Source organism: Venatorbacter sp. C2-1 (genome assembly GCF_022832715.1).
Taxonomy (GTDB): domain Bacteria; phylum Pseudomonadota; class Gammaproteobacteria; order Pseudomonadales; family Oceanobacteraceae; genus Venatoribacter; species Venatoribacter alkanivorans.
In genome coordinates, this window is record NZ_CP094879.1 from 1320005 (window position 1) to 1435347 (window position 115343).

Genomic DNA, 115343 nt, shown 5'->3' on the forward strand with positions numbered 1-115343 from the left:
GGGTGGTGGTCAGCAACCATGGCGCCGGTATTGAGCAGGCGGCCCGGGAGGCCCGTTATCAGGCCTTCGCCCGGCACTGTCAGCCTGGCGATACGCTGCTGCTGGCTCATCATGCTGATGATCAGGCAGAAACCTTTTTTATGCGTTTACTGCGCGGCAGTGGCCTGACCGGTCTGGCGGCAATGGCTGCCGTGCGTGAGCTGCAGCCGGGGTCTGGCATCTGGCTGTTAAGGCCTTTATTAAACATCCACCGCGCACAGCTGGAAGACTATGCCGCAGCGCAGCAGCTGAGCTGGGTTGACGATGAGTCCAACGGTGATGAGAGGTTTGAACGCAACTGGTGGCGACAAACGCTGCTGCCGCAGATATTTGCCCGTTTGCCGGGAAAAGACGCCGCACTGCAGCGCTCTATTGCGCAGCTGCAACAGGATCAGCAGTTGTTAGAGGAATTATTGCAGCCAGCGGTAGAGGCTTGCCTGTGTTCCTGCCACTGGCCTTTTGCCGCAGGGTTTTCCTGTTCGGTTACGGCTTTACTGTCCGCCCCGGCGCATCACCGGCCTTATCTGTTGCGCGGCTGGCTGACACGCTGTGGTCTGAATGGCGGTATGCCGGGCGCTGAATTTCTGCAACGAATCGAACAGGAGGTGATTGCCGCCGCTCCCGACCGTCAGCCGCGACTGCAGCTCGGAGATTTAACCATCCGCCGTTATCAGCAGCAGTTGTATCTGGTGGCTGAAATACCACCGTTCAGTGCTGATCCCCGTGACGTGGTTATTGCGGACGACTGCCACATTCCATGGTACGGAGGTGCGCTTGTCACTGCACCTGCGGCAGAGAGCAGGTATGACGTGCTTGTGCAGCCTGGGAGCTACCACTTAGTGCCGGCAGGGACCTGTCAGGGCATGACGCTGAAAATAGCCGGCAGGCCACGTAAAACACTGAAACATCTCTGGCAGGAGGCCGGCGTTCCTCCCTGGTTGCGGGAATGCTGGCCAGCCCTGCTGCGCGACGGAGAACTTTGTGCTCTGACCGGGCTGTATGTAGCTGAATCGGCACAGCCGCCTGCTGAGCGACGTGAGGAAGAGGGCAGGTTTCTGCGCTGGCAGGGAATCTTTTAAGCTTTGAAGGATCTTAAAAGGTCAGCTGTGCGCTTTGCAAATGGCTTATCCGGCGCTGTTCTTCAGCGTTATTAGAGGCTATTTTGCGCACCAGCCGAGCGTTATCCGGAATCGCCTGTGGTTTACTGATGCTCAGCCTGTTGTGTGTGCTTGCTTTTGGGCGGTTTTGAAATTTATCTGCGGGAGCAGCTTTTAGTCTTTATGCGTTATCCGATCGTATTTGCAACACTGGCCGCCACTTTGGTACTGGTCACTCTGAATGAAACTGACAACCGTATTCTGCGTGGCAGCAGAACTCCGGCACAATTGTTTAATCAGGGGGACGCTTCCGTTCAGGTCGAAGTAAATACTCCGCAGGCACCGGCAGAGAAGGCCGTCGTTTCTGACGGTTATGACAACAACATGGGTGAAAAAACAAAAGAACCTGTGCGGCTTAATCTCAAATTGCCGGATATGGAATGGGATGATTACAGTTACGGTAACAGTGATGCTTTTCCGAATGTATTTGGCAAGCAACCAAGCGAATCTGCCGTGAACTGGTCCGGTCGTCTGCATCTGGATGAGTCGGAAGAGGCAAAAGCCAAACCGCTGAATGAAACCATCCTCGGCGCAGAACTGGAACTGCAGCTTAAGCTGCCCTGACAGCGCTGCCGTGTTTTGTCTGCTTCCCTTCCTGAATCATCATAGTCATAAAACAGTTCTTCAGTACCAAAAATGGCCGGCTGCTTTTTTAAAATCGTCAGGCCTGTTAAAGTCCGCCCATAAAAAATATAAAGAGGTTTTGTGATGCGTATTACGCTGTATCAATTCCCGATTTCTCACTACTGCGAAAAAATCCGCTGGGCACTGGACTATAAAGGTATCCGCTATAAAACGGTTAATCTTGTCCCGGGCCGTCATATTGCGTTGATGCAAAAACTCAGTGGCCAGACGTCGGTGCCTGTGTTGAAACACGGCAGACAGGTTGTGCATGGTTCATCAGCGATTCTGGATTATCTTGATCAGGTTTTCCCGCAAAAACCACTGCTGCCAAAAAATCCGGAACTGCGTGCTCAGGTACTGGAGTGGGAGCGTCGTCTGGATGCCGAAGCCGGGCCGGATGTCCGTCTCTGGAGTTACCATCATTTATTGCAACAACCAGCTCAGGTCATTCCTTTGCTGGGGGCACGTAAACCGTTCTTTTATCGTTGGTTATTGCGTTCAATTTTTCCTAAGCTGGAAAACGGAATGCGTCGCTGGATGAAAATCACACCGGATAATGCCGCTAAAGCGCAGCTGCGTATGGAAAGTGTATTAACCGATTTACGCCTGGCCTACAGCCAGTCGCATTTTCTGGTGGGCGAACATTTCACCCGTGCCGATCTTACGGCCTGTGCGTTATTTGCACCGCTGTTTCAGCCGTTTCAGTATCCGGTGCCCTGGCCGGGGGTGGAGTATGCACCAGCGACGATGCGTGAATGGATTGAGCAACATCAGGATATTATTGAGCCGCTGCGGCTGCGTTATGCTCAATATCGCTGATGTCTGACAGTAAACCGATTAAATAAAAAATGCCCGGTAAATACCGGGCATTTTTTATACAGTCTGTAATGGCTGTTTACAGTACATAGTGGCCAAGCAGCAGCACACTGCTATAGCCGACGCTGTAGGCGATAATCAGAGCAATAAAAAACTTCAGGTAGCTGCCAAAAGTCAGCTCATCAATTTTGCTCATGGCCACAATGCCAGCGGCAGAACCGATAATCAGTAACGAACCGCCTACACCAACAGCATAGGTCAGCGCCATCCATTCCTGCAGCGTCATCGTTACATCGGCTTTCAGTAGAGCGGCCGTCAGCGGAACGTTATCAATCACGGCAGACAGCAGTCCCATCAGATAATTGGCGGCCCAGGCTGGCATATGCTGGTACAGCGCCACAAAGCTGTCGAGCGCATGGATTTCTTTCAACGAGCCGACAATCAACAGGATACCGAGGAAGAACAGCAAAGTGTCGAACTCGATCTGGCGGATATAGTTAAGGATCGGATGGTTTTCAGTATCTTCGCCGTAAGCCCGGGCTACCAGAAACATTACCGACAGCCCGGTCAGGAAGCTCAGTACGGGCGGAATATCAAACATGACATTGCCGGCAATCGTGGCAAGAATAGTCAGAATAAAAATAGCGGCGATGGCCAGATCGACCCGCGCCAGATCGTTTTCTTTATGCTGAATAATGGCATGATCACGCAGCGACCAGGACAGCATGGCGGCGAGTAGCAGTACTGCGGTCAGGGCTGGCAGTGATAATAAAAGCAGATTGGTAATGCTGACTTTACCGGCGAGGAAAATCATCAGCGTGGTAACGTCACCGGTGATCATGGCAACACCACCAGAGTTCACTGCAAACACCACCACGGTGGCAAAGCGCAGGGTTTTAGCGGCGGATAAATTCAGCGATAAAATCAATGCAACAGAAATTAACGTCGCCGTAATGTTGTCGGCCAGCGACGAAAATACAAAGCTGAACAGACCAGCCATAATCAGCAGTTTGCGTTCGGATACCTGCCTGGGCAGGAAACGATAAATCAGACTTTCAATCAGCCCTTTTTTGTTGAGGTAGGCAACAAAGGTCATAGCGGCCAGCAGGAACAGCCAGAGGCTGGCAATTTCTCCGATATTTTCCTGCAATCCTTCCTGGACCAGCTCATGGGTGTGGGTGTCTGAGGAAAACACAAACAGCAGAACCCAGGACAGTGCACCTAAAAACAGTACAACCTGAGCTTTGTTTACGTGGATAACTTCTTCAAGTACAACGGCGAGCAGACCAAGAAAGGCCAGTGCGATCAGCAGGTAGGGCAAAAAATCGGGCATCAGGTAACCTCGTTGTCGCCCGGACGGAGTGTCCGGAAGGGAAAGACATGGGTCATAAAGCGCAGGCATTGTAGGACTGTAAAAGAACGCTGCAAAGTGCTTTTTTACCGCAGGATTAAGACCTTAGCCGGGCATTGCCGGTGGTGTCCGGTATGGCGTGGCTGCAGACTCTGGTGCAGCCACGGATCAGACTGTTGCGGGCAGGAAATCTGTGCACTACCAGAAATTAATGAGTACCACCGCTGAGTATCAGTACTCCTTCCATTCTCCGCCGTCATTCATTGCATCATTCCATTCGCACAGCAGTTCGGACAGGGCATGCGCCTGGTGATGCAGGGCGTGCAATTCTTCCAGTGTATTTTTTTCACCGGTATAGAGGGGCAGTGTGCGTACTTTGCCGACCAGCGGGTGATCGGGCAGCTGCATTTTATTGCGCTCCAGATTCCAGCGGATATTGTTGGTCAGCATGCGGAAGAAACTGATTTTGGTGCGCAGCGTAAACAGGGTGAAATCATCAAGGTCGCTGAAGTGCTGGTAGTCAATACCGGCCAGTAAGGCAGTACGGCCATTCACTTTAATCGAGGCTGAACGTTTGAAGTTCAGCACCATGGCCATCACGCCGAACATTTCGCCGGCATTGATTTCGTTGATCACTTCACCGCTGTCATCATCGGCTAACACTGCAAGCTGACCCTTCAGCAAAAAATACAGCACGTTGGCGTCATCGCCGTGGTGCAGGATGATTTCGTCCTGATCGGCGGTCACAAACTGAGTAACACTCATCAGTAATTCAAACTGAGTCGGGTCGCTGTGAATCAGGTCCTTGAAGAAGGTGACGCCATTGACAATACGTTGCAGGGTGTCAATGGGATACTCTTCACGGGTGATACGACGCATGTTTGCTCCAAAAACTGGCAAGGATGTCAGTGGCGCAATATAGCATGCCCGCCGGGTGAATAAAGGGCAAAACCATGGGTTGGCATGATCAGGGTCAGTTCGCAGCGATGGTTAAATCGCTGCGGTTTTTTCTTCATCGCGCAGAGTAAGTACTTCATAACCTGTCGCCGTAACAGCGATGGTGTGTTCCCACTGAGCCGACAGTTTTTTGTCGCGGGTAATGACCGTCCAGCCGTCTTTCATATGTTTTAAACGGTGATCGCCCTGATTGATCATGGGTTCGATGGTGAAGGTCATACCTTCCTCCAGCTTCATGCCACTGCCGGCTTTACCGTAGTGCAGTACCTGCGGTTCTTCGTGCATTTCGCGGCCAATACCGTGGCCGGTATATTCGCGTACCACGCTGAAGCCTGCGCGTTCGGCAACCTGCTGAATGGCCTGGCCTATATCGCCGAGACGGGCGCCGGGGCGTACCTGACGAATGCCGGCCCACATCGCCTGATAGGTGGTATCCACCAGACGCCGGGCTTGTGGGGTAATCTGGCCGACGCAGTACATTTTGCTGGAGTCGGCAATAAAGCCGTTTTTTTCCAGGGTGATATCGAGATTGACAATATCACCGTTGCGCAGCAGCTGGCTGGCTTTGGGCATGCCGTGGCAAACCACATGATTCACCGATGGATTCAGCACATAGGGAAAATCGTACTGCCCCTTGCTGGCCGGTCGTGCCTGCAGATCATTGACGATAAAGTCTTCGACCCGGTTGTTGATATCCATGGTGCTGATGCCGGCTTTGACGTAGTCATCAAGCATGGCAAACACCTGCGCCAGCAAGCGTCCTGATTCACGCATCAGCGCCAGCTCTTCCGCGGTTTTGATTTTAACCAGCATGTTGCAGTAACTCCTTCAGTGGCAGTTCTTTACTGCTAAGCAGCTTGCGTGTCAGCTGTGGGTAAGTGAGGTCAGGATAGAATTCGGCCAGCATGCCGATTTTGATCCAGAATTCGGCCTGGGCATTAATTGAGCGCGACATAGACGCGCTGGCGTCACGGATCTCTTCGTGCAGATCGTCAGAAATTTTAACAATACCCATCAGCAGGCTCCCGGTTGAATTACACGAAGTATATACGTTTCGTATATTCCGGGCAGCAATGAACATACTGCTTTTTTGCAACAGAGTGTTTGCACTGTGTGCAGGTAGTATCCGGGAGGGGGGAATAACTGAAGTACGAAACAGGCTGACGTGCAGTCGTCAGCCTGCTGGCAAGCCTTAATCCGGCAGCTTGATCTTGCGGTCGGTGGTCATCTTGGCGGCGCGGATGGTGTTGTCTTTGATCTGCAGAATTTCTACGCGGTAATAACCAATGCGCAGGCAGACCGGCGCATCGGGAATATGCTCGAGAATTTCGACAATCAGGCCGCTGATGGTTTTCGGGCCATCGGTCGGCAGATCCCATTTCAGCGCTTTGTTCACATCGCGCACATAGGCAGCACCATCGACGATATAGCTGCCGTCTTCTTGCGGATGTACGTCCGGAGAGGCGGCGGAGACCACATCGGTGGTAAATTCACCGACGATTTCCTCAAGAATATCTTCCAGCGTACAGATACCCTGCACATCTCCGTATTCATCGACGACCAGAGCAATACGGCGCTTATTCTTCTGAAAGTTAAACAGCTGGGTATGCAGCGGTGTACTCTCCGGAATGAAGTAAGGTTCGCGGCAGATTTTTTCCAGATCTTCTTTTAGGAATTCACCGGAGGTTAAAAAGCGGCTGATATTACGGGTGTGCAGGATGCCAACCACATTGTTGATATCACCACGAAACACCGGCAAACGGGTGTGCTGGGTGGTGCGCAGCTGTTGCAGCACGGTGTCGAGGTCATCGTTGAGATCAATGCCCACCAGTTCGGTACGCGGCACCATGATGTCGTTTACCGTCATCTTCTCCAGATCAAGAATACTGATCAGCATATGCTGGTGACGCTTGGGAATCATCGAGCCGGCTTCACGCACGATGGTGCGCAGCTCTTCGGTGCTCAGGTTATCCGGTGTGGTGTTGTTGACGTCCACCCGAACCAGACGCAGCAGGGCGTTGGCAATGGTGTTTACAAACCAGACAAAAGGCTGCAGCAGCCACTGAATCGCCAGCAATGCGCGCGAGGCAGGAAAGGCAATTTTTTCCGGCGCAATGGCGGCCAGGGTTTTTGGCGTCAGCTCGGCAAAGATCAGCACCACCAGGGTAAACAGGATGGTGTTAACAAAGACGGCGAGATCGGGGTTATCCGGCCACAGGCGCTGGCTGATGATGGTTGCCAGAGCGGCGGCGGCAAAGTTGACCAGGTTATTACCGGTAAGGATGGTACCAATCAGACGATCGGGCTTTTCCAGCAGTTTGGTGGCACGCAATGCCCCCTTATGCTTACTTTTGGCCAGATGGCGTAACCGGTAACGGTTAAGCGACATCATGCCGGTTTCGGAACTTGAGAAAAATCCAGATAAGATGATTAACAGAACCAGTATGCCGAAGAGCACACTTAAGGGAACGTCACTCAAGACGGGATCCTTTTAACATTAAGATCCCGCCATCATAGGGGCGGATGTTGGGCTGTCAACTGCGCCAGCAGGCTTGCTGGCGCAGAAAGCGGCTGAATCAGCGCTGCAACACCATTTCCAGCACAAACTTGGTGCCGAAATACGACAGCACCAGAAAGCCTGTGCCTATCAGGGTCCAGCGGCTGGCAATCACGCCACGCCAGCCAAAACGGTAGCGGCCAACCAGTAAAATAGCGAACACGATCCAGCCGAGGCTGGCGAACACCACTTTATGCAGCAGATGCTGGGCTTTCAGATCGAACACATAAGGCCAGCCGATGGCAAAAGCGGCGGTCAGCAGGATCATGCCCAGCCAGACCATTTCAAACAGCAGTAAATCCATGGTTTGCAGTGGCGGCAGCGCCTGTACCAGTCCCCGTGTCTGGCGTTTTTTCAAAGCCAGATCCTGCAGATACAACAACACCGACTGCACCGCGGCGATGGTAAAGACGGAATAGGCCAGTATCGACAGCAGAATATGCCAGGCCAGGCCATAACTCAGATGCTCAAGTGGCATCTGCTGACCGGAAACCGCCGCCAGCAGCAGAATCACGGCGGCCATTGGCAGCAGGCCGATAAACAGGTTGTCGACCGGTTTCTTCCAGCCGGAGAACAGCAGCAGCAGGGTGATGACCCAGCAGATCAGTGAGCCGACTTCGAACATGGCGAAGTTAATGTGTTCGCGTCCCAGCATATCCATGCCTATATAACCCAGGTGCAGCAGGGCAGCGATCATGGTGCTCATCAGCACCGGCATGCGGTTGGCGGTTTTCTGTCCGCTGACGGTCTGCCACTGGCGCCATGCGGCAAACAGATAAAACCCGGCGGCGGGCAGCGCCAATACTAATCCTGACATGAAAAATCCTCTTCAGAGGGCGGCAGTTTCGCACATGCCGCAAACGGGTAAAAGAGTACTGTGTCACCGTATCCGGCAGAATCCGTCTGTGCCGGCAGGTACGGAGTTTGGGGCCTGCGCTTTGCCGGGGTATACTGCCGGCTGTTTTGTATCTGGGTACGAGTCATCGCGATGTTTGAGAGCCTTACCGACCGCCTGGGGAATGCCCTTAAAAGCATTACCGGCCAGGCCAAGCTGACGGAAGAAAATATTAAAAGCACCGTACGCGAAGTGCGTATGGCGCTGCTGGAAGCCGACGTGGCGTTGCCGGTGGTAAAAGCCTTTACCGAACAGGTAAAAGAGCGCGCCATCGGCACCGAGGTGCTTAAGAGCCTGAATCCGGGCCAGGTGTTCCTGAAAATTGTTCATGACGAATTACAGAAGGTCATGGGCGATGCCAACGAAAAGCTGAATTTGTCGGTTCAGCCGCCAGCAATCGTGCTGATGGCGGGTCTGCAGGGTGCCGGTAAAACCACCACCGTGGGCAAGCTGGCCAAATTTTTGGCTGAGCGCGAAAAGAAAAAGGTGATGGTGGTTTCTGCCGACGTTTACCGTCCGGCAGCGATCAAACAGCTGGAAACCCTGGCCAACGATGTCGGTGCCTTGTTCCATCCGTCGTCACCGGATCAGAAACCGCTGGATATTGCCCGCGGTGCTATCGATGCCGCCAAGCGTGCCCATGCCGATGTGCTGCTGGTGGATACCGCTGGTCGTCTCGCCGTTGACGAAGAAATGATGGCCGAAATCAAGGCGCTGCACGCCGGTATTAATCCGGTGGAGACCCTGTTCGTGGTTGACGCCATGACCGGTCAGGATGCTGCCAATACCGCCAAAGCCTTTAACGAAGCGCTGCCGTTAACCGGTGTGATTCTGACCAAGGCTGACGGTGATGCCCGTGGTGGTGCTGCGCTGTCGGTGCGTCATATTACCGGTAAGCCGATCAAGTTTATGGGTATGGGCGAGAAAACCGATGCGCTGGAGCCTTTCCATCCGGATCGTGTCGCCTCCCGTATTCTCGACCTGGGTGACATCCTCACTTTGGTGGAAGAAGCCGAACGTACCATCGATAAACAGAAAGCCGAAAAACTGGCGAAAAAGATCAAAACCGGTAAAGGCTTTGATTTGGAAGATTTCCTCGACCAGATTCAGCAGATGAAAAACATGGGCGGCCTGACCTCCATGCTCGATAAATTACCGGGCATGGGCAATATGGGGCAGATGGCCAAGCAGACCGATGCGGCAGAAAAGTCCTTCAAACAGATGGAATCCATTATCTATTCCATGACCCGTGAAGAGCGCCGTTTTCCGGACAAAATCAACGGCTCGCGTAAAAAGCGTATTGCCGCTGGTTCCGGCACCCAGATTCAGGACGTTAACCGCGTACTGAAACAGCACTCACAGATGCAGAAAATGATGAAGAAAGTCACCGCCAAAGGCGGCATGCGCAAAATGATGCGTGCCATGGGCGGTATGGGTGGACCAGGCGGCCCAATGGGCGGCGGTGGTCCGTTCGGTGGTGGTATGCCGCCGATGCGTTGAGTGCCGGTAAGGTGCTGACAGGCTCGCTACTACGCTCTGCGTAGTCGTGCCTGCCGCCTGAGAGGATATAAGACGACTGTTCCGGCAGTCGTTTTTTTTTGGCTGGAAGGCGTTGTGTTCTGAGTTGTAGCCGCTGCGCGGGTTGGCTTTTGGATTACATTGAAGCTAATGCGGGGCTGCCTGACCGCCATGGATGGCGGAAATGCCGATTGTACAGGAGCACACAATCGGCCCTGCGCCGGGCCTCGTGCGCATGAATTCAGCCGCAACGCCGGATATAAACCAAACGCCGAATTGTAGGAGCGGGCCATGCCCGCGATAGCGCTCGATTAAGCAGGCCGCAGGCGCATACATTCAGACGCAACGCCGGATATAAAACAAACGCCGAATTGTGGGGGCGGATCTTATCCGCGACGAGCCCCACATTCACTCTGATATGTAGGGTGGGCACTGCCCACCAAATGGCCTGTAAAGAAAGCCGCTGCTCAGCAATGAGTGGCGGCTTTGTTGCAGGTATCAGCGATTCGTCCACGAAGCCCCGTATATAAAGAATCGGTCGAACGATATACAGTATATTTTCGTGCTATACGCAAATCAGGCGCGCTGATTATTCGTGCTTGCTCATATTGCCAGAGGCTAGTAATTTAAACGCCAAATCAATCAATAGCTTGCCCTCAGAGTGACAATAGGGGTTTACAAGCTGACTGGTTAATACAGCTGCGTTCTGAGCCTGAATTAACAGGCGTGCGCGTTCTTACAGAAAGGATTTTTGAGTTATGGACGATTTCTCAGCAGGGGCAATAAGTTACGCGGTGGGCTCGAAAGAGTCGCTCAGGATAAATGCGCGGAATACAAATACACTGTTAAGCAGCCAGTGAGGGAACTATGGCCGATACTTTAAGCCTATTGCAAATAGGGACTAATGGTTTTGCCCTATTTGTCGCTGGCTGGATATATGCCGCGTATATAAAGAATATTAGAGCTTCATTGACGCAGAAAGATGAACAGATCAAAACGGTTGAAAAGAACCTTTTATTTTGGAAAGACAAGGCGAGAGAGTTTGAAAAGAAAACGCCTGAATATATAGAAGAAATTCTAGCGAAAAGAATTAAGCATCGTGAAGAAGAGATCGAACGCCTTGATAAAGATAGAGAGAGTGGTACAAAGTTGTTGGGTCAGAAAACTGCAGAGGTGGCTCGTCTCAAAGAACAATTGGAAAACGCCACATATCTCGGCAGAGCGCTCACATACTATGATATCGACTCCGATGAAGATGTTGTTATTCCTGAGAGTGATATTGAAGTAGAACACCTAGGAGAAATATTTGTTGATTCGGCTTCTATTCTGATAACTGATCCTATGTATGTAGATCATGAGTGGAGGAGAGATGTTGAATATGAAGATTCTCGAATTTATAAATATGTCCCTACAGGTAAAATATATCGGTTTGGTGTAGATTTTAGCCACTACGAAGAAATAATCCCCGATCTTAATAAAACGCCAAATGTTCTGATAAAAGAAAATAATTTTGTTCAACTGGAGCTGGAGCGAAAGTTTACATATTCGCTGCCGGGCTCAATGTACGCAAGCTCTTCCAAGAGCGGTTATGCCGAACTTGAATTTAGAAAAGGTCATACTGGTGCAGGAATTTGTGTCCGCACTGTGCATGGTGATGGCGGATATCAGGTGTACGGTGAGCGCTATAAGGGCAACATTTATCGTATCTACATAGATTTACAGTGAAAATTCTTAACAAGCGCAGCGACTCGCGCGTGTTGCGAGCATTATGTTTCAGGGAGAGCTCAGTGTCATATAATATGAATGAAAAGCATTATGAAGCTGTATTGGCGCTAGATAGCAGTGATAGATACGATCACTTCATCAGTAAGGTGGCGGACTGGCGACAACTATGGGGCGTCAAAAGTGAGGAAGGTTGGCTTGTCCCAATCGCACCTGAAGACTTTGAATATTTCCCATTATGGCCACATTACGAGTATGCACAGAAAATCACTGATGAGAATTTTCCAGGGCACACTGCGGCGGAAATCAGCTTAGAGGAATTGCTTGATCATTGGCTGCCTCTATTTGAACAGGATAAAGTGAAATTAGCGGTATTTCCGAACAAAGAGTGGATCTTTTGGTGTGTTGATCCACAAGACTTAAAAGAAAGATTGCTAAATGAAATGGCTAAATATGAATAAAACCATAATAAAATACTCAAGCTTTAGATTTTTCCGCTGCGCTGCAAACCAGTCGCGAATGCGAGCGTTACCTATATGAACATTACGCTTACTAGATCATTACTTGTAATTTTGTTACCGGGAGCTATGGCGCTTTCACCTTGGATCGTGCTTTTACTTATCACGCATCCTGATTACATACCAATATATAAAGAATATAAGTATGAGCTTTTAGGTATTGGTGCGGGACTTTCAGTATTGTTTGGAATGATTTTCGAGGGTATAAGCTCTTATGTAGAGGTAAGGTGGGATGATACGATCGGTTGTACGTATAAAGTTGAAGAAAACTGGCATAAATATTTAGCAGCTTCATATGAAAATGAACCAGTAGCATATCGCTATATCAGCACTAAAGTGACCACAATGTATTTTGAGTTTGCAATGATGTGGGTGGCTGCTAGTTCTGCTTTTGGTTGGGCGTGGGTTGTGTGTTCTTTTAAGCCGCTTCACTTTGAAGCTTGGGCATGGGCTTGTGTAATTGTAGGCCTAAGTATGTCTTGGTACTTTAAATACATGGCAAAATCATCACACGAACTTCTTTGCATCATTCGATTAAAAGTTAATATGATCAACAACAAATAGTTAGCAAGACCAAGCGTGGGTCGCCATACTGCGTGCGGCTTATCACTGTAAACGGCATTACATGAAGACCGAAAACTCAAGGATCGCCGATATAAATGGCGATCCTGAATCAGAACTTTCACCTTGACCTTCCGCCGCCATGATTGATTACCTGAACAGCGTGAGTGCTCAACCTGCGCTTTTTACCGGTGTTTTAACCAGAGCCTGATTCAGAGGAATAATGCGATGACAGGAGTAATACGATGATCTGGCTGCAACAGGAGATTCAGCTCAGCGCCAAAGCACGCGGCTTTCACCTGATTACCGGCGAAATCCTGCGGCAGTTGCCACAGCTTAAACAGATTCAGACCGGGCTCGCGCATATTTTTATTCAGCATACTTCGGCGTCGCTGACGGTGAATGAAAATGCTGACCCTACGGTGCGCAGTGACTTTGAAGCGGTCTTTAACCGTCTGGTGCCGGAAGGCGAGCCTTATTACCGCCATACGCTGGAAGGTGACGATGATCTGCCTGCGCATATTAAAGCCAGCCTGCTAGGGCCTTCAGTCACTCTGCCGGTGACAGATGGCGCCTTTAATCTAGGCACCTGGCAGGGCATTTATCTGTGTGAACACCGCGACCACGGCGGCCCCCGGCGCTTACTGGTGACTCTGCAGGGCGTCTGAGTGCTGCTTATTTGCTCAGGCATCCGGAGCGAATCCGGTCAGTTATGCCCTCATAATTATTTGTTCTTAGGGATAGCGGGTGCTTCCTTTACAATGCCCGCCTTTCATCTGCTGGCAGGACTGCTCCCGTGAGTCTTAACACTTCTTCTGAACCTGGCGCTGCGGCGTCTTCTTCATCGGCCACTTCTTCAGCGGCTGCTGTGGCCCCATCCGCGCTGGCATTGTTGCCGATTGGTTTGTTTCTGGCGCTGTTTATCGGTGGTGGTCTGTATTATCAGCAGGCCGGGGTGGACTTTGCCTTCTATCAGGTGCCGGCCCCGGTGGCGATTCTGCCGGCCATTCTGCTGGCACTGTTGCTGGCCCGTGGCACGCTGAACCAGCGCGTCGATGCTCTGATCCGCGGTTGTGCCGATAACACCCTGATTACCATGGTGCTGATTTTCCTGCTGGCCGGTGGTTTTGCCAGTGTGGCCAAGGCCATTGGCGGTGTGGATGCGACGGTGAATTTTGGTCTCAGCCTGATTCCGGCGCCGCTGGTATTACCGGGTTTGTTTGTGATGACCGCTTTTATCGCTACTTCGATGGGTACCTCCATGGGTACCATCGCAGCCATTGCCCCCATTGCGGTGGGGATCAGCGAAGCAACGGAATTATCGACGGTACTGACCATCGGTACGGTGATGGGCGGGGCGATGTTTGGCGATAACCTGTCGATTATTTCCGATACCACCATTGCCGCAACCCGCACCCAGGGTTGTGAAATGCGCGATAAATTCCGCATGAATTTCAAGATTGCCTTACCGGCGGCAATCATCACCCTGTTATGGCTGGCTTATCAGGGCGCGGCCAGCGAGGCGCAGCAGGTGAGGGGTTATGACCTCTGGCTGGTGCTGCCTTATATCGCGGTGCTGGGCTTAGCGCTCAGCGGCCTGAATGTGTTGCTGGTGCTGTTCGCCGGTATTGTTCTGGCGGGTGTGATCGGCCTGGTCCGGGTAGAGGATTATCATCTGGCGAACTGGGCGAAAGATATTTACGCCGGTTACGGCAGCATGCAGGAAATTATGATTCTGTCGATTTTTATCGGTGGCCTGGCGGCACTGATGAAAGCCGGTGGTGGCCTTGCCTGGATCGGTGCGTTTATTGACCGCCTGAGCCGTAAAGGCAGCGCTCCTAAAGATCACCGCCGCGCCGGTGAATTCAGTATTATCTCGTCGGTGGCGCTGGCCAACCTCTGTACCGCCAACAACACTGTAGCCATTATTATTTCCGGCAGTCTGGCGAAAGACATTGCCGAGCGTTACGGCGTAGACCCAAAGCGCAGCGCCAGTCTGATGGATATTGCCTCCTGTGTGGTGCAGGGCATTATTCCTTACGGTGCGCAGATGCTGCTGGCCGCCTCGCTGGCGGCGCTATCACCGCTGCAGCTGGTCAGCGCTGTTACCTATTGCTGGGCACTGGGGGCCGTTGCTCTGATCTCGGTTGTTATCGGTAAACCCGCAGGACGTTAAGTCCTGCCTTTAATAAGGCTGTTTTATGATTGTCCGTCCACGTCCCAATGCCATTGCGCTGCTGTTTGTGATTCGTGGTTCGGTTGTGCCGCGCATTTTTCCGCACCTGCTGGCGGTTGGATTATTTGCCGCCGCGGTCAGTGCGCTGCATGAACTGCGCTGGCTGAGTGTTCCTGAGTTTTCTCTTGCGCCATTTACTCTGCTCGGTGTGGCGCTGTCGATTTTTCTCGGTTTCCGTAATAACGCCTCTTATGAGCGCTGGTGGGAAGCGCGCAAGCAGTGGGGCGCGATGGTGTACGAAATCCGCAGTCTGGCACGCTCCAGCGAGACGTTGCTGGATCTGCAGGCCGAACATTCGGCGGCCGGACAATTGCGCCACGATTTACTGCACTGGTGTGCTGCACATTGCCATGCGCTGCGCGGCTCATTGCGTAAGCAGGACAGCCGCAAAGAGCTGAAACCCTGGTTAAGTAATGAGGATATCGAGCGTGTATTCAGCCACCAGAATCCGGCGGAATATTGCCTGCGCCGCGCCGGGCGGATTATTGGTGAACTGTACCGCCAGCAGCATATCGATGCGGTGGGCCTGCGGATTCTGGACGAGCATTTAACCCGCTTAGCCGCGGTGCAGGCCGCCAGTGAGCGTATTGCCACCACGCCACTGCCGTTTGCCTACACGCTGCTGACCCACCGTACCGCTTACCTGTACTGTTATTTACTGCCCTTTGGTCTGGTGCCATCACTGGGATGGTATGCGGCGTTGTTTACCGTCATCGTGGCCTACACGTTTTTTGGTCTGGATGTGCTGTCCGAAGAAATGGAAGAGCCTTTTGGCTGCGCCGCCAACGACCTGCCGCTGGATGCCCTGTGCCGGATTAACGAGATATCCATTGCTGAGTCGCTGGGTGAAACACCGCCGCCATTGCTGCAGCCGGTTAGGCATGTGTTGCAGTAATTAGGGCTGATCAATCACTGCTTCCCATAGCTTTTAAGCAGCACTATAGCTGACAAAAACAGCATTTTTTAACATCCAGGCCCAATGCCTCCCAGGGGAACTTATCCCCTTGCCGGCGGGCCGACCCCAGCTTCGCGCTGTGCAGGCCTTTTTCCTCCATTCAGACCACCTCGGTCACGGTAACGCGGATAATGGGCCATCCATGGCCCTATCCGCTCGCTCTGCATCCCTGCAGAGACGTACCTGCTCGTTGCTCTTCATTTCGGCGGCCTGCAGGCGCATTGATTATTCCGCCAAGCGGCTTTTCAGAACGGACATTACAGTTCGAGAAAAACGACGTTGCGGTTGAGATAAACCGCGCCTCTGGGCCCGCCGCCATGAGCGATGGTTTTTACGATCTGGCTGGCATGGATGCCAGACAAGCGTATGTGGCCATGGATGGCCAATATACGCGTGGTCAGTAAAAACCGAGTGAATAAGGATCACGGGCCAGAAAGCGCAAAGCAGGGGTTTGGGGATCAGATCCCCAAGTTGGGGCGCAGGGGTTTGCCCCGCAAAGGCTGTCGGGAATAACTGCGTCTGGAGGGAGCATTCAGGAAAGCACCAGAGCGGTTATTTCCTGAACGTCTGATGACGCTGCATCAGAACTGATGCAGCGTATCGCGTGGTAAAACCGGCGCTTATTCCACGCCTTGAGACTTCAGGTACTCGTCGTAAGTACCGTGGAAGTCTACGATCTCGTGATCGCGGATTTCGATAATGCGGGTCGCCAGCGAGGATACGAACTCACGGTCGTGGGACACGAAAATCAGCGTACCTTCGAACATTTCCAGCGCCGCATTCAGCGACTCGATGGATTCCATGTCCATGTGGTTGGTCGGTTCGTCCATGATCAGCACGTTGTGGTTGTGCATCATCAGCTTACCGAACAGCAGACGGCCTTTTTCACCACCGGAGCAGACTTTCACTGACTTCTTTATGTCGTCCTGGTTAAACAGCAGACGACCCAGAGTCGCACGTACCGCCTGATCATCGTGCTCGGTGGTCTTCCAGCGTTCCATCCAGGCAAACAGATCCATGTTTTCGGCGAATTCGTATTCGTGATCCTGAGCGTAGTAACCCAGGTTCGCGTTTTCCGCCCACTTAATGGTGCCGGACTTCGGTGTCAGGTCGCTCACCAGACACTTGAGGAAGGTGGTTTTACCCGCGCCGTTAGCACCGATAACCGCAATCTTCTCGCCGGCTTCAACCATCAGGTTGGTGTTTTTGAACAGCAGCTCATCGCCTTCATAACCGTGGCTCAGGCCTTCCACTTCCAGCGCCAGACGGTGCAGTTTCTTTTCCTGAGTAAAGCGGATAAACGGGTTCTGACGGGTAGACGGCTTGATATCGTCCAGCTTGATCTTGTCCATCTGCTTGGCACGGCTGGTGGCCTGCTTGGCTTTGGAGGCGTTGGCCGAGAAGCGCGATACGAACTGCTGCAGTTCAGCAATCTGCGCTTTCTTCTTGGCGTTTTCTGATTGCATACGTTCGCGCGCGGCGGTGGAGGCAATCATAAAGTCATCATAGGTACCCGGATAAATGCGGATATCGCCGTAGTCGATGTCGGCCATATGGGTACAGACGGAGTTCAGGAAGTGACGGTCGTGCGAGATGATGATGATGGTGCACTTCATGTCATTGAGGATACCTTCCAGCCAGCGGATGGTGTTGATATCCAGGTTGTTGGTCGGTTCGTCGAGCAGCAGGATGTCCGGGTTAGAGAACAGCGCCTGCGCCAGCAATACACGCAGCTTCCAGCCCGGAGCCACTTCGCTCATCGGACCTTCATGCAGTTCGGTTGCGATACCGGCGCCCAGCAGCAGCTCACCGGCGCGGGATTCGGCGGTGTAGCCACCCATCTCAGCGAACTCACCTTCCAGCTCGGCGGCACGCATATAGTCGTCTTCGGTCGCTTCCAGGTTGGCGTAGATCGCATCACGCTCTTCCTTAACGGCCCACAGCTCTTTGTTACCCATCATCACGGTATCGATAACGCGATACTGTTCAAAGGCGAACTGATCCTGGCTCAGCTTACCCAGACGCTCGTTCGGCGTAATGCTGACATTACCGGCGGTCGGCTCCAGAGAACCGTCCAGAATTTTCATAAAGGTGGATTTACCGCAGCCGTTGGCGCCGATCAGGCCATAGCGATTACCGTCACCAAACTTGACGGAGATGTTTTCAAACAGAGGCTTGGCACCAAACTGCATGGTGATATTAGCGGTGGAGATCACGGGTCAATCCTGATAGAAGAAGGGTTTTACGAAAGGGCGCGACTATACGTGTTTTTCGTGCAAAAAACGAGCATCTGAGGCGTTTTTGCGCCGCATTGGGATGATTTCACCGTCTGGTTTGAGGCTGGGTGAAAGCCAGGGGAGAGTCCGCCAGCCGCCCGGACATTCAGGAGAAAAATCATGGATACAGACAATATCAATGAACAGACCGTACTGGACTTCTGGTTCAGCGAACTGAGCCCCAAACAGTGGTGGGTGAAAGATCCGCAGCTGGACCGGGAGATTGAGCGCCGCTTTGGCGATATACACGCAGCTGCCTGTGCCGGGGAGCTGTATCACTGGCGTGTCAGTGCGCGCGGACGGCTGGCTGAAATCATTGTGCTCGACCAGTTTTCACGCAATATCTACCGCGACAGCGGGCGTGCCTTTGCCGCTGACCCGTTAGCACTGGTGCTGGCACAGGAAGCGGTGGCGGCAGACGCTGATGCGGGTCTGGCGGTGAGCGAATGCCTGTTTCTGTATATGCCTTATATGCACAGCGAATCGCTGCTGATTCACGATGAAGCGCTGCGTCTGTTTGCCCGTCCGGGGCTGGAAGATAACCTTAACTTTGAACACCGCCACCGCGATATTATTGCGCGCTTTGGCCGCTATCCGCACCGCAATGCCTTGCTGGGGCGCGAATCGACGGCAGAAGAACTGGCGTTTTTACAGCAGCCGGGGTCGTCATTTTAGGATTTGTTCAGAATACAGGTACAGGGAATCGTTATGTTTACGCTTGATATTAATGAGTCAGTCAGCCTGGCTCTGGTTCAGCCGTCGTTCGCCGGCCGCTATCTGGCGATTGTTGAGGCTGAGCGCGACTATCTTTCGGAGTGGCTTGCTTTCAGAGTGGCTTGCCTGGCCGCCCCACGCCGATTCGGAAGAGTTTTTCCTGCGCTTTATCCGTGGTGCTCTGCATGATTATGCCGATGGTAAATCGATGACATGCGCGGTGTTGTATCAGGGCGTTGTGGTGGGCAATGTCAGCTACAACAGCATTTGCCGAAACCTTGGTAAAGCAGAAATCGGCTACTGGCTGAGCAAGGAATATCAGGGGCGGGGAATTATGACAACGGCGGTCCGCTATCTTATTGATGATGCTTTTAATCGGCTGAAGCTGCATAAGGTGCAGATATCGGCTGCCGCAGAGAATGAACCGAGCCGTGCATTATGTGAACGTCTGCATATGACCCTTGAAGGCATTATCCGCAACAGTGAAAACCTTAATGGCCGGGTAGTGGATCATGCCATCTACGGGATACAATCCGCGCAATGGCTGGCCTTAACGGCCGCTGAAACCTGACAGGAACCCCTATTTTTTATGGCTGTTTTAACCGTATTACAAGCACCTGACCCCCGCCTGCGGGAAGTTGCCCGTCCGGTAACCGATATCCGCAGCGTACAGACGCTGATCGACGATATGTTCGACACCCTGTACGCCACTGACGATGGCATTGGTCTGGCCGCGACTCAGGTGGGCCGTCGTGAAGCCTTGCTGGTGATTGATCTTTCTGAAGAACGTAATGAGCCGCTGGTGCTGATTAATCCGGAAATTATCCGTGGCGAACATAAAGAAGCCGGTCAGGAAGGTTGTTTATCGGTGCCTGGCTATTATGCCGATGTTGAGCGTTTTACCTCGGTAACGGTGTCGGCGCTGGATCGTGATGGTAAGGCCATCACGATTGAAAGCGATGATTTTCTGGCGGTTGTCATACAGCACGAAATGGATCATTTAAAAGGCAAATTATTCATTGATTATCTGTCGCCGGTTAAACAACAGATGGCGTTGAAAAAGGTGAAAAAACAGCAGCGGGAAAGTGTTCGCGGTTGATTGATTGGATTCGCCGTCGGCAGGACGCTGACGGCGGTTTATTTTCCTAAGCGGGGCACTAAACTACAGTAGGCCACGTTCCTGCAGTACTTCTTTAAATGCAAACATGGCATTCAGTGCCGCCGGAAAGCCGGCATAAACCGACATCTGTAAAATCACTTCTTTGATTTCATCGGCGCTGCAACCAACATTCAGTGCGGCCTGTAAATGCACCTTCAGTTGCGGCTGGCAGTTACCGAGCGCCGTGAGCGCGGCAACGGTGGCTATTTCGCGTGATTTAAGATCCAGCCCCGGACGGGAATAAATATCGCCGAAAGGATATTCGATGGTGTAGCGCGCCAGATCCGGACAAATATCCTGCAGGCTGTCGATCACCTTATGCCCGGCTTCACCATCAATTTCGCTGAGTTTTTTCAGTCCCTGTTCAAAGCGTACGCTGGTCATATTCCTGCTTCCTGTTAATTAAAGAGAAAGCAGGTTAGGGCTTTGAGTTAACTCTAAGTCAAGCGGATTTCAGACCTTGCCGGTCAGCTGACGGTAATAACCGATTTTGTTATCCAGAACCTGCAGATGCTCCAGTTCGCGGGCAATTCTTGCCTGCAGAATATCGCGGTGCTGTTGCAGTAACTGCTGGCGTTCAGCCATTGTGCTGTCGCCCTGCGCGCGGAATTCTGCGTATTCAATAATGTGCTGCAGCGGCATGCCGGTGTCTTTGAGGCGCAGAATAAAGGTAATCCATTCCAGATCTTTATTGCTGAATACCCGGTGGCCACTCTGATTACGTGCAACCTGCAGCAAGCCGATTTTTTCGTAATAGCGCAGGGTATGGGCAGAAACCCCGGTTTGTTCGGCAAAGGCTTTGATATTCATAAGCGGAAGAGGGGTGTCTGAGTGAATGTTTGGCTGGTTGTGACTGACCAGCAAGGCCACCGCATGGTTCGCCGGCGGCCAGAGCAATTTTTTACAATGGAACGGCTTTTTATAGTGGAACGGCGGCATCCTGCGATGCCTTAAGTTTACCATTTGCCACGGCAGCGCTGAGACCACAAACCAGTGCCATGGCGCAGACAATGGTTGCTCCTGACGGCAGATCCCACAGCGCCGACAGCATCAGCCCGGCGGCATAAGCACAGGCCCCGGTAACGTAAGCACGCAGCAGCGGATGCTGGCGGACTTTCTGTACGGCAAGTGCCGGCATAATCAGGCTGGCAAACACCAGATAGACACCAACCAGCTGCACCGAGGTGGTCACACTGATGGCAAACAGGGAATAAAACAGCAGCGGGCTCTGTTGTTTGCCACGGACAACTCTCAGCCCAAACCACAGCGCCAGTACCGCCGAATAAATAATGGCCACCGGGATCAGCTGGCTGTAGCTGACCCACAGAATCTGCCCGGCAAGCAGGTCTTTTAACGCTTCACCGCCGTGCGGATTGCTGCTCAGTACCAGAATGCCGGCGCTGGCGGCGAGTACAAAGGCGCAGCCAATAATGGCTTCCTGATTGTCTTCCCACAGCGTCTCGGTGGCATACAACAACAGTGCACCGGCCAAGGCGGCAGCCATGGCAATCAGCTGAACCTGCCAGCCACCGGCTTCCCAGCCCAGACTGTAAGCAACGATAACGCCGAGACCGGCAATCTGGGCGATGGCCAGATCAAGGAAAATAATGCCGCGGCTGAGCACCTGACGGCCCAGTGGTATGTGGGTGGTCAGCACCAGCAGCCCGGCGAGAAACGCCGGGGCAATGATCGATAAATCCAGCGTGCTGAACAGGTTCATGGTGTGAGCCCAGCCAGCAGGCGTGAAATGGTGTCGTCGTAGAGGCTGAACAGATCCTGCGCCTGTTCACTGCCACCCACGGTAAAGGGCAAAGCAATGGCCGGAAGGCCGGTTTTATCCGCCAGCCATTCGTCAGCACGGCCATCCTGATAGGCCGCGCGGATGATCATTCTGGCCGGCTGGGCATCCAGCTGCTGCAATACCTCCGCCAGATGCCCGGCGCTGGCGGGCACGCCGGGTTTCGGCTCCAGCGTGGCTACTTCGTTCAGCCCCAGCCACTGTTGCAGATAACTCCAGCTGCGGTGGTGAACTACAACAGCAACACCGCGCAAGGGTGCTGCTTTTGTTTCCCAGCGCTGCATGGCGGCTTGCCAGCGTTGGCCGAAATCATCGGCGCGCTGCTGATAGGCGGCGCTGTTGTCAGCATCCAGCTGTTGCAACAGTGGCAGCAGGGCTGCGGCAACCTTGCTGATATTGTGTGGGCTGGTCTGAATGTGAGGATTACCACCGGGATGCACATCGCCTTGTGAGCGGTCGATGATTTGCGGTTTATCCAGGGTTTCGACAAAACGGCTGGCTTCAAAATAGCCGGGCTTGCCCGGTTGCACCCTGCTGTTACCGGACTGGCGCAGCAGCAGAGGCAGCCAGCCGCTTTCCAGCTCGGAGCCGGTGCAGATCAGCAGGTCGGCTTTGCGCATCTTCGCAATCAGACTCGGTCGCGCCTGAATATGATGCGGGTCCTGTAAGGCGGTGGTAGCGGTGAACACCTCAACGTTATCACCGCCCAGCTCCTGCGCCAGTGCGCCCCATTCCGGCTCGCAAGCGAAGATATTCAGCGCTGCAGCCTGTGCAGTGCTGCAGCCACCAACAAGCAGTAACGGCAGCAGAACAGCGCGTGCTTTGTGTAATATTTTTTTCATCACGCTCTCCTTAAAAACGGTGCGCGCCGTGGGCGCCGAGGCTCATGGTGTATTGCAGCAGCCACTGATGATCGATCTGTGGCTGAGACTCATCGCGGTTGTATTGCAGACGCAGACGGCTGAACTCGCTGTTGCTGTAATCCAGCATCAGGCTGTTGCGTTGTGGGGTATGGTTTTGCGCGTCGAGCATGGTGCCGGCAAAGGCGGCATCATTCTGGCCAGCGTCGAGCTGATCGTGGCGCACACCGGCACGCCAGCCGTGGGTAAACTGATAAATTGCCTGCAGATACCAGCCTTTGGGTGTGGCCGAGTAGGGCAGTTCGCTGCCACCTGCGGGGGTAAAGTCACCGTCGTTTTTACTCAGCAGGTACTCGCCCTGCACTTTAACGCTGCGGTTATAGGCGTTGCCGCCGGGTGACCATTTCCACACGAAATCGGCAATGGCGACCTTACTGCTGCCGCTGAACAGATCCGGGTTATCTTCGTCGCCGCTTTCACGCGCATCGGCATTGGCATTCAGGTACGACAGACCGGCGCGCCAGCTGCTGCTCTGGCCTATATCGCCGCCGCTGTGCACAAACACCGACCAGGCCCCCTGACCCTTACTGGCGCTGCCGCCGGCCGGATAAGCGCTGCCGTTAAACCATTCCGCGCCGACTTCGGTGTACAGCTCGGTCGGTGCCAGCCAGCGTAACTGTACGCCGTCGTCTTTATATTGCGTACCCAGCAAGGCACGGTACGCCAGCGCAGTATCGGCAAAATCCCAGGTGTGGGCATGCTGTTCGTTGAGATAACCGATGCCGGAGAAGAATCGTCCGCCGCGGAAAGTCAGGCCGTCTGCCGGGCTGGTTTGCACGTAGGCGTTTTCTACTTCGGTTTCATCACCGAGCGCGACGGTAATGGCACCGAACCAGTCGGGATCAATATTGGCGCTGATGTTTAATTCCGACTCGCCCAGCGCAAAGCCCTGGCTGCCGGGTTCGCTTTCTCCGCCTAAGGGCAGACCGGCGATGGCGTAGTCATCGGGTTCACGGGAAAAGTGGCCGAGTGTGCCATTCAGAATCAGGCCAATAGCCGGATTAAATGCATTGGCAGAATCGGCGGCCCACAGTGGAGCGGGCAGAATAGCGGACAGGCTAAGCAGGGCACAGCAAGGCAAAATGCCGGTACGGGATACAGACATGGTGTTCTCCTGAAAAAATACACGTATCACCGGTATGCGCTAACACACCGGTAACGATTCTGGGTTTAACGGATTCAGGAAAAACGGGGTGGGGCGCGTGCCTGTGAGGCTGTTAAAACGGTCGTTGCAGTGCCAGGCGCTGGTGGACAGATGGTGCTGTGCTGGTCAGGAATGCAGGGGGCTTCAGGACTGACGCCGGACAGGCCGGGTGTGCTGAGGTCGGATGCCTGCAGGCAGTAACTGCACAGCTCACCGGCGGGATGCTGTTCTGAGTGAGTCTGATGCCATAGCGCAGCCGACTGACCGATAAGCAACAGCATCGTCAGTAACAGGACATGGTTCAGAGAAAGCAGGGTTCGTTTCACAGCATCGGCACCAGATACAGGCGCGCTCAGACTAACACGCCGTCAAAGTGGGTCAACCGGCAATCGGAGCCAGTCTTATTTGCCGCCACACAGAAAATGACATGTTGATTTGCGCCATTTCCCGGACGCTGTCTCATCCTTCCGGACGAGGCCGGAACAGATATGGGCAGCTTCTGTTGTGATAAAACCGGGCAGAGGAAGCAGCCTGATCAGGCTTAGCGCGTATTTTTCTGCGGATTCCACCGGCATATATGGATTGTCGTTTTGAGACGTAAGTCTGATTCTGACAATAAAACATATTGTTTCTAACCGCTTTATCAATTGATGTGAAAGGATCGGCTGTCTAGAATGGCCGCTTACTGCTCAGTCTGTTTTATAAACCATATCATCAATAAGCAGTTTGTCTTTTCCTGGTTGCTCTGTGCGCTGATAGCGGCCGGGAATAATAATCTGTTGTTGATGTGAGTTTTGCAGGCTGATTTTCTGACAACTTGGAACGTTAAGCAGGTGCAATCAGTGAACGTCGAGGATGCGATCCGCTTTCAGTCTGACCTCAGTTTTTTTAATGAACTGCTGGCTGATAAAAAAATTCAGGTGCTGGCTGAAAAACGTATTAAAGAGGCCCGCCGTGATTCCTATCGCCGCAGTCTTCTTGGCCACAGCCTGAGGGTTACGGCCAGACTGGCGCCCGATCTTTTTAAGTATGTGCGTAATGCACAGGAAGCCCTGAATCTGGGCGATAAAAATGTTGAGGTCTACATCTATAACAGCCCTGAGCCTAATGCCAGCTGCAGTTACTCCGGTGGCGATGACATTATTCTGACCTTCAGTTCCGGTCTGTTAACCTCAATGAATGAAGACGAAATCAACTTCGTTGTTGGCCATGAACTGGGTCATGCTTTATTCAGCCATTATGCTTTACCGACCCATGCAATTCTTGAAGAAGGCACGCTGAATGCCAGTGATGCCATGAAGCTGATGTCCTGGAGCCGGCGCGCAGAAATCTCTGCTGACCGCGCTGGTCTGTTTGTCTGTAAAAGCCCGGAAGCGGCCATCAGTTCCTTCCTGAAGCTGTCCTGCGGTGTTGCTCATCCGATTATTGAATTTGATCTGAAAGAGTACTCGGCGCAGATTCAGGATTTATCTGAGTTATCAAAAAACACAGAAGATACATCCCATTGTTATTCCAGCCATCCGTTTAACCCTATCCGTATTATGGCCGTTGATTTATACAGCCAGTCGGATGAGTTTCAGCGTTTAACCGGACAGGGAACAGGGAATAAAACGCTGGCCGATGTTGATGACGGTATTCATAAAGTACTCGAGTATATGGAGCCTGTCAGCGATGAAGAGAAACAGGCCCTGCATAACCGGGCAATGTTCTGGGGCGGCGCCTGGGTGGCTTATGCGGACGGACATCTGGCCGATGCTGAAGCAGAAAACCTGATCGAGCAGGCCGGTGAAGAAATATACCGCGAAGGTATTCAGCTGCTGGAACAGGCTGAAGATCCTATCGGTCTTGCCCGTGAACAGTTTATTGAGAGCTCAAAGCCGCTGTTATCCCTGGGAGCTTCAAACCGCTGCGCCTTTATTCAGCGTCTGGTTGTGGTCGCCAGAGCCGATCAGAATATTGATGATCGCGAACTGGATGCCCTCACGGAAATGGCAAAAATTATGAATGTTGAACCTTCTTTTGTTCAGCAAATTTTAATGTTTCTCGAATAAGGAGAATCTTGATGACATCGAATGGAAGCACAAATCCATATCCAAACCCGTTCACCAGTAAGATTGTTGCTTACTGTGAAGAGATTGGCTGGAACTTTGAAGTCCGCTCTGAAACCTCGGTTAAAATGCTGTTTGTTGAAGATGACGGGCGTTCGCAGCTGGTCTTTTTTAACCGTCAGCAGGCGGGTAATGGCAGTGAAGTTGTATGTATTTCTTCGCCGGTTGTTCGCCTGAGCACCATCCAGGAATCTGATATCGATCAGAAAGCTTTCTTCAACGAATTGCTGGAGCTGAATGGCCGCTCCGCTAACTATCGCTGGGCATTTACCCGCATCAGTGAAGAAGATGAGCTACTGATCGCTGTTGTGGATATGCTGCTGGATACTATGGATCTGAAAGAAATGGCGATGGCAGTATCTGCCGTATCAACCGTTGCAGACCGTATGGAAAGTCGTTTTGGCGTGGACGAGTTTTAAAGGAGATTAAAATGTCGAACAAATTTCATGAAATCATTGCAGGTCACGCCGACAAACTTGGCATTAATCTGAAAATTGATAATGAGCGCATGATCAGCGCGATGTTTGATATGGGCGAAGGGCGCTCACAGCGTGTTCTGGTGCTGCATCACCCAAGCGAAGACGGTACTAAAGACATTGTTGAAATTGCCTCGGCGGTACTGGATTTAAGTGGTATGCCGGATCAGCAACTGGGTGCTTCTATGGCACTGAAATTGTTGCGTGAAAATGACAGTACACTGTGTGCATCCTGGGCCATCGACAAGGTTGGCGGATGTCACCTGGTTGCGATGGGCAACTGGTGGCTGGATGAAATGGATACTGATGAATTCGGTACCACGCTGTATGGCGTAGCCGCAATGGCGGATAATCTGGAACAGCAGCTCGGGGTTGATAACTTCTGATGCTGTAACGAAAACGGCCGCGCATAACAGAGTTATGTGCGGCCGTTTTTTATCCTGCTGCTTTGTCAGGATATGTTCTTCAGGATTTCTTTTTCAGACTCAGTGTTTTTTCCGTTTTTGTCTTTGGGTTACGGTACACTTTAGGCGCTGATTTTTTCTCAGCCGGTTTTTTATCAGCCTGATCCTGATTCCTTTCTTCTTTCTTTGTACCTGTTTTCTTCGTGTCTGGTTTTTCTGCTTTCTGCGTTTTTGGTGCAGATGTTTTTTGTTCTTTAGCCGGTTTTCTGGCGTCTTTACCCGACTCTTTTTTCGCTTCTTTTTTCAGGTCTTTATTGACCACAGCTTTCTGGTCAGCCTCTGTTGCCAGACGGATACCACTGTCTTCGATCACAATTTTGCGTTCTTTATACAGTTTGCCGATGGCCATTTTAAAGGTACGTTTGCTGACCCCGAACTGCAGTTCGATCAGCTCTGCCGGAGAGTGGTCGCTGAGGCCTAAGAGGCCGTGGTTATCTTCCATTTTCTGCAGGATTTTTTTCGCCAGCGGGTCGGCTTTGGTATGGCCTACCGGCTCCAACATCAGATCGAGTTTATGATCGTCACGCAGACGTTTGATATAGCCTTCAACCCGCTGGCCGGTACGAATGGCTTTGCGGATATCGTCGTTGTGCAGCAAACCCCAATAGGTGTCGTTGACTACGGCTTTGTAGCCGATGTCGGTGCGCTGGGCGATCAGTAATTTTACTTTATCGCCGGTGGCCAGCGGTACCGGAGCACCGGGCCAGTTGGCTTTGACTTCGTCTTTGATAAAACGGTTTAAGCGCGCGCTGGCAACGATACGGTCGGTGTTATCGAGGTACAGATAGACCGCATAGGACTTACCGGCTTCCATGCGGTGGGTTTGCTCGGCGAAGGGTACGAACACGTCTTTGGCCAGACCCCAGTCGAGAAAGGCTCCGGTTTGATTTACATCCACGGCTTCCAGCCAGGCGACCTGATGCAGCTGTGCTTTAGGGCGCAGGCAGGTGGCAATCGGACGGTCGTCGGAATCAAGATAAACAAAGACTTTAAGACTGTCGCCGATTTGCGTGCCGGCAGGAATTTGTTTGCGCGGCAGCAGAATTTTGCCGCCGTCGTTGTCATCCAGATACAGGCCGTGGGGCTGTTCATCGAGTACGGTCAGGGTGTTGTAGCGTCCGAGTTCGGCCATGATGGTATTCCGCGGCAAGGTGTTTCGGGGGCAGCATTATGCTGTCGTTTGTATCAGGATAGGCTGGCCTGTGGCCGGCGGCGCGCAGTTTATCACAGCCATGGGCGGAGGCAGAGTCCGGGTTCGGGCATTTCCATCCATGCGGGGCCGATAAAAAAGCCCCGCCAATGGTGATTGGCAGGGCTTGTGGCTGTTGCGGGTCTGCACTCAGGTACGCAATGCGCCCAGCTGTTTATCCAGACGGTCGAGCTGTTCGGTGACGTTATGGCTGCTCTGGTTGGCTTCCTGTGCCAGCTCGGCCAGCATGGTGGTGGCATCACCGATCACGGTGAGGTTGCGGGTAATTTCACCGCTCACCGAGCTTTGTTCTTCGGCTGCGGTGGCTACCTGACGGATATGATCGGCAATTTCGCTGATCGCCTGTACTACTTCTTGCAAAGAGCCATGGGCTTCGCGGGTGGATTCCATCGCCAGCCCGGCTTTCTGGCTGCCACTGTCAATGATGCTGACGGCGGCTTTTACCTCGCCCTGCAGGCTGCCAATCATATTGTTAATTTCTTCGGTCGATTCCTGGGTTTTGGAGGCGAGGGTACGTACTTCATCGGCCACCACGGCAAAGCCACGTCCCTGTTCACCGGCACGGGCGGCTTCAATGGCAGCGTTCAGTGCCAGCAGGTTGGTCTGTTCGGCAATGGAGCCAATAACCACCAGGATGCGGTTAATATCGTCGGAGCGGGCAGATACTTTGGTGATCGACTCGCTTGCGGTATGCATGTTTTCGCTCAGCTCCAGCACCGTATCTACCGCGGAAGACAGGTTCTGCTGCGATGCGGTGACGGTCGAATGGATATCGTTGGCCCGTACCGCAACGTCGGAGGCAATGCGTGATACTTCCTGCGCTGTGGCCGACATTTCCTGAGTCGCGGTAACCACGTTATCCATTTCACTTTGTTGCTGATCGGTGGCTTTACGGGTTTTCTGGCTGATTTTCAGGTTCTCGGCTGACTCGCTGCGCACTTCGTGACTGACTTCTTTCAGCGCCAGTACCAGATCGCGCAGTTTGCTGAGGAAACGGTTAAAGCCGCCACTCAGGCTGATCAGTTCGGCGTGGGTATCAAGTTGCAGACGCTGGGAGAGATCGCCATCGGCGCTGGACAGTTGCTCGACCTGTTTATTCAGTACTTCCAGGGGTTTGGTAATGGACTGAATCAACAGGGTTATGGCAACCAGAGCGGCCCCGGCGAGAATCAGCGCCAACAGCAGCTGGCTGCTGAGTACTGAGGTTTTTTCATCGGCGACCAGCGCTTTCAGGGTTTCAAGATCGGCGAGGGCGACGTTCAGCGGCAGTTCGATCAGCAGTGACCACTCACTGTTGGAGGCCGGAATTTTCAGCCCACGGGCAACATACAGGTTATCTTTTCCGCTCAGCAGACCGTCGCCTTTATGCAGTTTGCTCAGCGTATCGCCTCTTTCCGGCAGAGACTCTTTTAAAGGCCGCATCAGCTTATCTTTGTAGTGGCTTGAGGCGACCACCAGACCTATTTCACTGAGTAATGTTACCCGGGCTTTGCCGCTGTAGAGCGACTGGCTCAGTTCATCCACCAGTTTCTGGAAAATGGGCAGGTTAACGTCGACACCGGCAATGCCGCGGAAAGTACCATTGGCGATAATCGGCGCGGTGAGACTGGTCATCAGTTCTTCATAGCCGGGGCTGATCTCATACAGGTAGGGTTCCATCAGGCAGGGAACTTTTTTATCGCGGCTGCAGAGATACCACTCGGATTGACGGATGCCGAATTCATTACGGGCATCGAGGTATTTTTCGTCCGGATCGTCGACTTTCTGCTGTTCGACCTGACCGGACTGATTGCGGATCCAGTAGATTTCCAGTGAGCCGGTGCGTTCGGCGTTGTAAATCAGGCCTGAGTCGACGAACTCGCTGTCACGACCATCGAAGCCGTTACGCTCGAACTGGGCGTATGTGGAGCTGACATCCTTATTGGCTGCAAGTGCGGCCCCCATCATTGCGCTGACCTGAGCGCGGCTGCCATCACCATTTTCAATCGCGGTTTTAATGGCGGCAGCCATTGTCATAGGAATGCGGTAGGCGGCGTTGATGTAGTTACTGATCTGCTCGCCATAGGCCTGGGTTTTGGTCTGCAGTTGGGTAATAACGGCCTCGGTCAGATTTTTTTCACTGTGCTCCTGCAGTTGTTCGCTGAGCGAACTGATGCCCTGATAACTGCGCCAGGTCAGGGCGGCGGCCAGCAACAGAATGGCTGACAGCGTGATGGCAAACAGCTTGGTTTTAAGGGGTAAGGATTTCATGCAAGGCTCCGGAAGGCGTGGTCATACCAAATCAGTATAGTTTCTGATCTGATCTCTGCGTCCGGTTTGCCCGATTTGTCCTCTTGGGCTGCTTAACCTGATGAAAAAACAGGAAAAACCGCCGTCATCACGGTTTTTCCTGTGGCGCTGTTGCTGTTTCAGCGACCGCTGAACTTTGCCGCGCGGCGTTCCATAAATGAACGTACGCCTTCGGCGGCATCGTCACTCTTCAGCACCTTACCCATATCGCCGAAGACGGTGCTCAGTGCAGCGGTATCACCGTGCAGACGCGCGGTTTTTGATGATTTCAGCGCGGCGCGCACACCCAGCGGGGCCGCGGCGGCCACTTTCTGTGCCAGTTCACGGGCACGGCTGTGCAGCTGGCTGAATTCACAGAGTTCGGTCAGCATGCCCCAGTCGTAGGCCTGCTGGCCGCTGAATTCATCACCGGTCAGCAGATAACGCTGTGCCCGTGCCCAGCCGATTTCTTCCGGCAGGCGCACCGTACCGCCGCCGCAGGGGTAGATACCACGCTGTACTTCCAGTTGGGCAAAGCGGGTATCGGCGGTGCCGAGGCGGATATCGGTATTGAGCAACAACTCCAGACCGGAGGTGTAGCACAAACCATGCACGGCAATGATCAGTGGCTTACTCAGGGTTTCGCCGGAAATACCGTAGGGGTCAATTTCATCTGCGGCCATCTGCGGGGCGCCGCCCTGAGCAAAGATAGGGGCCCATTTATCCAGCTCCAGACCGGCGGTGAAGTGTTTGCCATCGGCCAGAATCACGCCCACGCGCAGATCATCGTCGTGCTGCAGGCGGTACAGTGCCTGTGCCAGCAGATGGTAACTCTCCGGGTCGAGGGCGTTCAGTTTGTCGGCACGGTTAAAGGTGATGGTGAGGATATGCTCACTGGCTTCAACGAGTACTTTGGCAGTCATGGTGTGTTGTCCTGTGCAGTTGCTGATTAAAACCAGTCCGGGTTCATGGTGGTGCAGGTATCGTCAAATCCGGCTAACAGTTTGGCCTGATGCTCAATTTCCGGCAGTTCCCAGCGGATAAAGTAGCGTGCCGCCTGCAGTTTGCCGGCGAGGAATTGCTGGTCGTCTTCTGCCGCCGAAGCGCCAAAGGTGTCGATAGCCTTGTCGGCCATTTCCAGCCACAGCCAGCCGATCACCATCTTGCCCATCATGTCGAGATACAGCGCCGAGTTGCCCAGCGCCGCACTGACCTGACCGCTCTGCAGGGCTTTGCCCAGCGCCATGGTGGTTTGCAGCAGGGTGTTCAGGTGTTTCTGATAGCTGGCGGTCAGCTCGCTGAGTTGCTCTTTACCCTGAGCGGATTTCAGCGTGGCCTGTACCCGCGCCATCAACAGCTGCTGGCCTTTGCCATTGTGCTGCCACAGTTTGCGACCGAGTAAATCCAGCGACTGAATACCGTGGGTGCCTTCATGAATCGGATTTAAGCGGTTGTCGCGGTAGCACTGCTCGACCGGATATTCGCGGGTATAACCGGCGCCGCCCAGAACCTGAATGGCTAGATCGTTGGCGCGCGGGCCGTAATACGACGGGAAGGATTTCACCACCGGCGTTAATAAGTCGAGCAGGATGCCGCTGTCGGCGTTTTCTCCGGCTTCCTGTTCATCCACTAAGCGTGCGGCCAGCAGACACAGCGCCAGCGACCCTTCAACGTAGGATTTCTGCGCCAGCAACATGCGTTTTACATCAGTGTGTTCAACGATATTCAGCGGTTTGCTGAGCGGATCTTTTTCCGCCGGAGAACGGCCCTGCGGACGGTTACGGGCGTAGTCGAGGGATTCCAGATAACCGCGGTAACCGATCATGGCGGCCCCCAAGCCAACGCCGATGCGCGCTTCGTTCATCATCTTGAACATGTACATCAGGCCCTTACCGGCTTCACCGATCAGGTAGCCGTGGCAGTCGTCTTTTTCGCCAAAGCTTAAAACGGTGGAGGTCGTGCCACGGTAGCCCATTTTGTGCAGCAGACCGGCCAGCTGCACATCGTTGCGTGGGCCCAGCGAACCATCGGCGCTGGTGTGGAATTTCGGCACGATAAACAACGAAATACCTTTAACACCCTGTGGCGCGCCCTGAATACGGGCCAGCACTAAGTGCACGATATTTTCGGTGATGTCCTGATCGCCGCCGGAGATATACATCTTCTGACCTTTAATGCGGTAGCTGCCGTCATCTGCTGGCAGGGCGCGGGTGGTCAGATCGCCCAGTGATGAGCCAACGTCCGGTTCGGTCAGCGCCATAGTGCCGGCAAAACGGCCGCTGAACATGTGCGGTAAAAAGGTGGCTTTCTGTTCATCGCTGCCAAAGGCATGGATCACATTGGCGGCGGCGCTGGTTAAGAAGGGGTAACCAGCGGTGGAAGGATTGGCCGACATAAAGTAAGCGTTGGCGGCCATATGCAGCAGTGATGGTAACTGCATGCCACCGTCCTCATAACGATGGCGGGCGCACAGCAGACCGGAATCGGCAAAGTGTTGCCAGGCTTCTTTTACTTCCGGGATGGTGCTGACTTTTTCACCGTCGAATTGTGGCTCGTGTTCGTCCGCTTTGGCGTTATGCGGGGCAAAGTAATCTTCGGCAATGCGGCTTGAGGTATTCAGAATGCCATCGAAGGTGGTGCGGTCGTGTTCACTGTAATGTGGCAGTTCGGTCAGCTGCTCAGCCTGAAATACCTGATACAGCAGAAATTCCAGATCTTTCTGATTAATAAGTTTCGACACGGTTTGGCTCCCCGCAGGGTTAATAGAAAGTGAATCATGAGTTCTATGACGTATTTCACCAGTATCAGGCTTGTCATGCCGCCGGATAATCGTCAATATAGCCACACTTGATGCTAATAGTGACATAAACCTGCCGTCAGCCTGATTTCGCAGATGACAGGTATCAGAGTGCAGTGCAGCAGAGACTTTAAAGGGGGCCATCCATGCTTAATGTAGTGATCGCGGGTTTTGATAAAGCCTTATCATCGGCCATGACCGGTGTCGCCGATCTTTTTGGTCTGGCAGGGGTAACCTGGAACCGCATTCAGGGACAGGAACTGGAGCGCCTGTTTAATGTGCGCATTGCCAGCCCGGATGGCGGCCCTATCCGCTGCATTAACGGCATTCAGCTGCTGGCACATATGAGTTACGACGATGTGCAGGATGTGGATGTGATTGTGGTGCCGACCATCGGTGGCCCGGTTGAGGATGTGATTGGTGTGAATCCACAGTTGCTGGCACTGCTGCGCCGCGCCGATGCTCACGGCTGGACCATTGCCGGTAATTGCACCGGTAATTTTTTACTGGCCGAATCCGGCATTCTCAACGGCAAAGTGGCCACCACTCATTGGGGTTTTAAAGATCTGTTTGAACAGCGTTACCCGCAGGTAGAACTTAAGGCTGATCAGCTGATTACCCGCCATGATCATATTTATTGTGCCGGTGGCGGTCTGGCCTGGTTTGATCTGGGGCTGCATATTATTGAGCGTAATTTTGGTTTTGAAACAGCCATTCAGACTGCCAAAGCCTTTGTGATCGACTATCGTCGTGACAGCCAGCTGTCGTATTCGCTGATGCGTTTATCAAAACCGCATAAAGATGATCTGGTAAAACAGGTTCAGGCCTGGCTGGAAGAACACTACGCCGGTAATTTTACCGTCGATGAACTGGCCGACCGTTTTAGTGTATCCAAGCGTACTCTTATCCGTCGCTTTAATGCGGCGCTGGATATGCCACCGAATACCTATGTGCAATCTATCCGTATCGAAGCGGCGCAGAAATTACTGGAAGAAACTGAACGTACTGTGGATGTGGTGATGAATGATGTCGGTTATGAAGACGCCAGTTCATTCCGGCGTTTATTCCGCAAAAAAACCGGCTTAACACCAACCGAATATCGCCGCCGTTTCAGCCGCCGTTTCTGATAACTGAACGCCTGTATATGCCGGACGTTACAACTGGTTACGGCTGAAAGGGAAATTCTGACAAATAAAGGCGATCATTGACAAAATCCGGCAGGGGTCGCAATCGGTCTTTTACAGTACAATGCGTGCATGTCAATGGAGGAAAAATACAATGCGCGGGTTGTTCTGGGTTTTACTGATGGTGGCAAACAGCAGTTATGCCGGACTGCTTTGCGACTGGCCTTACCGTACACAACTCAGTGTGCAGGAAAACTCGGGTACAACCCTGACCGATTACCAGGTATTGCTGACCATTAACAGCAGCAATCTGCATCCTGATTATCAATGGACCAGTAATGGTTACGATTTACGCATTATCGATAGCGATGATAATACTGCGCTGGATTTCTGGATTGACAGCTGGAATCAGGCCAGTAAAACCGCCAGTATCTGGGTTCGTTTTCCATCTCTGGTTGCCAGTCAGAACCGTTCTATCTATCTCTACTATGGTAATGCAGCAGCATCGAATCAGACGCAGGTTCCGCCCGTATTTACTTATCCGGGTATTAAATTTCATACCCGTCGGGTAACCGCCGACCCTTCGAGTAAAAACCAGGCTTTCAGTTTATTTAACGCCGCCAGTGATAATGTCAGTGGGTATGGTTGTAAATTTATTACTGATTTTACCAATATCAGTAACAGCAGCAGCTTCCCTGGTGGCCAGGATGGCAACTTTATTGCCTATTCCGAAAGCTATTTTCAGGTACGTGCTAATGAAGCCGGAACCTGGCGTTTTCGTTATGGTGCTGACTTTGGTCGTGGTGGCGGTTTATATGTGAATGGCACAAGGCTTGAAGAGCAATGGAATGCAAACTTATGGTGGAATAATAATTGGGGTAATACCAGTCAGACTCTTGAAGGCAGTATCAGCTTGTCGGAGGGCTACCATAAACTGGAAATTATTGGCGCCGAAGACTGTTGTGATGGTGGTATTACCGTACAGTTCCGTAAGCCTTGGGGGAGCTGGACAACTTTCCGCACCAGCGATATTGATATTCGCTCACGTTCTTGCCCGGTCGCTCTGCCAACGATTACCTTTGGTGCTCATGAAAGCTGCAGTGCGGATTTATCTGTTACCGCTACAGCTCCGGCGCTTTGGGTGCGTAACAGCCCCCGTGACTTGATCTTGTCTGTTGTCAACAATGGGCCGGATAACGCTCCGTCTGATACGGCTCTGACGCTTAATCTGGATTCTGGTTTATTGCTGGAGCAGGTACAGGGCAATAGCTGGTCGTGTTCCGGCAGCAGTGGCAGCATCAGCTGTGCTTATTCAGAGCTGGTGGGCAATGGGGATCATTATCCGGATTTGGTTCTGGGTATCAGTGCACAAAGCGGCTCAGCCAATAATGCCGGATTCAGTGCCACAGTTGACGGTAAAGCATATGATTTTAATACGGCGAATAATACGGTATCAGGCTCTGTTGCCGTACGTACATTGATTCTGCCAGCGGGACGCAGCTGTGCAGCCTCGTCCGGATTATGGACACGTTTTTTTAATACCCAGAGCAGCAGCGTTAATTACCCGACCAGCGCCAGCCAGTTTCAGACGATGGTGGATACCTTTGCCAACGAAACCTATCTGGATGGGCAAACCATATTCAGTCAGGTCGATGGCTCAGGCAATCCGTTTGATAACCGCGGTGATGAGTATTATCTGACGATTTTTGATGGTTATTTATATGTGCCGACTGATGGCGACTGGTGGCTGGCGCTGGATGGTGATGATGCGGTTGAACTGCGGCTGAACGATACAGTGCGCGTTAGCTGGTACGGTGCTCATGGGGCAAATAATGGCCCGAATACCAGCAATGATGTCCGTCTGGGTCTGGCCCGTGGTTATCATAAATTTGAATTCCGCCATCAGGAATATGCTGGTGGCGATGTGTACCGCGCCTACTGGAGCGGCACAACAACGGGAGCTTACCAGATTATTCCGGCAGCCAGTTTTTCGCAGTGCAGTGGCGTGTATGATCTGCAGCTGAACAGCACCGCGCAGGTGATTTCCGATCCGGTTAATGGCAGCAGTAATCCGAAAGCCATTCCTGGTGCTGTGATTGATTATTCGGTACGGGCCAGTAATGCCGGTACACTGAGTTCTGACCCGGACAGCACCGTGTTGGTACAGGCTATTGCCGCTGACTCAGAGTTTTATGTGGGGACCGACAGCACCATCAGCCCGGTTACTTTTGTTAATGGCAGCGGTAATAACCGTACCGGACTGACGTTTACTTTTGACAGTCTGAGCAGTACAACAGACAGTCTGGACTTCTCCAGTGATGGTGGTAACACCTTTGGCCATACACCTGTTGCAGGTGCCGATGGTTTTGATCCGGCGATTACTCATTTCCGTCTGATTCTGAATGGCAGTATGAATCCCACGCTGGGCAATCTTCAGCCATACTTCGATTATCAATACCGGGTACGTTTGCACTGATACGACAACTGACACAGGAAAAGCATGCAGGATAAACCGCAGCCATCCGTTCACACAGCGGATGCCACTCTGACAGACGCGGATGCAGAACTGCATTCGCAGCTGGCAGAAAAAAAAGCGATACGTCAGCCGCTGCTGCGGGCGCTGGTGCTTGGCTGCGGTTGGCTCAGTGTATTGCTGGGAGTGTTGGGGATTTTTCTGCCGTTGTTGCCGACAACGCCTTTCCTGTTGTTGGCCGCCGCCTGTTTTCTGCGGACATCACCACGTTTTTACTTATGGCTGATCCGGCATCCGAAGCTGGGCCGTTATGTGATTTATTACCTTGATGGTAAAGGTATTCCGCTGCGCGCCAAAATCTATACGCTGTTGCTGATGTGGAGCACCATGCTGCTGACGGCTTTTGTGCTGGTGGATCGCCTGCCGGTTAAAATTATTCTGCCTGCCATCGGTGCGCTGGTCAGTATTTATATTCTGCGTCAGCCAACGCTGGTGTTATCAGATACCCATCCTCATTCCGCTCCGCACTCTGAACAGCAGCGCTGACCGTCCGCTCAGCGCGGTACGCCAGCCGGGCCGGCAATTGTCTCCAGAGCGCCGCTGTCGAGAATATCAATGCGGTTATAGTGTGTGCTGATCCAGCCTGCGCTTACCCAGTGAGCCAGCACCCGCGCGACTGACTGCCGCGATACGCCCATCATTTCTGCCAGCGCCTGCTGCGACATCGAATGGCGGGTATCCATACGGTGTAACTGCAATAATTTACGCGCCAGCCGCGCCGGCATTGGCAGTAGGGTGGCTTCTTCAACCGCATCCATCAGCAGGCGCAAACGCTGGCATAAGTGTTTTGCCAGCGTCGGCCATAATTGCGGATAACGCTGCAGCAACGACTGAAAATCCGTTGCGGCGATCAGCAATAATTCGCTGTCTTCCATCGCACTGGTGTCGTGGGTGCGTGGTAGTCCATCGATCAGAGAAATTTCTCCGAACCAGTCGCCGGGTAAAAAATAGGCCAGTGTCAGTACTTTACCGTCATCGGTCAGGGTGCTGACGCCCAGCCGTCCGCTGATAACCCCCATATAGCCTTTCGCCAGATCGCCACGGGCGTGCACCTGCTGGCCTGTGCTCAGACGCAGAATGGTACTGGCACGGGCCAGTTGTTCCAGCTCCGCGTCCGGCAATTCGGCCAGCCAGCTTTGCCGCAGCAGTTGCAGACGCTGCTGTACGGAGGGTTCGGCGGGTGCGGATAACGGCGGATTGTCAGGCACAGGATTGTCCAAAAATTTACAGAGTTTGCCGCTCAGGCGGGGTATGTTGCTGGTGAGAATAATAACCAGAGGAGTTTAAGATGACCAAGCAAAACGCCGTCAGCGTCCGTGAACAGGTATCCGCCGAAGAATGGCAGATGCGGGTTGATCTGGCCGCCTGTTATAACCTGGTCGCCCATTATGGTTGGGACGACCTGATTTTTACCCATATCTCTGCCCGTGTTCCCGGTCCGGAGCATCATTTTCTGATTAACCCCTACGGAATGATGTTTGACGAAGTATCGGCGTCCAGTCTGGTTAAGGTGGATCTGCAGGGCAATAAAGTGATGCCGTCGGAATATGAAATTAACCCGGCCGGTTTCACCATTCACAGTGCGGTACACGAAGCCCGTGATGATGCTAAGTGCGTGATCCATTTACACACCAAAGAAGGTGTGGCGGTTTCGGCACAGAAAGATGGCCTGCTGGCAATATCCCAGCAATCGCTGTTTCCGTTGTCTGGCCTGAGCTACCACGAATACGAAGGCGTGGCATTAAATCCGGAAGAAAAAGTCCGCTTAGTAGCGGATCTGGGTGAAACCCGGTTTATGATTCTGCGTAATCACGGTTTACTGACCTGTGCTGATAACGTTGCCGATGCCTTTCTGAATATGTTTATTCTGCAGCGTGCCTGCGAAGTGCAGTTACTGGCGCAGTCCGGTGGCAGCGAATTAATTATGGTACCGGATGCCATTGTGGCCGGTATTAAACAAGCAGCACAGCAGGTCACCCGCAATGCCGGTGGCAAACTGGCATGGCCCGGATTATTGCGTAAACTGGAGCGTATTCAGGCACCTTATGCGCAGTAATATTGTGCGCAGTAAACCTGTGCGCTGAAAGGTTATCGCCAGGGTCTGTTTAATTGGTGTTAACAGGTCCTGAAACAAAGAGCAGGGCTTAAATTAAGCTCTGCTCTGTTTTTATAAGAATAAAAAAGGGTTTTTATGAGCGCCAACGCACCATCGTTAAACCAGTGGCAACAGCAGGGGAAACGTATTTCCTTGCTGGGTCAGGATATTTTCTACTGCACCGCCGGCGATGAAAAAAAACCAGCATTGCTGCTGATTCATGGTTTTCCTACCGCCTCCTGGGACTGGCGTTACCAGTGGCAGGCGCTGAGCGAGAACTATTTTGTAATCACGATGGATATGCTCGGTTTTGGCTTCAGTGGCAAACCGCAGAATGGTGATTACCGTATTGCCTTTCAGGCGGATTTACAGCAGGCCCTGCTTAAACATCTGAATATTCAGCAATACAGCATTCTGGCACACGATTATGGCGATACCGTGGCACAGGAATTACTGGCCCGTGATCTTGACCAGAATGGCACCAGTAACGGCAGCAAAAAAAGCAGCATAAGCGCCTGTATTTTATTAAATGGCGGGCTGTTTCCCGAAACCCACAAACCGGTGCTGGTACAGAAATTACTGATCAGTCCGCTGGGACCACTGTTTGCCCGTTTGTATTCTTATAAAAAACTGCAGAAAACCTTTGCTCATATCTGTGCAAAGCCACTCAGCGACGAAGAACTGCAGGGCTTCTGGACATTAATTTCACAGCAACAGGGGCTGCGGGTTTTTCATAAACTGATCCGTTATATGAGTGAGCGGCGACAATTCCGTGAGCGTTGGGTTGGCGCATTGCAGAACACCAGCGTACCTCTGGCGCTGATTAATGGCTCTGCCGATCCTATTTCCGGTGCGCATATGGTGGCCCGTTACCGTGAACTGGTGGGCGGGGAAAACATTGTGCAATTGCCGGGTATTGGTCATTATCCTCAACTGGAAGACAGCCAGACGGTATTGGCCGCTGTGCAGTCTTTTCTGGCCGGAGTTATGTCGTCCGGCTGATCACTGCGTATTAACAGGCCCCAATACAGGTTCGCCATGAATCAGCCTTCTTATTCCACTATTGCCGCCTGGGCGCTGGCCATCTGCAAAGCCCTGCAGGAATCCGGTCGCGACCCTGTGCCTTTGCTGCAGGACGTCGGCCTTAACCTGCAGGAGCTGGAGCAGCATCCCGACAGCCGTGTTGCCATTGCCACCATGACCGCGTTCTGGGACCGGGTGGAACAGATTACTGCGAATCCGGCTTTTGGCCTGGAAGTTTCACGTTATGTGCAGCCGATGCATTTTCGCGCCCTCGGTCTGCTGATGATCAGTTGCCAGAATATGCAGCAGGTGATCGAAAAAATCGGGCGCTATCACGCCATGATTTCCAACACCGTTAATATCCGCGTTATTCATCAGCCACACCGCATCGGTTTTGCCATTGATCCTCTGGCGGGAGTGCCGATCAGCGCCCTCGCCGTTGATGGTTTTTTTGCCACCATCGTTACCTTTGCCCGGCAATTAACCGGGCAGAATCTGCTGGTGCAGAATGTTGAATTAATGCGGTCTTTACCCGCAACAGGCAATGAGCGCTGGAGCACGTTTTTTCAGTGCCCGGTCAATTTTCAGCAGGCCACCAACTGTCTGTGGTTTGAGCGTGCTCAGCTGATAAAAATGGCATTGCCCGGCGATTCACAACTGGCCGCAGCCAACGAAGCACTGGTTGAACAATATCTGCAAAAAATGAATGCCCTTAACTGGCACGAGCGGATAAAAAACAGCATTCAGGCAGTGCTGGAACAGGGTGAACCGACGCTGGCCGATACCGCACAGGTATTTAATCTGAGCGAACGGACGCTGCGGCGTTATCTGCAACAGGAAGGCACCAGTTTCCGTCAGGTACTGGAAGAAGTTCGGCGTGAAATGGCGGTACATTACCTGCTACAGACAGCGGTGCCGGTAACGGATATAGCGTTACGGCTGGGCTTCAGTGACAGCAGTAATTTTAACCGCGCGTTTCAGCGCTGGTTTGAGCAGACGCCGGGGCAATACCGTAAGGAAAAGAAAAGCGTCGGATCTTAAAAAATGCCCCGCAGAGTGCTGCTGCTCCATTGCTTTAATGAATATTGTGGAAACAGCATTTTTTTAACATCCAGGCCCAATGCCTCCCAGGGGAACTTATCCCCTTGCCGGCGGGCCGACCCCAGCTTCGCGCTTTCTGGGCCGTCACCCTTAAAACCTTGATATTTACTGGCCGCGCGCCTCATCGGCCATCCATGGCCGGAGCCGCTTGTCCGCATCCCTGCGGACAGACCAGACATATCAGCGGTTTCTGCGGCGGCCCCAGAGGCGCAGAAAACCATCACCGTACTGCCGCTTTTCAGATCAAACGCATTTTTTAAATATCATGTCTCAAACACGGTTTCCGTTGAAATACGGCTGAGCGGATTGCTTAAACCGGCGATCGTGCGGCGCCAGTCAACAAGATGATTCTGCGGCCTTCAGAGCAAAACCCTGCCCCGGAACGATACAAATGCTTGGTGTTTTAAAGCGTCGTTCCGGGGCGAATTGTTTTGCGTGCCGCATAATCATTGCAGTTGGCTGGATGAAGCCGGACGCGCCGAAAAGAGAGGATCGTAAGGAGGTACCTCTCCTTACAGGGGGCCAGGGGCTTGCCCCGGAAAGGCGTTTCAGGTTGAAAAACAGTCGTCGATTATGGAGTGACACTCCAGGCTGTGGGACCGCAGTGCCCCGCAGAAAATCTATTCTGCGGGGCAAACGGACTATGCCGGGAGTGTATTTAAGAAGTCCTTAATCCGGCAACACAATCGCAAATGATGTTGCAGGCTTTTCAAACAGGCTGAAAAAACGCACCAGATCAATCTTGCTGCCATCAATGCTCAGGTCATCGGAAAACAGCGTGTCTTTTAACCCGGCCTCACCAATCAGCATGCTGATAAACAGCGGGTGAGTCAGGTTCAGGCTGGCGTTGATTTCGCCTTCCAGCGGCGTGTCTTTGCTAAGCAGACGGTGATGCAGCACGGCATTTTCAACCCACAGCAGATGGCTTTCATTCAGATCGGTAAAGTTAATTTTAATGCGCCAGTTTTTATCGGCGGCATCTTCTGCTTTTAAGCGTACAGCCAGAGTATCGAAGAAGTTGGCCACCGGTGTCTGCAGCAGCATATCTTTCATGGTGGCGATATTAATGCCGGTTTCTGGTGTGCCGGTACGTAATTCCAGTGCCGCGGTTAAATACACATCACGCCACGGACCGGATTCGGCCTGATAACCCAGCTGATCATAATTACGTGCCAGCAGTTTACGTGCCGCACTATTATCCGGTTCGGCAAACACCAGATGGTTGAGCAGCTCGGCACTCCAGCGGTAATTACCGGCATCAAACGCACTTTGTGCTTTTTCCAGCAGAGCACCTGCGCCTCCGGCGAGAGCAACATAACCGGCGGCCCGTTGCGGATCGGGCAGCGGATCAAGGTGGGCCGGGTTGGCGTCGTACCAGCCTAAATAGCCCTGATAAACAGCACGTGCATTGTGTTTTACCGTGCCGTAATAACCCCGGCTGGAAAAGGCCTGGGCGAGGGAATCGGGCAGGGCCAGATCTTCGGCAATTTCACCCGGTGTCATGCCCTGGTTCATACGGCGCACGGTCTGGTCGTGAATAAATTTATAGGTATCGCGCTGTTGTTTCAGGAAGGTCTGAATCCGCTCTTTGCCCCACATCGGCCAGTGATGGCTGGCAAAATAAATATCGGCATCGGCAAACAGGTTACGTGCTTCTTCAATATAGGCACTCCATTTCAGTGCATCGCGTACCTTGGCACCACGCAGGGTATAGAGGTTGTGCATATTGCGCGATACCACTTCGCCACCGCAGAAGGCTTTATATTGCGGTAAATAAAAGGTGAACTCGGCCGGTGCTTCGGATTCCGGCGTGTACTGGAACTGAAACTGAACACCGTCAATGGTCAGCTCGGTCGGGGTTTCACTGACCAGCTGATTGGGTTCAATAATACTGAATTCACCAAAGGCCGGGCTTTTACCTAAGCCGGAATCCACATGGCCAAATTCATCGCGGGCCAGATTTTTACCGTACATATACACCGCACGGCGGCTCATGGCGGTACCGGCAATAATATTTTCGCTGGTGGCTTCTTCCATAAATCCGGCCGGTGCAATCACCGGAATATTACCCTGCTCAATTTCCTGCTGGCTGATAATGCCGAGCACACCGCCAAAATGGTCGATATGGCTGTGGGTAAATAAAATGGCGCTGATATTCTGTTTACCCGGGTAACGTTCTGCCAGTTGTTGCATGGCAAAATTAAAGGCGGTGCGTGCAGTTTCTTTAGCGGTGATCGGGTCGATTACAATCCAGCCACTGTCACCTTTAATCAGCGTCATATTGGATAAATCGAAGCCACGCAGCTGATAAATGCCCGGCGTTACTTCAAATAAACCATGAATATTATTCAGCTGCGCCTGACGCCACAGACTGGGGTTGACGCTGTCGGGCGCATCGCCCTGGACAAAACCGTAGGCGGGCATATCCCAGACCTTTGTCGCCGGGTCGGCCAGCGAAGTAACCTGCAGGTTTTCCGGGCTGGCAATCAGGCCACGGCGGGCATCGTCAAAATCCTGCTGATCATTCAGGTTCAGTTGCTCTGCCACCTGACGGTTGGCGGCAATGGTGATGGCGGTAGCCGCGCGTTCGTCGCTGCTGATGCTGATCTGGTTATCGGACTGACCGCAGGCGCTCAGTAACAGACCGGCACTGAGCAGCAGTCCGGCGTTGAGACATTGCTGGCCACGGGGTTTGCGCAAGCGCAAAGCAGGGAAAGGAAGTTTGATTGTCATTATAAGCTCCTGTGCTGATCCCTCAGTGTAGGAGCCTGGGTGATGCGCTGCCGGTTCGCGCCGGTCAGTCACTTGTCTTTACTGACCACTCTGAAGTGGCCAGCCGGCTGATGTCGCCGGTTTAATGCTGGCGGTTTAATGCTCGCGGTTTAATGCTGAGTCGTTAACGACAAGCGGTAGGCCGACAGCGCCGGTAACAAGCCGGCGAGCAGTGCCAGGCCCAGACTGAGCGCAGCGTAGAACCAGACGTCCTGCAGGTTGAGCAGTGGTTCAATCAACAGGCCGTAATGTTCGGCCAGCAGCGGCTGGGCCAGCCACTGAGTAGCCGCGGCCATGCTCAGGGCCAGCAACCAGCTGAGCAGCGTCAGCAGTAATACCTCGGTTTCCAGCAGCACAAAGAGGTACAGCGGGCGGGCGCCGATAATACGCAGCAGGGCAATTTCCTGACGCCGTCCGGCCACGGTTACCTGCAGCATGGCCACCGAGCCGAGCAGGCTGGTGATTAACATCAGCAGGCTCAGCGCCTGCAGCAGTTGTTCGGCGTTACCCAGCAGTTGCCAGAATTCGCTCAGGGCGACGCCGGGAATCACCGCGGTTAATGGCTCCTGATGGGGCTGGTTTAAAACGTTCTGCAGCTGAAATAACAGCGGCCGTGAAGTCAGCCCAACAAAGAGGGCGGAGATCGCATCAGCCTCAGGCAGATCCTGCCAGCCGGCCTTTGCCAGACGCCTGGCCTGTTGCGGATCGTGCAGCGCTTCCAGTGTCTGCAGATGCACATGCAGCGAGCGGTCAACCGGCGTACCGGTCGGCTGCAGAATACCGGCGACGATAAATTCCACGTCTTTGTGTTGCATAAAGCTGTGGCCGTGGCTGCCATGGCTAAGGTGCAGATGATCGTCCGTTTGATAGCCACGCTCGCGCGCCACGGTGGCACCAATAAACACCTGCAGCGGTTCAGCAAAGTGCGGTTGCTGCAGATTGATTGCCGGCAGGGCGCTGCTTAATTGCAGCGCCTGCTGGCGGCCATAACGGAAGTGGCGGAAGTAGTCGTCGTTGGTGCCGATCACCGCATAGCCCTGATGGGAGTCGCCGAGCACGATGGGAAAGGTCCAGGCGGTTTGCGGTCGTTGTCCGATTTCATGCCAGCGCTCTGCCGACATCGCCTGAGTCGGCGTGCCCATGCGGAATACCGAATACAGCAACACCTGCAGCGGATGGCTGCGGGCGGCCACAATCAGGTCGGTGCCGCTGATACTGTTGCTGAAACTGCTGCGTAACTCGCTGCTTAAGCTGCGCGTCAGTAACAGGGTGGCGAGACTCAGGCTCATCGCCAGCACTATCAGCGCCACCGCCAGTTTACGCTGCAGCAGACTTTTAACGGCCAGACGCATCAGCATGGCAGCGGCTCCTTATCTGACTCCGGCGTTGCGCGCTGACCGGGCTTGCAGCTGGCAATATCCAGCACCCGGTCAAAATGTGGCTGCAGGCTGAGGTCGTGGCTGACCAGTAACAGGCTGGCGCCGCTGGCTGAACACTCCTGCAGCAGCAGGCGCATAAAGGCATCTTTGTTTGCACTATCCAGTGCCGAGGTCGGTTCGTCGGCGATGATCAGTGCCGGACGGTGTACCAGCGCGCGGGCAATGGCGGCGCGCTGCTGCTGGCCAACGCTCAGCCGCGCCACGGTCTGGTTCGTCTGAGCGCTCAGGTTCAGCTGTTGCAGCAGATAGCTCTGCCAGTCACGGTCATTGTGCTGCCCGGCAAAATTCTGCATCAGCTGCAGATTTTCGCTCACCGTCAGATAGGGCAGCAGGTTAAAGGTCTGGCTGATCACACCGGTTTTGCTGGCACGCAGGTGGTCGCGCTGACGTGCGCTCAGTTGCCACAGCGATTTACCGGCCAGCCATACCTCTCCGGTGCTGGGCTGACAGAGGCCGGCAATAATATTCAGCAGGGTCGATTTACCGCTGCCCGACGGGCCATGCAGAAAACAGCGCTCGCCGGTCTGTAATTGAAAATTGCGGATATCCAGCAGCGTTTCCGCCTGTCCGGATTGTGCGTCCGGCCAGGCGTGCAGCAGATGGCGGATTTCCAGCACCGGCTGTGCGGCTACAGGTTGATCTGCAGAAAGACCGGGGTTGCGCATGCTGATCAGAAGCTCCAGTTCAGCCCTAACTGCACATTGCGTCCGGCAAGCGGCGCAGCATGTTTCAGGTAGGACACATGATTAAGGGCGTATTGGTCGGTCAGGTTACTGGCGGCGAGGCGCCAGAGCAATTCGCTGTGCGCTAACAATTGGCGATAACTGAGGCTGGCGTTCAGCAGCGTATGGCCGTCGCTGGGGTCTTCGTTGGCGGCGGTGCGCTTCTGGCTGGCTGTTGCCTGTCCTTCCAGACGCATCAGCAGATGCCCGCTTTCCCGGTTGATGGCAAACAGGACACTGGCCGGTGGCGTACGTGGCAGATGATCACCGTTACGCAGACGCGCCTGAACCACATCGGCATTGATATCCAGATGCCAGAGTTCGTCAATGTTGTGCTGCCAGCTGAACTCCGCACCGAGAAAACGGGCATCGTCCTGCTCATGACGATACACATTATTATCGTGGAAGGGGTCGGTAAAATCTTTCAGCTCGTTGTAGATGTAATCCTGGAAACGGTAGTGGAACAGGGCGATTTTTACGCGGTCATGTTCGCTTTCACGCAGCCAGTTAATATCCACTGTCCAGGCGGTTTCCACGCTCAGGTCGGGATTATCGAGCTGGAACGAGAAGGTTGCATGATGGTCACCATTCCAGAACAGCTCGGCGGCATCCGGTGCGCGCTGTACCCGTGCCAGATTCAGTCCCAGACGCTGTTGCTCATCCAGCACCCAGGTGCCTGCTGCCGACAACGTCGCCGGATTGAAATTTTTGTCGTTGTAGTAGCTGCGTTGCTGGCGATAGTTGGGGTCAATCGGGTCCGGGTCTGAGCTGATACTGACAGAATCAAGGCGTGCTCCAAGTTCCAGCGTACCCTGTGCCCAATCTCGTTGTTCAACCAGAAACACACCGGTTTGCGTGGTTTCGTTCAGGGGCATTGGCGTTGAGTGGGAATGCAGAAAGCCGCCACGTTCACGGTTTAACAGGTTGAAGCCGGTTGCTCCATCCCAGGCGGTTGCCGCAAACGAAGGGATGCCGCTGCAGCCGCTGTGATTATGGCATAAGGCCAGTTTCTGATATTTCATCTGCAGGCCAAAGGTTCCCTGCCACTGGCCGAATGCCGCATGGCGGATACGGCTTTGCAGCTCCCGGCTTTCCTGCTCAAACAGGCCGATATCCACAGTGGCAGCACCGGGAATATCATTCCGGGCCCCGGTTTCTGCGTGTTCATAATCGTTGAATGACAGCTCGGTTCGCCATTCATCCAGCCAGCTGAAAGCGCCGGACGGGTCAGGACGCCAGGCACCTTTCAGATCGTAACGGACTTGCGTAGGCTTAACCCGGAAAGCTTCGCCATCGGTATTGGGCACACCGTAGTCATATTCCAGGGTGCTGATGCTGCCACCGATAAAGCCCCGGTTACCGTCGGCCCAGCTCAGGGCAACAGCACCTCCTGAGCCTTCGCTGTCACTGTTGGCGATGCGGCCACTGTTACTGGCGGCGGGTATATTGCCGCGCTCGCCGCTATGGTAATCAGCGGCACTGCGATGAAAACCGTCGAGATGCAGTGTCCAGTTGCCACGGCTTGTATCCATTAAGCCATCAGTGCTGTAACCGCTGTCGTTACTGCTGCCTTTAATATTCAGTCCGCCGCTCAGGCCTGAGCCTGGTTGTTCATGGATGCGGCGGTCAATCAGGTTAACCACGCCGCCAATGGCGCCACCACCGTACATCAGGGTGGCCGGACCGTAGATCACTTCAATCTGTTCTGCGGAGCTGGCTTCTGCCATGGGTGAGTGGTCGGAGCTCATGGCGGATAAGTCGGCACTGTCACTGCCATTCTGCAGGATTTTTACCCGGCTGCCGCTCATACCGCGAATAACCGGCCTGCCAACGCCGGGCCCAAACGAGGCGTTGGCAATACCTGGCGTGCTGTCGAGTAATGTACCGAGGGTGTCACCCGGGTTGTCGTTGATCGCGTCCTTATTAAGAACGGTCGCAGGTTGGGCAACATCATAGATTGAATTCTGTCCGGCACTGCTGACAACGACGGTATCAAGTTCGGCGGAATGAGCGAGTGCCTCAACGGACAGGCAAGCGGAAGTAAGACTTGTAATAACGAGAAACAGACGAGGCATAAAAAAGAACCTGAAACGTAAGGGCCAGCAGATGCTGGCCCGGGTTATCTGAGCAGGGGTTACGCAGAGTAATTAATGATCGTGATCATCATCCGCGTGCTCTTCCTCTGCTACATGAGCGAATACAGCGCTGAAGGCATTGTTCAGGTTGCTGTTGGCAGTCGTTGAGTGCAGGTGATAATCGTCTTCAGCACTATGGGTATCGACTTCGTACAGTGTGCCTGTTGCACTGTTTACAACCAGAAACTCAAAAGCACCGGCCAGCAGCTGAGCATTAGCTGTGTTCCAGATTGCTGCAGCGGCTCCCAGTTGCTCCCGTGTAGTTTCTCCGCTGGCTACCGGATTACTGCTCTCATCGACATCAAAGCGGCTCACGGCCAGCTTGCCGCTGTTACTCAGAAGAGCGATGGCATCGTCTTCGGTTGTTGTTGTCACCGCGATAATGTCACCGAAGTTTTCACCGGTAACGGACACTAAATCGCCACGGTGTGGATGATCGTTGTGCGCATTGACCAGCCACAGCTGACCGGCAGACCAGGCAGCAATAACACTGTGTTCATGGTTCGTTTTGGTTAAACCGGTAATGTTTTCGATAAAGCCGGTACTGCCTGTTGTTACTTCACCGACAGCACCTTCACGGCGGGTTTCGGTGGCAGGGTAGCGCTGGGTGACATGGAGGGTTTCACCGGCGCCTTGCGGATGGCCGTCAATGGTTACATAGCCGCTGATCAGCCAGCGCAAGGTGCCATCACCGCATAAAATAAGCGTGAAGTTTTCAGTCTGAGCAGTTTGTTCTACGCCATCGGCGCAGGTCATGGATTCTGCAAAGTAGCCACCGTCGTGCGGGCGTACCCAAATCAGACCATCGGTACCGGTTGTGCCGTCAGCATTAACCACGGTGATGTCGGTATTGGCCGGGGTTACAGCGTTAGCCGTAAAGGTCATGAACTGACCGCCCTGTAAAGCCAGGGCCGGGTAGACAAGGTTGTTGGGTAAATTCAGCCCGCTAACGACTTCGCCATCGGCGGCTTCCAGCAGCAGGCCGCTGCCATCATTTTTCAGCACAGAGAAATGATCCGTTGTGGCGACGACCTGAGCGACATCGGCAATATGGGCTGCGGTTAATGTTGCAACAGCATGAGCGTGAGCATCTTCACCGTGCATATGCTCCAGACCCGAACTGACAATGCTCAGATCACTGCCATTCAGCATGGCGAGGGTGACACCATCGTTAGACAGAACCAGCTGAGCATCGGCACCTGTGGCTACGGTGGTGGAGGTGAACTGCTCGCTTGCAACTGTCTGATCAAACATTTTCAGGGTGTCAGCAGAGCCGGACAGAGAGTAAATCAAACGACCACCTTCGGCGTGATCATGGTTATGATCGTTATCACTGCTGTCACTGCTGCTGTCGCCACCACAGGCGCTCAGGGTCAGGGCCAGCAAGGTGGTTAAGGCGGTGGTCGTTACCGGCTTAAGCAAATGGAGGTGACGGAAGCGTACCTGGGGTTGTGCTCGTAGGTTCATGCTGAATTCCTTATAGTCTGCGTCTTGTGTCAGTAACGTTGGCGCTGCCTGCTTGGCAAGGTGCGGCGCGCCAAAGAAATGATATGTTATATTATAACTTTAAGAATAGGAAACCCTGAGATGGCTGTTTTTCGTTCTCTGCTGTCGGGCAGTCGCCGGACTGCTGGCTTCTGGCTGCTGGTACTCGGCTATGCCGTTTGTTTTACAAGCGCGCAGGCCGCAGACCCGGTCTATCGCGAAATTGAATTTGCCGATTTGCTGCCGGATGAGGATTTTAAGGCGCTGTCGAATCCACCGGCTGAGCTGGCGGCGATTGCCGATGGCTCAGAAGAAGATCAGATTGATGCGGCGCTGGGACAGGGCGAAGCGGGGAAAAACCCGGATCAGCCACAGACTGACTGGCACCGGGCGTTGCAATCAACCAATATCCGCGCTGAATTTAACGGCCAGAAAGTCCGTATTCCGGGCTACATAGTCCCGCTGGAGTTTGATGACCAGCAGGTAGTCACCGAGTTCTTTCTGGTGCCTTACTACGGCGCCTGTATTCATCTGCCGCCACCACCACCGAATCAGCTGATTCTGGGCAAAAGCAGCGATGGGGTAATGCTGGAAACCATCTACGATCCGTTCTGGATTGAAGGCACGCTGCTGACGGAAGTGAATAAAAATGACGTTGCGACTTCGGCCTACCGCATGACGGTTGAGCAGATTATTCCGTATAAAATGCAGTAAGCCTGAGCCGTTGTGAGCGGGGTTACTCCCAGGCTGGGAATGGGTCGGGCAGTTGTTGCCAGAGCTCTTTCCCGGCCAGCAGTTCTTTATCGTTCAGCAGGCAGGCATCCAGCTGGGCTGTGACTTCCGCAGCGTCCAGCCCTTGCCCGATAAACACCAGCTCCTGGCGCATATCGCCAAAAGGCTCCACCCATTTTTCGCGGATATAGGCGAGGGACTCTTCATCCTGTGGCCAGCGCTCATCGGGTACGGCTTTCCAGAACATGCCGGCAAAACCATGGTGGGCAATACCGCCAGCCTGACTCCATTGACCGGCAAATTGCGGGCGGCTGGCCAGCCAGAAATAGCCTTTGGAGCGCAGCAGCTTGCCATCTGGCCAGTCCTGATGCAGAAAATCCCAGAATTTTTGCGGGTGAAAGGGTCTGCGCGCGCGGTAAACAAAACTGCCGATACCGTATTCTTCCGTTTCCGGATTATGCTCGCCGCGTAATTCCTGCAGCCAGCCCGGTGCCTGAGCGGCCTGATCAAAATCAAAACTGCCGGTGCCCAGTACTTTGTCCAGCGGCGCATTGCCTTTAACCATCGGGATCTGTTCAGCGCGTGGATTCAGACTGTGCAGAATGGCCTGCAGGCGCTGCAGTTGCTCCGCGCTGACCAGATCGGTTTTGCTGATCAACAGCTTGTCGCAGAACTCGATCTGATCAATCAGCAGGTCGCTGACACTGCGCTGGTCGTCTTCACCCAAGGATTCACCGCTTTCCTGCAATGAACGGGCAGCGTCAAAATCCTGCAGAAAATTCACCGCATCGACCACCGTGACCATCGTATCCAGGCGGGCAATATCCGACAGGCTGACGCCATCTTCATCGGCGAAGGTAAAGGTTTCAGCCACCGGCAGCGGCTCGGCGATGCCGGTGGATTCAATCACCAGATAATCAAAGCGCCCGGCTTCCGCCAGTTGGCGTACCTCAATTAACAGGTCTTCGCGCAGGGTGCAGCAAATGCAGCCGTTGCTCATCTCCACCAGTTTTTCTTCACCACGCTTCAGCTCAACTTCGTCTTTTACGAACGCAGCATCGATATTCACCTCGCTCATATCATTCACAATCACCGCCACCCGACGGTTATCGCGGTTATGCAGAATGTGATTGAGCAGGGTGGTTTTACCGGCACCGAGAAAGCCAGACAGCACGGTAACCGGCAGGCGGGTATCGGCCATCGCCGGAGTTGAATGGGTGGGGGAAGTCGCAGGAGCGTTCATTGAATCCTCGTACCGGGTTGCGTGAGTTATCACAATTAACATATGTTATAACGTAACATTTATGGTTTTGAGAAAGCAAGTAAGAAGAGAAGGGTGAGCCGCAAGTAACAGAAGGGCGCAGGAAGAACGCGCAAGAAAGCCTGGCAGGAGCTGGTCACTGGGCTGTTGGCATTAAAACCGTTATCCTTGCGCTCTTTATGTTTAACGCGGATTTAACCCACATGGCTTTTGCAAAACAGCACATCGATTGGATTTTATTTATTCTTCTGGCCGCTATTTTTGTCATTTTTCCGCAGATTGATCTGAGCGTCAGCCGCTGGTTTTACGACGCAGAACAAGGCCGCTGGCCGCTGGCCAATCACCCGGTCAGCGAGTCGGTGTATGCGCTATTTCGTTATGTGCCCTATGTGCTGGTGCCGGTATTACTGATTGCCGTTGCACTGACCTTTGTTAAAGGTGGTATTGCACAGGCGCAGCGTAAAGCCTGGGTATTTATTCTGGTGTCGTTGCTGGCGGGCCCCGGTATTCTGGTACACGGAGTGTTTAAAGAAGGTTTCGAGCGCGCACGGCCAAAACAGGTGCAGGAATTTGGTGGCCACAGTGGTTTTACTCCGGCCTTTGTGATTTCTGACCAGTGTGCAAAAAAATGTAAATCTTTCGTTAGCGGACATGCGGCGATGGGATTCTGGCTGATGGCTTTTGCCTGGGTCTTCCGTCGTCGCAGCTGGTTCTGGGCTGGTATGGCCGTGGGTATTGTGGTCAGCGCCGGGCGTATTGTGCAGGGCGGGCACTTTTTAAGTGATACGATTTTTGCCGGTTTTGTCTGCTATTTTACCTACCGGCTGATGAGCTACTGGATTCTGGGTTACAGCCGGATTCAGGACGATAAAAAAGCCTGAAAAAATCTCTGATTATTTTCTGGCAACAATAAAAACGGACTGTGCTGCCGGTTGCCAGAGATGATCGATACTGAATCCGGCCCGGGTCAGTTTTTCCACTAACTCCGTTTTATTAAAACGATTCACAAAGGGCGCCAGATTCAGCACCTGCATAACCGGAATCAGCATACGCCAGAAGATATTCATTTCCTTCACCAGCGCTGTGCTGGTAATAAATACACCGCCTGGCTTTAACGCCTTATAACTGGCGTTGATAGCGGAATCAGGATCTTCCAGCAGGTGCAGGATATTCAGCCCCAGCACCGCGTCAAAGCTGGCCGCGGGTGGATTAATACTTTCCAGCGTTCCCTGCTGAAAACGGATATTACCGATACCAGCATCTTTGGCTTTCTGTGCCGCAATGGCCAGCATATTGTCGGAAATATCCGTTGCCAGAACCTCTTTAACATACGGCGCATGAACCATCGCGGTGCTGCCGGTGCCACAGCCAAACTCCAGTACTGACCAATCGGGTTGCAGATAGTGCTGGGTTATTTCCAGCTTCTTACGGTAGGCCGCTTCATCCTGAATCCGGCTTTTGGCATAGCGCTGTGCACTGTTATCCCAGAATGTCTTTGAATCCTTCATCCTCATCTCCTTTGCTTACGTGTGGCGGACTACGCCGTAAAGTGCAGCAGTAATTCAGTATGTCCGGTATGACTGTCGGTTTGTTCCCGGACCAGTGTAAAGCCCTGATTCCGGTAAAAACGACAGCTGGGTTCGTTGGCTTTATATACCGTAAGATGCAGCTCATTGCGCTGCTGTTTAGCGTGATTTAATAATTGTTTACCAATGCCCCGACCCTGCTGTTGCGGAGCAACAAATATGGCGGCCAGCGTGTTGTTATGCAGAGCATAAAAACCGACAACCTGTGCGTTTAGCTCAAATACCCAGACATCGGAGTTGGGTAAATACACATCGCGCATATTATCCAGCTGAGACTGCCAGAATGATGACTCAATAAAATCATGGGCTTTAACGGACGCATCCAGCCAGACTGTCAGTATTGTGTCGATATCACTGCGGGCTGCCTGTGTGCTGCCTGCACCGGGTGGGGGCAGCGTAGTAGGAGAGGTTGTGGTATCCAGACGGATACCGGCAGCGGGTCTGATCATAATTATCCGGGGGAAGTTTAACAACAAAGAGAGTTTTAACAACAAAGAGAGTTTTAACAACAAAGAGAGTTCAGGGCATATCAAGGCAACTGAAACTGTCTGGCAGAATCTGCTGTTGGCTATCGCGCTCAAATTTTAAAAAGCGAGTGGAGCATTCCTGATCCTGCCAGGGTTTGCAATCGGAAACCGACAGCGTACAGACTTCGTTATAACAACCGTAACTCAGACGGTTTCTGCTGGTTGTATTATTTATTTCCAGCAGCGAGGCAATAACAGCTCCCACTGTGGTAACCGGGCTGCCTTCACAGGCATAATTCTCTGCGGCAATTTCCGTGCTGGCATGGCGCATCACATTTTCCAGTAATGGCTGTTGTTCTGCTGCAGGCGGACTTTCGCGATAGGAACAGACCCAGGCACTGAACAAGCCAGCGGTAGCTCCCAACAGGAAAATAATAATATTCAGTGCTGTACGTTTCATCGCATCACTTTCCGCTTATAAACCGGCTTTGGCCCGTTCAATCGCGGCATTAATTGCCGCTTTCGCTTGTGGGCTGTTTTTCCAGCAGGTGGTTCTCAGCATCTGAGCCACTCTCTCGGCGATATCTTCTGCGTTGTAAGCGGCCAGCTCAGCCAGCGAACTGATACCAATTTCCTCAAAGCGTTTGATCACGGTCGGGCCAACGCCCTTCAGCGCCAGCAGGGCTTCTTTTTCAGGTTCAGAAAATTTCATAGATTACTTTATTTTAAGGGGGTAACGGAGTGGGGCGATATTAATTCAGCTTTGGTGTCTGTTAAACCGGAGGAGGATTAAGGTGACATTGAGCAATTTGTTATATGCCTGAATCAAGATGTTAACTCCTATTTTTGAGTATTGTTTCAATGTTGTTAACGCTCTTCTTTAAATCTACAATCAGCATGATAGGGCCAAAGAATATTACTGAAAATATGAGAGAAGAAATAAATCCAATGCCCGCATCAAAAATTGGATTGCCAGTAATTTCAGAACCGACAGCACTAAGTGTTCCCATGAGTACGATCAACCACATTAGTATCTCAAGAATACCAGCGAATGAATTTGCCAAAAATCTAGTTAACATAATTATTCTCCTTTTATAAACCTAATGGATTGTGCGGACTCCATACCCCGTATGCACATAACGATCAAAGCAGGCGCGCGGTACGTGTTGCTTTGCCTTTGCTTGTTAACTGCTGCTCCATGAAGGCGTCACCAATGGGCGATTTCTTAGTGAAGCAACAAAATTTTCATATATTTCCGGCTCGTGAATATGGCCGCACCAAGATATAAGGGAACACATCTCCTTCACTAGATACTCAGGCCGATTATTTCCGTAAGCTAATTTCGCCAACTCAGAAGCGTACCAATCTAGATCCTTGACCTGTTGATTGGATGCAGGCTGAGTTTGCGAGGCTAACTCCTCCAATAAGTCCGTAGCACTATCGGTCAGTTCAGTTATTCGTTTATTCAAGTCGGGCTCGTTTCTCATGGCCAGTTAACGCCTCAATAACCGGCGCAGCTTTGCTGCGTCCGGCGCCAAAGGCGCGAAGTTAATTGACTTGTTAGGCGTAGTTCCATGAATCACTCTTTGAAATCTCAGCCCAGGGGTATGTGCCATTGAAAGCGCCAACATAAAGAACTTCCTTGCCACGCACGATCCACTCCATACCATGCTCTGGTTCCCATTCGCAGTTTAACTCCATATGTACAATTGGTTCGTCACCATTTTCTGGATCAGGGATGAGAAGTGTGGATGGGTATATTTTTGGTAGTACATCTTTGTAGTTATTAAATTCAATTGTAGGCTCGCAGATAGCGTCTAAGAATGAATTGCAATAGCGAATTGATGCTTCACAAATATTACGAATTATTTCTTCGCTTAAATTATTCAAATATTCTGCACATTTTGTTGCGTATTCAATGTCAGCAGAATCTTCAATTGCAAAGCTTATATATTTATCAAATAGGCCAAACCATACCTCACCTTCTGGTGGGTCAAGCTGGCCTTGATAGATGTTCTTAATTAGTTCCATGCTTTTCGCCTAACGCTTTGGTTTGCGGGAGCCGAAGGCGATCCGCAACACCAACTTGTTCTGTTTTTCTCTAGCTAGTGAAAGAAGCCAGCTGCTCTTTCGTTCTTGCAAGGTTATCAATCCCAAAGTCTGAGCTCTTGTCAAATAGGTAATGCATACAGGCATCAGGGTGTGTTTCTTCGAAGGCGCACTTCATTAACTCTACAGCCATTCGAAGGAATCCCTCTTTATTTGCATAAAGAGCAGTTTCGCCGTAAGCCACCAACCTAGCTTCTGCACCAATTTTTGGGATATAGACGTCCAATTCCTTTATAAACTTCAAGATCTCTTCGTCGGTCATGAGTCTTTTCCTAGCGAACAGAACGCTCCGCTAAGCGGCGAGCGTTAGCGAGTCCGGTGGAGGCCACGCCTTTTGTGGCCGGAACGTATTTAAGCGGTTTGTTATGTGCTAGTTGGCAGCGCATAGTTTATATATTTCCAGTGCCAATGCGCCAGCCGCGATTACAACAGCAGCAAAAGTTAACCAATTTAGACTTTTGGTTAATCTAGTAGAAGATTCATTGGCATTCTTAAGCTCGGCAGTTAAAGCCTCAGTATTAACGGCAAGCTTTTCAAGAGCAGATGCAGAACGATTTAAGGAGGAAAATACTGTGTTCTTACTCATTGCCTCGTAGAATGTCTTTTCTACATCAGCCAATGTGCGCTCACGATCATCAGAACTCAATTTATTCTCCTTTCACTATTTGCACATAACGCCCGCAACACGGGACAAATTGGAGCGTAGCGGAAATTTGTTCCCTGTGATTGCGTTTGTTAGGCATTTTTTAAAATCTCAGACACATTTTGAATAGTTTGCTCAGAACAATTTAGTAAGTGTTCCTTTATGCTTTCTGTGTTGCCATATATAACGCCAATGGATAGCTTTTTATCTGCGCTATTTGGTATTGATTTAACTCTTTTCCAATTGCTGCCTGGTTGTGGACCGCTATGATGTACCTCGGGGAAACTTTGCTCACCATGAAACTCACCGTCTGTGAACTCATAGCTTCCATTTATTAGATACCCTTCCAAGGTCGCTTCATAAAAATCCCAGTCTCCACCAAATTCAATTCTAAGCATATCACTACCAGTATTTGGATTACGTAGACTTATGCTTTCTGTCCATTTTTGAGGAAGTGTTCCTGTCTGTTGAGCATTGGATCTAACTCCCGCTCGCTTTTGGGCATGCTTACTTAAAACTAAGTCTATTAGTTTGATTGGCATACTACCTTGGTCCATATTTAGCTCAAATAGCTCTCCTAACGTATTGGGTTGACCATCTATGACCTCCAACCACGCAGCCCAAAAATGGAATGCAGGTGTCATTAGATATGCATGAAAGCTTAGTAACTCTGGAATATCAGCAGGTTCATTCTGATATAAACGGCAACATGAAATACCTCTAGCTTTTGCTTTATCTAATGCAGGCTTGGTAAAACCTGAATAGGAATAAATCACGCCTTTTTGAGCACCTGAGGACAATAGTTCGCCAATAAATGCATCGATATGCTGCTGATTAAGTTTGGTTTTATATCTTTTGCAACTAACGAGAATTTTTAAGGAAAAGAGTTTTGAAACTTTGGTTTCAATCCAAACATCACGCTGCCGTGGAGTACCAGTATCCTTGTCTGGGATCATCGCATCATGAGTGACTTGGGCTTCAGGATCTAAAGCTTTAATAAAATTAGTTACCGAAATTTCAAATTCTTTCCACGCTGGATCTTTTGCTTTCATATCTGCCTAAGTCTAATTTTTAGCGTAATGCCTAACAGTTTCTTAGTAGGCATGCTCATTAACACACCTAAGCCCTTATTCAGATTTCCAGCCTAACCCATTGTCCAGGATGTAAAAATCATCGTTATTTTCTTTCTTGTCAGGATATAAACGCGCATGCGCGCTTTTACCCTGAGTAGCTCTTTACACTTTGCGCGTTATCACTTTTCGCAGAATCTTAAGTAATTGATTTTCTTCCATTCTTTCTGGACCGAAGGTGTCAATCTGCGCATGCGTGTTTTGTTATGGGAGCGTAAATGCGCATCAGATTGCGCAAGCAGTAAAATACACTGGTTATTTGTACATTACTTTTCTTCGGTAATTTTCAGTGCTTTTCCGGCGGTGAAAATCGCTCAGGTGATGCTTGTTTACCAGACACGCTGCCGCCCGTCCTTGTATACGCAGGGCAGGAATCGCGTGTTTTTATCATTCGGGATTGTAAGCGGGGAGGGCGTGTGTCCGGACGGTGTGTTCGTACGATATGGCGGCATCCCTGCAGAGGTCTGAGAGTACTGAACTTCATGGAGCGATTCAATAATTGATAGAAACAGTTACAACTGGCACAAGACGGCAATGCTGTATTACCCATAGTCGGGCTGGTTCAGGCTCTGCTGAGTAGCGCTGTGCGGGCGGCCATAAAAAAACAGGGCAGCACATTGTGCTGCCCTGTTTCTGTCATGGTAAAAAGCATTTGCCGGTGTTCCGGCAAAATTACCGCGACGGTTATTCGGCCTGAATGCCCACAATTAACCATGGCGCGTTGTCTTTGCTCAGATCGCGCTCCAGATGCCAGATATCAAAAATACCGTCTTCGGATTTTTCCAGCAGGTCGCGTACGCGGCCTTTAAACAGCAGGCTGATTTCGGCGTTGTCTCCGGCCTGACCGGCGGCGACGATTTCGGCACTTAAATCCAGCACTTCGGTTTGTGGTGGCACCATCATGCGGTTGCGCTGGTTGGCGAGGGCGGCATACAGGCCCGGGCTGACGTATTCAGCGATGGTGTCGAGGTTGCCCTGATTCCAGGCTTCCTGCACTTCACGGTAGTGCTGTAAGGCGCCGTCGATAAAGGCTTGCTGATCAAAACCTGCTGGCAGATCAATGCTGGCTTCGGCAGCAAAAGCGGCGCTGTTGCCAGAGGCCGGAGCAGCACCGCTGTCGGCCAGGTTGCCCATATCGAAGCTCTGGCGTTGCTGGGCAGCATTGCCGGCAGCGGAATAAGCACTCTGTGGCGCATTGTGCTGAGCGGCGCGGCCACGCAACAGCTTAAACAGAACAAAGCCAACCAGCGCCAGCAGCAGAATATCCATCATCTGAATGCCTTCAAACGCGCCGCTGCCCAGCAGGTAGGCGAACAGACCACCGGCCAGAAGGCCACCCAGCAGGCCTTTACCCAGGCCACTGCCCGGACGGGCGCTATTGGCTGGCTGCTGTTTCTGGGTCTGATCCGGGGTGGCTTTTTTCTGCTGGAAAGGTACAGATTTGGTTTTGCCAAAACCACCGGAGCCAAAGCGTGCCGCATCGGCGGTGCTGGCGAGTCCGAAGGTAAGCATCAGGGCGGTGAACAGGGTCCAGAAGGCTTTCATAGTATCCTCGTTGTATTTTTATGCCGGTCTTTCTGCATAGTGTTTCCGCAGAAAAGCCATTTTCAGGCATGCATCATAGGGCAGTGAGAAGGGGGCGTCATGCAGGGAATTGGCAGGAATCGTAAATGTGATGGACGTTTTATTTTGCGTGAATTTAACCATTCAAAGTGTGTGTGAATTGATTCAGGTCAATTTCTGATCAGGCCATTTCTCTAGACTCGCCGGAGTCTATTAATAAAAACAACAGCGACAGGATGTTCCGGCTATGGATATGTATGAGTGGACCGCTGACCTTAATCTGGGAATTGAGGTAATTGATGCTCAGCATCGGCAGATTGTGCAGTACATCAATGATCTGACCCATGCTATTGGTTCTGAAGATGTTGATGAAGTCTTTGATGTTATGGAGCGCCTGCGCGACTACACCCTTGACCATTTTGCCTTTGAAGAACAGTTAATGAATCAGGCGGGCTATGTTTTGCTGAGTGCGCACCAGATGGTGCATCGCCGCTTTGAAGATAAAATTTCCCGTATGCAGGAAGAGCTGACCAGCGGTCGTGATCCTTTTGGTATCGCCCGCCGGGTACGTACATCATTAATGGCGTGGCTTATTCAGCATATCCGCCACGAAGATGTTGATTATGTGCCGGTGGTAAAAAAAGTACTGAAACGGGAAGAAGGCTGGATTAATTCGGCGTTAAAGCGGATTTTTGGTAACAACACTTCCAACGCCTGATCATACTCTCTGGCATAAAAAACGGCTGACGCTTTTGGCGGACAGCCGTTTTTTTATACGTTTTTACGGGCTTGTATTTACCAGAACAACCAGGCGAACAGGGTCAGTACAATAATGCAGGCCAGGTTAAGCCAGATGCCTGCACGCATCATTTCACTTTGCTGCACATAACCGCTGCCAAACACGATGGCATTGGGCGGCGTGGCGACCGGCAGCATAAAGGCGCAGGATGCGGCGATAGCAATCAGTGCAGACAGAATAACGGGTGATACACCCAGACTGTCGGCAATGGCCGCAAACACCGGTACTAACAGTGCGGCGCTGGCGGTGTTGCTGGCAAACTCGGTAAGAAACACCACGAAGGTCACAATACTCAGCAGTGCTACGAGAGTGCCGCCGGAGTGAAGAAAATCGCCGATACTGTGCGCCAGAAATTCACTGGTGCCGGTGGTTTTTAAAATTGCGCTGAGGCACAGACCACCACCGAACAATAACAGCACACTCCAGTCGGTGGTTTTTTCAATGTCTTTCCAGGTTACAACGCCGCTGACCGCGAGCGCGATTATCGCACTGATGCCAATAACGCTATCAAAGGAGGCAAGGCCACCAAGCCAGGAGTTTAACGGCGCACTGAATATCCAGCACAGTACGGTCAGGGTAAAAATGGCGAGGGTAATACGTTTGTTGTTATCCCAGACCAGAGTACTTTTCTGCACGCTGAAGCGTTGGTTCAGATCGGGCTTAAGTACCCAGTACAGTACGCCGACAGCAACCGGCAGCAGAACCAGCGTAACCGGCAACGCCAGTTTCATCCAATCCACAAATGTCATGCCATTTTGTGCCGCTGCAATGGCATTCGGCGGGCTGCCAACCAGTGTGGCAATACCACCAATACTGGCGCAGTAGGCAACGCCGAGCAGGGTAAATACATAGGTGCGGTGATGTTTTTCGCGGTCAAGCTGGCTGAGCATACCCAGCACCAACGGCAGCATCATGGCAGCTGTTGCTGTGTTACTGACCCACATCGACAGGCCGGCCGATACGGCAAACATCATCAGCACCGCAATGACCAGACGGCCACGGGCAATATTCAGTACTTTATTGGCGATAGCACGGTCGAGCTCCTGAGCATGCAGTGCTGAAGCCAGGGCAAAGCCACCGAGAAACAAAAAGATAATAGGGTCGGCAAAGTTACCCAGTGCCTGGGGTGTTTTAAAGATGCCGAAACCGACGGCCAGAATGGGTACCAGTAATGCGGTTACCGATACATGAATGGCTTCGGTCAGCCACAGCACGGCAACAAACACCAGAATACTCAGCCCGGTGACCACCGCCGGAGCAAAGGGCAGAGTTTTGAGCAACAGCGCAAACAGCAGAATGTCGGCACCTAAAATCAGCGGCCCACGCCAGCGCCGGAAAAAAACGGAAGAAAACATACCCCTACCTTTATTAATGGTAATAGACCAGCATACTGCGTGGCTCGGGCGGCCGCCAGTCGGGTTTATAAGAGGGGGTGCTAGGTATAAATACGGTAACAGGCGGCAGGTTTTAGTCTGATATGAGTAAAACCATGCTGCCGTACGGAGTCTTTAGTGGTTTACTCTTCTGTGTATTCTGCTGTTGGCAGAAAATCAAAATACTGATCGGGGTAGGGTTCATCGCCGAGGGTAAAGTGCCACCACTCTTCCCGCACACCTGTAAAACCGTGGCGACGCATAACACTCTGCAGTAAATCGCGGTTGGCGCGCTGGACTGGGCTGACGTCCGCCGACTCCGGCCAGGATTGCGGGCCAAAGAAATCAAAGATGGTACCCATATCCAGCTCCCGGCCGTCGCTGTCGACCAGTGTCAGGTCGGCGGTACTGCCGCGCGAGTGCGAGGAATGGCTGAACAGATAGCCCTGTTCAAACAGTTGTGGCTTTTCCAGCGAGGGATAAAAGCGGTCTTTGGTGCGGAAGTCTTCGGCACGGCTGGCCCAACGTAAAAAATGGTCGACCGCACGTTGCGGACGATAAGCATCAAAGATCTTTAAGCGCAGGTTTTGCTGACGGAGTTCTGCTGCCACATTGGCCAGAGCTTCTGCCGCCGGACGGCTGAGCAATGCACAGGCCTGTTGGTAACCATCCACCACAGCACCAATAAAGTTATCGCAACCGGCGTATTTCAGGTCGATCAGAATGTCAGGAATATGCTGGTCGAGGCGCACAAAGGATGGCCGTAACTCATGTGCAGAAAGTGGTGGCTGGTGGTTTGCGGAGGAATTGCCATTCTGAGGCTGAGGCATTGTTGCGTATCGCGGCTGTTGAGGTAATGGCTGCAGTGTAACGCTTTTTCTGCCCGCTGACTGTTCAGCTTATGTATAAGCCGGATAAGCGCTGGTCGCGTCTTGTGTTAATCGGGGCAGGCGGCTTTTATGTACCGCCTGCCTGCGGACTACTGCTGCATATTTTTCTTATGCATGTTCTGCATATTCATCATTTGATCTTTACGCATATCCATCATTTCCTGCTGATGCTGCATCTGGCCATTCTTCAGCTCATCGGCGCTCAGCTTACCGTCGTTATTGGTATCAAACTGGCTGAACATGGGGCGGTTAGCGGCGCCTTTCATCGGCATACCGGCGGCAGAGTTGTTTTGCATACGTTTGTCGTGGGCGGCATTGAATTCAGCTTCAGAAATACTGCCGTTTTTATCGGTGTCGTAATCGCTGAAGGCCATAGGCCCACGGGCAGGAACATCGGCGGCCTGAGCACCAGTGCTCAGTAAAAATGATACGGAAAATAAGACGGACAAGACGGGTAGGGCAATATGACGTGTTTTCATGGGAGCCTCCTTTAAGGGCTGCAAACACAGGTGATACCTGTTTACTGTAGCGCTATGACGGAGACATGATCACGACTCAGATCAATAAATGATCAGCAGATGACTGCACCGTGAAAAGCGGTTATTAGCGTTCACGGCACAGGGGCTCAGTTATCTGCTGCATAACCCTTTGCTGGAGAAGCGTTTATGCAGCAGATAACCGTTCGGCAGCAACTCAGGCCGGCCCTCAGGCTGCGCCTAAAGCAATACCGGTCAGAGCAATCACAGCACCGGCAGCGCGGCGGCTGATATCTGCTGCTTTGCTGTGACCAAAGGCGGCCAGTGCATAACCGGCCGCATGCAGAACAGCAGTCGCCAGCAGAAAGCCTGCGCCATAGGTTGCCAGAGTGCTCATTGCCGGCATTTCCGCGCCGTGGGCAAAACCGTGAAAAAAGGCAAAGCCACCGGCCAGCAAAGCACCGGCCAGAGCGCCTTTTTTCAGGTTAAAGGCAATCAGAGACCCGAATACCACCACAGAGGCGGCAATCATCAGCTCGGTAAACGGCAGCTGCAGGCTGCTGGCTCCGGCCAGAGCACCCACCGCCATCATGGCAACAAAGGCCAGTGGCGTCGCCCAGCGGGCAGCACCACTCTGGCGTGCGGCCCAAAGACCCACCGCCAGCATCGCCAGCAGGTGATCCAGCCCGGTAAAGGGGTGCGCAATACCGGCAGCAAAACCAGACACTTCATGGCCGGTATGAGCAAAGGCCGCGGCTGGCATCAGCAGGGCGGCGGCAGAGATCAGAACTTTTTTCATAGGATTCTCCTCAGGAGTTTTTTACAAATTTAAATAACCGGCAACACAGATTGTCTGAGCGTCGCGAGCGCCGGTGAGACAAGGCAAAAATAACTGAGGGAGCGGAGTGCAGTTGGCCTGCATGAGCATCCCGAAAGCATTTTTAACGCCGTATCACTAAGCGCAGCAGCTCAGATCAGACGACCGCCTTGGCTGGTGGGATCTCTTTTTGCTCCAGCATCCCCTCGGTCACAATAAACTGAATAATATCGTCCAGCCCCTGCGCCTTTTTCAGGTTCGAAAATACAAAAGGGCGTTCACCGCGCATTTTTTTCGCATCGCGGTCCATCACATCCAGATCGGCACCCACCAGTGGCGCCAGATCGGTTTTATTAATCACCAGTAAATCGGAGCGGGTAATACCCGGGCCACCCTTACGCGGAATTTTGTCACCGGCGGATACGTCGATCACATAAATGGTCAGGTCGGATAATTCCGGGCTGAAGGTTGCACTCAGGTTATCGCCGCCGCTTTCAACAAACACCACGTCCAGATCGCCATGACGTTTCATTAATACGTCAATAGCGGCCAGATTCATCGAGGCATCTTCACGGATCGCGGTGTGCGGACAACCACCGGTTTCCACCCCCATGATGCGGTCGGCTGACAACGCTTCGTTACGGGTTAAGAACTCGGCATCTTCTTTGGTGTAAATATCGTTGGTTACTACTGCAATATTGTAGTGATCACGCAGAGCAGAACAGAGTGAGCGTAATAATGCTGTTTTGCCGGAGCCGACCGGACCACCGACACCGACGCGTAATGTTTGTTTTTTCATTTTTTTCTCCAGTAATTCTGAGTCTTGCTTGAATTTTTAATCGTGTAATACAGCCAGCGATGAGGGCGTTAGTGAAGCAGTCAGGACGCGGCAAAAATTATCGAAGGAGCGCAGTGTAGTTAGCCTACATGAGCATCCTGAGAAAATTTTTAACAAAGTCCTGACAATGCAACCAGCCCTCATGATCGGAACAGGCGCGTGTACTGTGTCTCATGCTGCGCACTGGCAATCGCCAGTGCCGGTAACGAGCCGCCGATTTCTGCTTCATCCACGTCTTCTGCAGTGCGGATCGTGGCCGGAATCAGCGTCTGTAAATCACTTAATAATTGCTGTGCCTGGGTTTGACCCAGGGGTACCAGTTTGGTAGCAGCGGCAATCTGATTTTCCAGCCAAGCGAAGGTCAGACCGGTGGCGGCGGCAGTAAACGGAATCTGCCACTGCACCGCCGGATAGGCATAGAGCGCAACAAAGCTGACATCGCCCTCTGCCTCACTGGCATAGCGCGGCAGTTTAACGTCCAGCTGTTTTAATAAACGCACCAGTGCTTCGCCCATGGCGGTATCGGTAAGGCGTAATTCACTGGTTTCGCGGCTGGCCAGAATTAAATCGTTCCAGATTTCCCAGGCTTTTTCATCGGCTGCAGTTACCGCCTGTATCGCGCCTTTTAATACCGGTAAATCAATCAGCGCCTGGGTTTCGTGTAATTGCAGCGCAATCCAGTCACGGGTCTTTGCCATATTACTGACCCAGCCTTTTTCCACGGCGTATTCCAGCCCCTGGGAAAAGGCGTAACCACCCACCGGCAGGCTGACACTGGATAGCTGCAATAAACGCAGCAGCCCCGGTGTTGTCAGCGCCGCGTGGTTATCAGTGGTCATGTCCGTCACCGTGCTCGTGCCCTTTACCATGTCCGTCTTTATGGCTGTGGCCGTGGTGATGATCATGATCGTGGGAATGACCATGCGAATGTCCGTGCGAGTGGCTGTGTGAATGACCATGCGAATGCCCGTAACCGGGGGCATAAGCGCCGGACTCAGGTACAAAGACTGCGTGTTCATGGCTGACCATCAGGCCAAGTAAATGCAGCATATCTTCCAGCACATGATCCGGTTTTATCCGTAACCAGCGCTCACCCACTTCTACTTTTACATGGCGGTTGCCGAGGTGATAACAGGCTTTGGCAAAGGTTTGCCAGTCGTCGCAGCTGGCGTGGGCAACATCTTCTTCAGCGCCTTCAATTTTTACGATTTTGCCATCAGTGGCGCGTAAAAATTCACCAACCAGTAAGGGCTTGCCACGCTCCAGAAACAGACGTACTTCTTCGCCGTCGGTACTGGTCAGACGCAGACGGCCACGGTCGCGCTGTTCGTAGTTCAGTACTACCGTAGCGCTGACCGGATCATGGCAGTGAGTGCCAAGGCGTTCATAAACTTCCAACATAAACAGTCCTTTTACATTGCACGCTTAAAATAAGTTATACAGTTGTGCCAGTGGCAGTTCGCTGGCCGGTTCGCAGGTCAGTAATTCGCCGTCGGCACGCACTTCATAGGTTTGCGGATCAACGGTAACGTCCGGCATCCAATCGTTCAGAATCATGTCTGATTTACGGATATTGCGGGTGTTTTTACAGGCCGCTAAGGTGCGTTTGACCCCAAGTTTTTCACCGACGTTATTATTTAATGCCGCTGCCGATACAAAGGTCAGGCTGGTGGCGGCGGCGGCTTTACCAAAGGCACCGAACATCATGCGGTAATGCACCGGCTGTGGGGTTGGGATGGACGCATTCGGATCGCCCATCGGCGCTGCGGCAATCATGCCGCCTTTAATAATCATGCTCGGTTTGGTGGCAAAAAATGCCGGCTTCCATAACACCAGATCGGCCAGTTTTCCTTTTTCGATGGAACCCACTTCGTGGGAAATACCATGAGCGATGGCCGGGTTAATGGTGTATTTGGCAATGTAGCGGCGCGCGCGGAAATTATCGGCGCCGATCTCCAGATCTTCTTTTAATAAGCCGAACTGGGTTTTCATTTTATGCGCTGTCTGCCAGGTGCGGGTAATCACTTCGCCCACGCGGCCCATGGCCTGAGAGTCGGATGAGATCATGCTGAAGGCACCACGGTCGTGAAAAATATCTTCAGCGGCAATGGTTTCTTTGCGGATGCGCGAATCGGCAAAAGCAACGTCTTCAGGAATGCTGCTGTCGAGGTGATGACAAACCATCAGCATATCCAGATGTTCATCCACCGTATTACGCGTATAAGGACGCGTTGGGTTGGTGGAAGAGGGCAGCACATTGGGATAAGCACAGGCGCGGATAATATCCGGCGCATGGCCACCACCGGCCCCTTCGGTATGGTAGGTGTGAATTACGCGGTCTTTAAAAGCACCAATGGTGTCATCAACAAAACCGGATTCGTTCAGGGTGTCGGTATGAATGGCAACCTGCACATCGTATTTTTCCGCCACGCTCAGACAGCAGTCGATGGACGCCGGTGTGGTGCCCCAGTCTTCGTGTAATTTCAGACCGCAGGCACCGGCTTCCAGTTGTTCTTCCAGTGCCTCCGGCAGGCTGGCGTTGCCTTTACCTAAAAAGCCGAAATTCATTGGCATATCGTCGGTGGCCTGCAGCATTTTGCCGATGTACCAGGGGCCGGACGAACAGGTGGTGGCGTTGGTGCCGGTCGCAGGCCCGGTGCCGCCGCCAATCATGGTGGTGACGCCGCTCATTAAGGCTTCTTCGACCTGTTGCGGACAAATAAAATGAATGTGCGCATCGATACCGCCAGCGGTAAGAATGGAGCCTTCACCGGCAATCACTTCGGTGCCCGGGCCGATAATAATATCGACGTTATCCTGAATATCCGGATTACCGGCTTTACCTACGGCAAAAATACGGCCGTCTTTAATACCGACATCACCTTTCACAATCCCCCAGTGATCCAGCACCACGGCATTGGTTATCACCAGGTCGACGGTTTCAGCACTGCTGCGCTGGCTCTGACCCATACCATCACGGATGACTTTGCCGCCGCCGAATTTCACTTCGTCGCCGTAGGTGGTGAAGTCTTTTTCAATCTGAATCAATAATTCAGTATCGCCGAGGCGCACTTTATCGCCGGTGGTAGGGCCGAACATCTGCGCGTAGGACGTGCGGTCCATGGTTTTATTACTCATGTATTTTCTCCAGCTTGCCCATTACTTCGCCGCGGAAGCCGTACACAATACGGTCTCCGGCGTAGGCGACTAATTCCACTTCACGGCCCTGGCCCGGCTCAAAACGCACGGCGGTACCCGAGGCAATATTCAGTCGAAAACCCCTGGTTTTTTCCCGCTCAAATGACAGTGCCGGATTGGTTTCGTAAAAATGATAATGGGAGCCGACCTGAATCGGGCGATCACCGATATTCTCAACACGCAGACGAACCGTTTCACGGCCTGCATTTAATTCGATATCGCCTTCGCCGACGATAATTTCACCTGGGATCATGTTCTTTCTCCTGTAAACCGTTAAGCATCTCGGCTGAAGCCGTTTAAACGCAGGCAGTTTTAAACAATGGGTTCATGCACGGTGACCAGCTTGGTGCCATCCGGGAAGGTCGCTTCTACCTGTACCTCATGAATTAATTCCGGCACACCGGGCATCACCTGATCGGCGCTCAGCAGTGTTTTACCGTACCCCATCAGCTCGGCCACGGTTTTGCCATCACGTGCGCCTTCCATAATTTCCATGGTCAGGTACGCCATGGCTTCCGGGTAGTTTAATTTCAGACCACGGTTCAGGCGGCGTTCTGCCAGCAGGGCTGCGGTAAAAATCAGCAGCTTATCTTTTTCGCGCGGTAGCAGTTCCATCGTTCACCTCAGTTAATCAATCAGTTCTTTAAATAATCAGAAATAATCAGGTTGCCCAGATGCGTGGTGCGCAGGCCGGGCGTTGCATTAATTGCGGGCGGATAATCGCCCAGGCGTCACTCAGCAGCAGACGGGCTTGTTCGCTGCAGGTGCCGAGATAACGCACGCTTAAAAATTGGCCGTTCAGGCTGACACCGGCCAGTTGGTCGGCGCACAGCTCCTGAAGTTTCTCCAGAGCCTGTTCACAAAAGCCCTGAGTAAAAGGTCCGGCCACTAACAGACCGTGTACCGGCATGCCACGGAAACCGGCGGCGGCATTTAATAATTCGCTGTTACCCGGATGCAGGCTCAGGCGCTCATTCAGCAATAGCTGTTGCTTATAATAAATACGCAGCCCTTGCTTCAGCGTGGTGTGCTGACCAAGGTCATCCAGACGGCTGCCATTGGCGGGCAAACCGAGGCTGACAATATCCCAGCCGATATAGCGGCTGTTTTCACCCAGATGTACTTCGGTTTCCAGCTGCGCACGGGATGACGGAAATAAAATGGTTTCCAGCGGCATCCATTCCAGTGCCGCGTTGTTATCAACCTCCAGCTGTACTTTCTGCTGCTGCAGCAAACCATCGGCACGGGCGCGGTAAACACGTCCTGCTCCGGGCGTTGTTACCAGAACATGGCTGTTTTCACCGGCACTGACATTAATAGTAAGAAAATCACCCGACACCATGCCACCGGGCGGATGCAGCAGATACAGGTGCGCACAGTCCGGCCCTTCCGGGTAAAACGGCTTTTGCACATAAAGAGGGCCGTTATGTTCGCACTGCACCAAACGGGTGCCTCTTTCTGTCTGGCGCGTACTCAGCTGTAACTGCGCGTTCCAGTATGGTGCATCAGCCTGCGCGCTTAGCAGCGGCTGAACGGGGTGATTCAAGCCGTATCTCCTCTGTTTAGTCAGAACCAGCCCAATAACAACGGGCCGTAATGGGTTATGCCGGGTTGTTAAGCAAGAGGGATACCATATTGACTGCTTAGTCAGTTTTTTTAGCGGCAAGGTGCCCGGTTAAGGCCTGCAGATAGACAGAGATGTGCAGGTAAACAAAGGTACGCAGGGCGTGCACAACATAGGGGAGTACTGTGCGCCAGGAAGGCGCACAGTGGCCGAACAATATCAGAGGCCGGACAATATCAGAGGCCGGACAATATCAGAGGCCGGACAATATCAGAGGCCGGACAATATCAGAGGCCGGACAATATCAGAGGCCGGACAATATCAGAGGCCGGACAATATCAGGGGCCGGACAGCCACCGGATAAAAAATGGAGAATTTATTAAAAACAGATGAAATCTTCTGCACAGGTTTTGCTGTTGAATTGATCACGTTATACAACGCTCAGACTTATCCACAATGTGTGACATATAAAATTCATGTCGCACTTCCCCCTTATTTACCGTCTTCAGTGGTAGCTGCCGGTTGCTGCATTCAGGCCGGAGTCATTCACATATGATCAGGGGAAGTAAAAATGGGGGTATCGAACAAGCATTTACTGACTGGCTTTATCAGTTTGTTAAGTGCAGGACCATTGTTTGCTGCGGGTCTTAAAGCAGACATCGTACTCGACGGAAAACCACTGGCAGAAGCCATTATTTTGCTGGATGGAAAAGAAATAGGGCGCAGCAACGCCGATGGCAGTTTCTGGTATGAAGGCTTTGGTGGTGGGCGACATACATTAACGCTGCAGCTGCCGGATCAATCTGTTCCATACAGCTTTACGCTGGCAGATGATGAAGCGGCTTTTATCAGCATCAGCGCAAAGCGCGGTGACAAAACAGTGGATGCGGCTATTGATCGTGTTCCGCTGGCGGCAGCCAATCGTAATAGTAAAACAGAACTGGCAGGCATTGGCGTGCTGACAGGCGAAGTTTTCGGACTTGAAACTAATGGTCCGGTTCGTAATGCAATGATTAGTGTTGTTGGTAAAAATATTACCGCACGCACCGATCGTAATGGCGAATTTAAAATTGAATTGCCAAAAGGCGAATACAGCCTGCTGATTGAACATCCGCAATATATGTCGCGCACCCTGACATCGGTCAATGTGATGCGCGGTATGGAAGTGAGTGTCTTTACTGAATTACCGATGCTCAGCAGTGATGACAGTGAATTTATTGAAGAAGTGGTCGCCGTCGGCAGCTATCAGGCATACAGCCCGGTTGATGCTGAGCGAATGTCATCTGCGGTAATGGATACCATGGATTTTACGCAGATCGCCCGCTTTGATGACAGCACCGTCAGCTCCGCCATGACGCGGGTTGTTGGGGTAAGCATGGAAGACAGCCGCTATGCGATTGTCCGTGGTATGAAGAGCCGTTATCAGTCCACTTTTTTTAACGGTGCTATTCTGCCCTCCACCGATCCGGCCCGTCGTGATTTACCGCTGGATATCTTTCCTGCGGATATTATGCAGTCGCTGTCACTGCAAAAATCGGCCACCGCAGATGTACCGGGAACAGCAACCGCCGGTCATATTGATATGCGTACCAAGCCTACCCCGGATGAAGGATTCTTTAAAATCTCGGCCAGTCTGGCCTATGGTAAAGCCAATAGTGAAGACGGCTATATAAGCAAAGAACATGGTGGCCGTGACTGGACAGGGTATGACGACGGTTTCCGTGAAATGCCGGACATTGCCAAACAAGCGCGCGGTGCTTATTTTTTTGGTGATCCGGATTCTGCGGGCAGCAATGGCCTGGGCGACAGCGAAGAATTTCTGCAGTTCCGTGAAGAGCTGGGAGAGTCCTTTGAAAACTACGGCGTGTATAAAGGGGATTTACCCGCCGATATGTCCATCAGCCTGTCCGGAGGTGACAGCATTGTCACGGATGGCGGACAGCGCCTGGGGATGATTGGCGCAGTGCGTTACAGTAACAAATGGACCAATGATGAAAAAATTCAGAACGGTTTTGAGCTGTATACCGTTAACAACCCTGATACCAATGAACCAGAAGATCTGCTTGCGCTGACATCTTCAAAAGTGACCTACGATACCAATAATGTTATCGACCTGAGCGCCATGCTTAATCTGGACTGGCGCATTACCGAAAATCATACACTTGGCCTGAATAATATTCTGTTACGCCATACCACCAACTCGGCAGAGTTTGAGGATAGGTATGTTCTTGCTAGTGGTCATTATATTGCCAAGAATAATATTGTTATGCCCGAAGATCCGCGAGACTGGCCATATGGCGGAGGCATAGATAAGCAGGAAACCCAAAGTATTGACTGGATTGAGGAGCAGCTGGTCAGCCATCAGTTATGGGGTGAACACTACATCCCCCTGAGTGATGGAGGATTACTGGGGGACTTAAAAACCAATTGGCAGATTTCCCGGTCAAGCAGTGAATATGATCGCCCCAATGCTCAACGTTACTCCTATCAGGGTAATAGCCTGTCTGCAGACCCTGTGCTGCAGGTTGGTTTCAGTAGCGCCTATAATCTGTGGGAAGCTTCTGAAGAAGACGGCAACTCAGCCAGTATTGATCTTGAGTTACCGATCAATGAAGGCGGAGATATTTCAGTAACGGCAAAAACGGGTCTGTATCAGCTGAGCCGTACCCGCGATGGTTATGAAGATCGATTTTCATACCGAGGTAATAAGCTAGAACAGGAAACCAGGGAAGATATTCTTTTGTACCCTGACCCTGCGGATATCTTCACCGATGAATATATTGGTGATGGCACCAATGGCAGTAATGGTCTGTACGTGAATTATGGTGGTTCTATTGATGCTGAAAATGATACCGGCGTCGATAAAGGTTATCAGTACCGTGTCGAGCAGAATACCAATGCCTGGTATGTGCAAACCGACTGGAATCTGTGGCAAACGGTTACGGCGAATATCGGTGTACGCCGTGAGTCATTTAAAGTAGAAGCTGACCAGTATTACTACAACCCGGAACCCTTGTACGAACTGCTGGATGAAACCAAAACCCTGCCATCTCTGGGCCTGACCTGGTTAATCAGCGATAACTGGCAATTACGCGGCGCTTACAGCAAAACCGTAAGCTGGCCAGAAACCTTCGAGCTGTTGCCACGGAGTTACCGTGATATCGAGACACTGACCAGCTACAAAGGTAATCCGGATCTTAAACCGGCCGATATTAAAAACTACGATATGCGCCTGGAGTGGTACCCCAGTGATAATGAATCCATCAGTCTGGGTGCCTACCGCAAAGACATGGATAACCCGATTGAAAATGCCTTTGACACGCTCGGTGATGATTACGATTACTACACCTTTGTTAACGTAGAATCCGGCAAGGTGACCGGTTGGGAGCTGGATTTCCGTACCGAGTTTATTCTTGATGACAACTTCAGTCATTCTGTCTTTGTGCAGGGTAATTACACCGATATTGAATCAGAAATCAGCCTGGCCGCTGACTCCAAAGAAACCGATTTAAACCGTCCACTGCAAGGCCAGCCCGATTATATCTTTAACCTGCAGTTAGGGTATGACCACTTCGAAACCGGCCAGGAAGTTACGCTGGTATTTAATCGCAAAGGTAAAGAGCTGGTGATTGTTACCCCTGATGCGGGCAGTAACGTCACCAATGTTTACAGCGACCCTTATGACGATCTGAAACTGATTTACACCAAACGGTTTGGTGATGACCTTAAAGTGTCATTGTCGGGTGAAAATATACTGGATTCTGAAAAACGTCAGTACTACGAAAAATACGATGTGGCCTACCTGGGTTACAAGTCCGGGCCTAAATACAAGCTGAAAGTCAGTTATGAATTTTAAATATTGGACTCCTAAAAAGATGATGGGTGGAATTATGTTATTTAAAAAATACCCTCGGGCTTCTGAGTATTCAGGCCTGAAGTTAATACCAAAGCTGGGTGTATTATCCGCGGCTTTGTTACTCGCAAGTTGCGGTGCTGATGTATCCGATGAAACCGCCATGCAGGAAAGCCTGGAGGTATCACTGGCGCAGTGTGAAATTCTGCAATACGGTGTGGTCGGAACCGCTACTGATCCGGTGCAGGTAAACGGTGAAGAGTTCAATGCCTGTTTACTGAGCAAAGACATCGGAAAGCTAAGCAACACACGCGATATTTCTAATGATTTAAACGCGATCAGTCTGAAAAATACGTGGAACTATAAACCTCTGGTCTGGGTGCTGGATGGTGTGTACGAGTTCGGCGAAAGTAAAGAATACGAGACGTTGGATCAATTACTCGCTGAGCGTGTTAATTTTTCCGTTGAGCTATATGCGAAGCCCGGTTCGGTTGTAATTCTTCATCGAAATGCACAATTAACGGCCAACATTTTATCACTCGACGACAATAATACCGGCGGTGGTGAATGGGGTGGTGTGGTTATTAATGGCATTGGCTATTCACCAGAGTGCCCGGCAACCAGTAGTCCAGACCAGCTGTGCAATATTAAAGGTCCCTTTGGCTACTACGGCGGTGTTGCCAAAGATACCGATCTGACAGCCTATGGCATGAGTTTCAACTCGACAAATACCAAGGGGTTTCCCGGTTTATACAGCTTGAACAGCGGCGGTGGTTCCGTGATTGGTGAAGCGGGTGAGGAAGTATCCGTCAGTCTGGAAAACTATGCGGGTGGTACGATTCATGCGGCGGTTACCGCTTATGCTCCCGCAGCCAGCCAAACGGGAGGGGTGATTGCTTACAGCGGATCGAATGGGCTGCAGGTCCACGGTGGCAGCTATAATATTGTGAATGGCAATCCGGTTAGCCCCATTCCCTATATCACTAACATCAGCGCTACCGCTCTGGAGCTGAATAACTATCAGGGCGATATTGCTGCTCGTATCAGGCATGACTCGTTAACATCGGCGCTGGTGGTGAAGGGCGGTCAGGTGAATTTGAGTAACCTTAGCCTGTTCGACCAGTACAATCAGGCGGGTGTGGCGATATCAGTGGCCAGCGCAGCTAAAGTTACCTTGGATGACGCTCTGATTCAGGGCTTTGATACCTGCCTGGCACCACAGGATTCGGCCAGTCAGATCAGTGTGGGTTCTGCTTTGCTTAACTGCAGCAACATTACCAACAACACCAGTAATGCCCTGGCTGCCATTGCAAACGCGACCGATCTGATAACCGGTGCCGATGCGCTGCTCAGCTATATATGGGCAGTAGGTAATAACAGCTTAAACTTTGCCAATGTTGAAGATCCGTCTCAGTTGGGTGCGGGTAATGCGAGTGTAGCGGGAGTTTATAGCCCGGCCATTCTTTTTCCCGAGTGTATGGGGGTCGGCACGCTGGCAGAAGATACTCTGGTTGTTGGCGGCATGCCGTATCAGATCTGTGATTTAACCAACGTTGACCAGTCAGCCACTTTATACAGTAACTTCAGTATTGAGGGGCGTTTGAATAACGGCGGGAAACCTGACTATTATCCTAAAAATATTGCCTGGCGGATAAATGGTCAGGTGCAGGTCGGTACCGATTTTACGCCACTTAACAGCGCTGAACGTGCTGCCGCATTAGCCAGTCCGGTGCAATTGACGCTGCCTGCTGGTACCACCTTGCTGACTACCAGTAACAACGATTCCGAATTGCTTATTCAGCCCGATGCACGCTTGCGTGTTACTGGCTCAGCAGACGCGCCGGTTACTCTCGGTGTTGCCGGGCTGACCGCTGGCGATATTACTTCAGGCTGGCGCGGTATTACGGTTAATGGTGCTGACGGTAGCGCTAAACAGCTGGATATTCAGTACCTGCGTCTGTATGACACTGGCGAAGATGGTCAGGCGGCATTCACCCTTAACGAGGTTGGAGCAGATTCGAACATTACCTATCTGGACATTTACGGTGCCGGAGCAGACGGCCTTAATATTAATGGTGGCGCTGCCAATTTTAATCATCTGTTGATGGCTAATATCGCAGGTGACCAGATTCAGTGGCAAAACGGCTATCAGGGAACCATAGAGACGGCCGTTATCAGTCCGGGAGACAACAGCACCGGTGCCGTGTTGCACGGTATTAACAATAATGCCGATTATGATGCTATTCCGCGTTCCCGCCCGGTTATCACCAATATCACCGCCGCTGGCTTTGGCTCTGCCAATACGGCTGTATTGCTGGAACAGGGTTCTGGCCTGTTGATGTTTAACTCGGTATTTTCAGATTTTGCCACTTGCCTGGATATTGACGATGCCGAAACCGCTGCATTACAAAGCAGTGATCCATTGGGAATTCTGTTTGATGGCGTGATATTCAGTTGTGAAAACACTCTGGCCGATGAATCCGAAAGTGGCGGTTACGATTATGGCTATACCGTGGTTTCTGCCAGTGGTGTGGTTGAAGAAGACCCGGTTCTGAATACCGGTTACCTGATTACTGGCAACGTCAGCGTGAGTTTGGTGGATCTGAGTCATTACGCTGCTTTATTAGGTGATGCCTACCATCATCTGGGGGGCGGTGCTTATATTGGCGCAGTGGCAGATGATGGTGATAACTGGTACAGCAACTGGAGTGATTCGGTGGTTATTGCGCCGGATTTCGAATGCAATAATCTGGGGATTCTGGTTGGTATGGAGCCGACTGGAACTTATCGATTTGATTATGATAGCAATGGCGACGGAGAGATCAGTTCTGAAGAGAGCTACTGGGAGCCAGTGTCGAAGTCGTGCCGGATTTTAGGTGGTATTTATACCAACAACGTTACCATCGGCCAGTACAGTGGCTTGCCAGGCGAAACCGTTAATCAGTGGTTAGCCGATGGCTATACCCTGGAGGAAATTCAGTCAAATGCTTTGACCGGCGATTGGGCGATTAATTTTTTGACTGGTGAAACCCGCTATATTGAAGAAGCGGTGATGCGAGTGATGCCCACCCACTGGACGGTAAAAGGTGAAATTCATATTGGTGAGGGGCATCAACAAATTACCGACGTTGCCGCCGTTGCTGATATGAAAGCAAATCCGGTAACCCTGACGATTGAAAGCGGCACCAGCATTGAAACGGAATCAGATAATAGTGTTCTGCATATTACCCGGGCAGGGGCTCTGCAATACGTTGGTAATGCCGGGTATGAAAAGATTAATACAGGAGGGGTTTCTGTTGCCGTGGTTATCGATGGCTTTGGCCGGAATAACCTGTGTGAAAATGCTGCGACTACAAATGCAGGAGAAGGCGTGTGTAATATCGAAGGGCCCTATGGTTACTATGGCGGTTACGACTCAATAGCTTCCAATGTCGATATTTCAGGCGCTTTATTTCGTGCTGATCTGACATTCAATTCGGTTAATGGGGTGGCTGAAAACTCAGTTATTTACCGGGATGTAGATGCAGATCCTGATCTTGGCAGTGCGTTATCCATAAATGGCGGGTCGATTAACTTTAAAAACATTAATATTGATCTATCACAAGGTAACTATTTTAAAGGTGTTCTGACCTGGAATCATGGTTACCAGGGTAACCTTGCCAATATCTATGTGGCAGGAGATGTCAGTGTTGATGGTGATAATGTGCCCTTGCTTAACGATGAACAGTACTACCCGTTGATTTATGGCCGCAATAATAGTGTGGATGTGAATGCTGAGCCGAGGTCAATGCCAACGATTGCTAATCTGAGCGTGAACTACTATTCACTCTGGCAAACTGCGGCCCCAAGAACGACGCTGATTCAGCTTTCAGAGGGCAGCGGTCTGTTTATGTACAACAGTCTGCTTGGCGCAGATGAATCGTCCGATACCTGGGGTGAGTATCCGAGTGAGTGTGTGGGTGTTGACAGTACTAATGAGACAGCTTACGGCAGTACTATTTTTATGAAAAATATTGTCAGTTCGTGTCTGAAGTTTACGGTTAACAGCAGTCTTGATACCAGTGTTATGGCAGATCCGAATGCAATGATACTTAAAGAACCTTATTTGTATTATGGTGGTGGTTCTGGTGGGAAAAATAAATACAAATCGGTAAACAGCAAGCTCCATGGTGCTTTGGAAAGTGTTTTCTGGAAGTCTTCTATGGAGTATCCAGTGCTCAATATTATTCAGATGATTGGAGAGCGATATTCCGGTGGTTATTCAGAATCAGCCACGGTTGATTCTGAATTTCTTGAAGAAACAAAATATATTGGCGTGCTGGATTATTACGAAAAACCTGAAATTATTGGCGTGCTCGAATAAAACCGGTTTTGTAATTTTAAAAGGGGCTTTTGCCCCTTTTTTTATGCCTTCTTTATGGTGTTAGTTATATTATTTCAATTATATTAATTGTTCATATCATTAAGTTTTGTTTCTCCTTTTTATATCGATAAGACGGTATGTATGTGACACAAATCTGTCTTTATTTTTATGTCAGTATGAATGCACTCCTGAGGAGTAAGCATTAATGGTCTCACTGTTGAGGCTGGCGATGCTGGTGGTGAATTACATCATCGTTAATCGAAAAAAATGTTTGTATTCAGTTTTTACAAACCTAATACATGGAAATACATTGCTGGAGATTGAAAATGAAAAAGATCCTTTTAGCGTCGGCCTTAACCGTTGCGTCTGTAAGTGCTTTTGCTTCTAATGGCTTATGTACCAACGTTGGTAGTGTGGCAAGTTCTTCCTATAGCTGGAATGGCACCAACTACGTTCTGTGTGAACTGCCTTCTTCTGTCCTGTCTGACAAAACACTGTTTAACGGTAACGATACCCGTTACCGCAAGCCTGTACTTTGGGCGCTGCCGGGTATTGTAACGGTGGGTGATGGTTATGTGCAGAATACCAGTTACGCTGCGGCTAACCATTCTGTACTGACCATTGAAGCGGGTGTTAATGTGATCGCCACCGCCAATAATGCGGCTCTGGTGATTGCCCGTGGTGCAAAAATTAATGCCGTTGGTACTGCCGGCAACCCTATCGTGTTCTCCAGTGCCGATGAAGACTTCACCGGTGAAGGCGAGTGGGGCGGTGTGATTCTGTCTGGTTATGGTGTGGCTAACGAATGTACTTCCGGTGACACCTGTCTGATGGAAGGTATTTCCAGCAATTACTATTTCGGTTCCGGCAGCAGCAGTAAAGCAGCCAGCGAAACGGGCAGTGGCATCATGAACTATGTCGCCATTACCGAAGGTGGTACCGAAATTAACGTAAATGATCCGGATGATGTTGCCAACGGCGGTAATGAAATCAACGGTCTGACGCTGTACGGTGTAACGTCGTCCACCACGATCAACAACATCCATGTAAACGAAAACCTGGATGATGGCATCGAGTTCTTTGGTGGTGACGTGGCTGTGTCAAACCTCTGGCTGACCTGTAATGGTGATGACAGTGTGGATTGGGACTACGGTTTCCACGGTTCTATCACCAATGTGTACATTGAGCAGGGCGATAAGAACGGTGCTGCCGACCATGCATTCGAACTGGCCGGTAACCCGAATAACTACGCAGCCACTCCGCTGGCAACGGCTTCTGTTGAAGGTGCGTATGTCGAGTTTGTTGGTGCCAATGCCAATGCCGATACTGACTTCGTTTTCAAGCTGAAAGAAGGTACTGACGGTTACTTCAATAATATTGTGGTAACCGGTTACAACACGGTTTCTACCCAGGATTGTGATGCTATCAGTTCCACTAATATCAGTTCAGCTGATTTCGGTACTATGAGCGTTGATTGCTCTGTTGTTGATGCAATGACCTTCTCTGCAACAGGACCTTCTTCGTTCACCAAAGCAACTACCTTCTGGGCGGCTGCTCCTGCCTGTAACTAAAACCGGATAGTGTTCAGGTTTTCAGGCCCATGCTGAAAAGTATGGGCCTTTTATTTTAAGCTTCTGGCGATTGTCTGAATAAAAGAGAAAGAGAAGAAAAAAAGAAATAAAGTTATTGAACATCGACGTTGATGCTCAGCAGAAACTCCCGCCCGGTACGGTAATCAAGGTAATGGTAATCACCCTGAAGATAACGGTGTGCTGTATTCAGCATATTATTAATGCTGAACGTTAACTGGCCTGGGTGTATCCGGTAATTCCAACTGAAATCGAGATGATTTCTCGGCTGCTGATAGACGGCCGGCAAATCTGGCTGGTCGCTGGTAATATAAAGTTGAGTGCCGCTGCGCTTGCCTGTCAGACTCAGTGTCTGGTTAAGGCCAGGCATATACTGCAACCTTAAGGCCGCAATATACTCAGGCTGTCCCTGCAATGGCCGATGATTTTTCGGTTTTTCTTCCACATCGTCAGAATAATCAGAATAATCAGAATAATCAGAATAATCAGAAGCATCGGAACCGCTGACCTGTGAGTGAATTCTGGCATAGCGCCCGGATAGCTTTATGTGTTGGTTGCGGCCAATGTTCAGATGGTAATCGGCTTCCAGTTCCAGACCACGAACATTACCCTGACCACTGTTGCGGTAGCTGTAATTGCTGTAGGTTGCGCTGTCCGTCGCTTCGCTGTTATCTGTGAATGCTCCTTCAATCGGCTGGCGGATTCGTTTCAGGTATAAGGCTGCTCCCAGTTCCAGCCCGGAAACATTTTGCCACTGCCAGGATAAATCCCAGTTATGGACATCGGAACTGTGTAATCGTGGGTTGCCGATTGTTTTTGTGCGGGTGTCGAGATCTTCGTAGACGACAGGCAGTATTTCGTTAAAGCGTGGCCAGACAACCGTTTGACGGTAATTCAGCCAGATTCGCTGCTGAGGTGGCTGAAAGCCAATGGCGATTGAGGGTAGCCAGCGGCTGCCGTTTTCAAGTTTTTTGTTGTCTTCCGGCTGGGCGTCCCAGAGTTCTGCCTGCAGGGTATTTTGTTCATAGCGCAAACCACTGATCAGACGCCAGTGTTCGTTAAGATCAAGATCGTTAAGCAGATAGGATGCCTGATTCTCTTGTGTTGCGCGGTAAAAATGGCCGTTTAATCCGATATCCTGCTCAGGCTCCAGCAGAGTATCCTGCAAAATAAAGCCGGGTATCTGGCTGTCTCCGGTAATGCGCTCTGCGGTGAGAATGTCGCTGGGGTTGGTTTGTTCCATAATCTGCCCATTGCTGGTCAGATCTTTACTACCGGTAAAACCGTACAGCAGGTTGTAGCCTTCGCGATTTTTAACACTTTTTTCCCAGCCGGTTTTTAACTCACCGGTCAGTAAAGCATCCCCGAGATCAATGCCGTATAGGTGACTGAAATGTAAACCGAAAGAATCGCTTTTCTGCTCCATATAACGCCAGCTAATACTGGCTGTCGATGGTAATAGCTGTAGCCTGTAGTTACTCTCTTCCGACACCGAAAAATAGCGATAATCCAGATCGTGCGGACGGTTGTATTCCGTTGTGCTTTTACTGATCTGCCAGTTCAGCGTGGTTAATGGTGTGAATTTATGCAATCCATAGAGCTGGTGTAACAGTAGGCTTCGTTCTGTCCAGTGGATCAGGTTTCGTCGGTAGGCGGTTTCTGTATTGATATTCTGTTCGTTTTTTCCCTGTGTTTCTATCAGCTCACCGTGGTGAGTACCCTGGTGCAGGTAAAGGGTATTAAATCCGAGGTATTGCTGATCAGAAATATTTAATCCCAGCGCAGCCAGGGTATTAATGTCGGACGTGTGTTCACTGCGTTTATGCCGGGAGTCTTCGTGATGAAAATCACTGGACGAGCCGGAGTAGCCCGTCCCTGTACTGTAACTGGTGGAACGGATAAGACTGTGCTGCCAGCGATCACGTACACTGGCAGACAGCGTTCCACCCCAGTGTATGTTCTGATACTGCCCGGTAGTGCCGGTGCTCAGTTCCAGACTGCCGCTGTTTTTACTTTTCGTCCGATATAGCCCCATATCACCGACAATGGCTTCTCCTGCCTGCTCACGCTGTTGCGCTGACAGCGTATCGACGCCACCCGTACGGGCATTGTCAAAAAGAAGCGACGGAATAGCCTGACGGCCATCACCAAATCCGTAACGGTTGGCCGATTTCTGGGAGCCCTGAAGAACCGTACTGTTGTTACTGTGCGGACGCCAGATCGCGCTGGCTGTGAGCTGAGCATACGCCTGCTTGGGTAACTGCATGGTATTCAGGCTGACAATACCAGCACTGGCCTGACCGGGAGCATCGGAATAGACCGATTTTCTGAGGTTGATACTGTTGAGAATACCCAGTGGAATAAAATCCAGAGGAAAGTTCTGGCCGGAGGGATCAAGACTGGGAAGCTCTCCGCCATTTATCCGGATTGATTGATAACGGCCCGTCATCCCGCGGATGATCGCGTAGCGGTTATCTTCTATTTTAACGCCGGCTGTCAGCTCCAGTGCTGAGGATAATGTATAAATTCCTGCTTCACGGAGCTGACGGGTATTAATGCTCAGTTCTGCTGGGCCGGTAAGTTCATTAAGTGGACGGGGCTTTATTTCTGCTGAGCTGTCAGCGGTTACAATTAACTCTTCAGGACGGATTGTATTGGCTTCATCATCGTTGTAACGCGGATATTCTGTGATTGTCTGGCGAATAATAATGGTATCGCCGAGAAGGTCGTATTCAAGCTCTGTATCTTGCAGAAGCTGTTCCAGTAGCTGAGTCAAGGAATAACAGCCTTCGGTATCAATTGTGTGTTTATCTGCCAGCAGGGCTTCCGGTACGATGATTAAAAAATGAAAATAACGGGCAGCTGACTGTAATGCATGACTCAATGAATCTTCAGTAATCTGCACGATCTGTTTGGGTGGAATGCAGCTGGCAGTTTCTCCGGAGCCGGTATTTAGCTGATCAGAGTTTGAAGACTCCGCGTTTAATGGCTCAGCACATAATATGCCGCAGAGTAATAACAGCGGCAGTACAGGGTGTCGCTGGGTCTGGCTCATGGTCTGGCGGATGCCAGCGTCGGAATCATATTTTTCCTGCCTTATCATCTGCTTAACCTGAAGGCATTCTGATTACCTGCTGATAAAAATCATTCCGTTCTTTTCTGATATTGTTAACTGGTAAGCTGAGGTGATCAGTTGCAGGTTCTTTTCTGCATCGTCCAGTCTGAAAGTGCCCGATACCGGCAAATTACCAATGTCTGAATGGATGCCGATCGCCGTATTCCGGTATCGGTTCAGTTCAGCAATGATGTCTGCCAGCGGCATATTGTCCGCTTCGAGAATATTATGTTGCCAGTCACGGTAAGAGGTCAGGTCGAATGTCTCTACCGGACCATGTCCATTCGCCCGGATCAGGGCCCGTTGTCCTGCCGTGAGAATGACACGCTTGTTGCCTGCCTGTAGCGGGGCCACTTCAACCCGGCCTTCAAGAACCGTTAACTCGGTGCTGTCGCGTCGCTGATCAACATTAAACACCGTGCCCAGCGCTTGCAAAGTGGCATGGCGGGTTTCGACAACGAAAGGCCGGGCCGGATCTTTACTGACGTTGAACTGAGCCTCCCCCTCAACCAGATCGATGTGGCGCTCAGCTGCGCTGTATTTAACCAGCAGTTGACTGGCTGCGCTGATGTCCAGGCGCGAACCGTCATCCAGTAGCTGGTGAGCGGTTTGCAGCTTCTGAGTATTGAAATATACCGGTTCTGAAACATCGCCGCTGCGAAACAGCAGAATGCCAAGGGTAAGAACGACCGATGCCGCGATACTTCCGTACCATAATGTACTGATTTTATGGTCAGATTTCTGGCTGTTCTGCTGATGGTTCTGTTGATTTGTTTCGTACTGTTTCAGCGCCGCAGTAAAACAATCATCATTCCAGATTGCGTCCAGAGCATCAGCCTCCTGGCGACGCTCAGGTTTCTTATCCAGCCAGACTTCGGCTTCAGATGTTTGCTCAGCTGTGCTTTGTTCGTATTTTTCATGCAGAATCCATTGGCTGATTTTCTCTCTTTCAGAATTGGCCAGAATATTCTGTTTTGGTATCAGTCTTAAAACCACGTTCTTTTACTCACTGCGGGTACGCCACGTTCAATTTGTTCAAGAACTGAACGCATGGCACGATTAATTCGCTTTTCTACGGATTTTGGCTCTTTTCCTACGCGGCGGGCGATTTCGGAAATGGTCAGTCCATGAACTTTTCGCATCACCAGAAGATTTGCCGTCTCGGGAGGAAGCTGGTTAAGACAAAGCAAAAAATGTTCTATTTTCTGATTCATTTCCGCATTGCGATCAGGTTGCGGTTTTTCGCAATGAACTTCCTGATCATCAATGCAAACCATCTCTTCCGAGACTCTCTTCTGGTAGTAGTCATTAATAATGTTATTGGCAATTTTGTAGATGTAACTGACAGGGTCATTGAGCACGAATCCCTGAATAGAGCGCTTTAATGTCCGCTCCAGTGCTTCCTGGTATATATCCTCAGAATAGGAGTGGTCATTGACTTTTCTGCGTATAAAACTGAGTAATCTGGGCTTCTCCTGATTAATCAGCTGACTGATGTGATGCACTGAGACATCGGGTTGAAACATATTCATTGAATCCGGTCTGCCTGTGGACTTTAGCTGGAGAAACAGCAAGAAAGTGAGGATTCTGAACTCGCCTGCGCGATGATTCCGGTTCTGCCAGTGCGTAAAGGAGAGCCTTCCAGAGTCCGTGGTCGGATGGTCGCTGATTATGGTAGTGAGATGTTTCAGTTTGGTTAAACTGATAAGAAAGTTTTTAAGCATGAAGAGTGCCACTGGTGATTGGCTATTCCGCTATGGTTCGCAGCAAAGAAGTGATGCTTCGCTGGTATTCTCCACATTGCAGCTCACCATATGTTCACCTGGGGGCTTAAAGGCTGAACCACAGGGGGCAGCATTAATCGTGGTTCGCCGTGCGGTGCTTCTTCATGGACGTATAAATCGCAGCCCAGAATAGAGTAGTCGATGGAATTTAAATGCAGACGCCGTTGGTGCTGGTGCTGGTGCCGGTAATGGGCTTCAGCGTGACCAGCGTGCGCTGGGTGTCCGGATTGGATAGGTGATCCCGCTGTATCAGTAAGGCGCATAGAGTTCACCCCCGGTTTGCCTGATGTTCAGGCAGGTGATAAGTTCTTTGTCAGCTAAAGCAGGCGCTGGATAGCTAAGATTACAGCTTTAAATACCGGAGTTAACCGGCGTTCGCGTTTTTCTGGAAAGGATTCTTGAGTTATGGAAGATTTCTCAGCTTGGTCGATGAGTGGCGCGGGGTTTCTCGAAGGCGTCGCCCGGGATAAATGCGTTTTCATACTAACAAGGTGTTAGGCAAATATGGGAACAAACTGAGAGAATATGGGCTGCTTTAAATTTTGTAATTGTAGCTGTAGCGATACAGACGCAAATTTCGATCGTATTTTGTCTACGGAGACCAACTTTGGTTTCAGCCTATCGCAAATATCTAAATCAAATATTGGTTGGTTTACAGACGAAACCATCGCTGATCATCAACTGAAGCTCTGGAACCTTGGACAACAATCAGGTATCTATATGCTTTGGCATAAAGAAGACTACTGTGCTCAGCATGAGCGTTATCATATGACATGTCTATATGTTGGCAAAGGCTACGTTAATTCCCGGTTGCGCTCTCATTGGAAAAAGAAAGATTTCTCAGATGAGATGCTTATTTACTTCTCATATTTTCCTTGTACTAACCGACAAGCTAAATACATCGAGCAATTGTTCTTAGATCTATACGATTTACCGCTAAATAAGTCAGAGAATGACGGTGAATTTATATTGTGCCAACATTGGACACAGTGGGACGTTGACTAATTTTCCTAACAAATTTTTCAAGATCACCCCAAAAGCTACGCGGTTCGGGTGATTGGAGGATTAGCTGGGTAGCCCTCTACTAAGGAGTTTCACAGGATGTACGTGCCGAATCACTTCAAGGAAGACGACATAGGTAAGCTTCAGCAATATATTCGTGACTACGGATTTGGTCTGCTAATAGTGGCGGATGATTGTGGAATTGAAGCGAACCATGTCCCCTTTCATCTGAGTTCTGAAGACGACGGGAGTCTTGGACAGCTTCAGTGCCATCTGGCTCGAAGTAATCCGGTTTGGCAGCGTTTGCAGGATGGGGCCCGGGTTCTGGCTGTTTTTCAAGGGCCAGATGCCTACGTTTCACCCTCATGGTATGAAACCAAGGTAGAAACCGGCCGGGTTGTTCCAACATGGAATTATCTTGCTGTCCATGTAGAAGGGAGTGCTCGGATTATCGAGGATTCGACCTGGCTGAAACATCATCTCCATCGACTAACAGACCAACATGAGTCGAGTATGAGCAATCCCTGGTCTGTGGATGATGCGCCAGTGGAGTTCACTGAACGTTTGGTGAAGGCTATCGTTGGTGTAGAGATAAAAATTAAAACTCTGACGGGTAAGCTGAAAGCTAGTCAGAACCAAACAGAAAAAAATCGAGCTGGTGTCAAAGTTGGTCTTGAGGCCAGAGATGGAGCGAACAACCGTGCCATGGCTAAGTTCATCAGCTGACCAAGGGCTGTTGTCGGACGGTTTTCCGTCGCCCGTTCCTCCAAAGCAGTCATAAAGCCGGGCGTTAAATGCAGAAGCAGCCATGAAAATAACAGGTTTTAAAAAGGAAGATACTGAGCTTGAAGGTTGTATGGTGCTCAGTGATATAGGAATTGCTGCGTCTCCGGATACCTTAAGAGATCTGGCAGCGTTTTTACTCGCCGCAGCGGATGAGATGGAAAAGCTGGGTGAGGATTATGATCACCTTCATCTTATGGATGAATGGGATAAGTGGAAGGAAGATTATCCCGACATCCAGATCCTCAGTGAAAAATACCTTTAACAAGCCTGCGTTAATCCAATCCCCAATCATTCTTCACATCCCAGCTCACCATTTGTCCATCTGGGTGTTTAAAGGCTAAACCACAGGCGTGCAGCATTAATCGTGGTTCGGCTTGCAATGCTTCGTCGTGGGCGTATAAATCGCAGCCTAAAATCGGATGACCGATGGATTTTAAATGCAGGCGTAGCTGATGCTGGCGGCCGGTAACGGGTTTCAGCGTTACCAGTGTGCGGTGGGTGTCCGGATTGCGCTGCTCGACCGTGAAATAGGTAAGCGAGGCTTTGCCTTCTTCATAGTCGATTTTACAGCGCGGACGGTTTTCCCAGTCTTTGCCAATGGGCAGATTAATCTCGCCTTCGTCCTGTTCAATAATGCCCCAGACCACGGCCTGATAGGTTTTCTGGATTTCACGGTCGCGGATCTGTTGCGACAGTACCTGACGTGCGCGCTCGGAGCGGGCAACAACCAGTAAACCAGAGGTATCCAGATCGAGGCGGTGCACAATGACGGCTTCGGGGTAATCCGGCTGCAGGCGGGTAATTACCGAATCGCTGTTCTCCGGACCGCGGCCGGGCACGGTGTAGAGAAATGCCGGTTTATTAACCACAATCAGATCGTCATCAACGTGCAGTATCTGCAGTTCTTCCTCGCAGCGTGGGGCGATGTAGTAAGCAGGAGGTGTTACGTCAGTCACGTTGATAAACTCTGATGAAGTGAACGTATATTTAATGAAACCTGCGGGGTTCTGGCAATGATTAATCACCGCCAGACGGTCAGAAATCTTGTCCGTCAGATACATGAATCAGAATCTTCAGCTTTCTTATATCTCTTTTAGCCATAATGCGCTGCATCGGGTTATCTGATGAAATTCATAATTAATATTCTTTAACGGTTATATGATTGAGGGGGGGAACTGGATTTATCCTGTTTCAGCCTTTAGGATGACCCGCTTGATGCTCTGTGGCTGAATTGATGAGTATTGGAAATTATTCTGCTGAACCGGGCGTTAGCAATATCAAAGGATCTGTGAAGAATGAAGTTGTTGGTTGTGTTTTTTTTAACCGGATTTTTGTTGGGATGTATTGCTGATTCTTCTTATTCTCCTCCGGGGCTTGCGAAAGAAGATGCCGTATATTTAAAAGCAGATTCAGAGCGTGATCATGGTATTTTTCAGGGGCTTGATGAGAAGCTTTATATTAATGCGGTTAATGGTGTTTCTATCGGTGGTTTTTTTAACGGTTATTATGAAAGTGCTTATATTGAACCTGGCTTGACTGAGATTGACGTAGGGTTTTATCAGGGGAAGGTTAAATCTGAACGCTGTGTGAAGTTCTTAGCCGAAAAGGGTAAGTCTTACATTGTTCGAAAGAAGCGCGAGGCATGGAGTATTAACTTTTGGGTTGAGCTGGAAAACGATATTAATACGAATGTTGTTAATCTTCCCTGTGGTGAATAGTGTGGCGGGCATATTAAACCGGGTTTAACGCTAGAGTCGCTCAATAAAAAGCCGGGGTAAAAACCCCGGCTTTTCTGTTTCTGCTTTTTTACATCACCCGCATACCCGGCTGGGCGCCGTCGTGTGGTTCGAGCAGGAAGATATCTTCGCCGCCCGGGCCTGCGGCCAGTACCATGCCTTCGGACATGCCGAATTTCATTTTACGTGGCGCCAGGTTGGCAACCATCACGGTCAGCTTGCCGTTCAGGTCTTCCGGGTTGTAGGCCGATTTAATACCGGAGAATACGTTGCGGGTTTCGCCGTTGCCGATATCCAGCGTCAGCTGCAGCAGTTTTTCTGCACCTTCAACATGCTCGGCTTTAACGATACGGGCAATACGCAGGTCGACTTTAGCGAAATCCGGAAACTCGATGGTGTCGGCAATCACTTCATTACCGTCTTCACGCAATTCGGGGCCTTTATTTTTTGCTTTTTTATCGGCCTTTTTCGCAGCGGTTTTATCGGCGCTGTTATCCGCCGCCGGTGCTTCGCCGTTTTCTTTGGCCAATTCTGTTTTGGTTTCTTCCAGAATGGCGGTTACTTTATCCATTTCAGCACGGGCCAGCATCGGCTGGAATTTATTGATTTTGTGGCTCAGCAGAATCTCGCGGCGTGCTTCCCAGTCAAGGCTTTCCAGATTCAGGAATGCTTTGGTTTTGTCGGCAATTTCCGGCAGTACTGGTGCCAGATAAGTCACCAGCTGACGGAACAGGTTAAGCGCCACGGAACATACGTCCTGCACTTCCTGCTGGCGACCTTCTTCTTTATTCATCGCCCACGGGGCTTTTTCCTGAATATATTCGTTGGCGCGGTCGGCCAGCGCCATGATGTCTTTCATCGCGCGGCCAAATTCGCGTTTTTCGTAATGGCTGGCAATCTGGTCGCCGGCATCAATAAATTGCTGCAGCATTTCCGGTTCAGCGCAGGTCGCGCTCAGTTCGCCGGACGCTTTGGCAATAAAGTTGCCGGTACGTGAGGCAATGTTCACCAGTTTGTTGACCAGATCGGCGTTTACGCGCTGCACGAAATCTTCCAGATTTAAATCGAAATCATCGACGCTGGAGCTGAGTTTGGCTGCAAAGTAGTAACGCAGATAGGTCGGGTTTAAATGATTCAGGAAAGTACGCGCTTTAATAAAGGTACCGCGCGACTTCGACATTTTAGAACCGTTCACGGTCACGAAACCGTGGGCATTGACCGCTGTTGGTGTACGGTATTCTGCAGCGCTCAGCATGGAAGGCCAGAACAGCGCATGGAAGTTAATAATGTCTTTACCGATAAAATGGTACAGCTCGGTGGTGGAATCTTTTTTCCAGTACTCGTTAAAGTCGAGGTCACCGCGCTTGTCACACAGGTTTTTAAAGCTGGCCATATAGCCGATAGGGGCATCCAGCCAGACGTAGAAAAACTTGTTCGGTGCATCCGGAATTTCGAAGCCGAAATACGGCGCATCACGGGAGATATCCCACTCCTGCAGGCCGGAATCCAGCCACTCGGCCAGTTTGTTGGCCACTTCATCCTGCAGGGTGCCGGAACGGGTCCACTGCTGCAGAAACTCCTGGAAGTCCGGCAGTTTGAAGAAGTAGTGTTCAGATTCTTTTTCGACCGGGGTGGCACCGGAAATAACCGAGAACGGGTTTTTCAGCTCAGCCGGGGTGTAGGTTGCACCGCAGGCTTCACAGTTATCGCCGTACTGGTCGGCGGCACCACACTTAGGGCACTCGCCTTTGATATAACGGTCGGCCAGAAACAGCTCTTTAACCGGATCGTACAGCTGCTTGATGCTGCGGATGGCGATATGGCCTTTGTCACGGCAGGCTTTGTAGATTTCTTCTGACAGCAGGCGGTTTTCTTCGCTGTGGGTGCTGTGGAAGTTGTCGAACGCAATCTGGAAACCGGCGAAATCCGCTTCGTGCTCGGCTTTTACCCGCGCAATCTGCTCTTCCGGGCTGATACCTTCTTTTTCGGCGCGCAGCATGATGGCGGTGCCGTGGGCGTCGTCGGCGCAAACATAGTGGCATTCGTTGCCACGCAGTTTCTGGAACCGAACCCAGATATCAGTCTGAATGTATTCCAGCAGGTGGCCGAGGTGAATGGAACCATTGGCATAGGGCAGGGCGCTGGTGACGAGGATTTTGCGGGGATTCTGTGCGGTCATGACAATTCGCTACGGGTTATTCAAAGAAAGGGCAGCATTGTAGCGATTTTTGCCGCTGGCCGCGATGGCTGCGGTACGGCTTAAAAGCGCTGCGGCAGCAAACTCTGCCGCGCAGCGCCAGATACTCAATGGCCGGGCATCACAGCTTTCCTTCAGCCGCCATCTTCATATAGCTGTCGGTAAAGCGCAGCTTCACATTACCTTTATCGCCAAAGGTTTTGCCGTTCGGGAAGGCCATGCCGATAAAGCCGGCATCGGCGGCACCATCACCCAGCAGGCCGTGGTCGAAGGAGAATTTCGCCACGTATTCCATGGTTTTTGGCAGCTCGGCGCTATTCACAAATTCCACAGCTTTTTGTGCGTCGTAGAACATTTTGGTGGCGGCCAGCTGGGCATCGTAACCGGCAAGGTCGGTGCCTGAGGCTTCGGCCATCATGCTGCGTGCTTTTTTACCTTCGGCGTCGTCTTTCGCCATGATGCTCATGGTTTCGTACCAGGCGCCGGTCAGGGCTTTGGCGAAGGCGGGGTTAGCGGCCAGGGTTTCGCTGTTGACCATGGTGGTGTCGATAATTTCACCCGGAATCTGTGAGGAGTTAAACACGGCGGTTGCGTTTGGCTGCGCCAGAATCTCGCTTACCAGCGGGTTCCAGGTCACCACGGCTTTAACATCACCGGTGCCATAAGCCGCCACCATATCGGCGTCGGAGGTGTTGATCACCGAGACGTCTTTTTCGCTCATGCCCACGCTTTCCAGACCGCGTGCCAGCAGATAATGGGAAACCGACAGCTCCACCAGATTCACCGGCAGGCCTTTGATGTCTTTCAGGCTTGTACCTTCTTTCAGGATCACGGCGTCGTTGCCGTTGGAGAAGTCACCGACGATTAAGGCGGTGGTGTCGACGCCGCTGGCGGCCGGAATGGTCAGGGCATCCATATTGGTCATTACGCAGGCGTCGAATTCACCGGCGGTAAACTGGTTGATGGATTCAACGTAATCGTTGATCTGCACCACTTCGATTTCGATGCCGTATTTATCGGCCCATTTTTTTACGATGCCGGCTTTGTCGGCGTAATCCCACGGCATCCAGCCAACGTAGATAGACCAGGCCAGACGGAAACTGTCTTTGGCCTGAGCGTGTAATGGGGTCAGGGCGGCCAGGGTGACCAGGCTGGCAGTGAGCAGACGTTTTAACGCGTTCATAGGACTTCCTCTTTGATATCCACATAAATCAGACGGCAGGAGAACTCAGCGCGAAACGGCCAGATGCTGGCATTCGCGTGTGGGTCTCCCGGGCTTTTGTCCCGCCGTGTAACCTGCGCTGTGAATACGCTGAGGTCGGTTGCTCTCGGACCAGACGTTCTTTTTCAGCAAAGAACCGGAACCCTAGCCACCTATTTCTGTGAATCCCAACCGGATTCGGTTGCCGAGTATCTCCTGTTACTGATCAGGGTTCAGCAAGGGCTGTACCAGTTTTGCCGGAGCCTGAAAATTGCAGTATCCGGCAGGCTGGCGAGTGTTAAGTTGCTGATTTTGCTGTCAGTTGCACCCCAAAAGGGTGCACAGATGATTAGCTGAACAGATGGTCGCTGCATTCTGGGGCGCTTATCTTGTTTCCGCTTTATGTGCGGCTTTGCAGCCCTTGCCGGTATTAGCCAGGGTGTTGGCCAGGGTATTGGCCTTTATTCGGTTTCTGTCGTGTGCGCCGCTTTGCAGCTCTTGCCGGTACTAGCCAGGGGGTTGGCCAGGGTATTGGCCTTTATTCGGTTTCTGTTCTGTGTGCCGCTTTGCAGCCGGTGTCGGTGTTGGCTAGCAGGCGGGCGAGGGCGCGGGTGGCGGGGCCGGCGCTTTCTTCATGGGCCATTACCAGATAGAGGTCGACGTAGCGCCGCGCATCCTGAGCAAAGGGAATCACCTGCAAGGCCCCGCTTTTAAGATCGTCGGCAATCAGCAGCTCCGGCAGCCAGGCAAAGCCCAGACCACGGCGGACAATATTCACCCTTGTGCTGGTATGGGTCACGGTCCAGCGCTGATGGGCACCGAGCCAGCCACCTTCGCTGCGGCGTTTACGGCTGCTGTCGCGCAGCACGACCTGCCGGTGAGCGGTAAGGTCATCGTAGGTGACCTCGCGTCCCAGATGCTGCAACGGATGCTGCGGGCTGGTAACCGGCAGAAAGCAGGAGCGGTGTACGTGCTCGCCGTTCCAGCCGCTGGGCAGTTGCGGGGTAATCAGAATATCGATGCTGTCTTCGAGCAGCATTTCGTTACCGCCGCTGAGTACAAACTCTTCCAGCTCCAGGCGCGTATCGGGGTACTCGGCCGAGAAGGCTTCAAACACATCAAACAGCACATCGTTGGGGTAGATGGTGTCGATGGCAGCACGCACAACAGGCTCGACGCCCTGATTAAGCGAGCTGGCAACCTGATCGATATTCTCTGCCTGATCGAGCAGCTGTTCGGCACGTTGTAACAGAATACGGCCGTGTTCGGTCAGTACCGCTTTGCGCCCTTCCACTTCCAAAAGTTGTACGCCCAGTTGCTCCTGCAGCTTGTGCACACCATAGCTGATGGTCGACTGACTCTTGAAGATGGCCTCAGCTGCCTGGGCGTAGCCGCCATGGTCAACCACCGCTTTAAACATGCGCCACTGTTCGAGGGTTGTTTTCATTGAAATGCCTTTTCGTAAATATCGAAAGCTATGCGTTAAATTATGAGATTTTTAATCGAATAAAGCGAACTTAAACTGCACTCATTGCTTAACAGCCTTAACAACACAACGAATACCCGAACCGATACCCGATTTAAGGATGCCGCCATGAACGTATTTGATGCCCTGAGCCAGCGTACTTCTGTGAACTACTTTGATACCGAACGTGCCATCAGCACGGCGGAAGTACTGGAGCTGCTGGATTACGCCCAGCATGCACCAACGGCCTTTAACATTCAGCATACCCGCTATCTGGTGGTGACCGATCAGGCGGCGAGAGAAACCTTAAAAGACATCGCCTACGGTCAGCAGAAAGTGGCCGATGCTCCGGTGGTTATTCTGGTGCTGGCCGACGAACAGGGCCATGAACGTATGCCGGATATCGCCCAGCGCGGTGTCGATGCCGGTATCTATAACGAAGGCGTGCGCGACTACTTTGTCAGCGCAGTAAATGGTGCCTACGGCGATAACAAAGCTGCGGCCCACGATGAAGCACTGCGCTCGGCCAGTATGGCGACCATGAACCTGATGACGGCCGCGGCCGGTAAGGGTATGGCCACCGGGCCGATGATCGGCTTCGATACCGCGAAAGCGAAAGAGGTGTTCAACATTGGCGAACGCTACAGCGTTGCCATGATGGTGACCCTGGGTTACGCCAAAGAAGGTAACTGGCCACGTAAGCCGCGTCTGGCGGCGAGCGAAGTCACTGTTCTGGATGGTCGTCCGGGTAAGCTGCACGATCTGAGTAATTAATTGCTAAACAAGTTGGGAAAAGCGGGCCGGGAAAAGCGGACCGGAAATAAAGCGGGCAGAGCGCCCGCTTCAGCGTTTCAGCCAGCGCCGCAGAGCACTCCAGCGATTGGCCAGCAGCGCCAGCAGAATCAGGGTGCAGCCGAGAATCTGCGCCGTTTCCATCCGTTCGGTAAACCAGAAGGCGGCGATGATGGCGGTCCAGACCGGCTCCAGCACCATAATCACTGCGGCATGGCTGGGTGACGCCAGGCCCTGAGCATAGGTCTGCAGCAGAAAGCGTGCGGCGGTGCCAACAGTCACACTCAGAATCAGCCACAGCCACATGGTTGGGGTAAAAGTATCGGGCCAGTCTTCAAACATGGCCGACAGGGTAAAAGACACAACGCCGACCAGCACCAGCTGGATAGCGCTCAGGGCCAGTGCCGAAATACGCGCCGCGGCACGGCCGTTGAGAATAAAGGTGAGTGACAGCAGCAGGGCGGCGGCAAAGAAAAACAGCTGGCCGGGGTCAGGGTTAAAGCTATGACGTAACGACAGCAGTGCCAGACCGCCGATGGCCAGCGGCAGGGCAACCCAGATACTTTTCGCCGGACGTTCGCGAAACAGCACCCAGCTGATAAAAGGCACCAGCACCACCGCAAGGCTGGTAATAAAGGCACCTTCTCCCAGGGTATGAGCATTAAACAGCCCCATGATCCAGAAGCTCATGGCGGCACCGAAAAACAGGCCGACCAATGCCGAGGCGCGCCATTCGTGGGCCTGTAAGGCCGCCAGCGCACGGCGGCCGGGAATCGCCAGCAGCAGACCGGCGGCGCTAAAGCGGCAGGCCATAAACAGCAGCGGCGGAAATTCGTTTAACGCCTCTTTGGAAAACATCCAGCTGACCGCAGCCAGCAGGGTAACGCCAAGCAGAATCAGGTCGGCACGCAACAGCTGGGCGTGATGCAGATCGTCTGTGGATACGGATTCGGAAGTTGAAGACACAATAAACCACTGGCCCGCAGGGCAGTAACGCAGACCGGTAAGCACCGGGTGCAGTGAAAAAGGCGTAGCAAAAAAAGCGCAGCAGTATTTCACAGCCTCCCGTGGAAGTCTGTGGGGGTTTTACTGTTGCATTGAAAAAGAGCGTTGCATAGTCCGGATTAATGAAGAGTTTTGTCAATAATTTTTGTGAAGCGTTTTAACGAGGAGATCAGCACATGTTAATCTTACGCGCAGCCAATGAACGCGGCCGGGCCAATTTTGGCTGGCTGAACAGCTCGCATACGTTTTCTTTTGGCCAGTATTACGACCCCAAACATATGGGGGTGTCTGCTTTACGGGTAATCAACGATGACCGGGTTGCCCCGGGCGCAGGCTTCGATACCCACGGCCACCGCAATATGGAAATCATCAGCTATGTGCTGAACGGCACCATTGCCCACCGTGACTCGATGGGCAACGTTGAGCATTTGCCGGCCGGTGAGTTCCAGCTGATGTCGGCGGGCAGCGGTGTGATGCACAGCGAATTTAATCCGGCGACAGACCAGCCGCTGCATTTTCTGCAGATCTGGATTCAGCCCAATGAGCAGAATACCGAACCGGGTTATCAGCAGAAGCGCTTTCCCCGCCAGCAGGCCATTCAGCCGGTGATTACGCCGGACGGACGCGACGGCACGCTGAGTATCCGCCAGGATGCACAGTTGCTGCACGTGCGCCTGACCGCAGAAAACGCAGAACAGATACTGAACCCGGCGCGTCGCTATTATGTGCATGCCATTAACGGCCCGCTGCAACTGCAGGCCGGCGATAACACGCTGATATTAAATGCCGGTGACGGCGTGAGTATCAGCAATGAACAGGCGCTGACCTTCAGCGCCGACAGCAAGGCGGAGGCCCTGTTGTTTGATTTACCTTAAGCAGGCAACGCCTGCTGCCGGAGCCGGATATGAGGGTACAGAGACGGCTTCGTCTGACGGGATAGTTTTGTGGATCTGACCTTTGTTGCGATTGCCGTACTCGGCGTGTTGTTAACCGGCATTGCCAAATCCGGTTTTGGTGGTGGTATCGGCGTGGTGGCGGTGCCAATGATGGCGCCTTTTATCGGCGGCGAGCAGGCCATCGGTATTCTGCTGCCGATTCTGCTGCTGATGGACATCATGACCCTGCGTGTCTATCGCCGTTACCTGTCGTTCGCGCTGGTGAAACCCCTGCTGCCCGGTATTCTGCTGGGCATCACGGCGGGCACCTTATTGCTGGGCGTGGTCAGCGAACGTGGCGTACAGGCGCTGATTGGTCTGATCGGTTTCTGGGTACTGGCGCAGAAACGCTGGCCCTGGCTGGCTGGCCGGCGCATGGCGGCAGCCAGTGAAGAACAACCGGCGCAGGCATCGGCGTTGCAGGGTGGTTTGCTGGGCAGTATTGCCGGTCTGGGCAGTACCCTGGCCCACGCCGGAGCGGCACCGCTGCAGGCATATTTTTTACTGGGCAAGCTCAATAAAGAATCTTTCCTGGCGCAGATTACCCTCGCGATCGGTCTGATGAACGCGATCAAATTATTGCCATACGGCATGCTGGGGCTGCTGAATTTTGATATCGGCTGGTTAACCGTGATTCTGGTGCCGGTGGCCTTTGCCGGTGTCTATCTTGGTCGCTGGTTAAGCAAACGCATGGACGGTGATGTGTTTTTTAAAGTGATGATGTGGCTGCTGGCGGGTAACTCAGCCTGGCTGCTGGGACAGGCCGTTATTGGCTGATGCTTGTTATACCGGCCGTGCTGCAGCGCTATGCAGCACGGCTCGCGGCAGGAATTAATCCAGACGGATTTCCACCATCAGGTCATTGGAAATAGCTTCCAGTGCACTGGCCAGAATATCGGTATCAAAACTGTGTGGCACGCGCAGCAAGGCTTCGGCGCGGAACAGTGGCACCGCAGACATTTCGGCGGTGCCGCAGTCGGTGGTTAATTCCAGTACGTTCACGCCCATTTTTGCCAGTGCCTGAGACACTTCTTTGACGATGCCCGGACGGTCGTTGCCGACCAGATTCAGGGTCAGGTCGAGGCTGTCGTTTTCTTCGCTGTCGCTGCCGGTTTCGGCGTTTACCAGAATACCGCGTGAGCTGAGCGAGCTTAATTCGGCAATCAGGCTGTTGCTTTGTTCAGCCGGAATAGATACCCGCAAAATCCCGGCAAATTTTCCTGCCATATGCGCCATACGGCTTTCCAGCCAGTTACCGCCATTGCGGGCGATGGTGGCTGACAGTTGTTCAACAATTCCGGGTTTGTCGTCGGCAATAACGGTTAATACAAGAAAGTTTGCCATTGCTTTTCCTTATGTTTTTTTCTGCAATCAGGTTGTCGTTCTGACACTAACACAGCTTTATGCGATTTACCGCACGTACTGTGCTGGTCAAATTCCTGCCGACTGATCGTTGTTCCCCAGCGGTTGATACAGTAGCCTTGAAGCCCCTTTAATTACCTGAGAATCAGGACACCGTTATGGATACTAACTTCCCGCGCATTAAGCGCCTGCCTCCTTATGTCTTCAATGTGATTGGCGAAATGAAGATGGCGGCACGAGCGGCGGGGGAGGACATCGTCGATATGTCGATGGGTAACCCGGATCAGGACACACCAAAACACATTGTCGATAAGCTGGTGGAAACCGCCAGCCGTGGTGGTACCCATCGTTACAGCCAGTCGAAGGGTATTCCGCGTCTGCGTCGCGCCATGGCCAGCTGGTACAAGCGCAAATTCAATGTTGATCTCGATCCGGAAACCGAGGTGATTACTACCATCGGTTCTAAGGAAGGCCTGGCGCATCTGGCGCTGGCCACTCTGGGGCCGGGCGATAACGTGCTGGTGCCGAATCCGTCTTATCCGATTCACCCTTATGGTTTTGTCATTGCCGGCGCCGATATCCGCCATGTGCCGATGACGCCGGATGTGAATTTCTTTGAAGAGCTGGAAAAAGCCATCAAAACCACCTGGCCACGGCCGAAGATGCTGGTGCTGAATTTTCCCGGCAACCCGACCGCCGAATGTGTCGATTTAGCCTTCTTTGAGAAGGTGGTGGCGATGTGCAAAGAGCATGAAATCTGGGTGGTGCAGGATCTGGCCTATGCCGATATCGTGTTCGACGGTTATCAGCCGCCGTCCATTCTGCAGGTGGAAGGAGCGAAAGACATTGCGGTGGAGTTTTACTCACTGTCGAAGAGCTACAACATGCCGGGCTGGCGGGTTGGCTTCTGCTGTGGCAATAAAGATCTGATTTATGCTCTGGCAAGGATTAAGTCCTACCTCGATTATGGTACATTCACGCCTATTCAGGTGGCAGCGATTGCGGCACTGGAAGGTGATCAGACGGTGGTGAGCGATATCTGCGAGATGTACCGCAGCCGCCGGGATGTACTCTGCAAGGGGCTGAATGATCTGGGCTGGCCGGTAAAATGGCCGAAAGCCACCATGTTTGTCTGGGCGCAAATTCCTGAAGCTTATCGTAAAATGGGCTCCCTCGAGTTCAGCAAGAAGCTGCTGACCGAGGCCAAGGTGGCCGTGTCACCGGGAATTGGCTTTGGCGAATACGGCGATGACCATGTACGCTTCGCCCTGATTGAGAATGACCAGCGCACCCGCCAGGCGCTGCGCGGCATTAAACAGATGCTGCGTAACGATGGCTTTGGCGGTTAACAACTTAATACTCTCTATATCTTAAGGAGAAACGACCTTGAAACCGGTAAAAGTAGGTATCTGTGGTTTAGGTACAGTTGGCGGCGGCACTTTTAATGTGCTGACCCGTAATGCACAAGACATCGCGCGCCGGGCGGGTCGTGAAATTATTATCGCGCAGGTGGCCACCCGTCATCCGAACCCGGATGTGGACACCGGCGCTGTTGCGGTTACCGCCGACGTGAACGACGTTATCAACAACCCGGAGATTGATGTTGTTGTTGAACTGATCGGTGGTTACACCATCGCCAAAGACGTGGTGCTGGGCGCGATTGCCAACGGCAAACACGTGGTTACCGCCAACAAAGCACTGATTGCGGTACACGGTGACGAAATCTTCGCCGCGGCGGAAGCCAAAGGCGTGAGCGTGATGTACGAAGCGGCGGTTGCCGGCGGCATCCCGATCATTAAGGCTATCCGTGAAGGTCTGGCGGCCAACCGTATCAACTGGCTGGCGGGCATCATTAACGGTACCGGTAACTTTATCCTGACCGAAATGCGCGACAAAGGCCGTGACTTCGCCGATGTACTGGCTGAAGCTCAGGCGCTGGGTTATGCCGAAGCGGACCCGACCTTCGACGTTGAAGGTATCGACGCGGCACACAAGCTGACCATTCTGTCGTCGATTGCTTACGGTATTCCGCTGCAGTTTGCCCGTTGCTATACCGAAGGTATCAGCAAGGTGACTCCGGATGACGTTGAGTACGCCGAAGAGCTGGGTTACCGCATCAAGCACCTGGGCGTCAGCCGCCGTACCGACAAAGGTATCGACCTGCGCGTACATCCGACCATGATTCCGGTTGCACGTCCTATTGCGACTGTTGATGGCGTGCTGAATGCCGTGATGGTCAACGGTGATGCCGTTGGTAACACGCTGTATGTTGGTGCCGGTGCCGGTGCTGGTCCGACCGCTTCTGCAGTAGTGGCCGACATTATCGACCTCGCCCGTACCTTTGATGCGCCGGCAGAAGCCAGCGTCAATCACCTCGCCTTCAACGATATTGAAGACGTGGCGGTACTGCCGATGGAAGAAGTGGAAACCGCTTACTACCTGCGCATTCAGGCAGAAGACAAAACCGGTGTACTGGCCGCTGTTGCCAGCATTCTGAGCGAGCGTGGCATCAATATCGAAGCCATCATCCAGAAAGAGCCAAAAGACGGCGAAGCGCTGGCGCAGATCATCCTGCTGACCCACGTTGTGGTGGAAAAACAGATGAACGAAGCCATTGCTGCTATCGAAGCACTGTCCAGCACGGTGGGTAATGTGACCCGCATTCGTGTGGAGCACCTCAACTGAGGTTTGCCTGACAGCTGAGATATAAAAAACGGAGCTTCGGCTCCGTTTTTTTATGCCTGACGGATGCTCCTGTCCGGGTGCCAGGTTTTATGTAACAAACATTTAACCGGATGATGGGTGTTTGTGTAATAAATCGCAGTGTTATGCCTTGCACAGCGGATAACCTTGCACAGCGGATAACCTTGCACTGTGAAACTGAATTTCAGGACATTCTGAGCTTTTTTATTCAATGCTCTGGTCATGATTTTTCTCTGTACTATCGTTTACTGATATCAGGAGGAAATTATGCTTACCAGTATCAAATCCCGGATGGCGGTCTATGTGGTTGTTACTGTCACAGCTTTGCTGCTGATGATGGGTTTTTACAATTACGAAAGTAAAGCTCTGGCGCTTAAACAACAGCTGCAGGCACAGGCACACCTGGTTACCACTCGCCTAAGTCTGAGCCTGCCGAATTTTATCTGGAATTTTGATACCGCCAGTATAGAAAAAACCCTCGAAGCAGAACTGGAAGCAGAGAGTATCAATAGCCTGACGGTAGAGCTGCCGGAAGGTGATCCGGTCATGCGGGCAAAAGACAAAACCGATAGCGGCAATGATGCTCTGGAAACCCGGACTGAATTATTCTTCAACGATAATGACAATCAAAAAAGTGTTGGTCACCTTGTTCTGCGTATGAACGATTCGGTGATGCGCAAAGAGCTGAATCAGGCAATACACTCGGTGATTATCGAAATGATTCTGCTGGATATTATTCTGGTCAGTCTCATTACCTTTCTGGTATCGCACTCTGTGGTTAATAAAATTTCTGCAATTACTGCGGCAGTGGCAGAACTTGCAGCTGGTGGTGGTGATTTAAGCAAGCGTCTTGATACCAGTCGTGGTGATGAGATTGCAGCACTGGCAGAACAGGTTAATCAGCTTCTGGCCGGGCTGGCGAATATGATTGGTCAGGTTAATCATTCGTCAGAAGAACTGAAATTACTGGCCAATTCCAGTCAGCAGGATATCAGCAATATCCGTCAGGGCTTTGATGTGCAGAAGCATGAAGTGGATATGGTCGCTACTGCCAGCACCGAGTTGGCATCGACCACACAAAATGTTGCTGATAACGCCAGAAAAGCCTCGGAATATGCCGCTAAAGCAAATGTGGAAGCCAGTCATGGCCAGGATACTGTAAAAACAGCAGCCGATGTTATCCGTAATTTATCCGGTGAAATTCAGCATGTAGGCGAGGTGATCCGCAATCTGGAAAGTGAAGGTGTTAATATTGGTGCGGTGTCGGATGTGATTCAGGGGATTGCGGAACAAACCAATTTACTGGCGCTGAACGCGGCTATTGAAGCGGCACGTGCCGGCGAACAGGGGCGTGGTTTTGCTGTGGTTGCCGATGAAGTACGTACGCTGGCCCAGCGCACCCGTGATTCAACCAATGAAATTAACCAGATGATCGGGCGTCTGCAGTCTTCGACAAGTCAGGCTGTTGAAGTGATGCACAAGAGCACGGAATATACGGCCAACAGCGTGGAGCAGATTGAAAAAGTCGGGGAATCGATTGCTGGCGTTGTCAGTATGATGATGCAGATCAGCCATATGAATGCCGAAATTGCTCAGGCATCGGGTGAACAAAGTCATGTGATTGAAGAGCTGAACAAAAATCTGGTACATATTAAAGAAAGCGTTGATGCCGCCAACGAAATGATCGGCAATACCGCGCGCTCAAGTGTTGAAGCACAGAAACAGGCGGAAGCGCTGACGTTCCTTATGCACAAATTCCGTTTTTAGAAATTGCCGCAGACAGCGGTAATGTATGACTCTGACTACTGGTGGAGAAAGACTATGAAAAAGCATATGTTGTTAGTCTTTGCTGTAGCTCCTATGACTGCTTTTGCCGGAGTTACGGCTGATCTGGAAGTGGTTTCCGATTACCGTTTTAACGGTGTATCACAAACGGATAAAGGCCCCGCACTGCAGGGAGCATTAGATTACAGCCACGACAGTGGCATATACGCTGGTACCTGGGCCAGTAATGTCGATTTCGGTGGTAAAGATGATACCAATCTGGAGTGGGATTATTATCTGGGCTATTACCGTGATATAAATCCGGCCTTTGGTTTTGATATTGGTTATGCCCAATATACTTACCACGGCGCCAGTGATTCGGACGATCATGATTATGGCGAGTATTATCTCGGACTGTACTTTAATGCCAACACCACGCTCTACTGGTATCACGCTCCGGAATATTTTGGCCTGGATACCGACCATAATATTTTTAAACTGACACACAGTATGCCGCTTGGCGATTACACGCTGGCATTTGCTGCCGCGCACAGTGTATCCGGTGATAAAGATATTTTGGCCTGGGATAAAAACGAAGCATCCTACCAATATGCTGAGGCGGCTATCAGCCGTATGTTCCACGGCTTTGATATCAAAGCGACTGTAATGACCACCACGATTGACGATGACTTTAACGATAATGGTAACAGTACTGTTGTGCTGTCGGTTAAACGAAGCTTTAAACTGATGTGAGGGAAATATTATGCGTCATATTTTATGCGCTGTTTTATTGCTGATTGGCGGGATTTTTCCGGCACAGGCTGAAAATAAGTTTGTTTATCTGACCTCGCTCAGTTGGCCGCCGTATTCTGACCCACAAATGGCAGAGCAGGGGGCCAGTGTGGCGGTGGCCAAAGCTGCTTTCTCTGCCATGGGCTACACATTAGTGGTTGAGTTTTACCCATGGAGCCGGGCAGTTCATCTGGCGAAAGATGAGAGCAGTAAATACGCCGGATACTTTCCGGAATATTACAGTGAAGATATTGCAGCTGAGTTTATCTTCTCAGACAGCATGGGGAGTGGTCCGTTGGGCTTCGTGCAGCCAGCGGGTAAGCCGGTTGCATGGTCATCGCTGGATGATTTGAAAAAATATCAGGTTGGCGTGGTGAAAGACTATGTAAACACGGCCGATTTTGATGCCATGGTGGCGGCGGGTCAGCTGAAAGTCAGCGAAGTGATCAGCGATAAAAGCAATATTCAGAAAGCAGCCTTCAGCCGTATCGATCTCGCTGTGATTGATAAAAACGTGCTGGAATACAGTGTTAAGACCGACCCTGATCTTATCAAGCTGAAGGATAAAATCAGTTTCAATGACAAGCTTCTGGAAGATAAAAAACTCTTTATCTGTTTTAAGAAGAACCAGCAAGCAATCGCCGATATTTTTAATGAAGGTCTGAAAAAGATCGATGCTGCAAAAATTCAGGCAGATTATCTGGCCGGTTTAAAATAAATCGTTCATACAATGAGTGTTTCTTTCAATAAAAACGGGCCTGATTAAGGCCCGTTTTTATTGATACAGACTCGGTCTGCTTACTCAGGCTGGCAGGTGATCTTTGATAATCTCGTACAGCTCCGGACGGCCCTGAGCGATTTCTTCGTTGCTCAGGCCTTCCAGCGAGTGTGGATACTTCAGCCAGGCGCTGGTTTCGTGGATATAGTAATCCGGTACACGGTCGGTCTGGTTGCGGTGCGGCTTATAGTAGGGTACGGCAACGCGGATATCGTGTGGGGTATTCAGGCGTGCGCGGCGGCTCAGCTCGTTAATAATGGCTTCGATGGAACGGCCGCTGTCGAATACATCATCAACAATCAGCAGGCTGTCGCTGTGCTTAACGTTCTTCACCAGATAGTTGAGGCCATGCACTTTGACTTCTTTGGCCTGCTGGTCGATGCCCTGATAGGACGAGGTGCGGATGGCAATGTTGTCGGTCTCTACGCCGTGGTAATCGAGGTATTCCTGCACCGCAATGCCAATCGGTGCGCCGCCGCGCCATACGGCAATCATAAAGGTCGGGCGGAAGCCGCTGTCGAGCACCTTGGCCGCAAGATGATAAGAATCTTCCAGCAATCCCTGGGCGGTTAGGTACAATTTGGCACTCATAATGATTCCGGCTCCCGTCGTGTTTCGAAACAACTCTTTACCTGACCAATTGGTCAGGTGCTATCATAACGCTCTGTTCCTATGCCTGTCACATAAGAGTACCTCATGCAGAAACGATTTTTGGACGAAGAAACGGTCATTCAGGATGCGTTCCGCCTCGGCGTGCAGATTTTTGAGAGCGGTTTCCGCCCGACCTTTATCGTTGGTCTCTGGCGTGGTGGCAGCTCGGTGGGCATCTATGTGCAGGAATGTCTGCAGACGCTGGGCGTGAAAACCGACCATATCGCGCTGCGCACCTCGTATCGTGGCCTGCCGGCCTATCAGAGCATGGTGCAGTCACCGGAAGATATTCGCGTACACGGCACTCAGTATCTGGTGGAAAACCTCAATGTTGATGATGGCCTGCTGATTGTCGATGATGTATTCAGCACCGGCTACAACATCAGCGCGGTGATCAACCGCCTGCAGGGCAAGCTCAAGCGTAATATGCCCAGCCAGGTTAAGGTTGCGACGCTGTGGCAGCGTCCGGCGTATAACCGGGTCGATTTCAAGCCTGATTTCTGTCTGCGTGAAACCGACGACTGGCTGGTGTTTCCGTATGAGCTGAAAGGCCTGACTGAGGAAGAAATCGCTGCCAATAAACCCTGGGTTGAGTCATTCCTGCGTAAGGCAGACCACTAAGGCTTATACTCAGTATTAATAAAAGTTATGCACCAAGGCAGTTGTATAGTCTTGGTGAATGCCGGAATTCCTGCGACAATGCGCCCTTCAACACTGAAGGGTGATGTCTGTGAACCTCGATCGTATCGATCTTAACCTGCTGGTCTACCTCGATGTCCTGCTGCGCGAAGGCAGCGTTACCAAAGCGGCACAGCAATTGGGTATTACCCAGCCGGCGATGAGTAATGGCCTGCGCCGGCTGCGCGAACTGTTTGGTGACCCGCTGCTGGTACGCACCTCAGACGGTATGACACCGACTGAACGGGCACAGGAGCTGCAGCCGGTGATCCGTAAGGCGCTGGGCGAACTGGAGATGGCGTTACAGCCACTGGAAGAGTTTGATGCCCTGAGCAGCCATCGCGTGTTCCGCATTATGGTCAGCGACTACGCCGAATCCACGCTGGTGCCGGAGCTGGTTAAGCGCCTGCGTACCGAAGCACCGGATATTATCCTCGACGTACTGACCCCCTCGGATGTGACCTTTAAAGACGTAGAAGCCGGTAAGGTCGATATGGCCATTAACCGCTTTGACGAGATGCCGCAGTCTTTCCACCAGATGACTCTTTGGCAGGACGACTTTGTCTGTCTGATTAACCCCGATCATCCGGGGATTCTCAATTTTGATCTCAATGCCTATCTGGCTTCCAAGCATATCTGGGTAAGCAAAACCGGTATGGGTGCTGGTGTGGGTATCGACCCGGAGAAGGTGATTCGTCTGGGCTGGGTGGATAACGCCCTGTCGAAGCTGGGTCATAAACGCAAAATTTCGGTGTTTACCCGCCATTATCAGATGCCGGCGTTGCTGGCGCTGAATAACGATCTGGTGGCGACATTGCCGCGTAAAGTGGCCGATATGCAGGCCGAATCGGCCTCGCTGGTGGTGAAAGAGCCGCCGTTCAAAATCCCGCCGTTCGAGCTGAAAATGGCCTGGTCGCCGCTGTTGCAGCACCATCAGGCACATCGCTGGTTGCGTCGCACTATTGTCGATGTGGCGCAGTACTGCTGATTGCCGTTCGATCGGCCTTCGCTTGACGATAATCAACATCGTAATCAGTAGTGGCGGGTTAGACTGCCATTACTGATTGTTGCTGCGGATCTGCTGTCATGACCATCGAATTCCGCGATTACCGCCCGCTGGCGTTAGCGCAAATGAACCGTGAACACGAAGAATTTGCCAACCTGCTGAACGAGGCCGAACAGGCGTTGCTGATGGGGCGCGCAGGGCTGCCGTATTTACGCCGCGTGTATGAGCATTGTCAGCAGCACTTTGCACAGGAAGAGCGTGATATGGAATACCTGCGCTTTCCCGCCCTTGCATCCCACCGCCATGAACACCAGCGTATATTGCAGCAGTTTGCCGACGCCCTGGCAGGCTATGAAAGCAGTGGCGATATGACCGGTGTGCTCGAATTTTTAATGGATGTAATTCCAGACTGGTTTGGCCGGCATATGAACGATTACGACCGGGCGCTATCGCAGTTTTTAGTGCAGCAGGAACAAAAGCAGGATCAAAAACGGGCGCATTAATAGGCGATTATTCACGAATAACCGCCAGCGCCGGATTATCCTGCAATAACGCGGCAATAATATCTTCTATCGCTTTATCCCGTTCCCGGGTATCGGCCTGCATAGGCAGATTTAGCGAGCGGGCAATGGGGTAGTCTCCTTCTACGGCAATATAGCCGGGACCGATAAATACCTTACGGATATCAGCAGCGGCCAGTGTCAGTGCTGGGTGGTTAGCATGCGGGGCAATAAACAGTTGCCCATCGTCATAGCGCAGCAGAGTTTTAACCCGTTGCTGCTGATGATGGCGTTTATGTTCCCACCACTGCAACCACAACAGTAATGGCAGAGCCAGCGCAGTAACCGGCCAGAGAACGGCCGGTGGCTGATCGCTGCTGACCAGCCAGGCAACGAGGAAAGCGATGCTGTAAAACAGCAACATTTGTAACATCCGTACCTGACGTGGGGCGCTGACGGTTAATTCGTAAGACACCATAAACCTCCTTGTTAATGTTGGCAGAATGCCGTTTTAATCCAGCGGGCTTAACCCTGGCCGAGCGAGCTTAATTGCAGTCCCAGGCAATGCTTTTCGCCTGCCGCGAGGGTAATTACATCGGCAAAGGCATTGGCGGTTTCAACACAAAACATCCGCATCCAGGCATCCGCTGCAAACTGGCTCAGACGCAGGCTTTTTTCAATATGCGGGTTCCATACCACGGCACTGGCGCTGCCAGAGGATTGCAGTAATAAACGCTGTTGCGGGCTGATTAAACGTAAGGGACGCGTGGCATCGTAAATACGGTCGGTTTCACCGTTAAAACGTACCGGCCCCTGCTGAGTTTTCTCGCACCAGCCTTCTAAGGTTTCGATATAACGCTCACCTTCAAAGCCCAATACCTGAGTGGCACGTACATCGTCGGTGGGGAAATAGGTATGCAACGCCTGGCTGAAACATACCGGTTCGGTTCCGTTATTCTGGCTGATTAAATTAACCGCCAGACTGTCGGCGCGGAAAATAAACTGCGCCTCAGCGCTCAGCTGCGCCGCCCATTGTGGATGCTGGTGATCATTTAATGTTAGCGTAATCTCTACCCGGTCGCAGGCCTCGTACAAATCGCTCAGCTGCCATTGCCGTGCACGGGCAAAACCATGGGCCGGTGCCTGCTCCGGATTAGTAATGGTGGCTTTTACCGCCGCCGGATTCATCGCCGCACTGCCAAACCACGGCCAGCAAAGCGGAATGCCGCCGCGCAGCGATTGGCCCTGTTTGTATTCCGCCTGCTCGCTCAGCCACAGCCAGTTGTTCTCACCTTCAGGCGCGTAATGAATTAACTGCGCACCCTGTAATAACAGATCGGCGCTGAACTGCGGATGGCGGATTTCCAGACAGGTCAGCTCATCACGCTGCACCGCTTTAACAAAAGGGCTGTGAGCCAGTAACCGTGAGGCCGCGGAGGAAACAGAGGCTGCAGAGGCAGCAGTGGTAACCGGGTGAGAGGACAGAGACGGCATGGTTAGCGCTATTCCTTAGGTATTCGCTGAGACGCAGCCCTGAACTCAGGGCACAGACAAAGCATTAATATAAACGATGAATAGGCCTATAATCGCATAATTCTTTATTTTTCGGTTATCCATTTGAACACAGTTCCGTTTGCCAAAAGCGCCCTGAAAGAAGCCTTGCTGGCCGCCCTTGACGGCGAAATTGCTGCCGCACTCAATGCCGCCCGCCAGGCGCAGGAAACCGCCTCCCACGAAGGTAACAAACCGGAAAATCAGTACGACACTCTGGCGCTGGAAGCCGCCTATCTGGCCCACGGCCAGTCGGAGCGTATCCGCGAACTGCAGGAAACCCGCATCCTTATCGGCCAATGGCCGGTGCAGGACTTCAGTGAAGACGACTCCATCGCCTCCGGCGCATTGATTCAATTACTGGATACTCAGAGCAAAAGTGCGCAGCAAAATCAGCGCTGGTTGTGGATAGCGCCGGTTGGCGGCCGCCAGCTTGTGACAGAAGGACGCACTATCGCCGTGCTAAGTACCCAGGCACCGCTGGCGCAAACACTGATGCGTTTGAGTATTGGCGACGAAGTGGTTATGGGGAAGGAGCGCTGGGAAATCGGCGGGGTCTGGTAAGAGCAGGGCGGGCATAAAAAACAGTGCTATAGGTACAACATTGCGCCGATAACCACCGCGAAAAGAATAACAACCCAAATAACCCGAACAAGAAAATGAAGGCGCTTATTTATCGTGTTTTCTTTTGTAGCATGCTCCGTACCACCTTCAAAATCGAAATTTTCGTCCCGATACTCACGGAAGGCTAAAAACAGCGCAGCTCCAAAAACAGGAAGCAGCAGAGCAATGCCTGCGAGCCGGGAAATAGTAGCAGTAATAAATAACGCCGATAATATGTAAGCGAAGATCAGTATGGCGGATATAAATTCTTTTAGTGGCATGGCATAGCTGGCGGAAGAGATTAATTGATTCAGGCTTGTATTGGTCTTTTCTTTTCAGTTGCTGGGCATTGTTCTGGTTCTTAGTTAGTGTTTTTCAGAGCGGAAGGATAATACTAAAGTTTCTGAATGTAATGGTGCTCTAAAGCTTGAGTGAGTTGCCAGAATTTGGTCTTAGCATTTAAAGAAAAAATTTACAAACGCCAGGGCAAATCCGCCGACCCACACAAGTATCATTCCAGAAAATCCGGCGATGATAACGATAGTGCGCGAGAGCCAGCCTGTGCTGCGTGAGCGTCGGATGATGTAAGTGAAAAGCAGTGCGCCAACGATGATACCTGCGGCAACAATAAACCAGCCAAGCGTATCGATAAGCGGATCTTTCTGGCCGAATTCTGGCGGACACTGACTCGTTGCGTGTACAGATGAGGAACACATCATCAGTGCTGTAAGGAGTTTAACTTCTTTTGAGCGAATACCGGAAATACCCATGTGTGTTAACGCTAGTGGTGAGGGGCTTGCCGTAGCGGGTGAGGCTTGTGCTAGCTTAGCGTAAAGCACAAACGAACACCGCGGAAAGCAAGTCCCTCTCAATCGCTATTGTTATGTTTCGTTTACTACAACAGAAATCCTTTCTATATCAATGAATGGGTAGTTTTTATCATTAACTGGACCCAGGTTATTTTCGAAGTCTTTAATACCATCTTCAATGTAGCTAGTATCAATACCCTCTGAATATACCTCTCTCTCCGGGTAATAGTCATAATAGTAAACACCACTATCCCGATCACGATATATTGTATTTACATACATTTGAGTTCCATTACTAATAGAAGATATACCTTCATGCTTCCCTGAATTCGCAATAAACGTAAAAGATGTGTCTGTAGATAAATACTCAATCTCTACGTCTCGGACTGACACGTAAGAAACGCCGTCCCCATACACCCATATATATGCGGTCAAGTTGTCTCGACTTATAGTAGTTTGTCCAGTATTATCCGATGCAGTTAGGTCAATTCGAAAAGATATATCACCTTCACTTATAGCACCATCGTTATTTATATCAAACAGTATTTCCCATTGATATTCCGCTCCACCGTTTGGAGCCCCATCTAGGTTGTACGTGAATGAGCTGGGAAGCTCAGTGAAATTTATCGTGGCCCTTATTTCCTTCTCCATGTTCTCGCTATTCTGTTTCCCCTCATTCTGACAAGCTTGTAGCAGAATAATAAGAATGACTAATGTTACTTTATTCATTTTCTCACCCAGATCCATCAAGAAACATAACGCCCGGCTGCACCGGATAAATTTCCGGTGTAGCCGTTTGTTATGTGATTTCATAGCACTTAAGTGACTTACAATCTTTTGAATCGGACGGCCACAATATTACCTTGTATAAATCATCAGCTGGTTCCCACTCCACCGTAATTGAGTCGAGCCCCTTTGCCAAAGACAACAACGCATAATTGCCTTTGGGTAACTCTATACGCTTTGCCTCCGGCAAGTAATCAGTACAACCAAAAACGGCGAATCTACCTGAAGGAAAGCTGACGAAACCCAAAGAAGCATGATCCCATTCATTCAAATCGACTTGAGGCTCACTTTCTAATACTTCCAGTTCAAATTTAACGTCAACATTTCGATAAGTGCCGACAGCAACTGTATTCTTGGCTACTGCCAATTTTAGATCCAGCGCTTCATCAGTCCATATTTGAGACGTATCATCATCGGCTCCATCGTCCATGAGATAAAGCTGAAAATAGTCTGCAAAAATATCAAATTGATGTATGGACATGACTACCTCTTGCTCACATAACGCCTGCCAGCAATGGTGAGTGAAACGAGTCCAGCCAGCTTGCTGGCGAATTGGCTGGCTTTGTTGTGCAATTTCAACCCAGGTTTAGAAAAAGTTTGATATACATTATAGAGTCTTGAAAGCCCATTTTTATACCCTGGATAATATCAATATCTTCTTCACACTGATGAATTGCCGAAGCATGTGAGAGCCAACCAAATATCCCCAGAAAACAAAAACCAGTAATTTGCATGAAAAGATTATTCGATTCTATTGGCCCCGTGAAAATAGTAATACCGATATACGGAATCAATGCCAACATACTAAAAATCCAGAAGTTGGCTGAGAGGTAAATAAAGTACATGTTAAGTTCCTTTTATTGCATCGCTTTGTTAACTATTTCACCGATTTTAACTTTCCTTTCTTCTTGCTCTTGCCCCTTCTGCGTTTGAAAAATATTGGTAGAGCCTTCCAGCAGATTCCTCCGTCTAAGCCTCTTGCTGGAGCTAAGTTAATTAGAGCTATACAAGCACTTATGGGACCAAAGAACAATAGCGGAGTTACAAGATACCAGGGCATGCCCTTGTGGAAGAAGGTTAGAATTAGCAATGCAGGAATAAACAGTAAGCTCTGTGCTGCGATGCCTCCCCAGCTCACCAAGTAATTTGGGTAGTTGTCGGATGACAGTTCAAAATGACACAACCCGTGGAATGGGTATAAGTCAATTGAGTATACATCTAGGCCAAGCCTTTGAGCGACAAACATATGACCAAACTCATGTACAACCAAGATACCCCAAAACGATGCCGCGCCAACAAGAATGGAAATATCTCTCGTGGAGCCTAAAAGGCCCAGCACCAAGATAAGACTTAAGCTCCAATGCATTCTGACTGGTACCCCGAAAAAAGGAAATAGAGTTACAAACTTTAAATTTGACATAAATTCTTCTTTTTGGATGCTGGGTTGAAGCTATTAGCTCCGTATAGTTAACGCCTAGGCTAAGGGGCGGCGCTCCGCGCCGTCCAGTACCTTCAGCCTTTTGTTATGTTTCGTTTTCAGTTATACAAAAATAAAGCTCAATATTTGAGTGGTTCTCAGCTTCATTCTTATAGAAGTTTTCAATAGTGGTCTTAGAATTCCAAGTAGACCGTTCTACAAAATCATCGTACGACTCATCATCTTCAAAAGACGTTGAATATCCAACGACTGTCGTTGGGTGTGATATTCGACCATCTTTTCCTTTCAAGATAAGCTCCCAGCCGAGAAGCCCGATATTTTCCAATCTGAGTATCTCTATCGCTTCCAGAACTTCTGGATAAGGTAGTGTTATTTCAGCATCCAATATTGAGAGGCTTCTTAACCGTTCTGGCAGCTTCATAATTCCTCAGAAACATAACGCCTGGCTCAAAGGCGGTAATGGAGTGGAGCCAAATGTGGTAAAGTGCGCGCAGCGCACCACATTTGTTGGAACGGAATTGCCGTCCTTTGCAGCCATTTGTTATGCATTTTTTGTAGCTTTAATTGCGTTATTAATTTTCATGTTTTTTACCAACATAGATGCACTAAAAAACAATATTAGTAAAGGAACAGGCATTGCGAATAGAAGGAAGCCTATTTTACTTTCGCCATTGAAATAGTCGTATAGAAAAAACAAAACTGTAGTCGTTATATTTATAGATAAAGCAGTATATATTACCAGGTACAAACCACTCAGTGGATAAAGAAATTGTTTGCTACATTCTTTGCAATTGCATTTCAGGAATCCAGTAAAAGCGCGTTCATTTCTTGTGCTTCCAAGTTTCCCGCATTCAGTGCAAATAACAATTGGATTTACTTTATACATTCTACTTTCTCGATTGTTGATAGTGTATAACAGTTTCTTAGTAGGCATGCTCATTAACACACCTAAGCCCTTATTCAGATTCTCAGCCTAACCCATTGTCCAGGCTGTAAAAATCATCGTTATTTTCTTTCTTGTCAGAATATAAACGCGCAGGCACGCTTTTACCCTGAACCGCTCTTTACATTTTGCGCGTTATCATTTGTCGCAGAATCCTAAATGATTGATTTTCTTGCCTTCTTTCTGGGCCGAAGGTGTCAATCCGCGCATGCGCGTTTTGCTGCCGGAGCGTAAACGCGCATCAGATTGCGCAAACAGTAAAATATACTGGTTGTTTGTACATTATTTTTCTTCGGTGATTTTCAGTACTTTTCCGGCAGTGAAAATCGTTCTGGTCTGCTTGTATTCCAGACACGCTGCCGCCCGTCCTTATATACGCAGGGCAGGAGTCGCGTGGCTTTATCATTCGGGATTGTAAGCGGGGGAGGGCGAGTGTCCGGACGGTGAGTTCGTACGATATGGCGGCATCCCTGCAGAGGGTCGAGAGTACTGAAATTCGGGGGCGGGTTCAATAATTGATAAAAATGGTTACAAGTGGCAAATGACGACAGGTATTGCTTTGGCTCTTCTTGATAATGAAAGCTGTGATCTGGTGGGCAGTGCCCACCCTACATATCAATGTGAACGCATGGCAGCTTCCGTCGCGGATAAGATCCGCTCCTACAGTACTGTTCCTGAACTGATATGCGGCTTTGCATCATGGTTTTATGCGCACGTGGCCGGGGATAAGTTCCACGGATTGGGTGCAGGGCCGATTGTGTGCTCCTGCACAATCGGCATTTCCGCCATCCATGGCGGTCAGGCAGCCCCGCAAAGGCCTCAAAGAGACTAAAAAAGCCAGCCCGCGCAGCGGCCACAAACAAACCGGATATTGCGACTGAAAGTAGCTCCCACAGCCGTCGACTCTACAGCCGCCGTACTCTCCATCAAAATAAACAGCCATAAAAAAACTCCGGGCATAACCCAGAGTTTTTTTATTATTGCCAGCAGCTGACTGAATCTGGTTTCAACACCACCTGACTTCAGTCAGAAGCCGCCAGCAGAGGCTGCGATCATTATTTCAGATCATAACGATCTGCATTCATAACCTTCACCCAGGCTTTAACAAAGTCTTTTACAAACTTCTCTTTGTTATCGTCCTGAGCGTACACCTCGGCGTAGGAGCGCAGGATGGAGTTAGAACCAAACACCAGGTCGACACGGGTTGCTGTCCATTTTACATCGCCGCTTTTACGCTCAACGATGTTGTAGGAGTTTTTACCCGTTGGCTTCCAGCTGTAGGCCATGTCGGTGAGGTTCACAAAGAAGTCGTTGCTTAATACGCCTTCTTTATTGGTGAACACACCGTGTTTGCTGCCACCGTGGTTGGTGCCGAGTACGCGCATACCGCCGACCAGTGCGGTCATTTCTACGGCGGTAAGCCCCATCAGTTGCGCGCGGTCGAGCAGCAGTTCTTCCGGCATAACCGTGTAGTCTTTTTTCACCCAGTTGCGGAAACCATCGTGGATCGGTTCCAGCGGTTCGAAGGATGCTGCGTCGGTCATCTCGTCGGTGGCATCACCACGGCCCGGTGCGAACGGCACAACGATATCCACGCCACCGTCTTTGGCGGCTTTTTCAACCGCGGCGCTGCCGCCCAGTACAATCAGGTCGGCCATGCTGACGGGTTTGCTTAAACCGGCCTGAATGCCTTCCAGCACTTTGAGTACTTTCTGCAGGCGCGCAGGTTCGTTGCCTTCCCAGTCTTTTTGCGGCGCCAGGCGGATGCGGCCACCGTTGGCACCACCACGGTAATCGGAACCACGGAAGGTGCGGGCGCTGTCCCAGGCGCTGGCAACCAGCTCGGATACGCTCAGACCAGAGGCCAGAATCCTGGCTTTAATGTCGGCCACTTCGGCATCGCTCAGGGTGTAGTTCACCGCCGGAACCGGGTCTTGCCAGATCAGGTCTTCGGCCGGTACGTCGGCACCGAGGTAACGGCTTTTCGGGCCTAAATCGCGGTGGGTCAGTTTGAACCAGGCGCGGGCAAACACGTCTTCGAAGTAGGCCTGATCGTTACGGAAACGCTCGGCTATTTTGCGGTATTCCGGGTCGACCTTCAGCGCCATATCGGCGTCAGTCATCATCGGCATGCGGCGGATAGACGGATCTTCGACATCCACGGGCATATCTTCTTCGGCGATGTTTACCGGCTGATACTGGTGCGCACCGGCCGGGCTTTTGGTCAGTTCCCAGTCGTATTTAAACAGCAGGTCGAAGTAGCCGTTATCCCATTGTGTTGGCTTGCTGGTCCAGGCACCTTCGATACCGCTGGTGACGGTGTCGCGGCCAATGCCGCGGCTTTTGTGGTTGTTCCAGCCGAGGCCCTGTTCGTCAACGTCGGCGCCTTCCGGGGCAGGCCCAAGGTTGGCGGCATCGCCATTGCCGTGTGCTTTACCCACGGTGTGGCCACCGGCGGTTAAGGCAACGGTTTCTTCATCGTTCATGGCCATACGCTCGAAGGTAACGCGCATATCCTGAGCGGTTTTCAGCGGGTCGGGGTTACCGTCCACGCCTTCCGGGTTCACGTAGATCAGGCCCATCATCACGGCGGCTAATGGGTTCTCTAAATCGCGCTGACCGCTGTACCTTGTTCCTTCGCTGCCGCTTGGCGCCAGCCATTCTTTTTCTGAACCCCAGTAGGTGTCTTTTTCCGGATGCCAGATATCTTCACGACCACCGGCAAAACCGAAGGTTTTAAAGCCCATGGATTCATAGGCCATATTACCGGCAAGAATCATCAGGTCGGCCCAGGAAATCTTGTTGCCGTATTTCTTTTTCAGTGGCCATAACAGGCGACGGGCCTTGTCGAGGTTGCCGTTATCCGGCCAGCTGTTCAGCGGTGCAAAACGCTGGTTACCGGTGTTGGAACCACCACGGCCATCGGTTGTACGGTAAGAACCGGCGCTGTGCCAGGCCATGCGGATCATCAGACCGCCGTAATGACCCCAGTCGGCTGGCCACCAGTCCTGGCTGTCGGTCATCAGGGCTTTCAGGTCGCTTTTCAGTGCTTCGAGATCGAGCTTTTTGAATTCTTCGGCGTAGTTGAAATCGTCGCCCAGAGGATTGGTCTTGCTGTCGTGCTGATGGAGGATGTCCAGATTCAGTGCGTTGGGCCACCAGGCCATATTGTCGTTGCCGGACGTGGTGTTACCACCATGCATGACCGGGCAGGTGCCTGCTGGCTTTCCCTGATTACTGTTACTCATAAGTATCTCCTTGATTGACCGGTTGGCCGGCGCTCCCATTGTGGAAGGTTGTGGAAGTCTGTGCCGGTAGTGACTGTACAGATACAGACTAGGGGAGAAGCGCACGCTTGCCGAATTAGTTGTGGCAATACGTTCCTTAGTCAAAAGCTATCGAACTTTTTAAAAGCAAGGATTACTGGCTATCGTTAAGCCGTCGAAGGAGATTGAGGGCAGCAGGTTGAGGGAGTCAGGTTGGTGAGTCAGGCTGGTTTGTCGGTAGGGGGCTGAAATCTGTTACGCGGTTGGTAATGTGCCGGGTCAGGTAAACACAACAGCGACAGCCGCAGATAAAACACCTGCCCCGGATGGGGCAGGCCGATAACGCTCAGTCGAGCAGGAACTCCTGCCATTCGCTGAGCAGTTCTTTAAAGTCGTCGAGGCCACAGGCAGCAAAGGATTCGGCGTCGTAAAACTCCAGATCTTCGCCTTCCAGCTCCTCCAGTGAATGATCCTGCAGCAGTACCAGGGCAATCACCTCGGCGTCGTCACGGGTCAGACGCAGTAAGAAATCGCGCCCCTGCCACTGAAAGTCAGTCTGTTGGCCCTGTTCCAGGCTGGTAATGGCCTGCAACAGACGGCTCAGCTGCTCGGTATCGGCACCCAGTTCGTCGGTGAGCCAGAGGCCAAAGGCTTCGTGGTCCATCGACAGGCGTGCGCAGGGCAGCTGGCGTTCATTGTAGAAAAAACGGTAATCCATAAAGGGTCTTCGTGTGGTCAGTCGTTGTCGTCACTCAGGTCGGCGCCAGCCAATGGC

General features: G+C 51.6%; 111 protein-coding genes and 1 riboswitch (2 of these 112 running past the window's edge). Of the genes, 44 read left to right on the forward strand and 67 right to left on the reverse strand.

Annotated features, from left to right (window positions below):
- The 3 genes from tilS to MT343_RS05945 all read left to right on the forward strand — a co-directional run.
- Nucleotides 1-1118, forward strand: the 3' portion of a protein-coding gene (tilS, locus tag MT343_RS05935) for a tRNA lysidine(34) synthetase TilS (RefSeq protein WP_145469220.1). The gene continues 253 nt to the left of window position 1, outside the view; only the last 1118 of its 1371 coding nucleotides appear in the window; the start codon falls outside the window, past its left edge; it ends in the stop codon at nucleotides 1116-1118.
- 201 nt (nucleotides 1119-1319) lie between these two features.
- Nucleotides 1320-1760: a hypothetical protein gene (locus MT343_RS05940; RefSeq protein WP_145469221.1), complete on the forward strand. Its 441-nt coding sequence runs from the start codon at nucleotides 1320-1322 to the stop codon at nucleotides 1758-1760.
- Nucleotides 1761-1904: 144 nt separating this feature from the next.
- Nucleotides 1905-2639 carry a glutathione S-transferase family protein gene (locus MT343_RS05945; RefSeq protein WP_145469222.1) on the forward strand — a complete coding sequence of 245 codons (735 nt, stop codon included), beginning with the start codon at nucleotides 1905-1907 and terminating at the stop codon, nucleotides 2637-2639.
- 76 nt (nucleotides 2640-2715) lie between these two features.
- Here MT343_RS05945 and nhaD read toward each other — a convergent pair whose 3' ends face one another.
- From nhaD to MT343_RS05975, 6 genes are all read right to left on the reverse strand, one after another.
- Complete coding sequence (nhaD, locus tag MT343_RS05950; RefSeq protein ID WP_145469223.1) at nucleotides 2716-3969, reverse strand: sodium:proton antiporter NhaD; 1254 nt, start codon at nucleotides 3967-3969, stop codon at nucleotides 2716-2718.
- 249 nt (nucleotides 3970-4218) lie between these two features.
- Entirely contained in the window at nucleotides 4219-4866 is a 648-nt protein-coding gene (locus MT343_RS05955) for a cyclic nucleotide-binding domain-containing protein (protein WP_145469224.1), read from the reverse strand.
- Nucleotides 4867-4977: 111 nt separating this feature from the next.
- Nucleotides 4978-5757, reverse strand: a complete 780-nt coding sequence (gene map / locus MT343_RS05960; RefSeq protein ID WP_145469225.1) for a type I methionyl aminopeptidase — start codon at nucleotides 5755-5757, stop codon at nucleotides 4978-4980.
- Entirely contained in the window at nucleotides 5747-5959 is a 213-nt protein-coding gene (locus tag MT343_RS05965) for a ParD-like family protein (protein ID WP_145469226.1), read from the reverse strand. Before MT343_RS05965 ends, map begins: the two co-directional genes overlap by 11 nt.
- Nucleotides 5960-6136: 177 nt before the next feature.
- Complete coding sequence (locus MT343_RS05970; RefSeq protein ID WP_145469227.1) at nucleotides 6137-7423, reverse strand: HlyC/CorC family transporter; 1287 nt, start codon at nucleotides 7421-7423, stop codon at nucleotides 6137-6139.
- A 97-nt stretch (nucleotides 7424-7520) separates the two neighbouring features.
- Nucleotides 7521-8318: a cytochrome C assembly family protein gene (locus tag MT343_RS05975; protein WP_145469228.1), complete on the reverse strand. Its 798-nt coding sequence runs from the start codon at nucleotides 8316-8318 to the stop codon at nucleotides 7521-7523.
- A 171-nt stretch (nucleotides 8319-8489) separates the two neighbouring features.
- On the opposite strand from MT343_RS05975, the gene ffh reads away from it, so the two are divergent.
- From ffh to MT343_RS06015, 8 genes are all read left to right on the forward strand, one after another.
- On the forward strand, nucleotides 8490-9896 hold the full coding sequence (gene ffh, locus MT343_RS05980; protein ID WP_145469229.1) for a signal recognition particle protein: 1407 nt from the start codon (nucleotides 8490-8492) through the stop codon (nucleotides 9894-9896).
- Nucleotides 9897-10781: 885 nt separating this feature from the next.
- Entirely contained in the window at nucleotides 10782-11639 is an 858-nt protein-coding gene (locus MT343_RS05985; protein ID WP_145469230.1) for a hypothetical protein, read from the forward strand.
- A 62-nt stretch (nucleotides 11640-11701) separates the two neighbouring features.
- Entirely contained in the window at nucleotides 11702-12097 is a 396-nt protein-coding gene (locus MT343_RS05990; protein ID WP_145469231.1) for a DUF2750 domain-containing protein, read from the forward strand.
- 75 nt (nucleotides 12098-12172) lie between these two features.
- Nucleotides 12173-12718 (forward strand): hypothetical protein, encoded by a 546-nt coding sequence (locus tag MT343_RS05995; RefSeq protein WP_145469232.1) that lies wholly within the window; start codon nucleotides 12173-12175, stop codon nucleotides 12716-12718.
- A gap of 245 nt (nucleotides 12719-12963) precedes the next feature.
- Nucleotides 12964-13383, forward strand: coding sequence for a secondary thiamine-phosphate synthase enzyme YjbQ (locus tag MT343_RS06000; RefSeq protein WP_145469524.1), 420 nt, complete (start codon nucleotides 12964-12966; stop codon nucleotides 13381-13383).
- A gap of 200 nt (nucleotides 13384-13583) precedes the next feature.
- Complete coding sequence (locus tag MT343_RS06005) at nucleotides 13584-14891, forward strand: Na+/H+ antiporter NhaC family protein (RefSeq protein WP_225692011.1); 1308 nt, start codon at nucleotides 13584-13586, stop codon at nucleotides 14889-14891.
- A 25-nt stretch (nucleotides 14892-14916) separates the two neighbouring features.
- On the forward strand, nucleotides 14917-15846 hold the full coding sequence (locus MT343_RS06010) for a bestrophin family protein (RefSeq protein WP_145469233.1): 930 nt from the start codon (nucleotides 14917-14919) through the stop codon (nucleotides 15844-15846).
- A 281-nt stretch (nucleotides 15847-16127) separates the two neighbouring features.
- Nucleotides 16128-16310, forward strand: coding sequence for a hypothetical protein (locus MT343_RS06015; RefSeq protein ID WP_145469234.1), 183 nt, complete (start codon nucleotides 16128-16130; stop codon nucleotides 16308-16310).
- A gap of 216 nt (nucleotides 16311-16526) precedes the next feature.
- Here MT343_RS06015 and MT343_RS06020 read toward each other — a convergent pair whose 3' ends face one another.
- Nucleotides 16527-18122 carry an ABC-F family ATPase gene (locus MT343_RS06020; protein ID WP_145469235.1) on the reverse strand — a complete coding sequence of 532 codons (1596 nt, stop codon included), beginning with the start codon at nucleotides 18120-18122 and terminating at the stop codon, nucleotides 16527-16529.
- Nucleotides 18123-18302: 180 nt separating this feature from the next.
- Between MT343_RS06020 and MT343_RS06025 the strand changes: the two genes are divergently transcribed.
- From MT343_RS06025 to def, 3 genes are all read left to right on the forward strand, one after another.
- The gene (locus tag MT343_RS06025; RefSeq protein WP_145469236.1) at nucleotides 18303-18857 is read left to right on the forward strand and encodes a DUF924 family protein; all 555 of its coding nucleotides are present in this window, start codon (nucleotides 18303-18305) and stop codon (nucleotides 18855-18857) included.
- Between the two features lie 145 nt (nucleotides 18858-19002).
- The gene (locus MT343_RS06030) at nucleotides 19003-19467 is read left to right on the forward strand and encodes a GNAT family N-acetyltransferase (protein ID WP_444875582.1); all 465 of its coding nucleotides are present in this window, start codon (nucleotides 19003-19005) and stop codon (nucleotides 19465-19467) included.
- Between the two features lie 18 nt (nucleotides 19468-19485).
- Entirely contained in the window at nucleotides 19486-19995 is a 510-nt protein-coding gene (gene def / locus MT343_RS06035) for a peptide deformylase (RefSeq protein WP_145469237.1), read from the forward strand.
- Nucleotides 19996-20058: 63 nt separating this feature from the next.
- Here the strand turns inward: def and MT343_RS06040 are convergent, their stop codons facing one another.
- The 6 genes from MT343_RS06040 to MT343_RS06065 form a co-directional block, all read right to left on the reverse strand.
- Complete coding sequence (locus MT343_RS06040; RefSeq protein ID WP_145469238.1) at nucleotides 20059-20439, reverse strand: carboxymuconolactone decarboxylase family protein; 381 nt, start codon at nucleotides 20437-20439, stop codon at nucleotides 20059-20061.
- A gap of 69 nt (nucleotides 20440-20508) precedes the next feature.
- The gene (locus MT343_RS06045; RefSeq protein ID WP_243989467.1) at nucleotides 20509-20994 is read right to left on the reverse strand and encodes a MerR family transcriptional regulator; all 486 of its coding nucleotides are present in this window, start codon (nucleotides 20992-20994) and stop codon (nucleotides 20509-20511) included.
- Nucleotides 20975-21775: a metal ABC transporter permease gene (locus MT343_RS06050; RefSeq protein WP_145469239.1), complete on the reverse strand. Its 801-nt coding sequence runs from the start codon at nucleotides 21773-21775 to the stop codon at nucleotides 20975-20977. Before MT343_RS06050 ends, MT343_RS06045 begins: the two co-directional genes overlap by 20 nt.
- Nucleotides 21772-22695, reverse strand: a complete 924-nt coding sequence (locus tag MT343_RS06055; RefSeq protein ID WP_145469240.1) for a metal ABC transporter substrate-binding protein — start codon at nucleotides 22693-22695, stop codon at nucleotides 21772-21774. The genes MT343_RS06050 and MT343_RS06055 overlap by 4 nt, the downstream gene beginning before the upstream one ends.
- 10 nt (nucleotides 22696-22705) lie before the next feature.
- Nucleotides 22706-23878, reverse strand: a complete 1173-nt coding sequence (locus MT343_RS06060; RefSeq protein WP_145469241.1) for a hypothetical protein — start codon at nucleotides 23876-23878, stop codon at nucleotides 22706-22708.
- Between the two features lie 74 nt (nucleotides 23879-23952).
- Nucleotides 23953-24243, reverse strand: a complete 291-nt coding sequence (locus MT343_RS06065; protein ID WP_145469242.1) for a hypothetical protein — start codon at nucleotides 24241-24243, stop codon at nucleotides 23953-23955.
- Between the two features lie 516 nt (nucleotides 24244-24759).
- Here MT343_RS06065 and MT343_RS06070 point away from each other — a divergent pair.
- Genes MT343_RS06070 through MT343_RS06080 form a run of 3 tightly spaced genes read left to right on the forward strand, consistent with a single transcriptional unit; the run spans nucleotide 24760 to nucleotide 26887 of the window.
- The gene (locus tag MT343_RS06070) at nucleotides 24760-25968 is read left to right on the forward strand and encodes a M48 family metallopeptidase (protein ID WP_186435925.1); all 1209 of its coding nucleotides are present in this window, start codon (nucleotides 24760-24762) and stop codon (nucleotides 25966-25968) included.
- A gap of 11 nt (nucleotides 25969-25979) precedes the next feature.
- Nucleotides 25980-26444 (forward strand): hypothetical protein, encoded by a 465-nt coding sequence (locus MT343_RS06075; protein WP_145469244.1) that lies wholly within the window; start codon nucleotides 25980-25982, stop codon nucleotides 26442-26444.
- Nucleotides 26445-26455: 11 nt separating this feature from the next.
- Nucleotides 26456-26887 (forward strand): hypothetical protein, encoded by a 432-nt coding sequence (locus MT343_RS06080; protein ID WP_145469245.1) that lies wholly within the window; start codon nucleotides 26456-26458, stop codon nucleotides 26885-26887.
- 79 nt (nucleotides 26888-26966) lie between these two features.
- Here MT343_RS06080 and MT343_RS06085 read toward each other — a convergent pair whose 3' ends face one another.
- The 4 genes from MT343_RS06085 to MT343_RS06100 all read right to left on the reverse strand — a co-directional run bounded on the left by MT343_RS06085 (nucleotide 26967) and on the right by MT343_RS06100 (nucleotide 33183).
- Nucleotides 26967-28097, reverse strand: a complete 1131-nt coding sequence (locus tag MT343_RS06085) for a CvfB family protein (RefSeq protein WP_145469246.1) — start codon at nucleotides 28095-28097, stop codon at nucleotides 26967-26969.
- 207 nt (nucleotides 28098-28304) lie between these two features.
- On the reverse strand, nucleotides 28305-30425 hold the full coding sequence (locus MT343_RS06090) for a methyl-accepting chemotaxis protein (protein ID WP_145469247.1): 2121 nt from the start codon (nucleotides 30423-30425) through the stop codon (nucleotides 28305-28307).
- A 158-nt stretch (nucleotides 30426-30583) separates the two neighbouring features.
- Entirely contained in the window at nucleotides 30584-31366 is a 783-nt protein-coding gene (locus MT343_RS06095) for a crotonase/enoyl-CoA hydratase family protein (RefSeq protein ID WP_145469248.1), read from the reverse strand.
- A 26-nt stretch (nucleotides 31367-31392) separates the two neighbouring features.
- Nucleotides 31393-33183: an acyl-CoA dehydrogenase gene (locus MT343_RS06100; RefSeq protein WP_145469249.1), complete on the reverse strand. Its 1791-nt coding sequence runs from the start codon at nucleotides 33181-33183 to the stop codon at nucleotides 31393-31395.
- Between the two features lie 203 nt (nucleotides 33184-33386).
- Between MT343_RS06100 and MT343_RS06105 the strand changes: the two genes are divergently transcribed.
- The 3 genes from MT343_RS06105 (at nucleotide 33387) to MT343_RS06115 (ending at nucleotide 37383) form a co-directional block, all read left to right on the forward strand.
- Nucleotides 33387-34367 (forward strand): GlxA family transcriptional regulator, encoded by a 981-nt coding sequence (locus MT343_RS06105; RefSeq protein WP_145469250.1) that lies wholly within the window; start codon nucleotides 33387-33389, stop codon nucleotides 34365-34367.
- Nucleotides 34368-34518: 151 nt separating this feature from the next.
- Entirely contained in the window at nucleotides 34519-36840 is a 2322-nt protein-coding gene (locus MT343_RS06110) for a CCXG family PEP-CTERM protein (RefSeq protein ID WP_186435927.1), read from the forward strand.
- A 24-nt stretch (nucleotides 36841-36864) separates the two neighbouring features.
- Nucleotides 36865-37383, forward strand: a complete 519-nt coding sequence (locus MT343_RS06115) for a YbaN family protein (RefSeq protein ID WP_145469252.1) — start codon at nucleotides 36865-36867, stop codon at nucleotides 37381-37383.
- An 8-nt stretch (nucleotides 37384-37391) separates the two neighbouring features.
- Here MT343_RS06115 and MT343_RS06120 read toward each other — a convergent pair whose 3' ends face one another.
- Nucleotides 37392-38105, reverse strand: coding sequence for a Crp/Fnr family transcriptional regulator (locus MT343_RS06120; RefSeq protein WP_145469253.1), 714 nt, complete (start codon nucleotides 38103-38105; stop codon nucleotides 37392-37394).
- Between the two features lie 80 nt (nucleotides 38106-38185).
- On the opposite strand from MT343_RS06120, the gene MT343_RS06125 reads away from it, so the two are divergent.
- The 3 genes from MT343_RS06125 to MT343_RS06135 all read left to right on the forward strand — a co-directional run bounded on the left by MT343_RS06125 (nucleotide 38186) and on the right by MT343_RS06135 (nucleotide 41056).
- A complete protein-coding gene (locus tag MT343_RS06125) occupies nucleotides 38186-38953 on the forward strand; it encodes a class II aldolase/adducin family protein (RefSeq protein WP_145469254.1) in 768 nt (255 codons plus the stop codon).
- A 135-nt stretch (nucleotides 38954-39088) separates the two neighbouring features.
- Nucleotides 39089-39994, forward strand: a complete 906-nt coding sequence (locus MT343_RS06130) for an alpha/beta fold hydrolase (protein WP_145469255.1) — start codon at nucleotides 39089-39091, stop codon at nucleotides 39992-39994.
- Nucleotides 39995-40030: 36 nt separating this feature from the next.
- Nucleotides 40031-41056 (forward strand): AraC family transcriptional regulator, encoded by a 1026-nt coding sequence (locus MT343_RS06135; RefSeq protein WP_145469256.1) that lies wholly within the window; start codon nucleotides 40031-40033, stop codon nucleotides 41054-41056.
- A gap of 729 nt (nucleotides 41057-41785) precedes the next feature.
- On the opposite strand, the gene MT343_RS06140 is transcribed toward MT343_RS06135, so the two are convergent.
- From MT343_RS06140 to MT343_RS06160, 5 genes are all read right to left on the reverse strand, one after another.
- The gene (locus tag MT343_RS06140) at nucleotides 41786-43849 is read right to left on the reverse strand and encodes an alkyl/aryl-sulfatase (protein ID WP_145469257.1); all 2064 of its coding nucleotides are present in this window, start codon (nucleotides 43847-43849) and stop codon (nucleotides 41786-41788) included.
- Between the two features lie 149 nt (nucleotides 43850-43998).
- Nucleotides 43999-45246, reverse strand: coding sequence for an FtsX-like permease family protein (locus MT343_RS06145; protein ID WP_145469258.1), 1248 nt, complete (start codon nucleotides 45244-45246; stop codon nucleotides 43999-44001).
- Complete coding sequence (locus tag MT343_RS06150) at nucleotides 45240-45992, reverse strand: ABC transporter ATP-binding protein (protein ID WP_145469259.1); 753 nt, start codon at nucleotides 45990-45992, stop codon at nucleotides 45240-45242. Before MT343_RS06150 ends, MT343_RS06145 begins: the two co-directional genes overlap by 7 nt.
- A 5-nt stretch (nucleotides 45993-45997) precedes the next feature.
- Nucleotides 45998-48124 (reverse strand): TonB-dependent receptor, encoded by a 2127-nt coding sequence (locus MT343_RS06155; protein ID WP_145469260.1) that lies wholly within the window; start codon nucleotides 48122-48124, stop codon nucleotides 45998-46000.
- A 72-nt stretch (nucleotides 48125-48196) separates the two neighbouring features.
- Nucleotides 48197-49651 carry a hypothetical protein gene (locus MT343_RS06160; RefSeq protein ID WP_145469261.1) on the reverse strand — a complete coding sequence of 485 codons (1455 nt, stop codon included), beginning with the start codon at nucleotides 49649-49651 and terminating at the stop codon, nucleotides 48197-48199.
- 120 nt (nucleotides 49652-49771) lie between these two features.
- Here MT343_RS06160 and MT343_RS06165 point away from each other — a divergent pair, with 120 nt between their 5' ends.
- Nucleotides 49772-50383, forward strand: coding sequence for a DUF3299 domain-containing protein (locus tag MT343_RS06165; protein WP_145469262.1), 612 nt, complete (start codon nucleotides 49772-49774; stop codon nucleotides 50381-50383).
- A gap of 22 nt (nucleotides 50384-50405) precedes the next feature.
- Here MT343_RS06165 and zigA read toward each other — a convergent pair whose 3' ends face one another.
- Nucleotides 50406-51644, reverse strand: a complete 1239-nt coding sequence (gene zigA / locus MT343_RS06170; RefSeq protein WP_304650332.1) for a zinc metallochaperone GTPase ZigA — start codon at nucleotides 51642-51644, stop codon at nucleotides 50406-50408.
- A gap of 221 nt (nucleotides 51645-51865) precedes the next feature.
- On the opposite strand from zigA, the gene MT343_RS06175 reads away from it, so the two are divergent.
- Entirely contained in the window at nucleotides 51866-52543 is a 678-nt protein-coding gene (locus MT343_RS06175) for a phosphatase PAP2 family protein (protein ID WP_186435928.1), read from the forward strand.
- 12 nt (nucleotides 52544-52555) lie between these two features.
- Here MT343_RS06175 and MT343_RS06180 read toward each other — a convergent pair whose 3' ends face one another.
- From MT343_RS06180 to MT343_RS06225, 10 genes are all read right to left on the reverse strand, one after another.
- On the reverse strand, nucleotides 52556-53170 hold the full coding sequence (locus MT343_RS06180; RefSeq protein ID WP_145469264.1) for a class I SAM-dependent methyltransferase: 615 nt from the start codon (nucleotides 53168-53170) through the stop codon (nucleotides 52556-52558).
- Nucleotides 53171-53199: 29 nt separating this feature from the next.
- Nucleotides 53200-53697, reverse strand: coding sequence for an N-acetyltransferase (locus MT343_RS06185; protein WP_145469265.1), 498 nt, complete (start codon nucleotides 53695-53697; stop codon nucleotides 53200-53202).
- A 70-nt stretch (nucleotides 53698-53767) separates the two neighbouring features.
- Complete coding sequence (locus MT343_RS06190; RefSeq protein ID WP_145469266.1) at nucleotides 53768-54175, reverse strand: hypothetical protein; 408 nt, start codon at nucleotides 54173-54175, stop codon at nucleotides 53768-53770.
- Nucleotides 54176-54190: 15 nt separating this feature from the next.
- Nucleotides 54191-54427 (reverse strand): helix-hairpin-helix domain-containing protein, encoded by a 237-nt coding sequence (locus MT343_RS06195; protein WP_145469267.1) that lies wholly within the window; start codon nucleotides 54425-54427, stop codon nucleotides 54191-54193.
- 121 nt (nucleotides 54428-54548) lie between these two features.
- Entirely contained in the window at nucleotides 54549-54794 is a 246-nt protein-coding gene (locus tag MT343_RS06200) for a hypothetical protein (protein ID WP_145469268.1), read from the reverse strand.
- A gap of 481 nt (nucleotides 54795-55275) precedes the next feature.
- Nucleotides 55276-55746 carry a DUF6985 domain-containing protein gene (locus tag MT343_RS06205; protein WP_145469269.1) on the reverse strand — a complete coding sequence of 157 codons (471 nt, stop codon included), beginning with the start codon at nucleotides 55744-55746 and terminating at the stop codon, nucleotides 55276-55278.
- Nucleotides 55747-55816: 70 nt separating this feature from the next.
- Nucleotides 55817-56086, reverse strand: coding sequence for a hypothetical protein (locus tag MT343_RS06210; RefSeq protein ID WP_145469270.1), 270 nt, complete (start codon nucleotides 56084-56086; stop codon nucleotides 55817-55819).
- A 108-nt stretch (nucleotides 56087-56194) separates the two neighbouring features.
- On the reverse strand, nucleotides 56195-56470 hold the full coding sequence (locus MT343_RS06215) for a hypothetical protein (protein WP_145469271.1): 276 nt from the start codon (nucleotides 56468-56470) through the stop codon (nucleotides 56195-56197).
- Between the two features lie 89 nt (nucleotides 56471-56559).
- Nucleotides 56560-57519: a restriction endonuclease gene (locus MT343_RS06220; protein WP_145469272.1), complete on the reverse strand. Its 960-nt coding sequence runs from the start codon at nucleotides 57517-57519 to the stop codon at nucleotides 56560-56562.
- Nucleotides 57520-58281: 762 nt separating this feature from the next.
- Nucleotides 58282-59142, reverse strand: a complete 861-nt coding sequence (locus MT343_RS06225) for a Tim44 domain-containing protein (RefSeq protein ID WP_145469273.1) — start codon at nucleotides 59140-59142, stop codon at nucleotides 58282-58284.
- 265 nt (nucleotides 59143-59407) lie between these two features.
- Here MT343_RS06225 and MT343_RS06230 point away from each other — a divergent pair, with 265 nt between their 5' ends.
- Entirely contained in the window at nucleotides 59408-59878 is a 471-nt protein-coding gene (locus tag MT343_RS06230; RefSeq protein ID WP_145469274.1) for a bacteriohemerythrin, read from the forward strand.
- 77 nt (nucleotides 59879-59955) lie between these two features.
- On the opposite strand, the gene MT343_RS06235 is transcribed toward MT343_RS06230, so the two are convergent.
- The 11 genes from MT343_RS06235 to MT343_RS06285 form a co-directional block, all read right to left on the reverse strand.
- Nucleotides 59956-61314: an SLC13 family permease gene (locus MT343_RS06235; RefSeq protein WP_145469275.1), complete on the reverse strand. Its 1359-nt coding sequence runs from the start codon at nucleotides 61312-61314 to the stop codon at nucleotides 59956-59958.
- 161 nt (nucleotides 61315-61475) lie between these two features.
- Nucleotides 61476-62162 (reverse strand): M15 family metallopeptidase, encoded by a 687-nt coding sequence (locus tag MT343_RS06240; RefSeq protein WP_145469276.1) that lies wholly within the window; start codon nucleotides 62160-62162, stop codon nucleotides 61476-61478.
- 149 nt (nucleotides 62163-62311) lie between these two features.
- Complete coding sequence (locus MT343_RS06245) at nucleotides 62312-62701, reverse strand: EF-hand domain-containing protein (protein WP_145469277.1); 390 nt, start codon at nucleotides 62699-62701, stop codon at nucleotides 62312-62314.
- Nucleotides 62702-62927: 226 nt separating this feature from the next.
- On the reverse strand, nucleotides 62928-63497 hold the full coding sequence (locus MT343_RS06250; RefSeq protein ID WP_145469278.1) for a HupE/UreJ family protein: 570 nt from the start codon (nucleotides 63495-63497) through the stop codon (nucleotides 62928-62930).
- Nucleotides 63498-63672: 175 nt separating this feature from the next.
- Entirely contained in the window at nucleotides 63673-64314 is a 642-nt protein-coding gene (gene ureG, locus MT343_RS06255; RefSeq protein WP_145469279.1) for an urease accessory protein UreG, read from the reverse strand.
- Nucleotides 64315-64493: 179 nt separating this feature from the next.
- Nucleotides 64494-65192 carry an urease accessory protein UreF gene (locus tag MT343_RS06260; protein WP_145469280.1) on the reverse strand — a complete coding sequence of 233 codons (699 nt, stop codon included), beginning with the start codon at nucleotides 65190-65192 and terminating at the stop codon, nucleotides 64494-64496.
- The gene (ureE, locus tag MT343_RS06265; protein WP_145469281.1) at nucleotides 65182-65754 is read right to left on the reverse strand and encodes an urease accessory protein UreE; all 573 of its coding nucleotides are present in this window, start codon (nucleotides 65752-65754) and stop codon (nucleotides 65182-65184) included. The genes MT343_RS06260 and ureE overlap by 11 nt, the downstream gene beginning before the upstream one ends.
- A 24-nt stretch (nucleotides 65755-65778) precedes the next feature.
- Entirely contained in the window at nucleotides 65779-67491 is a 1713-nt protein-coding gene (ureC, locus tag MT343_RS06270) for an urease subunit alpha (RefSeq protein WP_145469282.1), read from the reverse strand.
- The gene (locus MT343_RS06275) at nucleotides 67484-67804 is read right to left on the reverse strand and encodes an urease subunit beta (RefSeq protein WP_145469283.1); all 321 of its coding nucleotides are present in this window, start codon (nucleotides 67802-67804) and stop codon (nucleotides 67484-67486) included. Before MT343_RS06275 ends, ureC begins: the two co-directional genes overlap by 8 nt.
- 59 nt (nucleotides 67805-67863) lie before the next feature.
- Complete coding sequence (ureA, locus tag MT343_RS06280; RefSeq protein WP_145469284.1) at nucleotides 67864-68166, reverse strand: urease subunit gamma; 303 nt, start codon at nucleotides 68164-68166, stop codon at nucleotides 67864-67866.
- 46 nt (nucleotides 68167-68212) lie between these two features.
- Nucleotides 68213-69097: an urease accessory protein UreD gene (locus tag MT343_RS06285; RefSeq protein ID WP_145469285.1), complete on the reverse strand. Its 885-nt coding sequence runs from the start codon at nucleotides 69095-69097 to the stop codon at nucleotides 68213-68215.
- Between the two features lie 589 nt (nucleotides 69098-69686).
- Between MT343_RS06285 and MT343_RS06290 the strand changes: the two genes are divergently transcribed.
- The 3 genes from MT343_RS06290 to MT343_RS06300 all read left to right on the forward strand — a co-directional run bounded on the left by MT343_RS06290 (nucleotide 69687) and on the right by MT343_RS06300 (nucleotide 78902).
- Nucleotides 69687-72971, forward strand: coding sequence for a TonB-dependent receptor domain-containing protein (locus tag MT343_RS06290; protein ID WP_145469287.1), 3285 nt, complete (start codon nucleotides 69687-69689; stop codon nucleotides 72969-72971).
- 34 nt (nucleotides 72972-73005) lie between these two features.
- Nucleotides 73006-77331 carry a hypothetical protein gene (locus tag MT343_RS06295; protein WP_145469288.1) on the forward strand — a complete coding sequence of 1442 codons (4326 nt, stop codon included), beginning with the start codon at nucleotides 73006-73008 and terminating at the stop codon, nucleotides 77329-77331.
- 326 nt (nucleotides 77332-77657) lie between these two features.
- Nucleotides 77658-78902 carry a hypothetical protein gene (locus MT343_RS06300; RefSeq protein ID WP_145469289.1) on the forward strand — a complete coding sequence of 415 codons (1245 nt, stop codon included), beginning with the start codon at nucleotides 77658-77660 and terminating at the stop codon, nucleotides 78900-78902.
- 112 nt (nucleotides 78903-79014) lie between these two features.
- On the opposite strand, the gene MT343_RS06305 is transcribed toward MT343_RS06300, so the two are convergent.
- The 3 genes from MT343_RS06305 to MT343_RS06315 are packed head-to-tail and all read right to left on the reverse strand — an operon-like array spanning nucleotide 79015 to nucleotide 83561.
- The gene (locus tag MT343_RS06305; RefSeq protein ID WP_145469290.1) at nucleotides 79015-82023 is read right to left on the reverse strand and encodes a TonB-dependent receptor domain-containing protein; all 3009 of its coding nucleotides are present in this window, start codon (nucleotides 82021-82023) and stop codon (nucleotides 79015-79017) included.
- Between the two features lie 24 nt (nucleotides 82024-82047).
- Nucleotides 82048-83031, reverse strand: coding sequence for a FecR family protein (locus MT343_RS06310; RefSeq protein WP_145469291.1), 984 nt, complete (start codon nucleotides 83029-83031; stop codon nucleotides 82048-82050).
- Nucleotides 83022-83561: an RNA polymerase sigma factor gene (locus MT343_RS06315; protein WP_186435929.1), complete on the reverse strand. Its 540-nt coding sequence runs from the start codon at nucleotides 83559-83561 to the stop codon at nucleotides 83022-83024. The genes MT343_RS06310 and MT343_RS06315 overlap by 10 nt, the downstream gene beginning before the upstream one ends.
- Before the next feature lie 1359 nt (nucleotides 83562-84920).
- Here MT343_RS06315 and MT343_RS06320 point away from each other — a divergent pair.
- Entirely contained in the window at nucleotides 84921-85547 is a 627-nt protein-coding gene (locus MT343_RS06320; protein ID WP_145469294.1) for an FMN-binding negative transcriptional regulator, read from the forward strand.
- A gap of 82 nt (nucleotides 85548-85629) precedes the next feature.
- A complete protein-coding gene (locus tag MT343_RS06325) occupies nucleotides 85630-85869 on the forward strand; it encodes an Imm32 family immunity protein (protein WP_145469295.1) in 240 nt (79 codons plus the stop codon).
- A gap of 10 nt (nucleotides 85870-85879) precedes the next feature.
- Here MT343_RS06325 and MT343_RS06330 read toward each other — a convergent pair whose 3' ends face one another.
- Nucleotides 85880-86563, reverse strand: a complete 684-nt coding sequence (locus MT343_RS06330) for an RluA family pseudouridine synthase (RefSeq protein ID WP_243989468.1) — start codon at nucleotides 86561-86563, stop codon at nucleotides 85880-85882.
- Nucleotides 86564-86902: 339 nt separating this feature from the next.
- On the opposite strand from MT343_RS06330, the gene MT343_RS06335 reads away from it, so the two are divergent.
- On the forward strand, nucleotides 86903-87325 hold the full coding sequence (locus MT343_RS06335; protein ID WP_145469297.1) for a hypothetical protein: 423 nt from the start codon (nucleotides 86903-86905) through the stop codon (nucleotides 87323-87325).
- Between the two features lie 88 nt (nucleotides 87326-87413).
- On the opposite strand, the gene metG is transcribed toward MT343_RS06335, so the two are convergent.
- The 3 genes from metG to MT343_RS06350 all read right to left on the reverse strand — a co-directional run bounded on the left by metG (nucleotide 87414) and on the right by MT343_RS06350 (nucleotide 92188).
- Nucleotides 87414-89522 carry a methionine--tRNA ligase gene (metG, locus tag MT343_RS06340; RefSeq protein ID WP_145469298.1) on the reverse strand — a complete coding sequence of 703 codons (2109 nt, stop codon included), beginning with the start codon at nucleotides 89520-89522 and terminating at the stop codon, nucleotides 87414-87416.
- A gap of 139 nt (nucleotides 89523-89661) precedes the next feature.
- Complete coding sequence (locus MT343_RS06345) at nucleotides 89662-90723, reverse strand: putative urea ABC transporter substrate-binding protein (protein WP_145469299.1); 1062 nt, start codon at nucleotides 90721-90723, stop codon at nucleotides 89662-89664.
- Between the two features lie 83 nt (nucleotides 90724-90806).
- Nucleotides 90807-90921, reverse strand: a riboswitch (guanidine-I (ykkC/yxkD leader).
- Between the two features lie 358 nt (nucleotides 90922-91279).
- On the reverse strand, nucleotides 91280-92188 hold the full coding sequence (locus tag MT343_RS06350) for a LysR family transcriptional regulator (RefSeq protein WP_145469300.1): 909 nt from the start codon (nucleotides 92186-92188) through the stop codon (nucleotides 91280-91282).
- A 147-nt stretch (nucleotides 92189-92335) separates the two neighbouring features.
- Between MT343_RS06350 and MT343_RS06355 the strand changes: the two genes are divergently transcribed.
- Nucleotides 92336-92980: a nitroreductase family protein gene (locus MT343_RS06355; RefSeq protein WP_145469301.1), complete on the forward strand. Its 645-nt coding sequence runs from the start codon at nucleotides 92336-92338 to the stop codon at nucleotides 92978-92980.
- A gap of 69 nt (nucleotides 92981-93049) precedes the next feature.
- Here MT343_RS06355 and MT343_RS06360 read toward each other — a convergent pair whose 3' ends face one another.
- On the reverse strand, nucleotides 93050-94057 hold the full coding sequence (locus MT343_RS06360; RefSeq protein ID WP_243989469.1) for a DMT family transporter: 1008 nt from the start codon (nucleotides 94055-94057) through the stop codon (nucleotides 93050-93052).
- Nucleotides 94058-94179: 122 nt separating this feature from the next.
- Between MT343_RS06360 and MT343_RS06365 the strand changes: the two genes are divergently transcribed.
- Together MT343_RS06365 and MT343_RS06370 are read left to right on the forward strand one after the other, a co-directional pair.
- Complete coding sequence (locus MT343_RS06365; RefSeq protein WP_145469302.1) at nucleotides 94180-94878, forward strand: pirin family protein; 699 nt, start codon at nucleotides 94180-94182, stop codon at nucleotides 94876-94878.
- Nucleotides 94879-94947: 69 nt separating this feature from the next.
- Nucleotides 94948-95715, forward strand: a complete 768-nt coding sequence (locus MT343_RS06370; protein WP_145469303.1) for a sulfite exporter TauE/SafE family protein — start codon at nucleotides 94948-94950, stop codon at nucleotides 95713-95715.
- Nucleotides 95716-95769: 54 nt separating this feature from the next.
- Here the strand turns inward: MT343_RS06370 and MT343_RS06375 are convergent, their stop codons facing one another.
- Nucleotides 95770-96282: a glycine cleavage system protein R gene (locus MT343_RS06375; protein WP_145469304.1), complete on the reverse strand. Its 513-nt coding sequence runs from the start codon at nucleotides 96280-96282 to the stop codon at nucleotides 95770-95772.
- A gap of 176 nt (nucleotides 96283-96458) precedes the next feature.
- Between MT343_RS06375 and alaC the strand changes: the two genes are divergently transcribed.
- The 5 genes from alaC (at nucleotide 96459) to MT343_RS06400 (ending at nucleotide 102277) form a co-directional block, all read left to right on the forward strand.
- A complete protein-coding gene (gene alaC / locus MT343_RS06380) occupies nucleotides 96459-97649 on the forward strand; it encodes an alanine transaminase (RefSeq protein ID WP_145469305.1) in 1191 nt (396 codons plus the stop codon).
- A gap of 37 nt (nucleotides 97650-97686) precedes the next feature.
- Nucleotides 97687-98985: a homoserine dehydrogenase gene (locus MT343_RS06385; protein WP_145469306.1), complete on the forward strand. Its 1299-nt coding sequence runs from the start codon at nucleotides 97687-97689 to the stop codon at nucleotides 98983-98985.
- Between the two features lie 285 nt (nucleotides 98986-99270).
- Complete coding sequence (locus MT343_RS06390; protein WP_145469307.1) at nucleotides 99271-100770, forward strand: methyl-accepting chemotaxis protein; 1500 nt, start codon at nucleotides 99271-99273, stop codon at nucleotides 100768-100770.
- Nucleotides 100771-100824: 54 nt separating this feature from the next.
- Nucleotides 100825-101520, forward strand: a complete 696-nt coding sequence (locus MT343_RS06395) for a TorF family putative porin (RefSeq protein WP_186435930.1) — start codon at nucleotides 100825-100827, stop codon at nucleotides 101518-101520.
- Between the two features lie 10 nt (nucleotides 101521-101530).
- Nucleotides 101531-102277 carry a substrate-binding periplasmic protein gene (locus MT343_RS06400; protein ID WP_145469309.1) on the forward strand — a complete coding sequence of 249 codons (747 nt, stop codon included), beginning with the start codon at nucleotides 101531-101533 and terminating at the stop codon, nucleotides 102275-102277.
- Between the two features lie 84 nt (nucleotides 102278-102361).
- Here the strand turns inward: MT343_RS06400 and MT343_RS06405 are convergent, their stop codons facing one another.
- Nucleotides 102362-102928: a phosphoribosyltransferase gene (locus MT343_RS06405; protein WP_145469310.1), complete on the reverse strand. Its 567-nt coding sequence runs from the start codon at nucleotides 102926-102928 to the stop codon at nucleotides 102362-102364.
- Nucleotides 102929-103033: 105 nt separating this feature from the next.
- Here MT343_RS06405 and MT343_RS06410 point away from each other — a divergent pair, with 105 nt between their 5' ends.
- From MT343_RS06410 to MT343_RS06420, 3 genes are all read left to right on the forward strand, one after another.
- Nucleotides 103034-103609, forward strand: a complete 576-nt coding sequence (locus MT343_RS06410) for a phosphoribosyltransferase (RefSeq protein ID WP_145469311.1) — start codon at nucleotides 103034-103036, stop codon at nucleotides 103607-103609.
- Nucleotides 103610-103718: 109 nt separating this feature from the next.
- Nucleotides 103719-104654, forward strand: coding sequence for a LysR family transcriptional regulator (locus MT343_RS06415; protein ID WP_145469312.1), 936 nt, complete (start codon nucleotides 103719-103721; stop codon nucleotides 104652-104654).
- Between the two features lie 98 nt (nucleotides 104655-104752).
- Entirely contained in the window at nucleotides 104753-105175 is a 423-nt protein-coding gene (locus MT343_RS06420) for a bacteriohemerythrin (RefSeq protein ID WP_145469313.1), read from the forward strand.
- A 7-nt stretch (nucleotides 105176-105182) separates the two neighbouring features.
- Here MT343_RS06420 and MT343_RS06425 read toward each other — a convergent pair whose 3' ends face one another.
- Nucleotides 105183-105650, reverse strand: a complete 468-nt coding sequence (locus tag MT343_RS06425; RefSeq protein WP_145469314.1) for a hypothetical protein — start codon at nucleotides 105648-105650, stop codon at nucleotides 105183-105185.
- Nucleotides 105651-105697: 47 nt separating this feature from the next.
- The gene (locus tag MT343_RS06430) at nucleotides 105698-106666 is read right to left on the reverse strand and encodes a D-hexose-6-phosphate mutarotase (RefSeq protein WP_145469315.1); all 969 of its coding nucleotides are present in this window, start codon (nucleotides 106664-106666) and stop codon (nucleotides 105698-105700) included.
- A 123-nt stretch (nucleotides 106667-106789) separates the two neighbouring features.
- Between MT343_RS06430 and MT343_RS06435 the strand changes: the two genes are divergently transcribed.
- Complete coding sequence (locus MT343_RS06435) at nucleotides 106790-107287, forward strand: transcription elongation factor GreAB (RefSeq protein WP_145469316.1); 498 nt, start codon at nucleotides 106790-106792, stop codon at nucleotides 107285-107287.
- Nucleotides 107288-107313: 26 nt separating this feature from the next.
- Here the strand turns inward: MT343_RS06435 and MT343_RS06440 are convergent, their stop codons facing one another.
- From MT343_RS06440 to rnt, 10 genes are all read right to left on the reverse strand, one after another.
- Nucleotides 107314-107607, reverse strand: a complete 294-nt coding sequence (locus MT343_RS06440) for a hypothetical protein (protein WP_145469317.1) — start codon at nucleotides 107605-107607, stop codon at nucleotides 107314-107316.
- Nucleotides 107608-107778: 171 nt separating this feature from the next.
- Nucleotides 107779-108096, reverse strand: a complete 318-nt coding sequence (locus tag MT343_RS06445; protein WP_145469318.1) for a hypothetical protein — start codon at nucleotides 108094-108096, stop codon at nucleotides 107779-107781.
- 111 nt (nucleotides 108097-108207) lie between these two features.
- Nucleotides 108208-108864: a hypothetical protein gene (locus MT343_RS06450; RefSeq protein WP_145469319.1), complete on the reverse strand. Its 657-nt coding sequence runs from the start codon at nucleotides 108862-108864 to the stop codon at nucleotides 108208-108210.
- 70 nt (nucleotides 108865-108934) lie between these two features.
- Nucleotides 108935-109402, reverse strand: a complete 468-nt coding sequence (locus tag MT343_RS06455; RefSeq protein WP_145469320.1) for a hypothetical protein — start codon at nucleotides 109400-109402, stop codon at nucleotides 108935-108937.
- A gap of 94 nt (nucleotides 109403-109496) precedes the next feature.
- On the reverse strand, nucleotides 109497-109766 hold the full coding sequence (locus MT343_RS06460; protein WP_145469321.1) for a hypothetical protein: 270 nt from the start codon (nucleotides 109764-109766) through the stop codon (nucleotides 109497-109499).
- Nucleotides 109767-109798: 32 nt separating this feature from the next.
- Nucleotides 109799-110341 (reverse strand): hypothetical protein, encoded by a 543-nt coding sequence (locus tag MT343_RS06465; protein ID WP_145469322.1) that lies wholly within the window; start codon nucleotides 110339-110341, stop codon nucleotides 109799-109801.
- 103 nt (nucleotides 110342-110444) lie between these two features.
- Nucleotides 110445-110780: a hypothetical protein gene (locus MT343_RS06470; protein WP_145469323.1), complete on the reverse strand. Its 336-nt coding sequence runs from the start codon at nucleotides 110778-110780 to the stop codon at nucleotides 110445-110447.
- Between the two features lie 1577 nt (nucleotides 110781-112357).
- A complete protein-coding gene (gene katG, locus MT343_RS06475) occupies nucleotides 112358-114550 on the reverse strand; it encodes a catalase/peroxidase HPI (RefSeq protein WP_145469324.1) in 2193 nt (730 codons plus the stop codon).
- 364 nt (nucleotides 114551-114914) lie between these two features.
- A complete protein-coding gene (locus MT343_RS06480) occupies nucleotides 114915-115286 on the reverse strand; it encodes a YacL family protein (protein ID WP_145469325.1) in 372 nt (123 codons plus the stop codon).
- Nucleotides 115287-115303: 17 nt separating this feature from the next.
- Nucleotides 115304-115343 carry the 3' end of a ribonuclease T gene (rnt, locus tag MT343_RS06485; RefSeq protein ID WP_222428575.1) on the reverse strand. 593 nt of this gene lie beyond the right edge of the window, so only the last 40 of its 633 coding nucleotides appear in the window; its start codon lies beyond the right edge, outside the window; its stop codon occupies nucleotides 115304-115306.

Excerpts from the sequence above, each read along its gene's own strand:
- MT343_RS05940 (WP_145469221.1), top strand. The coding sequence starts at position 1,320 with ATGCGTTATCCGATCGTATTTGCAACACTGGCCGCCACTTTGGTACTG.
- MT343_RS05945 (WP_145469222.1), top strand. The coding sequence starts at position 1,905 with ATGCGTATTACGCTGTATCAATTCCCGATTTCTCACTACTGCGAAAAA.
- nhaD (WP_145469223.1), bottom strand. The coding sequence starts at position 3,969 with ATGCCCGATTTTTTGCCCTACCTGCTGATCGCACTGGCCTTTCTTGGT.
- MT343_RS05955 (WP_145469224.1), bottom strand. The coding sequence starts at position 4,866 with ATGCGTCGTATCACCCGTGAAGAGTATCCCATTGACACCCTGCAACGT.
- map (WP_145469225.1), bottom strand. The coding sequence starts at position 5,757 with ATGCTGGTTAAAATCAAAACCGCGGAAGAGCTGGCGCTGATGCGTGAA.
- MT343_RS05965 (WP_145469226.1), bottom strand. The coding sequence starts at position 5,959 with ATGGGTATTGTTAAAATTTCTGACGATCTGCACGAAGAGATCCGTGAC.
- MT343_RS05975 (WP_145469228.1), bottom strand. The coding sequence starts at position 8,318 with ATGTCAGGATTAGTATTGGCGCTGCCCGCCGCCGGGTTTTATCTGTTT.
- ffh (WP_145469229.1), top strand. The coding sequence starts at position 8,490 with ATGTTTGAGAGCCTTACCGACCGCCTGGGGAATGCCCTTAAAAGCATT.
- MT343_RS05985 (WP_145469230.1), top strand. The coding sequence starts at position 10,782 with ATGGCCGATACTTTAAGCCTATTGCAAATAGGGACTAATGGTTTTGCC.
- MT343_RS05995 (WP_145469232.1), top strand. The coding sequence starts at position 12,173 with ATGAACATTACGCTTACTAGATCATTACTTGTAATTTTGTTACCGGGA.
- MT343_RS06010 (WP_145469233.1), top strand. The coding sequence starts at position 14,917 with ATGATTGTCCGTCCACGTCCCAATGCCATTGCGCTGCTGTTTGTGATT.
- MT343_RS06025 (WP_145469236.1), top strand. The coding sequence starts at position 18,303 with ATGGATACAGACAATATCAATGAACAGACCGTACTGGACTTCTGGTTC.
- def (WP_145469237.1), top strand. The coding sequence starts at position 19,486 with ATGGCTGTTTTAACCGTATTACAAGCACCTGACCCCCGCCTGCGGGAA.
- MT343_RS06040 (WP_145469238.1), bottom strand. The coding sequence starts at position 20,439 with ATGACCAGCGTACGCTTTGAACAGGGACTGAAAAAACTCAGCGAAATT.
- MT343_RS06045 (WP_243989467.1), bottom strand. The coding sequence starts at position 20,994 with ATGCCGCCGTTCCACTATAAAAAGCCGTTCCATTGTAAAAAATTGCTC.
- MT343_RS06050 (WP_145469239.1), bottom strand. The coding sequence starts at position 21,775 with ATGAACCTGTTCAGCACGCTGGATTTATCGATCATTGCCCCGGCGTTT.
- MT343_RS06055 (WP_145469240.1), bottom strand. The coding sequence starts at position 22,695 with ATGAAAAAAATATTACACAAAGCACGCGCTGTTCTGCTGCCGTTACTG.
- MT343_RS06060 (WP_145469241.1), bottom strand. The coding sequence starts at position 23,878 with ATGTCTGTATCCCGTACCGGCATTTTGCCTTGCTGTGCCCTGCTTAGC.
- MT343_RS06075 (WP_145469244.1), top strand. The coding sequence starts at position 25,980 with ATGACATCGAATGGAAGCACAAATCCATATCCAAACCCGTTCACCAGT.
- MT343_RS06080 (WP_145469245.1), top strand. The coding sequence starts at position 26,456 with ATGTCGAACAAATTTCATGAAATCATTGCAGGTCACGCCGACAAACTT.
- MT343_RS06085 (WP_145469246.1), bottom strand. The coding sequence starts at position 28,097 with ATGGCCGAACTCGGACGCTACAACACCCTGACCGTACTCGATGAACAG.
- MT343_RS06090 (WP_145469247.1), bottom strand. The coding sequence starts at position 30,425 with ATGAAATCCTTACCCCTTAAAACCAAGCTGTTTGCCATCACGCTGTCA.
- MT343_RS06095 (WP_145469248.1), bottom strand. The coding sequence starts at position 31,366 with ATGACTGCCAAAGTACTCGTTGAAGCCAGTGAGCATATCCTCACCATC.
- MT343_RS06105 (WP_145469250.1), top strand. The coding sequence starts at position 33,387 with ATGCTTAATGTAGTGATCGCGGGTTTTGATAAAGCCTTATCATCGGCC.
- MT343_RS06110 (WP_186435927.1), top strand. The coding sequence starts at position 34,519 with ATGCGCGGGTTGTTCTGGGTTTTACTGATGGTGGCAAACAGCAGTTAT.
- MT343_RS06115 (WP_145469252.1), top strand. The coding sequence starts at position 36,865 with ATGCAGGATAAACCGCAGCCATCCGTTCACACAGCGGATGCCACTCTG.
- MT343_RS06125 (WP_145469254.1), top strand. The coding sequence starts at position 38,186 with ATGACCAAGCAAAACGCCGTCAGCGTCCGTGAACAGGTATCCGCCGAA.
- MT343_RS06130 (WP_145469255.1), top strand. The coding sequence starts at position 39,089 with ATGAGCGCCAACGCACCATCGTTAAACCAGTGGCAACAGCAGGGGAAA.
- MT343_RS06135 (WP_145469256.1), top strand. The coding sequence starts at position 40,031 with ATGAATCAGCCTTCTTATTCCACTATTGCCGCCTGGGCGCTGGCCATC.
- MT343_RS06140 (WP_145469257.1), bottom strand. The coding sequence starts at position 43,849 with ATGACAATCAAACTTCCTTTCCCTGCTTTGCGCTTGCGCAAACCCCGT.
- MT343_RS06145 (WP_145469258.1), bottom strand. The coding sequence starts at position 45,246 with ATGCTGATGCGTCTGGCCGTTAAAAGTCTGCTGCAGCGTAAACTGGCG.
- MT343_RS06150 (WP_145469259.1), bottom strand. The coding sequence starts at position 45,992 with ATGCGCAACCCCGGTCTTTCTGCAGATCAACCTGTAGCCGCACAGCCG.
- MT343_RS06155 (WP_145469260.1), bottom strand. The coding sequence starts at position 48,124 with ATGCCTCGTCTGTTTCTCGTTATTACAAGTCTTACTTCCGCTTGCCTG.
- MT343_RS06160 (WP_145469261.1), bottom strand. The coding sequence starts at position 49,651 with ATGAACCTACGAGCACAACCCCAGGTACGCTTCCGTCACCTCCATTTG.
- MT343_RS06165 (WP_145469262.1), top strand. The coding sequence starts at position 49,772 with ATGGCTGTTTTTCGTTCTCTGCTGTCGGGCAGTCGCCGGACTGCTGGC.
- zigA (WP_304650332.1), bottom strand. The coding sequence starts at position 51,644 with ATGAACGCTCCTGCGACTTCCCCCACCCATTCAACTCCGGCGATGGCC.
- MT343_RS06175 (WP_186435928.1), top strand. The coding sequence starts at position 51,866 with ATGGCTTTTGCAAAACAGCACATCGATTGGATTTTATTTATTCTTCTG.
- MT343_RS06180 (WP_145469264.1), bottom strand. The coding sequence starts at position 53,170 with ATGAAGGATTCAAAGACATTCTGGGATAACAGTGCACAGCGCTATGCC.
- MT343_RS06185 (WP_145469265.1), bottom strand. The coding sequence starts at position 53,697 with ATGATCAGACCCGCTGCCGGTATCCGTCTGGATACCACAACCTCTCCT.
- MT343_RS06190 (WP_145469266.1), bottom strand. The coding sequence starts at position 54,175 with ATGAAACGTACAGCACTGAATATTATTATTTTCCTGTTGGGAGCTACC.
- MT343_RS06195 (WP_145469267.1), bottom strand. The coding sequence starts at position 54,427 with ATGAAATTTTCTGAACCTGAAAAAGAAGCCCTGCTGGCGCTGAAGGGC.
- MT343_RS06200 (WP_145469268.1), bottom strand. The coding sequence starts at position 54,794 with ATGTTAACTAGATTTTTGGCAAATTCATTCGCTGGTATTCTTGAGATA.
- MT343_RS06205 (WP_145469269.1), bottom strand. The coding sequence starts at position 55,746 with ATGGAACTAATTAAGAACATCTATCAAGGCCAGCTTGACCCACCAGAA.
- MT343_RS06210 (WP_145469270.1), bottom strand. The coding sequence starts at position 56,086 with ATGACCGACGAAGAGATCTTGAAGTTTATAAAGGAATTGGACGTCTAT.
- MT343_RS06220 (WP_145469272.1), bottom strand. The coding sequence starts at position 57,519 with ATGAAAGCAAAAGATCCAGCGTGGAAAGAATTTGAAATTTCGGTAACT.
- MT343_RS06225 (WP_145469273.1), bottom strand. The coding sequence starts at position 59,142 with ATGAAAGCCTTCTGGACCCTGTTCACCGCCCTGATGCTTACCTTCGGA.
- MT343_RS06230 (WP_145469274.1), top strand. The coding sequence starts at position 59,408 with ATGGATATGTATGAGTGGACCGCTGACCTTAATCTGGGAATTGAGGTA.
- MT343_RS06235 (WP_145469275.1), bottom strand. The coding sequence starts at position 61,314 with ATGTTTTCTTCCGTTTTTTTCCGGCGCTGGCGTGGGCCGCTGATTTTA.
- MT343_RS06240 (WP_145469276.1), bottom strand. The coding sequence starts at position 62,162 with ATGCCTCAGCCTCAGAATGGCAATTCCTCCGCAAACCACCAGCCACCA.
- MT343_RS06245 (WP_145469277.1), bottom strand. The coding sequence starts at position 62,701 with ATGAAAACACGTCATATTGCCCTACCCGTCTTGTCCGTCTTATTTTCC.
- MT343_RS06250 (WP_145469278.1), bottom strand. The coding sequence starts at position 63,497 with ATGAAAAAAGTTCTGATCTCTGCCGCCGCCCTGCTGATGCCAGCCGCG.
- ureG (WP_145469279.1), bottom strand. The coding sequence starts at position 64,314 with ATGAAAAAACAAACATTACGCGTCGGTGTCGGTGGTCCGGTCGGCTCC.
- MT343_RS06260 (WP_145469280.1), bottom strand. The coding sequence starts at position 65,192 with ATGACCACTGATAACCACGCGGCGCTGACAACACCGGGGCTGCTGCGT.
- ureE (WP_145469281.1), bottom strand. The coding sequence starts at position 65,754 with ATGTTGGAAGTTTATGAACGCCTTGGCACTCACTGCCATGATCCGGTC.
- ureC (WP_145469282.1), bottom strand. The coding sequence starts at position 67,491 with ATGAGTAATAAAACCATGGACCGCACGTCCTACGCGCAGATGTTCGGC.
- MT343_RS06275 (WP_145469283.1), bottom strand. The coding sequence starts at position 67,804 with ATGATCCCAGGTGAAATTATCGTCGGCGAAGGCGATATCGAATTAAAT.
- ureA (WP_145469284.1), bottom strand. The coding sequence starts at position 68,166 with ATGGAACTGCTACCGCGCGAAAAAGATAAGCTGCTGATTTTTACCGCA.
- MT343_RS06290 (WP_145469287.1), top strand. The coding sequence starts at position 69,687 with ATGGGGGTATCGAACAAGCATTTACTGACTGGCTTTATCAGTTTGTTA.
- MT343_RS06295 (WP_145469288.1), top strand. The coding sequence starts at position 73,006 with ATGTTATTTAAAAAATACCCTCGGGCTTCTGAGTATTCAGGCCTGAAG.
- MT343_RS06300 (WP_145469289.1), top strand. The coding sequence starts at position 77,658 with ATGAAAAAGATCCTTTTAGCGTCGGCCTTAACCGTTGCGTCTGTAAGT.
- MT343_RS06305 (WP_145469290.1), bottom strand. The coding sequence starts at position 82,023 with ATGATAAGGCAGGAAAAATATGATTCCGACGCTGGCATCCGCCAGACC.
- MT343_RS06315 (WP_186435929.1), bottom strand. The coding sequence starts at position 83,561 with ATGTTTCAACCCGATGTCTCAGTGCATCACATCAGTCAGCTGATTAAT.
- MT343_RS06320 (WP_145469294.1), top strand. The coding sequence starts at position 84,921 with ATGTACGTGCCGAATCACTTCAAGGAAGACGACATAGGTAAGCTTCAG.
- MT343_RS06325 (WP_145469295.1), top strand. The coding sequence starts at position 85,630 with ATGAAAATAACAGGTTTTAAAAAGGAAGATACTGAGCTTGAAGGTTGT.
- MT343_RS06335 (WP_145469297.1), top strand. The coding sequence starts at position 86,903 with ATGAAGTTGTTGGTTGTGTTTTTTTTAACCGGATTTTTGTTGGGATGT.
- metG (WP_145469298.1), bottom strand. The coding sequence starts at position 89,522 with ATGACCGCACAGAATCCCCGCAAAATCCTCGTCACCAGCGCCCTGCCC.
- MT343_RS06345 (WP_145469299.1), bottom strand. The coding sequence starts at position 90,723 with ATGAACGCGTTAAAACGTCTGCTCACTGCCAGCCTGGTCACCCTGGCC.
- MT343_RS06350 (WP_145469300.1), bottom strand. The coding sequence starts at position 92,188 with ATGAAAACAACCCTCGAACAGTGGCGCATGTTTAAAGCGGTGGTTGAC.
- MT343_RS06355 (WP_145469301.1), top strand. The coding sequence starts at position 92,336 with ATGAACGTATTTGATGCCCTGAGCCAGCGTACTTCTGTGAACTACTTT.
- MT343_RS06365 (WP_145469302.1), top strand. The coding sequence starts at position 94,180 with ATGTTAATCTTACGCGCAGCCAATGAACGCGGCCGGGCCAATTTTGGC.
- MT343_RS06375 (WP_145469304.1), bottom strand. The coding sequence starts at position 96,282 with ATGGCAAACTTTCTTGTATTAACCGTTATTGCCGACGACAAACCCGGA.
- alaC (WP_145469305.1), top strand. The coding sequence starts at position 96,459 with ATGGATACTAACTTCCCGCGCATTAAGCGCCTGCCTCCTTATGTCTTC.
- MT343_RS06390 (WP_145469307.1), top strand. The coding sequence starts at position 99,271 with ATGCTTACCAGTATCAAATCCCGGATGGCGGTCTATGTGGTTGTTACT.
- MT343_RS06395 (WP_186435930.1), top strand. The coding sequence starts at position 100,825 with ATGAAAAAGCATATGTTGTTAGTCTTTGCTGTAGCTCCTATGACTGCT.
- MT343_RS06400 (WP_145469309.1), top strand. The coding sequence starts at position 101,531 with ATGCGTCATATTTTATGCGCTGTTTTATTGCTGATTGGCGGGATTTTT.
- MT343_RS06405 (WP_145469310.1), bottom strand. The coding sequence starts at position 102,928 with ATGAGTGCCAAATTGTACCTAACCGCCCAGGGATTGCTGGAAGATTCT.
- MT343_RS06410 (WP_145469311.1), top strand. The coding sequence starts at position 103,034 with ATGCAGAAACGATTTTTGGACGAAGAAACGGTCATTCAGGATGCGTTC.
- MT343_RS06420 (WP_145469313.1), top strand. The coding sequence starts at position 104,753 with ATGACCATCGAATTCCGCGATTACCGCCCGCTGGCGTTAGCGCAAATG.
- MT343_RS06425 (WP_145469314.1), bottom strand. The coding sequence starts at position 105,650 with ATGGTGTCTTACGAATTAACCGTCAGCGCCCCACGTCAGGTACGGATG.
- MT343_RS06430 (WP_145469315.1), bottom strand. The coding sequence starts at position 106,666 with ATGCCGTCTCTGTCCTCTCACCCGGTTACCACTGCTGCCTCTGCAGCC.
- MT343_RS06440 (WP_145469317.1), bottom strand. The coding sequence starts at position 107,607 with ATGCCACTAAAAGAATTTATATCCGCCATACTGATCTTCGCTTACATA.
- MT343_RS06445 (WP_145469318.1), bottom strand. The coding sequence starts at position 108,096 with ATGGGTATTTCCGGTATTCGCTCAAAAGAAGTTAAACTCCTTACAGCA.
- MT343_RS06450 (WP_145469319.1), bottom strand. The coding sequence starts at position 108,864 with ATGAATAAAGTAACATTAGTCATTCTTATTATTCTGCTACAAGCTTGT.
- MT343_RS06455 (WP_145469320.1), bottom strand. The coding sequence starts at position 109,402 with ATGTCCATACATCAATTTGATATTTTTGCAGACTATTTTCAGCTTTAT.
- MT343_RS06460 (WP_145469321.1), bottom strand. The coding sequence starts at position 109,766 with ATGTACTTTATTTACCTCTCAGCCAACTTCTGGATTTTTAGTATGTTG.
- MT343_RS06465 (WP_145469322.1), bottom strand. The coding sequence starts at position 110,341 with ATGTCAAATTTAAAGTTTGTAACTCTATTTCCTTTTTTCGGGGTACCA.
- MT343_RS06470 (WP_145469323.1), bottom strand. The coding sequence starts at position 110,780 with ATGAAGCTGCCAGAACGGTTAAGAAGCCTCTCAATATTGGATGCTGAA.
- katG (WP_145469324.1), bottom strand. The coding sequence starts at position 114,550 with ATGAGTAACAGTAATCAGGGAAAGCCAGCAGGCACCTGCCCGGTCATG.
- MT343_RS06480 (WP_145469325.1), bottom strand. The coding sequence starts at position 115,286 with ATGGATTACCGTTTTTTCTACAATGAACGCCAGCTGCCCTGCGCACGC.